The organism is Sulfuricella sp. (assembly GCF_035531155.1).
Taxonomy (GTDB): Bacteria; Pseudomonadota; Gammaproteobacteria; order Burkholderiales; family Sulfuricellaceae; genus Sulfuricella.
The window spans coordinates 57,134-170,824 of record NZ_DATKTK010000026.1 but is presented as its reverse complement, the minus strand read 5'-3'; the positions used below and the strand labels follow the sequence as shown (position 1 = coordinate 170,824).

Below are 113,691 nucleotides of genomic sequence, written 5' to 3'. Positions count from 1 at the left end.
ATCCGCGCCGCCATTCGCGCCGGGGTCAGCGCTTATGTGGTGGACGGCATGAAAAGCGAGCGTTTGCGGCCCATCATGGACGCGGCGATTGCGCGTTTCAACGAGTTTCAGGCGATGCGGGTCGATCTGGAAAAAGCGGAAAACCAGCTTTCGGCGCGCAAGGATGTAGAGCGTGCCAAGGGGATACTCATGAAGCAGCGCGGCTGGTCCGAGGATGAGGCTTATCAGGCTTTGCGCAAAGCGGCCATGGACAAGGGCTCGCGCCTGGCGGACGTGGCCCGTCAGCTGATCGAGATCACGGATTTGCTGGGCTAAACAATTCTGGCACGGGTATTGCTCTTACGTAAACAAACGGCCCAACGACGGGCCTCGGTAACCGAATCAAATCTGAGCTGACCAACGACGGTTGGCTACAAAGGACAAAGGCGTCCATTCGCGGGGGTAATCCCTTACGCGGATGTGACGCCTTTTTTTATTTCTTTTATTTAGGAGAAAACCATGCGTGAAGATTTCAAAAACAGCCGGAGAGATTTCATGAAAAAAGGAGCAACTTTATTGGGAGCCGGGGCCTTGATGTCCATGGTCGATCCGGCCATTCGGAGCGGCGCCTGGGCGGCAGGTTCCGACACGCCGGAAAAGACCGAGGTCAGGATCGGCTTCATCCCTCTGACCGATTGCGCTTCGGTGGTGATCGCCTCGGTGATGGGCTTCGACAAGAAATACGGCATCAAGATCACCCCCAGCAAGGAAGCCTCCTGGGCAGGGGTACGCGACAAGCTGGTGAACGGCGAACTGGATGCCGCCCATGTGCTGTACGGCCTGATGTACGGCGTGCACGTGGGCATCGGCGGCCAGAAAAAAGACATGGCCGTGCTGATGAACCTCAACCATAACGGTCAGGCCATCACGCTTTCCAACCAGCTCAAGGCCAAGGGCGCGGTTGACGGCACGTCGCTGGCCAAGCTGATCAAGGCCGAGCCGCGCGAGTACACCTTCGCCCAGACCTTCCCCACCGGGACCCATGCCATGTGGCTCTACTACTGGCTGGCGTCATATGGCGTCAACCCCTTTAGCGAGGTGAAGAACATCACCGTGCCGCCGCCGCAGATGATCGCCAACATGCGCGTCGGCAACATGGACGGCTACTGCGTGGGCGAGCCGTGGAACGCCCGCGCCATCCGCGACAACGTGGGTTTTACGGCGGCAACCACCCAGGACATCTGGAAGGATCATCCGGAAAAGGTGCTCGGCACCACGGCGGAGTGGGTGGCGAAATACCCCAACACCGCCCGCGCCATGATCATGGCCATCCTGGACGCGTCGAAGTACATCGACGACCTGAAAAACCGCTCTTCCGTCGCCAAGATCATTGCCGAGAAGTCCTACGTCAACACCGACTTCGACTCGATCGAGGATCGCATGCTGGGCCAGTACGACAACGGTAACGGCAAGAAATGGCAGGACGCCAACTACATGAAGTTTTATGAGGAAGGCATGGTGAACTTCCCCTATCTGTCAGACGGCATGTGGTTCCTCACCCAGCACAAGCGCTGGGGCCTGCTCAAGGAAGACCCGGATTATCTGGCCGTGGCCAAGAAGGTTAACCAGGTCGAACTGTACAAGCAGGCTGCGACGCAGACCAAGACGCCGATCCCCAAGGATGTCATGCGCAGCAGCAAGATGATCGACGGCACGGTGTGGGACGGCAAGAACCCCAAGGCCTATGCCGCCGGATTCAAGGTCAAGGTTTGAAAGCTGGTAATGGGTAATGGAAAAACCCTCGCTCATCACCCATCACTCATTACCAACGCAAGGTGAAGACATGAACACAATTCTCAAAACCCTGCTCCCACCGTTGATCGGCATGTTGCTGTTCATCGGCATCTGGGCGCTGGTTGCACAGACCACACCGGCCCTGCCGGGCCCGGTGAAAACCTGGGCTTCGGCAGTGCAACTGTTCAGCGACCCGTTCTACCAGAAAGGCCCCAATGACCAGGGCATCGGCTGGAACATCCTGGCTTCGCTGCACAGGGTCGCCATCGGCTTCGGCATGGCAGCGGCAATCGGCATTCCCCTCGGCTTCATGATCGGGCGCTTCAAGTTCCTCAACGCCATGACCGCTCCGATCATCAGCCTGCTGCGCCCGGTTTCCCCCCTGGCCTGGCTGCCGATCGGCCTGCTGGTATTCAAGGCGGCCAACCCGGCGGCGATCTGGGTGATCTTCATCTCCAGCATCTGGCCGATGATCATCAATACCGCAGTCGGTGTAAACCGCATTCCGCAGGACTACATGAACGTGGCGAAAGTGCTCAACCTGTCGGAGTGGAAGATTTTCACCAAAATCCTCTTCCCCGCCGTGCTGCCTTACATGATCACCGGCATCCGGCTCTCCATCGGCGTGGCCTGGCTGGTGATCGTGGCGGCGGAAATGCTCACCGGCGGCGTCGGGATCGGTTTCTGGGTGTGGGACGAATGGAACAACCTCAACGTCGAGCACATCATCATCGCCATCTTCATCGTCGGCATCGTCGGCTTGCTGCTGGAACAGATGCTGGTGCTGCTGGCCAAGCGGTTTAGTTATGAATAGGTATTCACCGCAGAGGCGCAGAGACGCGGAGAAATGCGCGGATTCTAGGTTTTCTCAGCGCCTCTGCGTCTCTGCGGTTAGGATTTAAGGAGTAAAAGTTCATGGAAAAATACGTCCAGGTCGAAAACGTGCAAATGACTTTCGACACCAAGAAAGGCCCCTTCGTCGCCTTGCGCGACATCAACCTCAACATCGCGCAGGGCGAGTTCATCTCCCTGATCGGTCACTCGGGCTGCGGCAAATCCACCCTGCTCAACCTGGTTGCCGGGCTGACGATACCCAGCAACGGCGCGATGCTGTGCGCCGGACGGGAAATCGCCGGACCTGGTCCGGAACGCGGGGTGGTGTTCCAGAATCATTCCCTGCTGCCGTGGCTGACCTGCTTCGAGAACGTTCACCTGGCGGTAGAGCGAGTCTTTGCCCGTGCAGAAAACAGCGCAACCATGAAGAAGCGCACCCAGGCGGCGCTCGCGCTGGTCGGTCTGAGCCATGCCGAGCACAAGTATCCGCACGAGATTTCCGGCGGCATGAAGCAGCGGGTCGGCATCGCCCGCGCCCTTTCCATGCAGCCCAAGGTGCTGCTGATGGACGAGCCGTTCGGCGCACTGGATGCCTTGACCCGCGCCCACCTCCAGGACGAGCTGATGAAGATCGCCGCGGAAACCCAAAGCACGGTGATCATGGTGACCCACGACGTGGACGAAGCCGTCCTGCTGTCCGACCGCATCGTGATGATGACCAACGGCCCGGCGGCCACCATCGGCGAGATTCTGACCGTCAATTTGCCGCGCCCGCGCGAGCGTCTGGCGCTGGCGAACAACCCGAAATACCACGAATACCGCAGTGCGGTGCTGGACTTCCTGTATCGCCGGCAGCTGCGCCCGGCAGCCTGAGAACTGGAGCTGATGATGAATGACTGGCTAAAAATCTGTGCCCTGGATGAAATTCCGCAACTGGGTTCGCGTGTGGTCGAAAGCAAGCATGGCCGCATCGCCTTGTTCCGTACCGATGGCGACGAAGTGTTTGCGCTCGAAGACCGCTGTCCGCACAAAGGCGGGCCGCTGTCGCAGGGCATCGTCTGCGGAAAGCACGTGACCTGTCCGATGCACGGCTGGAACATCGCCTTGCAGGAAGGCAGGGCGTTGGCGCCGGACGAGGGCGGAACCTCGACTTTTCCGGCCAAGGTCGAGGCCGGCGTGGTGTTTATTCAGGTTTAACCTAAAAAATCCGTTGAACCGCAGAGACGCAGAGGCGCTGAGAAAAAACAATGAATTCTAGAATTGTGCGGCCTCACCTATTCGGAGGTGCCGAAAATTGTTGTAGCCCATTTATTCCTCTGCGTCTCTGCGCCTCTGCGGTTAAAAAATTGCCGTTTTTAAGTTTAACCACAGCGCTTAAAAAGGGGGTTGCGTGACTGAAACCAAATCCATCTGCTGTTACTGCGGCGTCGGCTGCGGCGTGATCGTCGAAAGCGACGGCGGCCGGGTCACCGGCGTGCGCGGCGACCCGGATCACCCCGCCAACCATGGTCGGCTGTGCACCAAGGGCGCGAACCTGCACCTGACCACCGGGCACGAAACCCGTGCGCTGTTCCCGGAGCTGCGCCACGGGCGAGGCGAACCCAGGCACAGGGCAAGCTGGGACGAGGCCCTGGATCATGTCGCCGACCGGTTTGCCGCAATCATCCGCGAGCACGGGCCGGATAGCGTCGGCTTCTATATTTCCGGCCAGTTGCTGACCGAGGACTATTACATCTTCAACAAGCTGGTCAAAGGGCTGATCGGCACCAACAACCTGGATTCCAACTCGCGCCTGTGCATGTCCTCGGCGGTGTCGGCCTACAAGGCGGCATTCGGTGCGGACGGGCCACCGTGCTGCTACGAGGATATCGAGCAGGCCAGCTGCATTTTCATCGCCGGGTCGAACACGGCCTATGCCCATCCCATCGTGTTCCGACGCATCGAGGCGGCACGCGCGGCCAATCCCGATTTGAAACTGATCGTGGTGGATCCGCGCCGCACCGACACGGCAGCGGGCGCCGACCTGCACCTGGCTATCCAGCCCGGCACCGACGTCGCGTTGTTCAATGGCATGCTCCATGTGCTGATGTGGGAAGGGCTGTGCGACATGGCCTACATCGGCGCCATGACGGAAGGGTTCGACGCGGTCAAGGAAGCGGTGCGCGAATACACGCCGAAATCGGTCGCCATGATTTGCGGCGTGAGCGAGCAGGATATCGTGCAGGCGGCGAAATGGTTCGGCGCGTCAAGTGCAACGCTGTCGCTGTACTGCCAGGGGCTGAACCAGTCCATCCACGGCACCGACAAGAACGCCGCCCTGATCAACCTGCACCTGGCCAGCGGACAAATCGGCCGGCCCGGTGCCGGGCCATTCTCCCTTACCGGCCAGGCCAATGCCATGGGCGGGCGCGAGGTGGGCGGCATGGCCACTCTGCTTTCCGCCCACCGCGATTTGAGTGATCCAGCCCACCGCGCCGAGGTGGCGCGGCTGTGGGGGGTGGACACGGTTCCAGCCACGCCTGGCAAGACTGCGGTGGAGATGTTCGAAGCTGCGGCGCGGGGCGAGATCAAGGCGCTGTGGATAGCCTGCACCAACCCGGCACAGTCCCTGCCGAATCAGGGCCTGGTGCGCCGCGCGCTGGAAACGGCGGAACTGGTGGTGCTGCAGGAGGCATACCACAATACCGAAACCGCAGCTTACGCCGATGTCCTTTTGCCTGCCGCGACCTGGCCGGAAAAGGAAGGGACCATGACCAATTCGGAGCGCCGCATCAGCCGGGTTCTGGCCGCCGTCGAACCGGCCGGCGAAGCGCGCACTGACTGGGAGATCGCGGTGGATTTCGCGCGACGCTTGGGTGATCGGCTGGAAAATCCGGATACGGAGCGTCTGTTTCCCTATTCCGGAGTAGAGCAAATCTTCAACGAACACCGCGAAACCACACGCGGTCGCGATCTCGATATCACCGGCCTGTCCTACGCCATGCTCGAGGAGCTGGGCCCGCAACAATGGCCGCTACCGCAGGGTGCAGCCACCGGCACGACGCGGCTTTACCGCGACGGCAGATTCCCCACGGCCAGCGTACGCGCCCGCTTCGCCCCTGTCGCTTACCGAGTGCCGGCCGAACAGACCGATGCCAAACACCCCCTGCACCTGACAACCGGCCGCCTGCGCGACCAGTGGCACGGCATGAGCCGCACCGGCACGGTGGCGAAACTGTACGGCCATGCCGAGGAGCCATTCCTCGACATGAGCCAGGCCGACATGCAGCAGCGCGGACTGGCGAACGGGAGTTTTGCCCGGGTAAAAAGCCGGCGCGGCGAAATCGTGATCAAGGTTCGCACTTCAAGCGAACTGCAGACTGCGCAGACCTTCCTGCCCATGCACTGGGGCGGAAATTTCCTCAGTGGATTCGGCTGCAATGCGCTGACGATCGCGGCAACGGACCCGGTTTCCAGGCAGCCGGAACTGAAGCACGCGGCAGTGCAGGTGGAAAAGGCCGATCTGCCCTGGCAGATGGTGGTGCTGCGCAAGAATAATGCGCTCAGTCACCTGCTCAAGGTGCAGCCCCTGCTGACCCAATTCCCTTATGCCAGCGCGGGACTGGTCGGGCAGGATGAGCCGGTCATGGTCCTGCGCATCGCCGCTGAAAACCCGGTAGATAACGCATGGCTGGCAGAACTGGACCGGCTGCTGGAGATGGACGACGATCTGTCGGCCATGGCCTACCGTGACGTCCGCCGCGGCATTTCCAAACGGATCCTGGTGCGCGACGGTGAAGTGGTGGCGGCGCGCCTGTCCGGCGAAATTGCCGCCCACGTATGGCTCAAGGACGGCATGACGAAAGGACTGCCCGTCGCGGCGGTGCGCGCCTGGCTGCTGGCGCCTCTGGCCGCACCACCGTCCGGCGTTGCGCAACGCGGGCGCATCGTCTGCAACTGCCTGAACGTGGCGGAGAACGAAATCCATGAGGCGCTGACGGCTGCAGTGGACTTCGCCGGGTTACAGGAAAAACTCAAATGTGGCACGCAGTGCGGTTCGTGCGTACCGGAGATTAAACGGATGTTTATTCACCACTGGGATTCAGTGGCACAGGGTATCTAGCCTAAATTGTCCATTAAGCGAATTACCGCACGCAAAGCCGTTCGTGGTGAGCTTGTCGAACCATGAACGGCCCTTCGACAAGCTCAGGGCGAACGGTGTTATGGCTAACTGACAATCTGGGTTTAGTTTGTCTTTCCCGGTGTCCCTGTATTTATAGTTTTTAGGAGCGAAATCATGAAAAAAATGAAACTGGTAATGGTCGGCAACGGCATGGCCGGGGTGAGAACCTTAGAGGAATTGCTGAAAATTTCCCCGGATATTTACGACATCACGGTGTTCGGCGCCGAATCGCATGCCAATTACAACCGCATCATGCTGTCGCCGGTGCTGGCGGGCGAGCAGACCATCAAGGACATCATGCTGAACGATGTGGACTGGTATGCGCAAAACGGCATCACGCTCCACCTCGGCAAACAGATCACGAAAATCGACCGCCAGCGCCGTACTGTCGAGACGGAAGACGGCACGGTGGCGGAATATGACCGCCTGCTGCTGGCGACCGGTTCGAATCCGGTGATGCTGCCGGTTCCCGGCTGTGAATTGCAGGGCGTGGTGAGCTTCCGCGACATCCGCGACGTCGATGCGATGCTGGAGGCCTCGACCCGGTACAAGCATGCGGTGGTGATCGGCGGTGGCCTGCTCGGACTGGAAGCGGCGAACGGCCTGATGCTGCGCGGCATGGATGTGACCGTGGTGCATCTTGGACCGTGGCTGATGGAGCGTCAGCTGGACCAGACCGCAGCACGCATGTTGCAGAACAACCTGGAGGCGAAGGGGCTCAAATTCCTGCTGCAAAAGCAGACCGAGCAGCTGATCGGCAGCAGTGCTCTCTCTCCTCTTGAAGGCCGCGTTGCCGGTGTGCGTTTCAAGGACGGCAGCGATATCCCTGCCGACCTGGTGGTGATGGCTGTCGGTATCCGCCCCAACGCGGCACTCGCCGAATCCGCCGGCATCCACTGCAATCGCGGCGTGGTGGTGAACGACACCATGCAGACCTACGATCCGCGCATCTATGCCGTGGGCGAATGCGTCGCCCATCGCGGCATGTCCTACGGCCTGGTGGCGCCGCTGTTCGAAATGGCCAAGGTGTGTGCCAACCACCTGGCCTTGCTGGGATACGGCCGCTATGTCGGCTCGACGGTTTCGACCAAGCTCAAGGTGACCGGCGTCGACCTGTTTTCGGCAGGCGATTTCAGCGGTGCCGAGGGTGCCGAGGAAATCGTGCTGTCCGACCCGGTGGGCGGGATTTACAAGAAGCTGGTGATCCGCGACAACAAGCTCGAAGGCGCGGTGCTGTACGGCGACACGACAGACGGCGCATGGTATTTCCAGCTGTTGCGGGAAGGCCGGTGTATCGGCGCAATCCGCGACCACCTGATGTTCGGCCAGGCCAACCTCGGCACCGGCGGTCACCAGGGCAAGACCCACGCCGCCGCCATGACGGATGAGATGGAGGTATGCGGCTGCAACGGCATCTCCAAGGGCACGATCGTCAAGGCGATCAAGGAAAAGGGGCTGTTCACCATCGAGGACGTGCGCAAGCACACCAAGGCGTCCGGTTCGTGCGGCTCGTGCTCCGGCCTGGTGGAGCAGATCCTGGCTTCCACGCTGGGCGGGGATTATTCTGCCGCGCCCGCCGCGAAGTCGATGTGCGGCTGTACCGAGCACACCCATGAGGAAGTGCGTGCGGCTATCCGCGAGCACAAGCTGCTTTCCATTCCCGACACCATGAAATTCCTGGAATGGCGCACGCCGAACGGCTGCGCCAGCTGCCGACCGGCACTCAACTACTACCTGATCTCGACCTGGCCGAAACAGGCCGCCGACGACCCGCAATCGCGCTTCATCAACGAGCGGGCGCACGCCAACATCCAGAAGGACGGCACCTTCTCGGTGGTGCCGCGCATGTGGGGCGGCCTGACCAGCGCCGGCGAGCTGCGCCGCATCGCCGATGTGGCCGACAAGTACCAGGTGCCGATGATCCGCGTCACCGGCGGACAGCGTATCGACCTGTTCGGAATCAAGAAAGAAGATTTGCCTCAGGTGTGGGCCGACCTGGATATGCCCTCCGGCCATGCCTACGGCAAGGCGCTACGCACGGTGAAAACCTGCGTGGGCAGCGAGTTCTGCCGCTTCGGCACGCAGAACTCGACCCAGAAGGGCATCGATCTGGAAAAAACTTTCTGGAAGATGTGGGCGCCGCACAAGGTCAAGCTCGCCGTGTCGGGATGTCCACGCAATTGCGCCGAAGCGGCGATCAAGGATGTCGGCATCATCGGCGTCGATTCCGGCTGGGAAATCCACGTCGCCGGAAACGGCGGCATCAAGACCGAGGTGGCGCAATTCTTCGCCAAGGTGAAAACGGCCGAGGAAGTGCTGGAATACAGCGGCGCCTTCCTCCAGCTTTACCGCGAGGAGGCGCGCTACCTGGACCGGACCGTGCACTGGGTGCAGCGCGTCGGCCTGGATTACGTCAAGGCAAGGGTGGTCGATGACGCCGAAAACCGCAAAGCGCTTTATGAGCGGCTGCTGTTCGCGCTGCAGGATACCAAGGATCCCTGGACGGAAATGGCTGCCGCTCCCGCCCGGAAGGAGTTCGAGGTGATTTCCGCTTGAGCGGCTGCTCAGAAATGGGTGCTGTAAACCAGCTGCCCGTTGTACTGCTCGTGGCTGATCGTCACGCCGGTCACGCCCGAGGTCGCCGTCACCTTGGGGGCATAGCTGAAGGCCAGCTCGAGATGCGACTTCTTGCTGACGTTATAGCCGAAGCCGGCGGTGACGTGATTCTTGATGATGGCGGGGAACAGCGCGTTGAGATAGGTATCCGGCACCGGATTGTTGGCCATGTTGAGGCCGGCACGCAGGGTCAGCGCGTCGGTCATGCGGTAGGCGGCACCGAGCATCACCACATCCTGGTCTTTCCAGTCCTGGTAAAACACCACATCCATGGGCAGCCCGTTGAAGGCGGCCACCATGCCGGTATTGCCGGCCGGGGTAAACTCCATCCTGAAGTTCTTCATCACCTCCGCCCAGTTGATGCGCTTGTAGTCGGCCGCCAGCATCCACTTCTCGCTCGCCTCGTAGGCGATGCCGAAACCAAGGGTTTCCGGCCACTGGAAATCCTTTACGGTCATTTTTCCACTGACCGGGATAGCCAGGTTGGTTGGCCCTGAATTGATGTCGACGTTGAAGGACACCGTGGCATCCTGCGCCTCCAGGTCGCTCAAGCGGGTCTTGGAATGATAGGTGGCGCCGATGGTGGTCTTGCTGTCCAGCTTGTAGGTAAAACCGATCTTGCCGGCATAGCCGGTGCCGACCGCCTGGCCGGTAAAGTCATTCTGGTTGGAAAAATCGAAATAGCCCCAGTTGACGGCGCCTATCTGGCCGGGTGCGCTACCCATCATGCCGCCGAAAGCGCCGACCATAGGTCCCGAAGCCGTAGCCATCGGCGAGGTGCCACCCGCCATTTGCAGAAAGGATGCCCCGTTGACCGCCATTTTCAGATCCATGCCCGCCCAGACGTAATCCACGGAGCCGCCGATTTTCAGGTTCGGGCTCACGTCGTAAGCCAAGGGAAAAATCACCCTGCCGACGCTGACCTCAGAGCGGTTGACCAAACCGGGAGATGGGGTCTGACCGGCGGGATTGGAAAAAATCGAGTCGTTGCCGTATTCGGTGCCCATGCCACCCTGGCCGTACATGCCGATGCCGAACAGCAGCCCGTTCTGCTTGCGGACCAAGCCGAAGGCCGGGCCGCCGAACATGTCGGCGCTGGACCGCGATGTCGTGCCGCCGGCGGATGATTTCACCTGCGGCGAGAGAAAACCGAGCGCCAGATCAAGATTGGTCCCCTCATCCATCATCGCCAGCGTCGCCGGGTTGTTCATCATCGCCGCCGTGCCGTTATCGTAGGCCATCGAAGCGCCGCCCATGCCCATAGCCGTAGCGCCATAGCCTTCCATATTCATGCCGTTGGTTGCGGAGGCCAGTTGAGGAAGCGAGCACGCCGCCAGGACACTGGAAAATATTATTTGTTTTGTTTTCATGGCATTAATCTCCAACAGAAAATTTGAGTTCGACAGGGTATCAGCTCATTTAACTATTAAAAAATTTTAATATGCTTATATTCATAGTCACATTACCACCAATTTCAGGATATGAACATCCTCAATTCTCATTTGGCCGGAAATTTTCATAAACCGGCCACACTCTGCGCCTGAATCTTGTAAATTCAGGCCATTTTCTATACGCTTCAAGCAGATAATTCAGGAACCCTGCCCCATGACCGTGGACGCAACAAAGCTGGTGGAAGCCATCCTCAAGGCGCATGCTGCCGAAATGCACGGTGGACGAGGTGCGGAGCGGCCAGTCGTCACCCTCTCACGCGACTATGGCAGCGGCGGTCGCGAGATTGCGCAGCAGCTGGCCAAACATCTGGCCGTGCCGGTTTACGACAAGGAATTGCTGGATGCCGTGGTGGAACGTTCCGGCGCGGACCCGCACCTACTGGCACAGCTCGACGAAAAAACCCGCGGTTTCTGGGACAGCTGGATTGTCTCGATGCTGTCCGGCGAAAATGTGCTGGATGATAACTATCGCCGCCATCTGGTCAAGGTGGTGCTGGGCATCTTCAATACCGGCAAAGGCGGCGTCATCATCGGGCGCGGCGCCCATCTCATCCTGGCGCAGCAGAACGTATTCCGGGTGCGCATTATCGCCTCCCCGGAAACCTGTGCCGAGCGGGTCGCGCACAAACGCCAGATCAGCCTGGAAGAAGCCCGCAAGGAAGTTGCCCGCGTCAACGGGGACAGAGCCAAGTTTATCTGGGATGTTTTCAAAAAGCGGCTCAACGAGCCTGCCGCCTTCGACCTGACGATCAATACCGACCATTTGAGCAAATACGAGGAAGTGGCGGAAATCATTATTTTCGCCATGCAATACCATCACCGCAACATTTCCTAAAACCAGCCTGGCGATGAGCACGCATAGTGAAACCCCCACCATCCAGGTCAACATCGTCAGCCTGCAAGGTGAAATTTACTCCGGCAAGGCGCTACGCGTTGCTGCGCCCGCCCTGCTCGGCGAGGTTGGCATACACCCGCGCCATGCACCGATGCTTACTCCACTCAAAGAAGGCGAAGTGCGTATCCTTACTCCAGGCAACACGCTGGAACTGATTTACGTCTCGGGTGGCCTGCTCGAGGTGCAGCCGACATTGGTGACGATCCTGGCCGATACCGCCGCTCGCGCGAAGGGCAGCGACCAGGCTGCCGCCGCGGAGGCCAGAAGGCTGACTGCGGAAGCCATGCAGCATCTGGATCGTTTAACCTCTCATGACAGGGCTTACGCAGAACTGCTGGTCGGCATTGCAGAAATGATGGCGGAAGGTGAACGCCTCAGGAAACGCCGCCGCTGGTAGGAACAGGGGTGTAATTTCTTCTTCCGCCGCGCTTAAAACCGCTCATGCTGCGCCAAATAACGCCATTGACCAGGCTGCAATTTGGCCATCGACACCCGCCCGATCCTGATCCGCTTCATGCTCAGCACCTTGAGTCCGACGCTGTTGCACAGTTGCGCGATCTGACCGGGTTGTGCGCCCTTGAGGGCAAAGCGCAGCCGGGTTTCGTTTTGCCAGCTGACCTTGGCTGGGGGCAGCGTCCGGCCGTTAAAAATGAACTTGTGGTTGAGGCGCTTGAGCCCATCTGGCGCCATTTCGCCGGCAACCTCGACTATGTACTCCTGCTCGACTGTGGCGGCATCGTCGATCAGCTTGCGCGCCACTCGCCAGTCCTGGGTAAATACCAGCAAGCCGCTGGAGTTCGCCTCTAACGGTGCGGTCGGGGTCAGTCGAGCAAAATGTTGCTTGAGCATGAGGATGCCGGAAAGGTCGTCAGCCGCCCGCGCGTCGGCGGTAAGCAGCTGCTGCGCGGAGTTGGCGCCCATGCCTGCATCATGGCCGGACGGCTGGTGCAGCAAAATGGTAACCGGTTCAACCGGTTCAAGCCTGGCGTCAGGGTGAAGCTCAACCTTCTGCTGCGACACCTTAAACTGGGGTTCTTCCACCACTTGCCCGTCAACCATTACCCAGCCACCCACGATATAAAGCTCGGCCTCCCGGCGAGAGCAGGAGACTAATTCGGCAAGGCGTTTTGCAAGGCGAACGGGTTCTGTCATGACGGGGCATCCTGGAAGGGAAAAACGCCATTGTAACCGCCCTCGTCAAGCAGAAACGCGGTATTCTTATGTTCATGAAAAACTTGAAACTGGGAATTAACCCTTTCCATGGGCACTGAATCACTGGGGTTTACCTGTCTCCACTTCTTCAGCACTCGGCGCAGGAAGCAAAGATGGCGCAGTTGTTGCTCACACACCGCGAAATACACTTAGAGACATCCTGATCATGATCGATTTGAAAACGGCTACCGGGTTTGCGAAGCGCTTTATTTTGCCAACGCTATTGGCGCTAATCATTTTGGGAGCGCCGCTTGGATACCAATATTTCAAGTTGCAAAAAGAGAAGAACTCATTAGCCGCTCTCCAGGCTAATCTGGAAAAAAAGAAAGCCGAGCTTGAAGCAAAGAGCGCTAACCGGGAAGCCGAGCTGGATAAGAAAGCGAAAGCACTCGGCGCAAAGGAAGCCGAATTGATCTCCATGGCAAATCAACTCAAAAAATCACTGACTTTGCTCAACCAACGCGAACAGGAATACCAGACCGCACTCGCCAAGCTGCAGCAAGAGCAAATCCTGGCACTCCAAAAGACGAAACAAACCCCTTTAAAAAGGGCAGATATCCAGCCACTGAAGCGAGCGCCCCCCTTGAAACGCGACGTGACAATTTATCCGAAAAAACGCCCCTCTTTGGGTACAGCTCTCAAGAAACCCGTTGACGCCAAAGAGTATCGCCCCGCAGAGGTCAGCCCTCCCCCTATTGCAACACCCCCAGTAGTCAAGCTCGAGGAAAGTTTGCCCCAAGCAAGGCCCCCCGGCGCTTGTGCCTCTGTCGATGGAGGCACCGACGCCACAAGAGAATTGGCACGCCTCAAAAGAAAAATTTCCGCCACGAGTTTTAAAATCAACTATCGCCCCATCGCTCTGACCCCGAATATTCGGTCCGGCTTCCCTGAAGACTTATTGCGGAGGTTAGGGGAAAGCAATGAGTTTCTCCCGCGCAATGTCTCTCTCGGGATAGGGTATCCGCCATTAAAAGCGCAACCCGATTCACTTTCAAGTACAGATGCCGCGCGTGAAGTTGCATTTAAAACCGGGAGTCAATTTATCTTGTCCGGTGTCATCGATGCCGGCATTGGGCGCACTGATTATGGTCGGTGGATCGAGGTGGAAGTCGATGCCTATGATGGACTTAGCGGAGTGCTGGTAGCGAAAAGACGCCAGGGCATGGAGATTGCCGGCGAAAATGAAATTGAAATCAGATCGCTCTTCGGTAGCGCCAAGTATTTTAGTACCCCTTTTGGGAAACGGTTCGATGACTTAATTAAATCACTTATTAAAGGCATCAGGACTGATCTGGCTTGCATCCCCTTCACGGCAAAAATTACCGATATCGACCTGGACAATAACAAAATCTATATCGATAGTGGGGCTGCCTCTCGTGTCGCGCCGGGAGATAAATTCATTGTCTATCATTCCGCAAAGCGAATCCAGTCAGAGTCCGCATCCAAGGGATTACTGGGAGTCCAGACCATTCCCGTTGCGTCCCTGACCATCAAACAAGTATCCCCATTATTCTCGATAGGTGAATTGTCGATCGACCCCAGAAAAACCGAGCTTCATGTGGGTGATTTTGTCAGTGCGCAAAAAGCCCATAAGGAGAAACAGAATTCCGCTTTAAGGGATGTCCAGGCCCACAATCATCAAATGAATTTTTGAGCTTCAGGATCATTGCTGACACTTAATTCTGGCTATAATAAGCTCCTGCTTAAATTTTTAAAATCATCTCAATGGCCGCTGTGACTCCCAAAAAGAAACTCTTCGAGAACTTCGCCCTCGTCGCAAAAGCGCTTGCCAGCGCCAATCGGCTTGAATTGCTGGAGGCGCTTGCACAGGGCGAGCGCGGCGTGGATGGGTTGGCGCAAGCAAGCGGCATGTCGGTAGCCAACACTTCCCACCACCTTCAGATCCTTCGCGGAGGTGGACTGGTCCAGTCGCGCAAGGAGGGCACCCAGGTTATCTACAGTTTGACCGACGAAAAGGTGCTTTCACTGTTAGCGGGTATCCGTAATGTGGCTGAACAACACTTGGCTGAAGTGGAGCGCATTGTCCGCGAAAACTTTGATAGCCGGGACAACCTGACGCCCGTCCGTCGCGACGAGCTTCTGGGATTGGTGAGATCTGGGGAAGCGATGGTGATTGATGTTCGCCCCGCCGCTGAATACGATGCCGGCCATATCTCAGGGGCGGTCAATATCCCTCTTGAGTCCCTGCCGGAGCGGTTAAGCAAATTGCCTCATGACCAGGAGATTGTTGCCTACTGCCGTGGTCCCTATTGCATGCTGGCCTTCGATGCGGTTGAACAGTTGCGCCAGCACGGCTACCGTGCCCGCCGACTGGAAGATGGTTTCCCTGAATGGAAGGTCGATCAGCTTCCAGTTGATAAATAAATCCTCAAAACCTTTCCAAAATATATCGGTCTCAGGGCCGTAAATCTTCCTGGAATAATTAGGTCGGGGGAGGCGATTGACCAATGACTCTAATAGTCATTAGAATGATGACATGAACAATCGACAGACAAAAGATCTTCTCTATGAACAGGTTGCGCGTATCGGCAAGGCTGTTTCCAGCCCGAAGCGCCTCGAACTGCTCGAAATCTTGAGCCAAAAGGAAAAGACAGTCGAAACCTTGGCTACCGAGGCAGACATCAACGTCAAGCTCGCCAGCGCCCATCTCAAGGCGCTGAAAGCCGCCCGACTGGTTCAGAGCCGCCGCGAGGGCAAGTACATCATCTATCGCCTCTCAAGCGATGATGTCTCACATCTTTGGGTGACCCTGCGCATGGTTGCGGAGGAGCACCTGATCGAACTGTCCTCCGCCTTGGCACAGATGTTTTCGGAGCCCGAACGTCTCACCGCCGAAAGCCGCGCAGTCCTCATTGACCGGGTGCGCGAGGGTGATATCGTGCTCATCGACGTGCGCCCGGAAAGCGAGTACCAAACTCGCCATCTGCCCTACGCTCGCTCCATGCCGCTGCACGAATTGGAACGGCGGCTGGCGGAACTGCCGTCCGACAGGGAAATCATCGCTTATTGTCGCGGCCCCTTCTGCCTGTGGGCCGAAGAGGCAAAAAAGCTCCTTGCGCTACACGGCTTTAGCGTACGTAAGATCGCCGACGGCGTGCCAGAATGGCTGGCCGCCGGGCTGCCCGTGGAATCGACGATCAAGGCTTGAGCCGCGACGCGGCGAATCTCCCTCAGAGCCGGAGCTTCTGCCAAGTCAACGTCACGGCCTTCAGGCCGTCGCGCTCCTGGTTCGACCCATCCCATGCGGCGAACGCAATTGGAATCTCACGGAACCGCTTGAGATTGACCATCCCTTCCGGGCCCACCAGCTTCCTGCTCAACACCACTTGCCAGCCCTGCGAACTCCTTGCGCCAATCCCGCTCACCTCACCTTGCGCACGCAAGGAAGTTGCGGTTCCGAAGCCGCCCGCGACAAGCTCCTCTGCGTACCCGTCGGCGCGCCAGCGCCAGATATTCACGGTATTCTTGACATCGCCCATGAACGGCGGCGTGTTCGCCTTCCCATTCACGGGGAACTGAACAGCGACTCCGTCAGCGAACTGCGTCGTATCGCTGGGTTTGCCGTTGGCTGTTGGGTCGTCCCACGCCAGTCTCACAAACAGGCGATCCTGACTGCGCACCGCCTGCACCGTCACCTCGGCGATGCGAGGCGTGCCGACGATAGCCGGATGCCCCGGGAAAGCCGGTTGCAGGCTTACCTTCGTGGCGGGCGCCTTGTTCCATGTCGCGGCATCCGGCTGCGAGGCGTCAACCTGCTTCGCTACGAGCAATGCCTTCACGGTCACAACATTCTCGGCCGCATATGCCGCAGGCGCCAAACTGGCAACCGCAACCGTCCCCACCCCGGCGATAACCAAAGCCAACAAACTTGTCTTGATCCTCATGACAATACTCCTTCTTTCATTTCTCCAAGTTCATCCGCATGCTCCTGACAAAAGTCGGCCAGCGCCTGGGCGATTTCGCCATAGTCCGTTTTTCCACCAGCCAAACGCTCCGCAAACCCGGGCACCCACACGAGCAGGTGTCGCTGCAGGAAATCGCGCGATGCCCGCCGGAACGAATCCACATCCTTTCCCGCCGCCTCCCGCTGGCACAGAAAAGCCATGAACTCGAGTTCCGTGACGAGGTGATCCGGGTAATCACGATTCGCTTCCTGTAGCCGCACACCGAAAAACTCATGGAAGCGCATGACATCTTCCAGGATTCCTTCCCGCCCATCCCCGGGCCGGCATAGCCCTTCGTAAAGGGGCACGGCCGGTTGCTCTCCGCCAAGCTCGAAGGCGGCGAGGTAATCCGCCTCGCGCTCATCCTGCGAGCGGGCCGGCGTCATGCCGTCGCGCTCCAGCGGCTGCCATACCTCGGGCCGCGGGAAGTCGAAGAGCTGCGCGAGCGCGAGATACTGCCGGGCTCTGTCGGTCGGATTCATGGCTTGAACCGATCTTTGTTGGTGTAACCGATCAGAATGTCGGTCAGCTCTGACGGTTGGGCCTGCCGGCGCTTGGCCATCTCCCCGCCCAGAGTCGCCAGTGCCTGCTGGACACCCTTGCCGAACAGCGCTTCCAGGTCGGCGATGGGGATGCGCGGCTTGTCTGAGAGCCGGCCATCCTCCTCGAACGGCGGCGGCGTGACGTTCATCGGCGGCACATAGAAGACGTTCGGTTGGGTGCCATACTCTGCATGCAGCGGCAGCGCCACTTTCCATTGGTCGACCAGTTTGTAGATCGGGCCGTCCTTGTCGTCGCGATAGCCCCAGAAGCGGATGCGCCCGACGCATTGTTTGACGCAAGCGGGCGCCTCCCCTTTTTCGACGCGCGGGTAGCAGCCAATGCACTTCTCAGACGTGCCGGTCTGGAGGTTAAAGTACATCTTTCCGTAGGGGCAGGCCTTGACGCAGTAGCGGTAGCCGCGGCAGCGTTCCTGGTCGACCACCACCAGCCCGTCTTCCGGCCGCTTGTAGATTGCCTTGGTCGGGCAGGCGGCCAGGCAGGCCGGGTTGGAGCAATGGTTGCAGATGCGTGGCAGATAGAAGTATTGGTTGTTCGGGAACTCGCCCTTGCCCTCGTCCTCGTCCCAGTTCGGGCCCCAGGTCGGCTTCTCGTGGGGCACGACCTGGTTGCCCTTGCCTTCCAGCAACACCTCCTGCAGGTTGTACTCCCATACGCCACCGTAGTCCTCCTTCGGCGGGATCTTGCCGTCTGTCTGCAGCACCCCGTCCTTGAAACCGCCGCCCTTCTGTTCCCAGTTCTTCGGGTAGCCCGTTCCGGGGCGGGTTTCCACGTTGTTCCAGTACATATACTCGCGCCCGCTGCGGTTGGTCCACAACTGCTTGCAGGCCATGGTGCAGGTGTGGCAACCGATGCACTTGTTCAGATCGAATACGTAGGCCAGTTGTCTCATGGTTATTTCCTCAGGCTTTCTCGACGTCGACCGTCGTTTCGTAGAAGATGCGGTTCGGGTTGAATCCGCCGGACGCGTACTTGATGTGGCCGTAGCCGCCCACCATCTCCAGAGGGTTGATCAATTCGGCGTTGACCATATTGTAGTGGGTCATGTTCTTGTACATGTATTGCTCCCAGCCGTGCTCGGAGAAAACCATATTGTCCGGCAACGACGGCGTAGTCTTCGCCATGGCGAAAAATTCGCCTTGGGAATTGAAGATCCGCACCATGTCGCCGTCCTTGATGCCTTTCTTGGCCATCGCCTTGGGGCTGAGGCCGACATCCGGTGTGCCGCGCTGGTGCCGCAACAGCCATTTGTCGTTGCGGGCGAAGGAGTGGATGCCCCAGCGCGTGTGCGGCGAGTTGGTCATGAAGGGATACTTCTTCGGACCCAGGTTGCCACCCTTGAATTGGGGTTTCGGCACGGTCGCCCCAAGGCGCATGAACCAGTCGTGGTCCACGTAGAATTGGAGGCGCCCGGTCAGGGTGCCGTAGGGTTTCTTCTCGGTGACGTTCACCGTGAAGGGTCGGTAAGGCTTGTCCTCGGGCACTGGCGCCGTCTTGCCAGCCGAGGGGCCGACGGCGACAAAGCCTTTCTTCATCATCTCTTCATAGGTACCTGGGCCCAGCGCCTTGGACTTCTCCATGACGAAGCGCAACGCGTCCTCGTCCTTCTCGATGGCACCCTTCATGGTGAAGTCGTCGTAGATGGTGTCGAAATCGATGGCGCTCTTGATCTCGGGGTCGTCCACCCTAGTGACGCCGCGGGCCTTGGCCCGCTCCTGGATCTTCTTGGCGAGCGCCACGTTAATCTGCCAGTCGGTCTTGCGCTCGTACATGGGCTTGACCGGCTGACCGAAGAGGTGGATGAAGCGCGTCACCGAGGTCTCGCGGATATCCAGTTTCTCCATCGCTGCCGCCGGCAGCACGATGTCCGCGTACATGGCGCCGGAATTCAGGCGGAAGTCCACCACCACCAGCAGCTCGCAGCGCTTGAGGAAGTTTTCCGCCAGGTGCTGATAACCGTTCGACGTGGCGAAAATATTGATACCGCCGTTGATATAGACCACCGGATTCTTGATGGATTGCCAGTTGGGCATCCAGCCCTTGGCCTCCGACTCCTTGCGCATGGCCTCCATGTCGTCGACACCGAAGCCGAGATCCTCCTTCAACTGCGTGTCGTCGTAGTAGGCCTTGGTACGGCGGTACTGTTCGCCCCACACCCATTGCGCCAGCACCATGGAAACGCTGCGTCCGGGCTTGCCCTTCACCGCGCCGAGCTCTGTGTTCCCTTCCAGTTTCCAGCCTTCGTAGGTAGTGTCGATGGAGCCGGTGGTGCCGTGGTGGCCGATCAGGGTGACGATGAGGATTTTCAGGCGGCCGCACTGGAAGCCGTCAAAGTGCTTCTGGTTGTTGTAGCCGTCGAGGATGCGCAACGCCTTGCACTCGGCGATCCAACCGGCGAGCTTGCGCACCACGGACGGATGCACGCCCGTTGTCGCCTGGGTAGCTTCCGGCGTGTAGGGGGCGATCTCGGCCTTCAGACGCTCGAAAACGGTGGTGACTTGGACGCCCTCCGCAGAGAAAGTACCTTCCAGCGCCGGATCGACGGCACCGAACTTCAGGGTCTTGTCCTTGCTGCCCATGCTGCCGGGCGCCAGCACTGCCTTGCCGGTCTTGGTGTCCCACACGTAGAAAACCTGGTCGCTGCCGTCCGGTTTGAAGTCCGTCTCTCGCAGGAACTTGCCATTGTCGGTGCGCACCAGGAACGGCAGGTCGGTCTGCTCCTTCAGGTAATCGGCCTTGTAGTGCTTACCCGCGAGGAGAACGTTCACGATTGCGGCGGCCAAGTGCGAGTCGGTGCCCATCTTGACCGGCACGAACAGGTCGGCATGGATCGACGAAGGGTTGTAATCCGCTGAAATATTCACCAGCCGCGCCCCGTTGTAGCGCGCTTCCATGAGGTAGTGCGCATCCGGAATCCGGGTGACGATGGGATTCATGTGCCACATCAGGATCAGGTCGGAAGTGAACCAGTCGTCGAAGGTGGACACAGTCCGCGCCGGCATGCGCACCGTCTGGATGCCCGGATAGAGGTCGCCGGTCATCGAGGATACGTCGGGCTTGATGGCGCCCAGCAGGTTGGCGAGGCGCGTGTACGCGGTATTGCTGATGACCGCGAAGGGGCGCTTCGGGATGCAGATGTTGCCGGGGCCTTGTTTCAGAGTGGTGTCGATGATCTTGTCGGCAATCTCCGTCAGCGCTTCGTCCCAAGAGATGCGCTTCCATTTGCGTTCGCCCCGGGCGCCGACGCGCTTGAGCGGATACTTGAGGAAGTCCGCCTGTTTGATCCAGGAGCAGTACACGGCACCCTTCTGGCAGCCGCGCGGATTCATGTCCGGGATGCCGGGCAGTTGCGGATACTCGGCGACCTGCTCCTCCCGCATCGGCACACCGTCCTTGACGTAGACACGCCAGGCGCATCCGCCTACGCAGCCGTTGGAATGGGTGGTGAAGCCTGTGGAATCCCATGTCCATTCCTTGCGGTAGAGATCTTCCCAGCTTCGGTAGGGATACTCGCCCTTGAGCGGGTCGCCAATGGGCTGCAGTCGAGTGAGCGCGAAGGAGGCGCCGGGAATGGCCAAGCCAAAAAGGCTTGTCCCGGCCAATTCGAGAAACCTTCTACGCGACAACTTGGTTGGATTCGACGGATTCATCTGTATCTACCTCCACGATAAAAAGACCTCTATATCTTGTATGCAACGTACTCCCTTCGTTTTAGTATGTCAACAGTCGCGCGAATGTACGAATGTATGAATTTGCTAATGTTGAATACTCTATTGCCGGATTAATGGTCAAAGAAATTATTCAGTGAGCAATAGCGATATCCGATATCCGATATCCCCAAAATTCGGTGGCAAGGCAAGGAACTATCACCAGATAGATGCTCTGAGCCAGAGGCTACTTTGTGTCCACGGTGGGCTTGGATGAAGAGATGGTGAAAGCATACATTCGCAATCATGAGCAAAAGGATGAAAGCTACGTCCAGATGAAACTGGGCGTGTAGCCGCCTTGGGCGACTCACGGTTTTAGGGCGTCTTTGAGGCGCTCACCCAATAAACCCCCGGCCGGGGGTCACTTAATGTCTATTGGATTTCCATCAAGTCCAGCAGCCTGCTAGGTCATTGGGCCGCCATAAAAAAATTAGCTTGACGACTTTGTGGTTAAGGCTGAATAATATATTCAAACATTCATTTGATTTTATTATTAACCATAACTAACAAGGAGGAGATGAAATGTTCTTCAGGCAACGTTTAGCCAAGGAAGCCACCCTGTCCTATCTGCTCGGTTGCGGATCATGCGGTGTTTCGGTGGCCGTTGATCCGGTTGCGGGTGACGAGGATTGGTTTATCGAAGAGGCCATCAGGCAGAACGTTAAGATCACTCATATCTTTGACACCCACGTTCATGCCGATCACTACTCAGGCGGGCGGGTCCTGGCAGAGAAGTTGGGCGCCCAATACTGCCTGCATGAAGCCAATCAGGGGCGGGTGCAGTTCCCATTCCATGCGCTTTCCGATGGCGAGACCATCGAAGTGGGCAACGTCGCGGTGAAAGTGCTGCACACTCCTGGCCATACCCCGGACAGCATCTGCCTGACGGTCACCGACAAGCGCCGCAGTGCCGAACCTTGGTTCGTGCTCACTGGCGACACCCTGTTCGTGGGCAGCATCGGACGCCCAGATCTGGCGGGCAAGGGAAAGGAATGGGCGGAGCAGCTGTTCGACAGCCTGCATGCGAAGCTGATGTCCCTTCCTGACGAAGTGGAGATTTTTCCCGGTCATACCTCTGGCAGCGCTTGCGGTGCGGGAATTTCCGGCAAGCCATCCTCCACGGTTGGTTTTGAAAAGCGCTTCAATCCTGGCCTGAAGATGACCAACAAGGACGAGTTCGTCAATTATATCCTGTCCGACATTCCGCCCCGCCCGGCGGAAATGGAACGCATCGTGGCTGTCAATCTGGGGGCCGCATGAGCCACACTTTGCGCAATGAATACCAGGAGTACCGCCATGGCATTCGCGACAACTTTGCGCAATTTTCCCACCAACTGCTGCAGGTATTTCTGGTGGGAATGACCATCGGCATGATGCGCACCGTGGTGCCTGCTCTGGGCGAAACCGAGTTCGGCGTACCCAAGGGTTCCTTCATGCTGCTGACCACCTTCGTGGTGGCCTTCGGCTTCGTCAAGGGAACGCTTAATTTCGTAGCAGGCCGCCTGTCTGAGCGCATCGGGCGGCAGAAGGTATTGCTGTTGGGCTGGGCAGCGGCATTGCCCATCCCGTTCATGATTCTTTACGCGCCCAGCTGGAACTGGATAGTCGCTGCAACCGTGCTTCTGGGTGTTAACCAGGGCCTGACCTGGTCCATGACCCAGACCGCCAAACTCGACATCACCCGGCCCGATCAAAGAGGCTTTGTAATCGGCCTGAATGAATTCTCCGGTTACGTGGGCCTTGCGGTCGCAGGCATCATCACCGGTTACATGGCGACCGCCTACGGGCCGCGCCACGGGCTGCTGATATTCGGCGTCGCGGTGATTGTTCTGGCCGCGCTGCTCACCATCCTGTGGGTAAAAGACACCTTATCCTGGGCCAAGGCGGAAGGGGCCAAGCATGCCGCCGGGCAGTCCACCGGACCGAAACCGCGCTATCCCGCCAATATCTCCGACAAACCCACCACCTGGGAGGTGTTCTCCCTCATGTCGTGGCGTGACAAGCGCATGGCATCCATCAGCCAGGCAGGACTGGTGGAAAAATTCGTGGATGCACTGGTCTGGGTGTTTTACCCGGTTTTCCTGTATCGCCACGGATTGTCCCTAGCCAGCATCGGCTGGGTGATCGGGGTGTACGGCTTCGTTTGGGGAGGCTCCCAATTCTTCACCGGCAAACTGTCCGACCACATTGGCAGGCAGAAGCCGATCGTGTGGGGTATGTGGGTTTGTGGTGCGGGGGTGGCGATGATGCTCCTGGGCCAGGGTGTCGCCTGGTGGTCTTTGTCGGCAGGCGTTTCCGGCTTCGGCATGGCGCTTTTGTACCCCAACCTCTCGGCGGCTGTGTCAGATATTGCCCACCCCAACTGGCGCGGCTCGGCCATCGGCATCTACCGCTTCTGGCGCGATCTTGGCTATGGCATTGGGGCCTTGGCGCTGGGGATCGTGGCGAGTTTTAGCGGTGCCATCGAGGAGTCCTTCTGGTTCGTCGCTGTCTCCATGTTCCTCTCAGGTCTGGTCGTACAGATTTGGGGAGAAGAAACACATCCGCGTCTTAATCCAGCCTGATTTACTGGCAAGGAGAAAATGATGAAAACCCTTTTCATACTCAACGACCCACCCTACGGCACCGAGCGCAGCTACAACGGTTTCCGTCTGGCGCGAGCCTTATCCAAGCACGACGGCAATGAAATTCGCCTGTTCTTGCTGGGCGACGCCGCTCTATGCGCCAAGGCGGGGCAGAAGGTGCCGGAGGGCTATTACAACATCGAATTTTTTGCCCAGAGCATTCTGAAGCGTGGCGGACAAATCGGAGTTTGCGGCGCTTGCATGGACGCCCGTGGGTTAAAGGACGAGGAAATGATCCAGGGCGCCGAGCATTCCACGCTGGAGCATCTGGCGGAGTGGACGGAATGGGCAGACAAGGTGCTGGTGTTTTAGCCCATTTTTTTTACTCGATATTCAAATATTCAATTGATATTTGTCAGTTGCATTAGAAGGAAATGAACCATGATCATTATCGCCATATTCGCCGGAGCCATCACCGGCATCGTATTGGGTCTGTTCGGCAGTGGCGGCTCCATCATCGCCATGCCGGCGCTCATGTATCTGCTTAATGTGGAAGCGAAATCGGCAATTGCCATGAGCCTGGGCATCGTGGCGGTTACCGCCACCATTTCAGGCTGGGATAACTGGCGGCGCGGCAACGTGGACGTGAAAATTGCCGCAGTATTCGGCCTGTTTGGTGTGATCGGCACCTATGGCGGAGCACGGTTGGGTGTTTTGACGCCAGTTGCAGTGCAATTGACGCTGTTCGCCTTGATCATGTATGCCGCCGCCTGGAAGATGCTCCGGAAGAATCAGATAAAACCTGCGCCTGCTCAATTTGCAGGAGCAGGCGGCCCCAACCTTGCTGCAGAAGATGAGGCGATTACCGCACATATGGGGCATATTGCCGTGCACGGTATCGGTGTGGGCATACTGACTGGTCTGGTAGGCGTTGGGGGCGGCTTCCTGATTGTGCCGGCGCTGGTACTGCTATCAGGGATTCCCATGAAAATAGCAGTCGGCACCTCCCTGGCCATAGTCGCCGCCAAGTCCTACTCAGGCTTCGCGGGATACATGGGGGCAGTCCCAATCGACTGGACAATCATGCTGTCCTTCACCACGGTAACCGTGATGGGCAGTTTTGCAGGAACCCGAATAGCGCACCGTTTTTCTCAGGAAGCCCTGAAGAAATGGTTCGGCATCTTTCTGATATTCGTCGCCACCTACATCATGATCAAAAGCGTGATCTGAGGCGTTCATTCCAGGAGAATAAAATGAAGAAGGTGCCCCATGCCCGAACCCATTAAAATCTTGTCGCAGCATCCGCCCGGTGGACGCTGTACACTTTACGCCAGTTACGCTAAAGAACTATCATCCTGTCTTGGGTTGGCAATGCGGGTTATCCATACCGATTGTCGCGATGCGCACGGTGACGGTTCTCCTTCCCTGCGAGTGAATGGAGCAGTGCTTCAGCCTTCGGACGGTGTAATTCTGTCGGCGGCGGATATTTGCGCCGGCCTGGCAGCCGCCGGAATGGATCTGAGCATCTCCCCGGATTTGGCTTCGCGACTGGAAGCTATTCATGAACATTTCCTCGAGGAGTTTGCATGAACGACACAAACCAAGGTCTTTCCACCCGTTGCGTCCACGCAGGGGAAATCAAGGATGCCCACGGCTCACCGCACACACCGGTCTACACCACCACCACCTTCAAATTCGATTCCACCGCCGACCTGCTCGACGTGGTGGAGGGGCGCAAAGCGGGCAGCCTCTATACCCGCTACGGCCTGAATCCCACCCTCTTCAGCCTGGAAGAAAAGCTGGCGGCTCTGGAAGGAGCGGAAGCGGCTTGGGCATTTTCCTCCGGCATGGCGGCGGAAGCCTCGCTATTCTTTGCTCATGGCCGCAAGGGCGTGATCTGTATCGGTGATGCCTACGGCGGCACGATGGAGCTTCTTTCCAGCCAGATGCCGGAGCTGGGCATACCCACTCATTTTCTCCTCGGCAGTGAGCTGGACGGACTGAAGACATTTCTGGAAGCAGGCGCAGGCCTGATATTTTTCGAAACACCGACCAATCCCACCCTGGAAGTGCTGGATATCCGGAAAATCAGCGCAATTGCCCACCAGTATGGCGCCCTGGTGGCGGTGGACAATACCTTCGCCTCTCCGGTGAATCAGAGCCCGCTTGCTCTGGGCGCGGATTTCGTGGTTCACAGCGCCACCAAGTATCTCGGCGGCCACAGCGACATTACCGCCGGCGCCTTGATGGGGTCGAAAGAACTGCTGGCCCCGGTATGGAACTGGCGCAAAAACCTGGGGCAGATGCCCGCGCCCGAAACCGCATCGCTCCTGGCGCGTAGCCTGCGCACCCTGGTCGTGCGGGTGGAACGGCAGAACGCCACGGCGAAAGCCGTGGCCGAAGCCATGTCGCACCACCCCAAGGTGGCGCGGGTGCTTTACCCCGGCCTTCCCGACTTCCCCGGCCATGCCGTGGCCAAGTCCCAGATGCAGGGCTTCGGGGGCATGCTGACGATCGAGGTCAAGGGCGCTTACGAAGATGCAGTGCGGGCGGTAGATAAGCTCAAGCTGTTCGCCATCGCACCCAGCCTGGGCGGTGTGGAAAGTCTCGTCACCATGCCGGTGACAACCACCCACCATGGCCTGGCGCCTGAAGAACGAGCGCGGCGCGGCATTTCCGATACCATGATCCGGCTCTCCATCGGCCTGGAAGATGCTGCCGACCTGATCGCCGACCTGAATCAGGCGCTCGGATCATTTCCTAATAAAACTTAATGGAACTTTCTGACGATGTGTGAGCTTTTCGGGATGTCTGCCAGCCAAGCGGTGACAGCAAGAGTCACACTCGGTGATTTCCGTCTGCGCGGCGGACTGGCGGCGGACAACCCCGACGGATGGGGGCTCGCCTGGTGGGAGAATGGTGTTTTTCGCCTTGTCAAGGAGCCCCTACCGGCACACCAGAGCGCGCCGTTCGCGCGTTTGTGCGAAACCACGTGCTCTAACCTGATGGTCGCTCATGTGCGCAAAGCCAGGTTTCCGCCCATCAATACCCTGGACAATACGCATCCGTTCCGGCGGATGTGTTGCGGAAAAGAATGGGTGTTTGCCCACAACGGGCTGGTGCCCGATATCGTGGAGATGGAGCGCGCAAATAAGGATTCGGTCTGTCAACCCGCAGGAGAGACCGATTCGGAGTACGCCTTTTGCCACCTCCTGAGCCATATTTCCCAGAATATCCAGGCTTTCCCTGCCGCGAATGAAACCGTCTCGTTCCCGACCGTGGCGCTGATCAGTGAACTGATCGCCTCGCACGGCAAGTTCAACTTCCTCATGTCGGACGGAGAGCATCTGATCGCATACGGCCATGACAGGCTCCACTATCTGGAACAGAGAGGATCGGATTCCCAGGGCGGCGCCCCTGCCGACTGCGCCATGATCGCCACTGAGCCTTTGCCTGGAGACGGAAGCTGGATCGCTTTCGAGCCTGGGGAGCTGCGTATTTACCGGCTCGGCAGGATAGCGGGGCGAATCCTGACTCGGCCATCCGGCCAGATTGTCGATCTGGAGCAGTTGCCCGTATGAACGATCCGGTTTATCTCGACTACAATGTCACCACCCCGGTGGCGCCGGAAGTGGCGGACGCCATCGAGCCTTACCTGCGCGGGCACTCGCCGGAACGAAAAGACACCTCATTACCAGCGCCATCGAACATCCCTCGGTGATGCAGCCCTTCCTCACCTGAGCGAATACGAAGAAGTGGCGGAAATCATCATTTTCACCATGCAATATCGCCGCCGCAACAGCATCTAAGGCCCTCCCGGCGATGAGCACCCATGCGGAAACCATCACCATCCAGGTCAACATCGTCAGCCTGGGAAGTGAAATCTACTCCGGGGAGGCACTGTGCATTTCGGCACCCGCCCTGAGCGGGGTAAGCATCGGGGCGTGGTGCGGCAGAATGCCGACTTCGCCGAGCAGGGCGGGTGAGGTGCGCATCCTGACGCCGCAAAACTCCGAGGAGCTGGTGTATGTCTCCGGCGGCATGCTTGAGGTGCAGCCAGCGCTGGTGACCATCCTGGCCGATATGGCCGCACGTGCGAAACACAGCGACCGGGCCGCCGCCGCTGAGGCAAAAAGACTCACTGCCGAGTCAATGCAGCGCCAGGACCGTTTCACCCGCGAGGTCAGAGCTTACGCTGAACTCCTCTCCAGCATCGCGGAAATGATGACGGAAGGACTGCGCAAGAGCCGCCGCCGCTGATAGCAGCACTACAGCCCCTCCTAACTCTTGATCCTCTTCACCGTTCCGGGTAATGTACCCGCTCCTCGAATCAATGTAACCGCCTGATGGTCGCTCTCAATCAAAACCTTGGCACCAAGATTGTCAACATCCTGATTTTCTTCTTTTTCGTTGCGCTCGCTGCAATCAGCATGACCCTATACATTTCCTGGCAACTGGAAGGGGCAGGCGCGGCGATCAACGATGCCGGCAGCGAGCGCATGCGCTCCTACCGCATGGCCTACCTGCTGTCGCAAAGCACCCGCGACAATGCCGGCAACGCCGAGATCAAGGCGGAGATTCTGCGCGAAATCGGCCTGTTCGAGTCCACCCTGCACACACTGGAGAAAGGCAACCCTGCGCGACCTTTGTTCTTGCCCAAAGAGGAGGAAGTGCAACTGCAAATGAAGCTGCTGCGGCAGAAATGGACAAATCAGGTGAAGCCGCTAATCCTGAAAATCGTGGACAGCGACAGGGCAACCGGCCAATTAACGCTGGCCAATGACTTCCAGCCGGCCTTGCAGAATTTTGTCGCCATGGTGAACGATCTGGTGCTGATGGTGGAGCGCAGCAATTCCCGCAATACTGCCTTGCTGCGTTCATTCCAGATTGGCCTGGTGATGCTTGCGCTGATCGGCACCCTCATCCTGATCTATCTGTTCTTCCTGATGGTGATCAGTCCGGTGAAAAAACTGCAGGAAGGCATACAACGCATGGCGGCAGCGGATTTCAGCGTACGCCTGCCGGTACAAAGCAAGGATGAACTCGGCGCGCTGGCCGACGGCTTCAACCAGATGGCGGATCGGCTGGAGAATCTTTACGGCACGCTGGAACAGCGGGTGCAGGAAAAGACCCGTAGCCTGGAGGACAAGAACCAGGAACTGGCGATATTGTATGAATTAACCGCCTTTCTCAACAAGCCCGCTTCGGTGGAAGACCTGTGCGGAGGCATCCTGAAAAAACTGATGGGCATTCTTGCCGCGCAGGGTGGTCTGGTGCGCCTGACCGACCCGAATTCGGACGCGCTGCATGTCATCATCCATGAAGGGGTATCGGACGAATTCGCCCAGAAAGAGGAGTGTTTGCCTCTGGGTGAATGTCTGTGTGGCGAGACGGCCCAGAGTGGCACGCCGGTATCGTGGAACCTCAATCTCGAGGCGCCGCGGCCGTTGTTGCTCCATTGCAAGCGCGACGGTTTCCAGTCAATTTCCGCCATTCCCATCCGCTCCAAGACGCACATACTGGGCATTTTCAACCTCTTCTTCCACGAACCGCGCGTATTCGACAGCATGGAAATCCGGCTGCTCGAAACCATCGGCCTGCACCTTGGCGTCGCCATCGAGAACCAGCGCCTGGTTTCGCGCGAGAAGGAAATGGCGGTATCCGAGGAACGCAATCTGATCGCCCAGGAGCTGCATGACAGCATTGCCCAGTCCCTCGCTTTCCTCAACATCCAGGTGCAGATGCTGGCGGATGCGTTGCGCCGCAACAACACCGCGGAGGCGATGGAGGGTCTGGCCCAGATCCGCGAAGGGGTCCAGGAAAGCTATGACGACGTGCGCGAGCTGCTGGTGCACTTCCGCACCCGGGTGGATCATGCCGATCTGGCCAGCGCGATCTCCAGCGCGCTGGAGAAATTCGAAGGCCAGACCGGGATCAAAACCACCTTCGTACAGAGCGGCAGCGGCGCGCCGCTGGCGCCGGAATATGTGATCCAGGTGCTGCACATCATTCAGGAGACCTTGTCCAATGTACGCAAGCACGCCCAGGCAACGCAGGTTGATGTCGCCATGGAGCAGGATGGAGATTATCGTGTCTTCGTGACCGACAACGGCAAGGGCTTCGACTCCAGCCCGAAAACCGGCATTGCCGAGGAAAGTCATGTCGGGATCAAAATCATGAAGGAAAGGGCGCATCGCATCGGCGCTCAACTGACGATAGCCTCTGCTCCGGGAGAGGGGACTCGCGTATCATTGGCGCTGACCAAACAGCCGAAGGGAACTGCATGAAGCAACCGATTCGAGTTTTGATCGTCGACGACCACACCCTTTTCCGGAGCGGGATCAAGGCGCTGCTGCAGCGCCAGGAAGGCTTCGAGATCGTGGGCGAGGCCGGCGATGGCCTGGAGGGCTTAAAGCGTGCCAAATCCCTCCAGCCCGACGTGGTGCTGCTCGATCTGCACATGCCCGGCATCAGCGGGCGCGAAGCGGTCAAGCTGCTGGCGGAGGAGGCACCGGAGTGCAACGTGCTGCTGCTGACCGTGTCGGAAGATGCGGAAGACCTGATCGAAACAATCCGTGCCGGCGCCCGGGGCTATTTGCTGAAAAACATCGAAACCGAATTCCTGCTCAACGCCATACGCGCCGCCGCACGCGGCGAATCGGTGGTATCGCCGCAGATGACCGGAAAACTGTTGATGGGCGTACGCATGGGCAAGGAAGGCGCCGCCACCGAAGCAGACAAGGAAAAGCTCAGCCCGCGCGAAAAAGAAATTATTACCCATCTGGCACGAGGCGCCAGCAACAAGGAAATGGCGCGTACCCTCAACGTGGCGGAAAGCACGATCAAGATCCACGTCCAGAACATCCTCAAGAAACTCCACCTGACCAGCCGGGTGCAGGCCGCAGTGTATGCCGTTGAACACGGCCTCGCGCAGAAAGAGTAAGCAAAGCGGCGCGTCATTGCAATCATCGAAGCTCGTTGATCCCGGAAAAAAGCAATTGAACCGCGGAGGACGCAAAGCCCCCGCCCCACCCAAAAGAACTACTGCCGCCCAGCCATAAGAACTAGTACTTCCGGCCTTATGGCGGAGCCGGCCATCGTTCTTTTTTCTTTTGAAAATCCACAATCCTGCATATATGCCTTAGCCCCGCGAAAAACTATTCTTCAATCGTTGGCAATACCATTGACTGGAGGAGCGCATGGCTACGCAAAAATACAAGGCATGGTCCGTTGTAATCGCTAGCACGATTGCGTTCACCGTCTGTTTCATGATCTGGATGATGTTTGCCGTGATCGGCATTCCCATCAAGAAAACCCTGGGGCTCAATGAGACCCAGTTCGGTATCCTGATCGCCATGCCGGTTCTTACCGGCTCGCTGATCCGCGTGCCGCTGGGCATGTGGACCGACAAGTTCGGCGGGCGCATCGTGCTCTTCATTCTGATGCTGTCCACCGTCATCCCGATTTTCATGATTTCCCGCGCCACCGAATTCTGGCAATTCCTGGTAACCGGACTGTTCGTGGGCGTTGCCGGCGGCTCCTTCACCGTGGGTATTTCCTACTGCGCACGCTGGTTCCCCAAAAACCAGCAGGGCTTCGCGATGGGCATCTTCGGCGCCGGCAACACGGGTGCTGCGCTGACCAAGCTGATTGCCCCGAGCATCGTGGTGGCTTTCGGCTGGGCGATGGTGCCGCAGGTTTATGCAGTCCTCATGCTGGTCACCGCGATTCTGTTCTGGATGTTCAGCTATACCGAACCCAGTCACGCGGTGGGCAAGGGCGTGACCATCCGCGAGCAGCTCGCCGCGTTCAAAGACCCCAAGGTGTGGAAATACAGCCAGTACTATTCCATCGTGTTCGGCGGCTACGTCGCCCTGGCTCTGTGGATGACCAAGTACTACGTATCCGAGTACGGTTTCGACCTCAAGACGGCGGCGCTGCTGGCCGCGGCATTCAGCATACCCGGCGGCGTGCTGCGTGCCGTCGGCGGCTACTTCTCCGACAAATACGGCGCCCACTCCATCACCTGGTGGGTGCTGTGGATATCGCTGATCTGCCTGTTCTTCCTGTCCTACCCGCAGACTGAATTCACTATCCATACAGTGACCGGCCCTTCCACTTTCCACGTGGGACTCGGCCCGACCGCATTCACCATCATCATGTTCACCTTGGGTATCGTATTCGCGATAGGCAAGGCATCGGTCTTCAAATACATCTCCGATGACTACCCCCACAACATCGGTGTGATCTCCGGCGTAGTGGGACTGGCGGGCGGATTGGGCGGCTTCCTCATGCCGATCATGTTCGGCGCGCTGGTGGATCTGACCGGCATCCGCTCCTCCGCCTTCATGCTGATGTTCGGCGTGGCATGGGTATCCCTGATGTGGATGTACTGGACCGAGGTGAAGCCGCTGGATGCGGAACGGGAAAAGAAGCGTGTCAAGGCAGACGATATCATCGAGTGATGCAGGTTCGAATAACGGTTAGCAGCATTGGCAGTAAATTTTAAACAATAGGAGACAGGCATGCCTAATATCAAAGAATGGGACGTGGAGGACCAGAAGTTCTGGGAATCCACCGGCAAGAAAATTGCCAACCGCAACCTGTGGATTTCGATCCCTAGCCTGCTTTGTGGCTTCGCCGTGTGGTTGATGTGGGGGATCATCACCGTGCAGATGCTGAATCTGGGTTTCCCTTTCAGCAAGGACGAATTGTTTACGCTGACCGCGATTTCAGGCCTGGCCGGGGCCACCATGCGCATCCCGTCATCATTTTTCATCCGCCTGGCGGGTGGTCGTAATGTCATATTTCTCACCACAGCCATGCTGTTGGCTCCGGCCATAGGCACTGGTATCGCCTTGCAGCACCCGGGGTGGCCATTATGGGTATTCCAGCTGATGGCACTGTGGTCAGGTGTGGGTGGCGGCAACTTCGCCAGCTCGATGAGCAATATCAGCACCTTCTTCCCAAAGCGGCTGCAAGGTACGGCGCTGGGCCTTAACGCAGGACTAGGCAACTTTGGCGTGACCACCATGCAAATCGTGATACCGCTGGTAATGACGGTTAGTCTCTTTGGAGCGATGGGTGGCGAGCCAATGACTCTGGTAAAAGACAGCGGCTGGATTTTCGGAAAAATCGTCGCAGGCACTCCCACCTATATCCAGAACGCTGGTTTCGCCTGGTTGCTGACGCTGGTGCCGCTGGCCGTGATTGGATGGTTCGGCATGAACAATCTCCTGCCGATTTCTCCGGACGCAACGGGCACGATTTCCTCCTTCATCAAGATCACCTGGCTTTATACGCTGGCGTTCATTCCTGCCGGTGTCGGCCTCTACCTTTACCTCCCTGCCCCGACTGGAATGGGCCTGCTGAACATGTGGGTAGCGATGCCCCTGATTATTGGCAGCACGCTGCTGCTCATGAAGCTGGCCGCCTTCGGTTCCATGAAGGAAAACATCGCCAAGCAGTTCGCCATTTTCAAGAACAAGCACACCTGGTCGCTGACCGTGCTCTATTTGCTGACCTTCGGTTCGTTCATCGGCTTCTCGATGGCCCTGCCCCTTGCCATCACGGTGATCTTCGGCTTCCAGCATGTGCCTGACCCGGTGACCGGCCTGATGACCCACACCATCAAGAACCCCAACGCGGTGTCGGCACTTACCTACGCCTGGATCGGACCCTTCGTCGGCGCGCTGATCCGTCCGGTGGGCGGCTGGATTTCCGACAAGGTGGGCGGCTCCATTGTGACCCAGCTGATTTCCGTCGTCATGGTGGTGGCCTCCGCGGCAGCCGGCTACGTGATGTTCCTGGCCTACAACTCCGCTACGCCTGAGCAGTACTTCACCACCTTCCTGCTGATTTTCGTGGCGCTGTTCGCCGCCTCCGGCATCGGTAACGGATCGACCTTCCGTACCGTGGGCGTGATTTTCGACCGCGTGCAGGCTGGCCCCGTGCTGGGCTGGACTTCGGCTGTGGCGGCTTATGGCGCTTTCATCGCCCCGGTAGTGATCGGCGCGCAGATCAAGGCCGGCACCCCGCAAAACGCGATGTACGGCTTCGCAATATTTTATGCCCTGTGCCTGATCCTGAACTGGTGGTTCTACCTGCGCCCAGGTTCGGAAATTAAAAATCCGTGAGGAGCATGCAGGTCGGCCTTCATGCCGACCTGCAGCCGACACCTAACATTTAAAAGGAGTTAAACAAATGAGTCACTTTCTCGACCGTTTAAAGTTTTTCGATAAAATCAAGGAGACCTTCTCCAACGACCACGGCATCGTCACTAACGAGGATCGCGAGTGGGAAGACATCTACCGCCATCGCTGGCAGCATGACAAGGTGGTGCGCTCCACCCACGGCGTGAACTGCACCGGCGGCTGTTCCTGGAAGATCTTCGTCAAGAACGGCCTGGTGTCGTTCGAAATGCAGCAGACCGACTACCCGCGTACCCGCGAAGACATGCCCAACCATGAGCCGCGCGGTTGCCAGCGTGGCGCCTCCTTCTCCTGGTATCTGTACAGCCCGCATCGGGTGAAGCACCCGCTGATCCGCGGCCGTCTGCTCGACCTGTACCGCGCCGAACGCAAGAGCGGCAAGGATCCGGTGGAAGCATGGGCCGCCATTCAGGCCGATGAAGCGAAGCGCAAGCAATACACCGCCGTGCGCGGTCTCGGCGGCTTCGTGCGCACCAACTGGGAAGAAGTGACTGAGATCATCGCCGCCGCCAACGTCTACACCATCAAGAAGTGGGGACCGGACCGGATTTACGGCTTCTCTCCGATTCCTGCCATGTCGATGATTTCCTACGCAGCCGGCTCGCGCTATCTGTCCATGATCGGCGGCGCCTGCGGTTCCTTCTATGATTGGTACTGCGATCTGCCGGCAGCCTCCCCGCAAACCTGGGGCGAGCAGACCGACGTGCCGGAAGCAGCCGACTGGTACAACTCGACCTACATCATCATCACCGGCGCCAACCTGCCGATGACCCGCACCCCGGACGCCCACTTCGCCGCAGAAGTGCGCTACAAGGGCGCCAAGATCGTTTCGATGTCTCCTGACTATGCCGAGTTCTGCAAGTTCTCCGACCTGTGGATGCCGATCCGTCAGGGTACCGACTCCGCAGCCTTCCTGGCGATGGGACACGTCGCCCTGAAAGAGTTCTACATCGACAAGCAGGATCCCTACTTCCAGGAATATGCCCGCAAGTACACCGACCTGCCGATGCAGGTCATGCTGCGCAAGCATGGCAACGCCTACGTGTCCGACCGCTTCCTGCGCGCTTCCGATTTCGACGGTGCGCTGGGCGAGACCAACAACCCCGACTGGAAAACCATCGTCTACGACGAGAAGACCCAGGCCTTTGTCGCACCGAACGGCTCCATCGGCTTCCGCTGGGGAGAAGAAGGCAAGTGGAACCTGCTGGAAAAGAATGCGGCCAACCAACAGGCACTCCAGGCCGAGCTGACCTGCATCAACAGCAAGGATGACGTGGCTTCGGTCGGTTTCCCGCACTTCAACGAAGGCGAAGATGACCTGCTGTTTCGCAACGTGCCGGTACGCAAGGTGAAGCTGGCTAACGGCGAAGAAGCGCTGGTCGCCTCCGTATTCGACATGCAAGTTGCCCAGTACGGCATCGACCGTGGCTTGGGCGGCGGCAACGTTGCCAAGGACTACAACGACGCCGATGTGGCCTATACCCCGGCTTGGGCCGCCAAAGTCAGTGGTGTCAAGGCCGCCGACATCGAGCGCACCGGCCGCGAGTTCGCCTACAACGCCTCCAAGACCACGGGCAAATCCATGGTGATCATGGGCGCGGCGATCAACCACTGGTACCACAACGATCTGGCCTACCGCTCCATCATGAACCTGCTGCACATGTGCGGCTGCGTGGGTCAATCGGGTGGCGGCTGGGCACACTACGTGGGCCAGGAAAAACTGCGTCCGCAAGCCGGCTGGGCGCCGATCGCCTTCGCCCTCGACTGGCAGCGTCCGCCACGCCACATGAACTCCACCTCCTACTGGTACTTCCACACCGACCAGTGGCGCTACGAGACCGTCAAGGCCGACGATCTGCTGTCGCCTGCCGGCAAAGGCAAGAACAAAGGCTACTCGCTGGCCGACTACAACGTCGCGGCGACCCGCATGGGCTGGTTGCCATCCGCTCCGCACTGGAACGCCAACCCGCTCGACCTCGTAGCCGAAGCCGAGAAAGCCGGCGCTACCGACGAGGCCGGCATTGCCAAACACGTCATCGGCAAGCTCAAGGACGGCTCACTGGATGTCGCCTTCGCCGATGTGGACAACCCGGTCAACTGGCCGCGCAACCTGATCGTCTGGCGCGCCAACCTGATCGGTTCCTCCGCCAAGGGTCACGAATACTTCCTCAAGCACCTGCTCGGCGCCCAGAACGGCGTGCTGCAGGAAAGCGGTGCGGGACGCGACAACAAGGAAGTCAAATGGCACGAAGAAGCCCCCATCGGCAAGCTGGACCTGATGGTGGACATCAACTTCCGTCTGAATTCCACCGGTGCGTACTCCGACATCATTCTGCCGACCGCAACCTGGTACGAGAAGAACGACCTCAACACCACCGACATGCACCCCTTCGTCCACCCGCTGTCGGAAGCGGTGTCACCGGGCTGGGAATCCAAGTCCGACTGGCAGATCTTCAAGTCCATCGCCAAGGCCTTCTCGACGCTGGCCGAGAAGCATCTCGGCACGCGCAAGGACATCGTTTCCCTGCCGATGCAGCACGATTCGGCGGCGGAACTGGCGCAGCCATTCGGCCAGGTAACGGACTGGAAGAAGGACGGCCTCGAACCGATCCCCGGCAAGACCATGCCGATACTCAAGGTGGTCGAGCGCGACTTTGCCAACACCTACAAGAAGTTCATCGCGCTGGGTCCGTTGATGGTCAAGCTGGGCAACAACATCAAGGGCATCGACTGGAATACCGAGCAGGAATACGAAGAGCTCAAGAAGTGCAACCACACGGTGAAGGAGCCGGGCATTTCCTTCGGCATGCCTTCCCTTGAGGAAGACATCTACGTTTGCGACTCGGTGCTGCGCATGGCGCCGGAAACCAATGGCGAAGTAGCGCACAAGTCCTGGACTGCCCTGTCCAAGAAAACCGGCATCGACCACCATCACCTGTATGCCGGCCGCCACGAGGAAAAAATCACCTTCCGCGATATCCAGGCCCAACCGCGCAAGATCATCACCGCGCCGACCTGGTCCGGCATCGAGTCGGAGAAGGTGTCCTACACCGCGGGGTATACCAACATCCACGAGCACATCCCGTTCCGCACCCTAACCGGCCGCGCCCACTTCTATCAGGATCACGAGTGGATGCTGGACTTCGGCGAGGGCTTCTGCGCTTACCGCGGACCACTGGACATGAAGGCGCAGAATACCGTTCCGGCTGCCGTCAAATCCAAGCCGCACCTGGTGCTGAGCTGGATTACCCCGCACTCCAAGTGGGGCATCCACTCCTCCTATCAGGACAACCTGCGCATGTTGACGTTGTTCCGCGGCGGACCTTACGTCTGGGTCTCAGAGATCGATGCCAAGTCAATCGGAATCGAGGATAACGACTGGGTCGAGGCGGTGAACGCCAACGGCGCCACCATGGCTCGTGCCGTCGTCTCGCAGCGTGTTCCTCGCGGCATGGCGATGATGTACCACGCCCAGGAGAAGAACATCAACGTGCCGGGCTCGCCTTCAACCAAAAAGCGCGGCGGCATCCTGAACTCGGTGACCCGCGTCATTATCAAGCCGACCAACATGATCGGGGGTTACGCGCAACTGTCCTACGGCTTCAATTACTACGGCACCGTCGGTTGTCAGCGCGACGAACAGGTGATTCTGCACAAGGTCGCGGACAAGGATGTGGACTGGCTCGAGCGTCCGCTCACCCCGGAGCGGGAAGCTGCACTCAACCCGCCCGGAATCGGCAAGCGCTGATCGTCACGTGAACAGGATAAATAGGAGAAACCCATGAAAGTACGTGCACAATTCGCATTTGTCTTCAACCTGGACAAATGTATCGGTTGCCACACCTGCTCGGTGACGTGCAAGAACGTGTGGACCAACCGCAAGGGTGTGGAATACGCCTGGTTCAACAACGTCGAGTCCAAGCCCGGCATCGGTTATCCCAAGCAGTGGGAAAACCAGGAAGTCTGGAAGGGCGGCTGGAAGCTGGTCGATGGCAAGCTGGAACTGAAAGCCGGCGGGCGCGCCTCGAAGCTGCTGAACATCTTCGCCAATCCCGACATGCCGCAGATCGACGACTACTACGAGCCGTTTACCTACAACTACGCTCATCTGCAGAATGCGCCGTTGTCCGAGGCGGCACCGACAGCCCGCCCGATCTCGCAGATCGACGGCAGCTCAATGGAAAAGATCACCTGGGGCCCGAACTGGGAAGACGACCTTGCCGGCGAGTACTCGAAGCGCAGCAAGGACCAGAACATGCACAACATCCAGAAGGAGATGTACGGCCAGTTCGAGAATACCTTCCACATGTATCTGCCGCGCATCTGCAACCACTGCCTGAACCCGGCGTGCGTGGCAGCCTGCCCGTCCGGCTCGATCTACAAGCGGGAAGAAGACGGCATCGTGCTGGTGGACCAGGACAAGTGCCGCGGCTGGCGGATGTGCGTCAGCGCCTGTCCGTACAAAAAAGTGTTCTACAACTGGGAATCCGGCAAGGCCGAGAAGTGCATCGGCTGCTACCCCCGTGTTGAGTCCGGCATGCCGACGGTGTGCTCCGAGTCCTGCGTCGGCCGCATCCGCTACAACGGCATCATGCTCTACGACGCCGACAAGATCGAGACACTGGCCAGCACGCAGAACGAGCAGGACCTGTACGAAGCCCAGTGCAAAATCTTCCTCGACCCCAACGACCCCGCCGTGATCGCCCAGGCGCGCAAGGACGGGATCTCGGAAGACTGGCTGATCGCCGCCCAGAAGTCGCCGATCTACAAGATGGCCATCGACTGGAAGATCGCCTTCCCGATGCACCCTGAGTTCCGCACCCTGCCGATGGTCTGGTACGTGCCGCCACTCTCCCCGGTGCAATCCCAGATCGACCAGGGCAACCTGCCGGTCGGCCCGGACGGTGCGATCCCGCTGTCAGGCACGATGCGCCTGCCGATCAAGTACCTCGCCAACCTGCTCACCGCGGGCAACGAGGCCCCCGTAGAGCGCGCCCTGAACCGCCTCATCGCCATGCGCAGCTACCAGCGTTCGGTGCATGTGGAAGGCATCGCCGACACCCGTGCCCTGGAAGCCGCAGGCATCACCGAGGACATGGCGAAGGAGATGTACCGTTACCTGGCCATTGCCAACTACGAAGACCGCTTCGTCATCCCTACCGGGCATGCGGAAGTGGATCTGGATGATGCCCACGGCTTCCAGGGCCAGAACGGCTTCACCTTCGGCAATGACAGCTCGCGCGGCATATCCAAAATCAGCCTGTTCCCGCGACGCCGCAAGGAATCCATGGAACCCAGGGACCTTGCCCCATCCGCAGACGACCGCTAAGAGGAGAAAATCATGACCATCTACAAGCTGTTATCTGTACTGCTGGAATACCCGGATCGGGAATTGTTCGACAACCTGCCGGAGATCCGGCAGGCGCTGGACGACTGCCTGGACATCAACGAGGCAGAACGGGCCGTGGTACGGAAGGCCCTGGCACGACTGGAAAACGGGGATCCCACGGAAATCCAGGCGGACTACGTGCAGACCTTCGATCTCACGCCGCAGCACAGCCTGCACCTGACGCATCACCTGTTCGGCGACGACAAGAACCGCGGCCCGGCGCTGATCGATCTGTCCGAACTGTACAAGGACTACGGGGTGGAGGTTGCCGGCAACGAACTGCCGGACTACCTGCCGTTGATTCTGGAGTTCGCCGCTTACCAGGAAGACAGCGATGCACAGACGTTTCTCAGCGATGCCGTCAAGGTGTTTGGCGTGCTGGCGTCCAACCTGGAAAAAGCAAACAGCCATTACGCGCCGCTGGTGCGCATTATCGAGAATCGGGCGAGTCTGACCCGGCTCGCCGCATAAGGAGTTAACCATGAACCTGCACAACTTCGTTTTTGGGGCCTACCCCTACATCGCCCTCACCGTGTTCGTGCTGGGCAGCTGGATACGTTTCGACCGGGAGCAATACACCTGGAAGAGCGACTCCAGCCAGCTGCTGTCCAAGGACAACATGCGTGTGGCCAGCAACCTGTTCCACGTCGGGATCATCGCCGTCTTCTTCGGCCATGCCGTGGGTCTGCTCACCCCGCACCACTGGTTCCTGGCCATGGGCGTGTCCGACATGCAGCACCAGTACCTCGCCATTACCGCCGGCGCAGTTTTCGGCGGCATGTGCTTCATTGGCGGTGTCATGCTCTGGCTGCGGCGCATGTTCAACCCACGCATCTCGGCCACCAGCCGCGGTTCTGACAAGCTCATCCTGACCTGGCTGATGATCACCCTGATGCTCGGACTGTCCACCATTCCGGTGTCCATGGGACATGCCGATCACGGCAAACCCGGCGTGATGATCGCCCTGGCAGAATGGGTGCAGAGCGTCATCTACCTGCATCCGAACCCGGAATTGCTGCTCAGCGTGGATCCGGTTTTCCGCACCCATTTATTCTTCGGCATGACGGTGTTCCTGCTGTTCCCGTTCACCCGTCTGGTGCATGTCTGGAGCGTACCGCTCGGTTATCTGGGCCGTTCGTACCAGATCGTGCGCAGCAAGCGTACCGTACTGCGCTGATCTAACGGAGCCGCCGCGCTGCGGCGGCTCCTGCCCGGCCGCCGGATCGGGAATGGAAATGCACAGTCGGAACCCCAGGTACTTCTTCTGGGTAGTTATAGCCTGCTGAGAAATCCAACATAATGAAAAAATGCATCCAGCAAGCATTTTTTCTTTCCTGTTTCCCCGGCAGACCAGCGTCACCCACCGCGAGCGGCTGATTTCGGGTGCCGGCGGTATCCTTGCCATTTTTCTCACCGCCATGACGGCGCAGCATTTCATAGGCGGGGCAACCCTGCCTTTTCTGCTCGCCTCCATGGGCGCATCCACGGTATTGCTGCTGGGCGCCCCGCACAGCCCGCTGTCCCAGCCCTGGGCGTTCGCCGGGGGACATCTGATTTCGGCATTCATCGGCATCAGTTGCGCAACCGTCGTTCCCAATGTCTACCTGGCGGCAGGTTTATCCGTGGGGCTGTCGATCAGCGCGATGTACTACCTGCGCTGCCTGCATCCTCCCGGCGGGGCGACTGCCCTGCTGACGGTCATCGGCGACCAGAAGATACACGCTCTCGGCTATCACTTCGTTTTCATGCCAGTGCTGGCGAACGTGGCGATTCTGCTGACAGTGGCTCTGGTGATCAACAATCTGATACCGGGGCGGCGCTATCCCGCCAATTTGAGCCTGCCAGGAAAAACAGATGGCGTTGCGGCAGGCGGGAAACCGCCCGTCAAGCTGCGATTCAATGAAGAGGATCTGCGCTCCGCCATCAGGGAGATGGGCGCCTATATAGATGTTTCCAGCGAAGACCTGACCAGAATCTATGCCCTCGCCACGCTGCACGCACACCGCAGCCGCCTGGGAGACATACGCCTGAAAGACATCATGACCCGCGAGGTGGTCACCATCCGGCCTTCAGCCGCGCAGGAAACGGTCTGGTCGCTGCTGCGCGCCCACCACATCCGGGGGGTTCCGGTCACGGATGATCATGGCAGGGTGACGGGCATGGTCACCATCGCGGATTTCCTCAAGGCCCGGGACTGGCGCATGTGCGACAGCATAACCCAGCGCGTGAAACTGTTCCTGAAACGCAAATCGGGCGCCATCGCCGAACAGATCATGAGCACGCCGGTCATCACGGCCAGGGAAGACACCCACCTGACCGATGCGTTCCTGACCTTTTCCGAAAAGGGAATCAACCACCTTCCGGTTGCCGACGAAGAAGGGCGGCTGGTCGGCATCGTCACCCGGCTCGACCTTCTCGCAGCGCTTTACGGCGATCTTGCAGAGGAAAAAGCCGGAATATAGCAGAGCCGGAAAACGATATTCAAGGGGACGCAAATTCTTGTGACCCGCTCACCCCTCCCCTACAATATCACTTTCCCCCACTGACAGAACTGCCCTCAAGCAACGCTGACGCCATGCCATGACAAATTTCGGAACGATCATCATCGGCGACGAACTGCTGAGCGGCAAGCGCCCGGACCGGCACTTCCAGCACGTGATCGAAACGCTGGCGCAGCGCGGGCTGGAACTCAAGTGGTGCCACATCATCGGCGACGACCCCGCGCTCATCATTGCAACCCTGCGCCAGACCCTGGCGCAGGACGATATCGTATTCTGCTTCGGCGGCATCGGCGCTACCCCCGACGACCATACCCGGCAATGCGCAGCCGAGGCTGCCGGCGTGCCGCTCTACCGCCATCCCGAGGCGGTGGCGGAAATCGAGGCGCGCTTCGGCGCGGAAGCCTATCCCCGGCGCATCCTGATGGCCGACCTGCCGCAGGGCAGCCGCATCATTCCCAACCCGTTCAACCGCATCCCCGGCTTTTCCCTCGACCACCACCACTTCCTGCCGGGCTTTCCGCAAATGGCGTGGCCGATGATGGACTGGGTGCTGGACACGCTCTACCCGGAAATCCGCGACCAGGCGCCTGAAACCGAAGCCTTGATCACCGTGCTCGACGCGATGGAAAGCCCGCTGCTCGACCTGATGAACGAATTCGTGCGGCGCTACCCCGATCTGCGCTTTTCCAGCCTGCCCCACATCGGCGAGGGGGGCGAACGCAAGGTCGAATTCGGCTTGCGCGGATCGCGGCCGCTAGTCATCGAGGGGATGAACTATCTTAAGTCGGAAGTGGAAAAGTTGGGTTTCCGCTGGACGGAAACAGCAACAGTTTAAAGCTCTTTCTACCCACCAATTTTATTAGAACCGATACCGCTAATTGAGGTTCCATAAGCCCTCCCTGCGCTCCTTTTGATGCATCTCCGGCCAATGGCAAGGCGTGAAAGTCACCTACGCACACCACCTCCGTGGCAAGGAATTTGAAACTCAGGACGCCCCCCAAGGCTATGGCTCGATAACGCTCAGCCTTGAGTATTGATGCGCTCGCAGCGTTCACCAAACAGATAACCGGCTCATCGCAATGCCCCCGGATTGTCCTACAATGAAAACAGGGGGGAACTTCCACCAAGAGGTGTGCATGAAGCCGTTTATCGATATCGCCAGCAGCGTGAGCGATGAGTTGTCGCAAATCCTGGAAGCCGCAGTCAACGACCCGGACGCCGACGAAGCGCCTACACTCGGCTCGGTTCGGGGGATTGTCTCCAGAACGACGGGGGGTGAACAATTCGAAGCCGATCGTCTGCATTTCGACCAGAACCGTTCGCTTCTTGTGGAAATCGATGACCTGATCGAACAATTCGGGGACGACGCCCCCGCCATCGATTTCATCACCGTCAAGGCCAGCGAAAGCCTGACTCGCATCATCTCGGCATTGATGGACACCGGCGCCCGCACCCCGCCGACCCTAGTCATGGTGCGGGATGCCATGCTGCATGGACTGGTCGCGCGCATGGTCGGGGATGGCATCATCGACCCGGACGAAGACGAAACCCTGCAGGAAGAAATCGAAACCCTGATCAGCCGTTACGGCCAGAACACTGTGGCGGAAAATTTCCTGCGCTACGATTGACGGTCATTGGCGGACGGAACATTCCACCGCATCCCCAACCCATTCAAGCACACCCCCGATTTCCCGCAAGAGGCGCGGTGGGTAATGGGAAGGCAGAAGTGAAAGAACCGGGCTTCCGCCAAACAGAAGCCATCCAGAACAGCCAACTATTCGATATCCACAGTCAGCGCGGCATCAACACGATGGCTTTTCTTCGACCGTAATTCAACAGGGTTCGCGAATGTTTTTGCCAATGACTCGAGAATGCCGACCAGCTTGTCGATCTGCGCCCGGGTGTGGTTAGCGTTCATGATGAAACGCAAACGACTTTGTTTCAGCCCTACCGCCGGGAACTTGACGGCGTCCACATGGATACCCTCGTCTTTGAGCAGCGCGGCAATCCGGTCGCATTCCCGTTCGTCACCGATGAATATGGGGACAATCGGAGTGGCTTTGGAAACGATGTGGTAACCCAGTTTTTCCACTCGGCTGACAAAATAGCGCTGATTGTCCCACAACCGCTTTCTGCGCTCGGGCTCGTCCAGAGACATGTCGATTGCCTCGGACACGGCAAAGGCCTGGTCTGGCGGCAAGGTCGAAGTAAATCCATAAGCGGAACTGGTCAGCCTTAAAATTTCTGAAATGTGGCTTTCCGTCGCGATGAATCCGCCGATCGCACCATATGCCTTGCTCAGGGTCCCCATCTGGATCAGCCTTGGGCTGTAGGCGTCGAAGTACTCCGAAGTGCCGCCGCCATGCTCGCCCAGCACGCCGGTACCATGCGCATCGTCGATATAGACCGTAGCATCGTAAAGCTCGGCCAGATCAAGCAATCCAGGCAGCGGCGCAATGTCGCCATCCTGGCTGAACACACCGTCGCTGACGATGATCTTTTCCCGGTCAACACAAGCTTTCAGCTTGCTCTCCAAATGATCGAGATCGAGATGGCGATAGGATACTTTATCGGTCCCCGACATGCGGAGGCCCTCGCGAATACTGATATGGTTGTATTCATCCGAGAAATAGGTATAGCGATAGCGGCGCAGAGGCTTGAAACCGTACAAGCGCGCCAGCTGGGAAGTTTTCACCAGGGCAGACAACACCCCCAGGTTGGTCAGGTAGCCGGTGGCGAACAGCAGCGCGGACTCCTTGTGTTTCAAGGTGGCCAGCTTCGCTTCCAAATCCCGGTAGATATCCAGGTCGCCTCCCAGCAAACGGGATTCGCAGTTCCCCACGCCGAATCGCTCGAGACCTTCCCGCGCTTTACCAATCAATCTCTGGCTGGTCGCAAGCCCTAAATAGTTGTTGGTACTGAATGAAACACACTGCCTGCCTTCACTGATGAACGTGGGATCCGGCAAGGTGCTTGCACTGGGGATCTCATGGTGGGCAGGCTGCGATTTCAACCATGTGTCAATTTCACGAAATTCTTCCAAGTTTTTCTACCTTATAAATACTTACATCAGCAACTATGTGTCGTACTGTACGCTTTGAAACTGACGCGAATCTGACGAATACCTTGTCATATGGTTATTGAATCAACAGGCTGCCTATGACTTAACACCTGTTTTTTATTTCCCAATGATCTTAGGAATTGGACTCTTCCCCTGGTGTTTCACGACAGAACACGGGAAACAACAGGGGCAGCAGAAGCAGGGTGAAAATGGTCGCGGAAACGATCCCGCCAACAATCACAGCGGCGAATGGGCGCTGGGTTTCCGACCCTATGCCATGCGACAGTGCCGCCGGCAACAGGCCCAACCCAGCCATCAGCGCCGTCATCAGGATCGGCCGCAGGCGGCTGGTAGCGCCTTCCAGCACCGCCTCTGCCAGTTCCGTGCCATTGCGGACATTTTCCATGAACTGCTCGACCATGATCACGCCGTTCTGCACCGAAATGCCGGCCACGGCGATGAACCCGACCGCCGCCGACACCGACAGGTGCATGCCGGATAACGCCAAACCCGCCAGCCCGCCGATCCAGGTAAACGGCACCATCAACAGCACCAGCGCCGCAAAGCGCATGGAGCGGAAGGCCCAGAACAGCAGGACAAAAATCCCCAAGACGGAAAGCGGCACAATCACCGCCAGGCGTTTCATCGCCCGCTGCTGGTTCTCGAACTGGCCGCCCCAAGTCATGCTGTATCCCTGTGGCAGCTTGACCCGGGCATTGACCTTCTCCATCGCTTCGGCGACAAAACCGCCTTGGTCTCGCCCAAGCAGGTTAGCCTTGACCGCCACGTAGCGCCCGCCGGCTTCCCGCGTGATACGGGTGGGTCCTTGCTTGACCTCGATATCGGCAATCGATCCGAGGGGTATGTTGCCGGCATTGCCAGGCAGTGCCACTGGCAGTTCGGCAACGTCGTCCACCGCATCGCGGAATGGCTTCTGCAGACGCAGCGTGATATCGAAGCGCCGATCGCGCTCATAGAAGGTGTTGACAACCGCCCCCGCCAGCGCGGTCTGGATGGTCGCGTTGACATCGGAGACGTTGATGCCGTAGCGCGACATGCGCTCGCGGCTGAGCGCGATATCCAGCTCGGTCTGTCCATGGACCTTGATCGCCGCCACATCGGCCGCACCGCGGATGGTATTCAGGATGGCTGCAACCTGCTCCGCCTTGGCTTCGAGGATATCCAGATCGGGACCGAAAATCTTGATGGCGATCTCTCCCTTGACGCCGCTGATGGATTCCTCGACGTTATCTTCAATCACCTGCGAGAAATTGGTCGGCACGCCGGGAATGGTACGAATCTTGCGCGTCATGTCGGCGATCAGCGCTTCCTTGTCCGCAAAGCGCCAGGTTCCTTTGGCCTTTAAATCGGCAAAGATTTCCAGGTTGTTTGGCCCCTTCGGGTCGGTACCATCATCTGGCCGGCCGACATGGCTGATCACCTTGGTCACTTCGGGATAAGCGCGCAGAATGCCCCGCACCTGGTGCTCAATTTCCTCGGTCTTGTCGATATGGGTCGCGGGCGGCAGAGTGATGGTCAGCCAGATGTTGCCTTCATCCAGCTTGGGGAGGAATTCACTGCCAAGCTGTGGCGCAAGGGCTAATGCCAGAGCAAGAAGTCCCACGGAAACGACCACGATCTTACCGCGTTTAGCCTGCGCCCAGATCAGCAGTGCTTTGTATTTCTCCTGCAGCCGGTGCATCCACGGGCTGTGTTTTTCAGCCAGATCATGATTTTTCAGGATGAAGGACAACAGCGCCGGCACCAGTGTCAAGGTCAGCAAGATCGCGCCGAGAATGGCGAAACTCAAGGTGAGCGCCATGGGGGTGAAAATTCTTCCTTCCACCCGCTCGAAGGTAAAAATCGGCAGGAAGGCCAGAATGATAATGACCTTGGAAAACAGGATGGGATGACCCATTTCCACGGCGGTGGTCTTGAGCGTGTGCATCCGCCAGGCATAGCCGGCATGATGCTGAGACCCATCCAGCTTGCCGAGGGCAAGCTTGACCATCAGTGCCTCCACCAGCACCACTGCACCGTCGACGATGATGCCGAAGTCCACTGTGCCGAGCGAAATCAGATTGGCTGCCACACCCTTGAAATTCATCAGCGTAAAGGCCACCAGCAGCGACAGCGGAATGACCAATGCAACGACGACCGCCGCATAGACCGAGCGCAGGAACAGCACCAGGATCGCCACCACCAGCACCGCGCCGACGATCAGGTTCTCGCTCACGGTATGCACGGTATGGCTGACCAGCTCGGTGCGGTCATAAACCGGAACGATGCGCACACCCGGCGGGAGTTTCCGCGCAACTTCAGCGATCCTTTCCTTCAGCGCCGCCACCACCTTGGTCGGGTTTTGCCCCTTGGTCATCTGCACGATGCCCAGCACCACGTCATCGCGGTCATTGTAGGAAACTACCCCGGAACGGGTGCGCGGGCCGATCTCCACCTCGCCGATATCGCCCACCAGAACCGGCTTGCCGTCCCTGACCGATACCGTCACCCGGCCGATATCCTCGATCCTCTCGATCAGTCCCAGCCCGCGGATCACCAGCGCCTCGTCACCGCGCTTCATCAGTCCGCCGCTCGAATTGGCGCTGTTATTGGTCAGCGCCTGCGCCACCTGGTCGATACTGACGCCGTGTTTCTTCAGCAGATAGGGATTGACCTTGACCTGATATTCCTTGATCGTACCTCCGAAACTCACCACATCCGCCACCCCCGGAACATGGCGCAAAGAGGGTCGTATCACCCAATCCTGCAGAGCGCGAATCTCGTGCAGCGGCATGGCGGCCGGAACATCCAGCACATAACGGTAGATCTCCCCCACCGCAGTGGTCAACGGCGCCAGGGATGGCTGCACATTCGGGGGCAGGCTGACATTCTGCAGCTTCTCCAACACTTGCTGACGGGCAAAGTAGTCGTCGGTGCCATCGGAAAAAGTCAGGGTAACGACGGAAAGCCCGGCGATCGAAACCGAACGCAGCTGGGTCATGCGCGGCACCCCGCTCATTTCGCGTTCAATCGGCAGACTGAGAATGCGCTCAACCTCTTCGGGAGCGGTGCCCGGCATTTGTGTCACGATCTGCACCTGCACGTCCTGGACATCGGGAAAAGCTTCCACCGGCACGTTATTGACCGCATACCAGCCAACTGCAATCAGCGCCAATGCGCCGGCGATAATGAAGGCGCGTTGTTGCAGGACAAAAGTGATCAGGCGATCGATCATCTTAAAATCCACAATTGCTTAACCGCAGAGGCGCAGAGGCGCAGAGAACCTAATGAGTTACAAAAATTTCCTGTCTCTCCAAATAGGTGATGTCGTGCAATGCGATAACTCATCGTTTTTCCTCGGCGTCTCTGCGTCTCTGCGGTTCAACTAAGTTTTTTAGGATCATCTCAGTTACCCGCCAGTTCGGCATTTAGCAGCAAGGCGCCGACCGTCACCACGCGCTCGGCGACAGCCAGCCCTTCCTTCACGTAGCTGGCCTCCTGACCACGGAAAGCCAGCACGACACGACACTTTTCCAGCACGCCAGGCCCGGTCTCGACGAACAGGTAAGTATGCAGGCCTTCGGTCACCAGCGCCGGATTAGGCACGCGCGGCAGCGGAGCACCTTCGGCGGACGGCGTGATGCGGGCGTACATTTCCGGCTTGAGCAGGCGCTTGTCGTTGGACAGTTGGCAGCGCACCACCACGCGGCGGGTTGCGGGATCGACCACGTCGCCGATGGCCAGAATTTTTGCCGGGAAGCGCTCGCCGGGGTAGGCATCCACCTCGACCGAGACCGGCTGGCCGGCTCGCACCTTGCCCAGATCCTTTTCCGGCAGATCGACGATGGCCCACAAACGGGCAGGGTCGGTAACGACAAACAACGGAGCAGGCGCATCGGGGCGCACTTCGGAACCGGGATTGGCCTGGCGCTCGGTAATGACGCCGGCCAGCGGGGCGCGCAGAGCAAACCCTTCCCTGCCCGCCCCGCCCGGATTGAGATTATGGAAACGCGCCCGCGCCCTTTCCGCTTCAGCCGCCGATTGGTGCGCGTCGTTTTCCGCCGCCTCGAAATCCTTGCGAGCCAACACTTCATTTTCAAACAGCGTTCTGGCGCGCCCAAAGGCAAGCTGCTTCAGCCTCATATCGGCCTCGGCCTTATGCAGGTCTGCCAGCGCCTGGGCGTAATCTGGCGAATCCAGCCACAGCAGGGGCTGGCCTGCCGCCACCTTGTCCCCGGCTTGCGCGCCGATTTTCACCACCCGTCCGGCGATGGGCGAGCTGACCCGCGCAGTCACGTTATCGTCATAAGCAATGCGGCCGTGCAACGGCTCCAAGGACGGCACAGGCGACGCTTCCACCTTTTCGACACGCAGATAGGCGAGCTGAGGCGCGCCAACCGGATAACGCAAAGTCCGGTTACTGAATTGTGCAGGTGCCGCCGTATCGGGTTTACGCTCAAGAGTGGGAGAGACAAATCGGTGGTAACCGATAAATACGGCGATGGCCGCGCCCATCGCGACAACCCATAAAATCAGACTGCGTTTTTTCATCATTAAAACCTCTTTTATCCACAGATAAACACGGATTAACACAGATAAAACAATGTGTTGTTGAGGATTTTTACCTCACCCAAAAGGTGATTGGGATGAGAATGGTAACTCATTGATAATCTGTGTATATCTGTGTTAATCCGTGGCTGAACTGCTTTTTTTAGGTTCATTGCAAATTTTCCTGTGTGGCCGCGCGCCATGAAGCAAGCGCCTTGGCATAGTCGGCCCGGGATGTAGCCGATTCAATCTGGATCAATTTAAGTGTGCGCCGGGCATCCAGCAGGTCCATCACACCCATGGCACCATGGCCGAATGCAAATTCAGCCGCCCGCGACGAGCGCTCGGCTTCGGCCAGCAGACTGTCTTCGAAGCGCCGCCCACGTTCGATCGCGGCTTCCAGGTCGGTTCGGGCCTTGAAAATCTCGCTTTGCGCCAGACCGCGGACTTGTTCCAGTCCATCACGGGCCATCTGCAGTTCAGCTTCGGCCCGGCGAATCTCGCCTTCATACTGGTGATTGACAAACAATGGAATGCTCACCCCGACTCCATAAGTGTTGGCTGGCGGGTAATGCTCGAACTGGAGACCGACGGTGACATCGCGTGTCTTAAGCGAGCGAGCAAGATCGCGCACGGACTCAGCGGCATGCACACGGGACGCCGCCGCCTGAACATCGGCCCGGCCATCGACCCGTGCATCAAACGACGCAACGGCGGAAATCGCTGGCCAGGCATCCGCAGCATTCAATGAGCGGGCCTCTCGCTCCGCACCGATCAGGTAGGCCAGCACGATTTGCGCCTTTTCAAAATCGGCCACGGCCTGACGTGACTCATTCTCGGCGCGCAATGCTTCCACCCGGATACGCGATACATCCGAGGCGGACAAATCGCCAGCCTTGAGACGCAGTTCAGCCGCATGGAGGGTCTTTTGATAGAGGACGATATTTTCTTCGGCAATGTGGCGTTTTTCCTGGGCCAGCATCAGGTCGTAATAAGCCTGGTGCAGGGCAAAACGCTGGCTGCGGATGCTCTCGGCAAAATCGCGACGCGACGCATCCAGCCTGGCTTCCGCCGTCCTGGTACGCAGTTCACGTTTACTGCCGCGCTCGATCAGCTGGTCAACCCGGAAAATCGTGTCCATCTGCTTGTCGCGCAACGCACCCGATCCGATGCCTGCACTCGGGTTGATCGAGGCCGTATTGATGGATAGCTGTGGGTTGGGGCGCTGAGCCGCGCCTACCCTGTCCGCTTCGGCGCCTGCCACGGCATCGTTGGCAAGCTTCAACGCCCGGTTGCGTTCAGCCCACAACGCCTCCGCATCGTGCAGAGACAGCTGCGAAAACACTGGACTATGGCCCGCTGGAGCCACAGACTCCGAAGCGTGAACGGCGCATGGCATAAACAGGGCTAAAATTAGCCCTGTCTGTATAAAATAGTGATCTTTCCTTATCATTGCGACCTTTCTCCAAGCGCGCTATTGTCATCACAAAACCTGACTGGAAACTGACAACAAATGCGAATTCTCATCGTCGAGGACGACACCCTGCTGGCCGACGGCATTATTTGTTACCTCAAGCAGGCCGGCTATGCCGTGGATCTCGCCCAGAACGGCGAGCAGGCTGACTCTTGGCTGGCGAGCGAGCACTATGACCTGGCTATTCTCGACCTTGGCCTGCCTAAACTGGACGGTACCGAAGTGCTGCGCAAGCTGAGACGGCGCGGACAAACCCTCCCGGTGTTGATCCTGACTGCGCGCGACGCACTGCAGGATCGGGTGGCAGGACTTGATCTGGGTGCCGACGACTACATCATCAAGCCTATCGCCCTGGCTGAACTGGAAGCGAGGATACGGGCGCTGGTCCGACGCGGCCAATCTGGCGGCAACCCGCAGATTAGTCACGGCCCGCTGCTGCTCGACACCTCGGCCAAGCGAGTGTGGCTGAACGACGTACCGCTGGAGCTGCCGGCGCGGGAGTGGAGCGTGCTGGAGTTCTTGCTTCCGCGCGCAGGGCGCATCGTTAGCAAGGAGCAGATTTTGCAATCGCTATGCGGCTGGGATGAGGAAATCAGCACCAATGCTGTCGAAGCCTATATCTCGCGCCTGCGCGCCAAGCTGGAACCGGCGGGAGTGCATATTCGCACCGTGCGCGGGCTGGGTTACCTACTGGAAAAACCGAGCAATGAAATCCGGCCATAGCCTGCGCCAGTTGTTGCTGGGCTGGTTGCTGCCGCCATTGGTGCTATTGCTGGTGGCAGGGGCGATAGCCGCTTATCAGATCACCCTAAGCGCCGCCACGCAGGCTTATGATCGGGCATTGCTGGACGGCGCGCTCGCCCTCGCCAAGCAAATCAGAATCGAGAACGGCCAGACCGTACTTGACCTGCCCCCGGTTGCCCAGCAGGTGTTGCTGACCGACAAATACGACCATATTTATTACCTGGTGCAAGGACCCAACGGCGAATTCATTGCCGGCCACAAGGGGCTGCCCCTGCCCGAGGAAAGCCCATTGGAAGAGAACCGGGTCTACTACGATGGGTTTTTTCACGGCGAGCAGGTACGTATCGCAGCCTTGTTCGTCCCCTCCGAGACGGGTCAGGTTCGCGTGCTGATTGCAGAAACCCTGATCAAGCGCAACAAGCTGATCTGGGAAATCCTTCTTGGCATGCTGGTGCCGGAAATCCTGCTGGTAGTCGCAACAATCGGGCTGGTATGGTTTGGCGTCAAGCGCGGCCTCGCTCCCATCGAGCGCCTGCGCAAGGAAATTGCCGCTCGTTCACAGCACGACCTGCGCCCGGTTCAGGGAGAGAATGCCCCAACCGAGGTGCAGCCGATGATAGAAGCGCTGAACGCCCTGCTGCAAAAGCTGGACACGGCACTGGGCGCCCAGCAGCGCTTCATCTCCGATGCCGCCCACCAGTTGCGCACGCCCCTGGCCGCTCTGCAAACCCAGGTTGACCTTGCGCTGCACCAGAAAAACGATGGCGATCTGCGCCTGACGCTGCAACATCTGTTTGCTGCCACGGAGCGCACTGTCCACCTCGCCAACCAGCTTCTGACGCTGGCGCGTGCAGAGCCCGCCGGGCACCTGCCGGGTGAAATGCAGCCGGTCGATTTGAGCCAGATCGCCCAGGAATGTGCCGAAGAGTGGGTGCCGAGGGCGCTGGCAAAGAATATTGACCTCGGCTTCGAGCTGGAATCCGCACGGATTATCGGCATTCCACTGCTGATCCGTGAACTGCTCGCCAACCTGCTCGACAACGCCATCCGCTACACGCCGGCGGGAGGGAACATTACAGTGCGCGCCATGGTGCAAGGCAATGCATCGGTGCTGGAAGTGGAGGACAACGGTCCCGGCATTCCGGCAAGCGATGCTGACGCGGTATTCGAACGCTTTTACCGGATCAAGGGTAGCCCTGGCGACGGCTGCGGCCTGGGGTTGGCTATCGTCAGGGAAATCGCCCGCACCCACAATGCCACGGTAGAGCCGAAAACCCCGCCAACCGGCCAGGGCACGCTGATGCGGGTGATTTTCCCCGTTCTCCCCGACTCCCTTCCGGGTAAACCAACCTGATCGCAGGTGAACCTTGTCGAATCTGGCGTGTCCATCTCGCCGTTGCTCTTACCTGCGCAATTCCAATTTGTATTCAATCCAACAATAAACAGCAAAAATCTTTCACCGCAAAGGACGCAAGGGACGCGAAGGAAAAGCAATCCGGTTAGCATGTCTGAGGGGTTGGCTTTTCCTTTGCGAACCTTTGCGTCCTTTGCGGTTAGTGCTTTTCTGATCGAGAAATGGAATAAAATAGCCTCCATGGAAACCGCCCGCAACATTTTTTCCCATCGTAAATACTGGGCCAAGCGCTTCGGCACTGCACCCGTGCTGCCGATGTCGCGCGCCGAGATGGATCAGCTCGGCTGGGACAGCTGCGACATCGTCCTGATCACCGGTGACGCCTATATCGACCACCCCAGCTTCGGCATGGCACTGGTCGGGCGACTGCTGGAGGCGCAGGGATTCCGCGTCGGCATCATTGCCCAGCCCGACTGGCACAGCCCGAGTGCCTTCAAGGCCTTGGGCAAACCCAACCTGTTTTATGGCGTTACAGCCGGCAACATGGATTCGATGGTCAACCGCTACACCGCCGACCGCAAGATCCGCTCCGACGACGCCTACACGGCTAACGCCGAAGGCAACAAGCGCCCCGATCGGGCGGTGATCGTCTATTCTCAGCGTTGCCGCGAGGCCTATGCCGACGTGCCGGTGGTGATTGGCGGCATCGAGGCATCACTTCGCCGCATTGCCCATTTCGACTACTGGTCGGACAAGGTGCGCCGCTCCATCCTGCCCGATTCCAAGGCCGATATCCTGCTTTACGGCAATGCCGAACGGGCGCTGGTGGACCTGGCGCACCGTTTGGCCAAGGGCGAGCCCATCGCCAGCATCACCGACCTGCGCGGCACCGCCATCTTGCGCAAGGGCATTCCCGAAGGCCGGCACGAAATCGACTCGACCTCGGTGGATACGCCCGGCAAGGTGACGCCACATCCCAACCCCTACGCAGAAACGTCAGTGACAGCCTGCGCAACCGAAGGCGAACAGCAAACGGTGGTGCAATTTCACCCGCCGAAGAAAGCGGATCGCACTCATAGCGTCATCCGTCTGCCCTCCTTCGAACAGGTGCGCGACGATCCGGTGCTGTATGCCCATGCCAACCGCCTGCTGCACCTTGAGGCCAACCCCGGCAATGCCCGGGTGCTGGTTCAGGCCCACGGCGACCGCGACGTATGGATCAATCCTCCGCCGATCCCGCTTACTACCGAAGAGCTGGATGGCGTCTACGACCTGCCCTACAACCGCCGCCCGCATCCGGCCTACGGCGAGGCGAAGATTCCGGCCTACGAAATGATCCGCTTCTCGGTCAACATCATGCGCGGTTGCTTCGGCGGCTGTACCTTCTGCTCTATCACCGAGCACGAAGGGCGCATCATCCAGAACCGCTCGGAAGCCTCGATCCTGCACGAGGTCGAGGAAATCCGCGACAAGACGCCGGGCTTCACCGGCATCATCTCCGACCTGGGCGGCCCCACCGCCAACATGTACCGGCTGCACTGCAAGGACCCGAAGATCGAATCTGCCTGCCGCCGGCTTTCCTGCGTCTTCCCGGACATCTGTGAAAACATGGGCACCGACCATGGCCCCCTGATCCAGATCTACCGCAAAGCACGGACGCTGCCCGGCATCAAGAAAATCCTGATCAGCTCGGGCGTGCGCTACGATCTCGCCGTGAAGTCGCCGGAATACGTCAAGGAACTGGTCAGCCACCACGTCGGCGGCTATCTCAAGATCGCGCCGGAGCACATCGCCGAAGGGCCATTGTCGAAGATGATGAAGCCGGGCATGGGCGCCTATTACAAGTTCAAGGAACTGTTCGAGAAGTTTTCCAAAGAGGCCGGCAAGGAACAGTACCTGATCCCCTACTTCATTTCCGCCCACCCCGGCACCACCGACGAGGACATGCTGGAGCTGGCGCTGTGGCTCAAGGCCAACAATTTCCGCCTGGACCAGGTGCAGAACTTCACCCCCACGCCGATGGCGATGGCCACCGCCATGTACCATACCGGCAGGAGCCCGCTGCGCAAGGTCGACCGCCAGGGCGAAGAAGTGCCGATTCCGAAAAGCGGCAGGGCAAGGCGGTTGCACAAGGCCTTTTTGCGTTACCACGATCCCGAGAACTGGCCGCTCTTGCGCGAGGCGCTCAAGCAGATGGGCCGCGCCGACCTGATCGGCGGCAGCAAGAAGCACCTGGTGCCGGCCTGGCAACCGGCGGGAACAGGGCATTCGCAGGCGGGAAGCCGCCGTCCCGAAACCGGCAGAGGCACTGCCCGCACCCAGCACACCCTGGATCGACCGCGAGCCGCCCGCCGTACCAAATAACGCAACCTCCCCGCCCGCAAAAAAATCACCCCGGCATATTGCCGAATGGATTTTTTTGCTCTAAACTTTACCACCATATGTTGATATAAATAAAAACATCCTACCCATATATTGTGGTCGGGGAATAACAAACAAAATCAACCATGGAGGCGTTTCATGCCACAACCCAAGGTGCCTTTCGCGGAAGATCCATCGTCCGCACAGGAAGACCAGCCCGCCAGACTCCGGCTCCTTCCCGGCGGTCGACGGCAACACAAAGGCGAGATGCGTAATGCGCGACGCATCCCCATCAAGTGTCAGGTAAAAATCCGGGTTACGGAAAACGGTGAAACCGTCTATGGCACCACCAAGGATCTGAGCGTCGATGGCGTTTCACTGGTAACCGACTATGTCCCGCGCTTTGGCCAGCTGCTCGACATCCACGTGCTTCCTCCCCATGGCTCGACCATCAAGCCGCTTCGCGCACTGGTCCAGGTCAGGCGCTGCGTCCGGGTGGAAAACAGCCGCAGCTATGAAATCGGCACGGTGATTTTGAAAATCCGTGAATAAGGCCGGTTAACCTTCTTCATCCAGTGTGGTGACGATATCGCTACCGCGCCGCTTGTTCTTCCTTCTCTCCACGGCGCTGCGGGTATCCAGAAAAGGATGCCCGTGCTGCAGGCGGCGGCACCATTCACGACGATCACTTTTAGTGCGTTTCTCCTGTCGCACAGCCGTGGGCCCGCTCGCCGCCTCTTCAGCCCTTGCCTTTGGCCCGAAGTGCTGGATCACCCGAGGCGCACGCGTGCGCGGCTCCACCGGCCGAACCGGCCGGATAGCCCTGATCGGGCGTGGCCCCTCTTCTTCCTTCACCGAGGGAAGCGGCGGAAGGCTGGGTACATAACGCATCACAAAATCCTTTGAACTCCCGACTTTAAATATAGTCCTATGCAGGCTGTCTATCAACCCGATAAAACGCTATAATTCCGCCTCTTTTACTTTCCAAAACAGCCTGTTGCCGTGATCCTAGAAACCTTAGTTGACCGCTAGCTAGGATATTTAACAGCGTGATTTCAATAAACTTTTTCATGATTTACCGTTTCGCCCGATTGGTGAACCCGCTACGAAGTGGATTGCACGGTTTTTGCGGCGCATGGCGGTGTTGCAACTCCTTGGAATGGAACAGCCATTCCGCGTCGTTGCGCCTTGCCCTGCACCCCAAAAACCGCACACTCCACCCCGTCCAACTGAGGTTTCTAGGATGACCCTGCAAGAAGAAATTCGCCGCCGCCGCACCTTCGCCATCATTTCCCATCCCGATGCCGGCAAAACCACGTTGACCGAGAAAATGCTCTGGTTCGGCGGCGCGATCCAGATGGCGGGCGCGGTGCGTGCGCGCAAGGCCGACCGCCACGCGGTGTCGGACTGGATGGAGCTGGAGAAGCAGCGCGGCATTTCGGTGACCTCGTCGGTGATGCAGTTTCCTTACCGCGACTGCATCGTCAACCTGCTCGACACCCCCGGCCACGAGGATTTTTCCGAGGACACCTACCGCACCCTGACGGCGGTGGATTCGGCGGTGATGGTGATCGATTCGGTGAACGGCGTCGAGGCCCAGACCATCAAGCTGCTCAACGTCTGCCGCCTGCGCGACACGCCCATCCTCACCTTCATCAACAAGCTCGACCGCGAAGGCAAGGAACCCATCGACCTGCTCGACGAAATCGAGTCGGTGCTGCAAATCCAGTGCGCGCCGATGACTTGGCCGATCGGCATGGGCAAGCGCTTCCGCGGCACCTACCACCTTTACAACGACGTCGTTTCGGTATTCGACCCGAACGCCGAGAAAGGTACCTCGGAAACCATTCAGGGCATAGCCAATCCGCGCCTGGACGAGCTGATCGGCGACCAGGCCGACGAGCTGCGCATCGACATCGAACTGGTGCGCGGCGCTTCCCACACCTTCGACCGCGAGGCCTATCTCGCCGGCAAGCAGACGCCGGTGTTCTTCGGCTCGGCGATGAACAACTTCGGTGTGCAGTCCTTGCTGGATGCCATCGTCGAGCTCTCCCCCGCGCCCCTGGCGCGCCCGGCGCAAAGTCGCGCGGTGGAGCCCGACGAACCCAAATTCAGCGGCTTCGTGTTCAAGATCCAGGCCAACATGGATCCCAAGCACCGCGACCGCATCGCTTTCATCCGCATCTGCTCCGGGCGCTTCGACCGCGGCATGAAACTCAAGCAGGTGGTGAGCGGCAAACTGTTCACGGTGAGCAACGCCATCACCTTCATGGCACAGGACCGCAATACCGCCGACGAGGCCTACGCCGGCGACATCATCGGCATCCCCAACCACGGCACGATCAAGCTGGGAGATGCCTTCAGCGAAGGCGAGGACCTGAAATTCACCGGCATTCCTTCCTTTGCGCCGGAAATCTTCCGCCGCGCCCGGATCAGGAACCCGCTGAAGATGAAGCAGTTGCAGAAGGGCCTGCACCAGTTGGCAGAAGAAGGCGCGACCCAGCTGTTCCGGCCAATCGCCAGCAACGACCTGATACTGGGCGCGGTCGGCATGCTCCAGTTTGACGTGGTGGCGCACCGCCTGCAATTCGAATATGGGGTTGACGTGCTGTTCGAGCCTTACGATGTCGCCACCGCGCGCTGGCTGCGCGGCCCGGAGGCGGAGCTGAAGAAGCTCGCCGACAAGCACGGCTTCAATGTCGCGCTGGATGGCGCCGACGATTACGTCTACCTGGCGCCGAACCGCGTCAATCTGAACCTGACCCAGGAACGGTTTCCCGAGATCAAATTTCTGGAAACGCGGGAGATTTTCTAGACAACCTCACTCGCACGCCGCTTGTTTGCAACGGGCTAGCGCCCGCCGCCGTAAACATGCGGCTCTTGAACTTCCAGGTTTCCAACCTCGCATTCTTCCTGATAATGGACGAATGCGTAGCGAATCCGCTCCAGCCAGCCATTCCCCAGACAAAGACATATCTCGGCGATTTTCGCCTCGATTTGTTCAGCCGACACCAGCAACAAATCGTAGGTGATCTCTACCTTGTCACCCTCGGCAAAAACCTTCTTCACGCCTGTCATGGTTGCCAGCGCGTCGCTCAGGAGCGAAGCCTGTTCGGATGAAAGTGCAGGATCCAGATGCAAGAGGCGGCGCTTCAGCACTTCCCTTCCCTCCTGCTTCGGCGCCTTGCGTCCAGGCAAGCCCACATACAGGTGGGGATGCGCGACAAAACGATCCCGGCATTGTTGCGAACAGAACGCATAATGGATGCTCAAATAGACAGTTTCATTCTGGAGGGCAGGCACCTCCGCTCCGCATACAGGGTCTATCCGATGGTCATTGCGCGTGGTCATCATCCCATTTCGCCTCTTACGCCCAGCCCGAAAGCATCGCTTTCACCCCACAGTATAGACACTCCCTGTGGCCCATATATTGACCCTCCGGTTCCGGAGGAAACTTTTCCGGCCATCATGCGCCTAATGATTTGTGCTCCCCGATAAAGGAATTGCCATGTTCAAGCGCATCCTTCCCTACCTGATCCTGATTGTACTTTCTTTCTCATTCCCCCACGCGGGTTGGACTGTTGAAGCGCAGAACGGTTTCCGCGGCATCACTTGGGGAACACCGCTGTCAAAATTGACTGGCATGGTCGCTGCCGACGACTCCGGACAGGTGAAATACTACCGCCGGACCGGCGACCCATTGAACCTCGGCGAAGCGGAACTGAAGCGGCTTTCCTACGGCTTTTACCGGGGAAAATTCTATTCCGTGCTGATTGAATTCGAAGGCAGGGCGAATTTTGAAAAAGCCAAAACCCACCTTTTGGCGACCTATGGAGAAACCGCCAGGATCGGTAGCGCCGGGACGAGCTATATGTGGGAAACCGCCGACGGCGCCTCGGTTAATCTCAAGTACAGTGAAGTCGCTCAAAAGGGCTATGTATTTTTCTTCAACCGGAACATTGCCAAATAGCAGCAACCACGTCAAAACCGCATAACGCCTATGATCCTGAATAAATCTAACCGACCATTGGAGGTGCAATTATGAAAACGCTTCATTTCCCTCACATTCATGGATGGAACTCTCTGGCCCGCAGCCATATGCCGGTGGCCGCGATGTTCTTTTTCTACGTGCTGCCGATGTCTCTCATCCCCCCTCTAATGTTGTATTACGCGGGAACGGCCTACCACGACAATCTGCTGCCGGCACTGACCCTGACCGCCCGCCAACTGCAAATCCTCAGCGGGGTGTTCTTTGTCGCCGAGTTGGCAGGCGTTTTCCTGATGGCAGGAGCCATCGAGTTTATGGCCAACACCGAATTAAAAGTGATGCACAGCCGGCAAAAACTGCTGAAATATCCGGCAGAAACACCGACCTTGGGCACGCCGGCAGATGTGCCCCGAGTGGAATACCACGATGCCTTCATGCTGGCGGCCGTAGCGCCCACGCCGTTGTGGCTGGCGCCGCTCATTTTGTTCGTCCCGAACTTCATGATCGACACGACCATTGGGGCATTGGCCCTGCTCGCCGCCGCATTGATCCTCTACTATGCGACTCCCGCGATCCTCAAGCTCGATGAAAAAGGCGAAGGGGCTTTATTCCGTTACATAATGATCACCGGCGGCATGGTGGCATGGGCGGCGATGATGTACCTTACCCTGATCACCTGGAGCATGGTGACATCCACCTGGTCGTTCTAGCAAGCCGGTTGCTCTCGACCATAAAAAAGGAAGGCCGCGATGCCTTCCTTTTTTCATTTCGGCGCGGGCGTGCAGGTTGCAGAGATGCTAGCCTTCAGTAAAGCGGACGATGTGACGCCGGTCGCGCTTGGTGGGGCGTCCCTGGCGCACCTCGCCATGAATGGCCTCCGCCTTCAACTGCGCTGCCAGCGCCTCGCGCGCAGAGCGGCTTTCGCCGGTTTCCTGATAAAGCTTCACCGCCTCGCTGGCTGGGCCGCGGCGGGGGGAAAGGCCGCATACGACGACGATGAACTGGAACGGACCTAGTCTAATTTCGAGCGTGTCGCCGATGCTGACGGTTTTCGCCGGCTTGACGCGCACCCCGTTGAGATGCGCCTTGCCGCCTTCGACCGCCTCCGCCGCCAGCGAGCGCGTCTTGAAAAAACGCGCCGCCCTGCGCCGCTTTCATTTGTAGAACTATTCATTAAAATCTTTCACCGCAAAGGACGCCAAGGTTCGCGAAGGAAAACAATCAGATCGATCTGGTTTTGATGTTGGTTTACTTTGCGAACCTTGGCGTCCTTTGCGGTAAATGCTCTAAGAGTTGAAAAATCAGGCTGCGCCGCCGCTCACCTTGATTCGTTCCAGGACCAGCGCCTGCAACGTGGGGTGCGATACGTCTGCGGCCACGAACCGGACCCGCGCCACCGGTTTTGCTATCCCCACCACCACGGCCAGATTGGCCGGTGTACCCAGCACCACCGCGTCGCACGGCACCCGATCGATGGATAGACGCAGCTCCTCCAGCTGCCCGGCGCTGTAACCCAGGGCGGGCAGCACCAAACCTAGTTGTGGATATTTTTCATACACTTCGCGCAGTGAGCCGACGGCGTAGGGGCGCGGGTCCACCAGATTCGCACCGAGGCGGCGCGCCGCCCAAGCTCCCACCGCCTCGGGCAGGCCGCCGTGGGTGACCGACGGGCCGTCTTCCACCACCAGCACATTCTTGCCGCGCACCAGTTCCGGCTGGTCCAGCGTCGCCTCGGACGCCATCAACACCACCGGCGCGGCGGGGTTGAGCACCTGCGCTGCCGCCCTGGCGCGCTCGACATCAGCCCCGGATGCGGCATTGACCTTATTGATGACGATGATGTCTGCCGCGCGGACGTTGGCCTCTCCCGGGAAATATCCCGCCTCCTCGCCGGGGCGCAATGGGTCGAGCACCACAATCGTGAGATCGGGGCGGTAGAAGGCCATGTCGTTGTTGCCGCCGTCCCACAGGATGACATCTCCCTCGGCCTCGGCGCATGCCAGCACCTGGCCGTAGTCCACGCCGGCGAACACCACGCCGCCCTCGTCGACATGCTGCTGGTATTCTTCCATTTCCTCGACGGTGATGCCGGAGCGAATCACGTCCTCCGTCGTGGCGTAGCGCTCGACCGCTTTGTCGAAGCGGCCATAGGGCATCGGGTGGCGTACCGCCACCGCCTTCCGTCCGGCCTTGGCGAACGCCGCACGCAAATAGCGCGTGACCGTGCTCTTGCCCGCACCGGTGCGGGCTGCAACCACCGCGATCACGGGCTTGCCGGCCTTGAGCATGGTATCGTTCGGCCCGAGCAGGTGAAACGAGGCGCCGCAGGAGAAGGCCAGCGCGGCGAGGTGCATCACCTGCTCGTGGCGCACGTCGCTGTAGGCGAAGAACACGTCCTGCACGCCGAAACGGCGGATCAGGTCGGGCAATTCGCTTTCCGGAAAAATCGGGATGCCGGCGGGATAGCGCGGCCCCGCCAGCGAAGCGGGATAGGTGCGGTGCTCGATGTAGGGAATCTGGGTGGCGGTGAAAGCGGCCACCTCGTAACCGGCATGGTCGCGGAAAAACACGTTGAAATTGTGGAAGTCGCGCCCCGCAGCGCCGAGGATAATGGCTTTCCTTACCGCTGCCATATCAACCTAAAAACCGCCGTTCATTAACCGCAAAGACGCGAAGGCGCAAAGAAATGGGGTAAGCAGGGATGGGCGGCTTGTTGCCCAACTCGCAAAACAAGGGCAGAAAATCCATCTTGTATTCACCCATCCGGTGACTGGGCAGATTCCAATAACACATTGTTTTTCCTTTGCGTTCTTTGCGCCTTTGCGGTTCAAATGCTTTTTCTAGGATCAGTGCCGGGTGTGGCTTGCCGGGCCGGCAACATCACTGGCGAATATCTGCTCCGCATCCACCGCGTCGAACACGTAATGGTGGTTGCAGAATTCGCAGTCGGCCTCGATGTAGCCGACTTCATCCAGCAGGGAGCGAACTTCGTCGTGGCCCAGCATGCGTAAGGTATTGGCAACCCGCTCGCGCGAGCAGGTGCAGCCGAAATGCACCGGCGAGCTGTCGAACAAGCGAATGTCTTCCTCATGGAACAGGCGGTGGATGATCTCGCGCGCCGGCAAATCGAGCAATTCCCGCGGCTTGACGGTGGCGCCGAGAAGCGCAGCGCGGTTCCAGGCATCCGTATCGGCCTCCGGGCCATCGGGCATTTTCTGCAGCAGCATGCCCGCCGCGCCGTGGCTGTCGGCGGCGAGCCAGATCCGCGTATCGAGCTGCTCGGAGCGCTGCATGTAGTTTTCCAGCACGGCCGCCACGCTGCCGCCTTCCAGGTCGACAATGCCCTGATAGGTCTGCCGTCCCTTCTTCGGATCGATGGTGATCACGAACCGCCCTTCACCCACCAGTTCGGGCAGGGCAGCACCTTCGGCCAGATCGCCATCCCAATGAGCCATGGCCCGCATGGTCAGGTCGGCGCCGCATTCCACCACCAGCAGCCTGACCGGCCCGCCGCCCTGAATTTGCATGATCAGCGAACCCGAAAATTTAAGTGTGGCGGAAAGCAGCGCCGCTGCCGCCATCAGCTCGCCGAGCACGCTGCGCAACGCCGGCGGGTAATCGCGCCGATCCAGTACGGCCTTCCAGGTCGCATCCAGATGAATGATCTCTCCGCGCGCCGCGGCGTGCTCGAACATAAAACGTTGCAAGCTGTCAGATTGCTTCAATTTATTCCTCGTGGCAAAAATGCATTTGCATTAAAATCGTGTCATCTTACCGCCTTGACCTCAACGCCTTGAATATGGATCAATCCAAAATCGCCCATTGCATCGAAGTTCTGTGCCGGAAAGGCTGCAAGGAAGTCTCACTGATTATTCGCGCCCTGGAGCGGAGCGAACCCATGGCAGAGGTGCAGGAACTCAACGAGGGCGAACGCCAGGCGGTTCTGCATGAGCTCAAATCCATCATGGCCGTGTATCAGGAAGGTGGCACCTGCTGGTGAAACCCTATTTCTGCCCGGATCTGCGCCTGAACTCAAATCCGGCAATGCCTCTGACAATCTCGCTGTAGGGTAGCTCCTGCAGGCCGCCGAACCGCTCCTGCGCCTCCAGCACCAAACCACGGATATCGTCCACCCGTGCCTCCCCGGCATACTCCGGCTGCAGCGCGGTCTGCAGGCCGAGCAGTCCGCCGCATTGCACTTTCACATACTTGGCATGGGGCAGCACCGCATCGGCATGGGTCAGCTTGAGGGCGAACGCCGCGTTGTGCCGCAGCATCCCGACCAGTAACGAACAATCCCCCTGCGCCTGGGCGTCGCGGCAGTTCACGGTGTCCCGCTCCGCGATATTGACGCGCTTGGCTTCGCGGCAAGTACACCGGCAGATCAGGATCGCCTTTTCGAACGGACAGGCGAGCGGGTTGGTCGCCCGGTAGGCATCCTGAAAAGCTCGCTCGTCCACGACGCCCGATCCGTCGATTACTTAATAATCGTCGCCGGTCATCGGCTCCGGCTCACGAACCTGGTTAAACACGTCTTCGGCTTGCAGTTCGTTCTCGGCGAAAATTACCTTGACCGTGTAATTATCGGTCTCTGTCATGCCGCTACGCACGGATTTGGCAAAAGTGCTGGCCTCCTTGAAATTGGGGAAGGAATCGATCTTCTCCAGCTGTTTGAAGGGGGGAGTGATTTTATATACGAAATAAGGCATGTGCTGCTCCTGACTGTGTCTTGGTGATAATTGGATTATAACGGGCTTGTGACCGCAGGCAAGCCGGTACGGTTCCTTGTGCTGTCCATGCTGCATGTTAAGATTTCCCAATTATTACAAATAAGGCCGCAAAGACTCCAAATCAAGCCATGAACGCGGAAAATTTCCTGGCCATCCAGCGCAGGCCGTGAGGCCATCAACCGCGCAGGAACAGCGCTGCCCGCGTGAAAAATAAAAAATCGCGTTTGCTCTCCTTACCCGTCCGATCACTTTGTCTTGTGAACCCTTTCGGTTATCCAATCACCTATACTCCGGATAGCGACCTCGACCTGACTGCCGGCAGCCTGTCCACATGCCAGCGAGCGATCGCCCACTTCCAGAAATCATCCAGATTGGCGTCCTTCAGCTTCTCCGGCGGCGCCTGGTTGAGGAATGCCAGCACCTCGCACAATTGCACCACCGGGCTGATTCGGTTCACCGCCGGCGCCAGCGTCTGCTTGCTGAGCTTTTCGCCGCGTTGGTTCACCGCCACCGGCAGATGCAGGTAAGCCGGGGTAGGCAGGCTCAATAATTTTTGCAGGTAGATCTGGCGCGGGGTGGAATCGAGCAGATCGGCGCCGCGCACGACGTGGGTGATCCCTTGCTCGGCATCGTCCACCACCACCGCCAACTGGTAGGCGAACAGGCCGTCGGCACGGCGGACGACGAAATCCCCCACCTCCATTGCCAGAATCTGGCTGATGCGCCCCTGCAGCGCATCGTCGAAGCCGACCGGCCTGGAGTCGATGTGCACTCGCATCGCGCGCGGGGCTCGCCCTGCCGGCAAGCCGGCACGGCAAATGCCGGGGTAAACCGGGCCGTCGATGCCGCTGAGGGCGGAATCGGCGATCTCCTTGCGGGTGCAGGCGCAGGGGTAAACTGCGTCGAGCCGTTCCAGCTCGGCCAGGGCGGCGCTGTAGGCCTCGTTGCGGGCACTCTGGACCATCACCTCCCCGTCCCAGTGCAGCCCGAGGGCGTCGAGCGTGCGCAGGATATCGTCCGCCGCCCCGGGCACTGAACGGGGCAGATCGAGGTCCTCCATCCGCACCAGCCACTCGCCGCCACGGCTGCGCGCTTCGAGAAAACTGCCGACCGCCGCCACCAGCGAGCCGAAATGCAGTGGACCGGTCGGCGAAGGCGCGAAGCGGCCGCGGTAACGAGTAAGGGGTTTATCTTCTGGCATCTTGAAAATCGTGGGGTTCGATCCCATTTCTGATCATACCAAACAATAACCGGAGGCGACCATGATCAATATCCGCAAAGCCCATGAACGCGGCCATGCCGACCATGGCTGGCTGAACACCTGGCATACGTTCTCCTTCGCCGACTACTACGATCCCGAGCAGATGGGCTACTCCAGCCTGCGCGTCATCAACGATGACCGGGTGGCGCCGGGTGCCGGCTTCCCCACCCACCCCCACCGCGACATGGAAATCATCACCTATGTGCTGTCGGGGGCGCTGGAACACAAGGACAGCATGGGCAACGGCACCGTGATCCGCCCCGGCGAAGTACAGCGCATGAGTGCAGGCACCGGCATTCGCCACAGCGAGTTCAACGCTTCCGCCAGCGAGGAGGTGCACCTGCTGCAGATATGGATCGTGCCGCAGCAAAGCGGCATCACGCCGAGCTACGAGCAGAAGTTTTTCGACGCCGCCGAGAAGCTCGGCAGGCTGCGCCTGGTCGCCTCGCCAGATGGCAGCGAAGGCTCGGTCACGATCCATCAGGATGCGAAACTTTACGCCGGCCTGATCGACCCGGAACACGGCGCCGAGCACGCCCTGCCGCCGGGACGCCGCGCCTATCTCCATGTCGCCCGGGGCGCGGCCAGCCTCAACGGCGAGGCGCTGGAAGCGGGCGACGGAGCGCGCATCGAGGGTGAAAACAGAATTCGTCTAGAATCTGACAGTTCGGCAGAAATATTGCTGTTCGACCTGGCCTGACCATAAACTCAATCAAGGGCGCTTAGCCACGGATTAACACAGACAGATAGACAAAGATAAATCCCATTGAAAGTGACTCTTAGTTTCACGAAATGGCAGCCATTCGTGTAACGTTCATTGAGAATCTGTGAACATCTGTGGCAATCCGTGTCCAGAATTTTTTTAGTTAACAGGAATAAATCATATGACCACCGATCTTTTCACGCCGCTGCAAATGGGCCCCTATACCCTGACCAACCGCATCGTCATGGCCCCGCTGACCCGGAACCGGGCTGGCGCCGGCAATGTACCTCAGCCGATGAGCGTGGAATATTACCGCCAGCGCGCCTCGGCCGGCCTGATCGTCAGCGAGGGTTCGCAGATTTCACCCTCCGCCGTCGGCTACCCGGCCACGCCCGGCATCCACAGCCCTGAGCAGATCGCCGGCTGGAAGCGGGTGACTGACGCGGTGCACGGCCGCGGCGGGCGCATCTTCCTGCAACTGTGGCACTGCGGCCGGATTTCCCACCCCTCGCTGCTGGACACCGGAACGCTGCCGGTCGCCCCCTCTGCCATCAAGCCTGAAGGACAGGCCTTCACCTACCGGGGATTGCAGCCCTTCGTCACGCCGCGCGCACTGGAAACCAGCGAGCTGCCGGGCATCGTCGAGGACTACCGCAAGGCGGCGCAGAATGCGCTGGCAGCAGGCTTCGACGGTGTCGAAATCCACGCTGCCAACGGCTACCTGCTCGACCAGTTCCTGCGCGACGGCTCCAACCAGCGCACCGACGCCTATGGCGGCTCGCTTGAAAATCGCTGCCGCCTGCTGCTCGAAGTCACCCGGGCCGTCGCCGATGTATGGGGGGCGAACCGCGTCGGCGTGCGGCTTTCCCCGCTCAACCCGTTCAACGACATGCACGACTCCAACCCGCAGAAAACCTTCGAGTACGCGGCGACGGTGCTGAGCCCCTTCGGCCTGGCCTACCTGCATGGCATGGAAGGCACCATCGGCGAGAGCAAGCATGCCGCGCAGGAATTCGATTTCACGCCCTTCCGGCGCTGCTTCAAGGGCACCTACATCGCCAACGGCGGCTACGACAAGGCGCTCGCCGAGGAAGCCCTGGCCACGGGCTATGCGGACCTGGTGGCCTTCGGCGTATTGTTCATTGCCAACCCGGACTTGCCGGAACGCTTCGCCAAAAATGCTGCGCTTAACGCACCCGACCCGAACACCTTCTACGGCGGCGACGAAAAAGGCTATACCGACTACCCGTTTCTCTCTTAAAAATATCAAGGAACAGCAATGCAAACCAAATCCGCCTCCACCCAGGTAGGCGTTCACGACCTCATCGCCAGACGCTGGAGCTGTCGCGCCTTCGACGCAACCAAACCGGTCAGCCGGGAACAGATCGTTTCACTGCTGGAAGCCGCGCGCTGGGCGCCCTCCTGCTTCGGCGACGAGCCGTGGCGCTTCATCGTGTGGGACAAGAACAGCGATGCGGCCGCCTGGCAGAAGGCCTTCGACTGCCTGGGGGAATGGAACCAGAACTGGGTGAAGAACGCTCCGGTGCTGGTGCTGACCACCGCCCACAGTCTGTTCCGCAGAGATGGCAGCCCCAACCGCTGGGGACAGTACGACACCGGTGCCGCCGCAGAGAATTTGTGTCTGCAAGCGGTGGCCTCGGGGCTGATGGCGCACCAGATGGGCGGCTTCGATGTGGATAAAACGCGTAGTACTTTCAACATTCCCAAAGAATTCGCCCTGATGGCGATGATCGCGGTGGGCTACCAGGGCGAACCGGAAGTGCTCAACGACAACGAGGAACTAAAGGAACTGGAACTGGCCGCTCGCGCCAGAACAGCGCTAGGCGTGCATTTCTTCGAAGGTGACTGGGGCATACCGGTAAAAAGCTAGTCCTCGACCTTTCCTCGCCCGCGCTTGACCTCGCCACGTTGCTTCTTGGTTTCCAGCCTGCGTTTTTTCGATGCCTTGGTCGGCTTGGTGGCGATGCGCGGCTTGGGCTTCTCGGTGGCATGGCGGATCAGCTCCACCAGACGAGTGATTGCGTCCTGCCGGTTGCGCTCCTGCGTGCGATGGCGCTTGGCCTCGATCAGCAGCTCGCCCTCGTTGGTCAGGCGGTTGCCCGCCAGCTTCATCAGGCGGGCTCGCACATCCTCGGGTAGCGAAGGAGAACGAGCCACGTCAAAGCGCAACTGCACCGCCGTCGACACCTTGTTGACGTTCTGCCCGCCCGGCCCGGAGGCGCGGATGAACTGCAGTTCGATTTCGTTCTCGTCGATGGCGAGCTGTGAAGTAATCCGGATCATGCCGCTATGGTAGCAACCGGCCGCTTGCCGGGAAAGAAATAAACGCGTTAAATCCAAACTGCATGGGATTATTTTGCGCACGGGTTGTTCTGGTTTGTCGAAGGAAACCGTGTTCAGCGACCTGCTGAATACATGTGGATGTTGGTCTAATGGGCGGATTTATGGTGCCTATTTCAAATCAGGGAGGATGTATGCGAAATTTATCGGTCGCTGTTCTATTGTCGATTGCCGCGCATGGGGTGAATGCGGCAGATGAGGTTGGACGATACCAAGCCATTCCACTTCCCAGGTCCAACAATGACATATCACAGTCGGTGGTAATCATCGACACGAAAGAGGGCTATCTCTGGGAGTGGGTTTCATCACCCCCCCCTTGGCCGGATTCCTGATGGATACTATCTCCGATATCAGGGCCGAGTTAGACCAGGCAAAGCTATTGGGGAAGTGGTTGATCAGAAACAATTTATTCCGCTCCTAAAATGAAAAAACAAGAGGCGGAGAAACATCCTGGGTAAATAAGGCAAGAAATGGCAGCCCGGATAACTCCCCAAAACATTCTCGACTTCTGGTACTCGAAAGAGATGCAAGGCCGCTGGTTTTCATCAACGCCGGCGCTGGATGACGAGATCCGCAGCCGATTCGAGGCGCTGTGGCGCAGAGCTGCCGCAGGGAAACTCGACGGGTGGAAAGAAACCCCTGAGGGCTGCCTTGCCTTGGCCATCGTGCTCGACCAGTTGCCGCTGAACATGTTTCGCGGCAGGGCGGAGAGCTTCAGCACCGAACAACAGGCGGTCGTAATCGCCAAACACGCTATCGGCAAAGGCTACGACCAGCGCTTGCAGGCAGACCGCCTGGCCTTTCTATACATGCCGTTGATGCACAGCGAGAACCTCGCCGACCAGGATCTTTCAGTCAGGCTGTTCGAAGCGGCGAAGCTCGAAGGCAACCTGCGTTTTGCGCAACATCATCGGGAACTGATCCGGAAATACGGCCGCTTTCCTCACCGCAACAACCTACTCGGACGGCAAAGCACGCCTGAGGAAATCGAGTATCTTGCTTCCAGGGAAGCATTTCTGGGCTAGCACAACGATCTGTACAGAGACCCCGTGAGCCGATTAAGTCGGCTGCGTATCTATTGTCTTTCAGCTGATGTCATCCCCGCGTTGAGGCGCCCAAGGCGCCGGGAACTTTGGCGCGGGCAGCTTGCCCTATTAAGGTATTGACATTCGATCATCCGGTTATTTAGGATGATCGTTAATGGGTTCATTGCCGATGACATTTGTCGAGTGAGGCTTCATCTACTCATGCCAATTCCAGAAATTTTTATGCACGTTCACGCCAAGTGGCCAAATCAAACCCCATCCTGATCGCCGCTATCGCGGTATCCTTCCTTCTCCCGGGCTGCGCGGGTGTGGGTTCGGCGCGGCTGGTGAAAGCGCAAAACCGTCTCGACCTCCTGCCCGGCAAAACATCCGGTCAGCCTTTATCGAAGGTGCAAACCGGGATGCTGCCGATTGCCCCGCACATCTACGTTGACCGGGAAATACCCGTCGAAAGCACCCGGCAGTTGCTGAACATCGTGGAAAAAGCCCGGGTAAGGGCCGCCTATTTCTACGGCGAGCTGATCGCCGAGCCGGACATCCTGTTCTGCTCCACCATGGAGTGCTACAGAAAATTCGGCGCTATCGGGCTCGGCTACACGCTCGGCAACACCATCCTGATTTCCCCCTACGGCGCACGGGCTGCAATCGTCAGCCACGAGCTGTCCCATGTCGAACTGGCGGCGCGTCTGGGCGGACAGCCGGAGGTTATGGACAAGATCCCGCAATGGTTTGACGAGGGCATTGCGGTGACGGTCAGCCTGGCCTACGAGTTTTCCGACGAGGCTTGGCTGGAGGCCTGCCAGAAAGGCGCAAGCTCGCCTCGGCTGAGCGAGATCGAGAGCGTGGATGGCTGGAACCAGGTCACCGGCGCAAACGGCATCAACATGCAGCGCTCCTACGGCACGGCCCGGCAGGAAGTCGTCCGGTGGTACGCCAAGGCAGGGCACAAGGGCCTGGATCAATTGATCCAGGCGCTAAAGGCCAAAGAAAATTTCCATGATGTCTATCGAAGCATAGAAGAGAACTCCGCAGCCTTGATCCTGGCTGCAAAAAACTGAACATTCTTCCATCGCCCCACCATGCTGCCGCCCTCCACACCCAACCAGGGCCGGTACTTCAGCAGGTCAAAACGGATACAACCATCCCGGAACTTAAGGGAATTTACGGACTCTTAAAAATACCCGACTATTTTTGTATGGTATGCTATATATAATAGATAATAGTTAAAAATGTTTGTACGTTTTTTTAGTAGCTGAAAGGAGACTATCATGAAAAGCAAATGGCTATTGGCTTTGACATGTTTAGTTATCGGCATGGCCGCATTTACCGGAAAAATCGCTTATGCCGATACGCATTTCGTTGGCATGTACGATGAACCGACATACTGTGCGGACTGGAACTTTAACGACCCCAACTGCTCCGCTTCTCTAACGGAGCCCAGCGGCAAAGCGGCTTTCGGGAACCCTTCCGGAAAGGTGATGCGCATTGAAACAGCACCGTCCTACTGCCTTGACAACGACTGGGAATTCAATGACCCCAACTGCCCCGCCTATCTTGAGCGTACCGAAGGCAAGGCGGCTTACGGGGAACCTGCCGGAAGAGCAATGCAGATCGACACGACCCCGACTTATTGCGTGGACAACGACTGGGCCTTCAACGACTCCAACTGCCCCGCCTATCTCCGCAACTGATCCAGGCTGTCGCATCGCCGGAGCGGAATAAGGACGCGGCCCGCACGAATTTTTTAAGCCTTTAATTCGGCAATCGGGCGCCTCCCGCTCCCGGCGATGATTAACCATCAAACAGAATGCGCCTGCGCATTCTGTTTTTTTGTGTCACCTCTGATTTTTTACCCGGCTTACCTGGCGTCATGCCCTCGGTGCATAATAGCGCCATCCCATCCATAAGCGCCAAGACATGAGTTCTCCCGTCCCCCTTTCAAGCCGGCCGAGAAAAATCCTCGGCCGACTCTCCGATTTTCTGGCAAAGAAGTGGAAGAACGGCTTTTATCTCTATCTGGCCGGGATATTCACCGCGCTGATCGTGTTCGATGCGTTTTTCCTCCATTTCGCCGCAGAGATGAAGCAGACTGCCTTCGACATGATGGTGCGCTACCGCGTCGTCGTGCCCACGCCCGACAAGGATATCGTCATCGTCGACATCAACGAGGCGAGCCTTGCCGCGATGTCAAAAGAATACGGTCGCTGGCCGTGGCCGCGGCAGGTGCTGGGAGAGTTTGTCGAACAGATCGAAAAGCAGCGGCCGCAGGCGGTGGTGTTCGACATCCTGTTCAGCGACCCGGACGTATACAACCCGGACAGCGACGCCTATTTCGACGCCGCCATCGCCGCCACCGGCAACACTTTTTTCCCGATGCTGCGGCTCGATCCGGCCGACGACGCCCTGAGCCAGATCAAGCCGGCCATGATCCCGGGCGTGGTTGCACGGGACAACGAGGCGCAGCGCGATGCCACGCTGGCGATGGTGCTGCCGCACTTCAAGGCGGCGCTGGAAGGCAGCCGGCTCGGGCTGCACAACATCACCCCGGATGCCGACGGCATCGTCCGCCAGTATCCGGTTTACCGCGACGATTACGGCTGGAAAATCCCCTCGCTGCCGCTGCGCATTGCCCAGCAACTGAAGTTTCCCCAGCCCGAAGCGCAGCGGGTGCTGCTCAACTGGCGCGGCCGGCCCTTCACCTACCGTTCGGTGAGCTTCAGCGACGTCTTTGTCGACCTGACCAGCAAGAACAAACAGCGCCCGCCGGACGAATTCACCGGCAAGATCGTCATCATCGGTTCGACCGCGCCCAGCCTGTTCGACGTCAAGCCGACGCCGCTCAGCCGCATGCATCCCGGCGTGGAAATCCTCGCCACCGCCATCGACAACTTCAAGCACGACGACTACCTGCGCTTTCCCGATGCCCGCATCGCCTACCTGCTGCTGACGCTCGCCATCGTCTGGGCGACCGCCTGGGGGTTCTACCGCAACATCGGGCAGGACAAATTCGATAGGCTGTTCGGCGCTTCGCAATTCATTCTTCTGACCATTTCCTACGCCAGCATCAACTTCACCACCACCTACATCAACCTTACCGGCCCGGTCACCCTCGGCCTGGCCTACTTCACCCTCGCCCGGCTGTACGCCTTCGCCACCGGCAAGGCGCTGGAAACAAGCTCGGTGCGGACGTCGCAAGAGCACGGCGGCGAGCTGCACGGCGTGCTGATGCTGATCCGCCTTGGCGGGCAGGCGGGTGTGCTGAGCGAAGGCGCGCGCGAAAAAATCCGCCGGAGACTGGAAAAAACCGGCAGCGCAACGAAGAGCGTGGAAATCCTCACTGGCCGGCAAAAAGGCATCTGGGACCTGTTTGAGGACACCCTGGCGATTTCCTGGCTGCGCCCGGCGGACGACGAAGATAGTCGGCTACGCATCGTCCGCGACATCAGCGAGGTAGCACGGGCGATCCGACCTCTCTTGCGGAAACATGCTGCAACTGCAGATAATGACGTGAACTGGTTCGTCCACGAAGGACTGATTATCGGCGGAGAAGAGGCACGCAACAGCTGGCGCGCATTGTTCGCCGAAACGCTGCTACGCTGGAAAGAGACAAAAAAGGGGAAATCATGACGCACGCGACACGCTGTTTCAACATCCTGCTGGCCGCATTGCTGCTGGCGGCGCCGATCGCCCACGCCGGCGTGAGCGGCGCCGCGGTCAAGGCGGACGAACTGAAAGCGGAGCCGTTCCGCGATGCCAAAACCGTCGGCAAGCTGGCCACCGGCGACAAGGTGGAAATCCTGAAGAAGGATGGCAGCTGGTTCCAGGTAAAAAGTGCCCGGGGCAGCGGCTGGGTGCGCATGCTCAGCATCCGCCGTGGCGAGGCACGCAAGGCCTCGGCCGGCAGTGAAATCGCCGGCTTGGCCAGACTCGCTTCGGGACGGGCCGGGACCGGGCGGGTGGTCGCCACCACCGGCATCCGCGGTCTCAACGAGGAAGAACTCAAAGCAGCCAAATTCAACGAGGCTGAACTGAAGCTGGCGGAATCCAGCCTCACCAGCCGGGCGGAGGCGAAAAAATTCGCCGCCAAAGGCAAACTGTCAGCGCGCAAGCTGGATTACCTGCCCGACCCGGCACAGGGAGAACAACCATGAACCGCGCGCTAGTCAGATGGCTAACCGGGCTGGGTCTACTGCTGTGCCTCGGTGCGGCACACGGCTTCGACTTGATGCAAGAGCTGAAAAAGGCCGCGGAACAGGAACTGCAAAAACCGGGCAAGTCAGCGGGCCTGGGCGGCTATTCCGAGGAGGAAGAAATCGCCATCGGCCGCGAGATTGCCGGCAACCTGCTCGGCGCCGCACCGCTGGTGAAAGACAGGCAGCTGCAGAAATACGTCAACAACGTCGGTCGCTGGGTCGCCAGCCAGAGCGAGCGTCCCGATCTCGCCTGGCACTTCGGCGTGATCGAATCGAAAGACATCAACGCCTTCGCCGCGCCCGGCGGCTACATCTTCGTCACCCGCGGGCTATACCAGTTGCTTGGCAACGAAGCCGAACTGGCGGGTGTGCTGGCGCACGAAATCGGCCACGTCATCCGCAAGCACCACCTGAAAATTTTGCAGCAAAGCCAACTGGTGGACTTGGGCGGAAAACTGCTGGCGAAGCAGGTGGGGAGCGACGAAAAAATCCACAACCTGATCGGCAGCGGCGCGGAAATCGTCTCGCGCTCGCTCGACAAGAACGCCGAATTCGAAGCCGACCGCATCGCCGTGGTGCTGGCTGCGCGCGCCGGCTACGACGCCTTCGGCCTGCCCGAAGTGCTGCAGGAGATCGGCCACTCCGCAGCCGGCGACAGCGGCAGCGTGGCGCTACTGTTCAAAACCCACCCCCACCCCGACGAACGTCTGACCAAACTTGGTGACGCAGTGGGAAGCCGCTTCGACGGACTGAAGGGACTGACCCTGGACTATCGTTTCTACCACCTGAGACCTTAACTTTTTTCAATCAACTTCGGAGAGAAAATCAATGAAAATGCGCTGGGTTACCCTCGTTTGCGGGCTGCTGCTTAACCTGAATGTTTACGCCGCCAATCCCATGGTCGAGATGAAGACCAATCTTGGCAGCTTCACACTCGAACTCTACCCGGACAAGGCGCCGAAGACGGTGGAAAATTTCCTCAAATACGTCAAGGTCGGCTTCTACAAGGGCACGGTATTCCACCGCGTGATCGACAACTTCATGATCCAGGGCGGCGGTTTCGATACCAGGCTAATGGAAAAGGAAACCTTTTACCCGATCCGGAATGAGGCCACCAACGGCCTGAAAAACGAGACTTACACCATCGCCATGGCGCGCACCAATGACCCGCATTCCGCCAAGGCGCAGTTCTTCATCAACGTCAGGGACAACCCCTTCCTCGACCATACCGTTCCCAAAATGCAAGGCTGGGGCTACGCGGTGTTCGGCAAGGTGGTGAAAGGCCAGGACGTGGTCATGAAGATTTCCAAGGTGAAAACCGGGCAGCGCGACCCCCTGCCCTCGGACGTGCCGCTGGAGAATGTGGTGATCGAGGACGTAAAACTGCTGCCGTAATTCGATGTCTGCCGCCTACACCTGGTCCTCCATCCTCGGTATCGTCCGCGAGCACAAGAAGGACCTGATCAGCGCCCACATCGTCGCCATCCTGGCGGCGGTGGCAAGCGTGCCGATTCCGCTCCTGATGCCGCTGCTGGTGGACGAAGTGCTGCTGCACCAGCCCGGTCGGCTGGTGGCTTGGCTGGACAGCCATTTCCCCGCCGCCTGGCACGGGCCGGTGCTGTACATCGGCGCGGTGCTGGCGGTGACGCTGGCACTGCGGCTGACAGCGCTGATCCTGGGCGTATGGCAGGGCCGCAGCTTCACCCTGATCGCCAAGGACGTGGTCTTCCGCATGCGCGAGCAGATGCTGCTGCGCTTGAGCCGCATTGCCATGTCGGAGTACGAAACGCTGGGTAGCGGCGCAGTCGCCTCCCACTTCGTCAAAGACCTCGATGCGGTGGACAATTTCATCGGTGCCTCGGTGTCCAAATTCCTGGTGGCGCTGCTGTCCATCATCGGCACCGCCATCGTTCTGCTGTGGATGCACTGGCAGCTGGCGCTGTTCATCCTGCTTCTCAATCCGGCGGTCATCTATTTCACCACGGTGCTGGGCAAGCGCGTGAAAGATTTGAAGAAGCGCGAAAACAGCGCCTTCGAGCTGTTCCAGCAGGCGCTCACCGAAACCCTGGACGCAATCCAGCAAATCCGCGCCATCAACCGCGAACGCCACTATATTGCTCAGGTGATCGAACGGGCGCGCGGCATCCGCACCCACGCTGCCGCTTTCTCGTGGAAAAGCGATGCGGCCGGACGACTGTCGTTCATGGTGTTCCTGTTCGGCTTCGACGTATTCCGCGCCATCAGCATGCTGATGGTGGTGTACTCCAATCTCAGCATCGGCCAGATGATGGCGGTGTTCGGCTACCTCTGGTTCATGATGGGCCCGGTGCAGGAAATCCTCGGCATCCAGTACGCTTTTTACGCCGCCAAGGCGGCGCTGGGACGCATCAACCGCCTGCTCGAACTCAAGGAAGAGCCGCATTACCCACACCTGAAGGATCCCTTCGCCGGCAAGCATACCGTCGGCGTCGAAGTCGAGAACGTCTGCTTCAGCTACGGCGAAACGCCGGTGCTGAACGGCGTCAGCCTGAAAATCCGGCCGGGCGAAAAAGTGGCGCTGGTGGGCGCTTCCGGCGGCGGCAAGTCGACCCTGGTGCAGGTGATACTCGGCCTCTATCCGCCCGACTCCGGCACGGTGAATTTCGACGGCGTGCCGATGACCGAAATCGGCATGGAAGTGGTGCGCAGCCATGTCGCCACCGTGCTGCAACATCCGGCGCTATTCAACGACACGGTGCGCATGAACCTGACTCTGGGCCGCGAGCTCACCGACCCACAGCTGTGGCAAGCTCTGGAAGTGGCGCAGCTGGCCGATACCGTGCGCGAGCTGCCGTGCGGCATCGACACCGTGGTCGGTCGCCAAGGCGTGCGCCTCTCCGGCGGCCAGCGCCAGCGTCTGGCGATCGCGCGTATGGTGCTGTCCGACCCGCAGGTGGTGATCCTGGACGAGGCCACCTCGGCGCTCGATGCCGAAACCGAAGCGAAACTGCATGACGCGCTGCGCGAGTTTCTGAAAAATCGCACCACCCTGATCATCGCCCATCGCCTCTCCGCGGTGAAACAAGCTGACCGGGCCTACGTGTTCGATGGCGGCCAGATCATCGAGGAAGGCATGCACGATGAGTTGATCAAGGGCGACGGGCTTTACAGCCGGCTGTATGGACGACTGCAGCACTAGGCCCGCTCAATATTTCGTTCCGCTTTGTGGAAAAAAAATAGCCCGCTATTGCGGGCTATTTCATTAGATCCAGTCATTAAGCGTGTGACGTTCATCATTCCGATCATCGGACTGGCCCTTCAACGCGCAGGAGGGTCAATCCGTGTTGCGCATCAGCAGCTTTGCGACCCAATAGATGCATACGTCCCCGGCTCTGGAATGAGCAAGGATCGTATGCGGGCACTACTCAGGCCACCCGACTCAGTTCTTGTAAGCTTCGACCGGGACGCTGATTTTGACTTCGTCGCTAACCGCCGGGATGTATTTGGTCAACCCGAAATCAGAGCGCTTGAGGGTCGCCGTGACATCGCCGGCGCACATCGGTTTCTTGCTCACCGGGTTGGAGCCGCACTGGAAACCGTTCACCGTAACCTTGAGGGGTTTGGTCACGCCGATCATGGTGAATTGCCCTTCCGCCGCGACAACTTTGTTGCCATCGAAAATCAGTTTGTCCGATTTGAAGGTCATGGTCGGAAACTTCTTCACATTGAACAAGCCCTCGTCGGACAAATGTTTCGTCCAAGCCCCCCAGCCCATATCAAGTGACTCAGTGTAGACCGTGAAGTCGACGCTACCCGTCTTGGCCGCGAAGTCGATCATAACTTTGCCGCTCGTCTTATTGAAACGGCCGTGTTGTGTTGTGAAACCCAGATGAGTGACCTCAAAAACCGGGACGGTAAATTCGGAATCGGTGGCGTAGCTGTCGGCAGCGCGCGCGGGCGTGACCAGAGCGCTCATCATTGCGAAAGCGGCTAAATATCTTTTCATGAAAACCTCCGTTACGGACGTCTGTTGTTACCGGCAGGCCGCCGGTAACGACAGGATCCAGTTATTTGTCGTTGGGAAACGCCTGCAAATAGCCAGTCACGGCCTCCATTTCCTCATGGGAAATCAGGTGCGCGATTTGCGTCATCGGCGTATTCGGCCGTTGATCCGTTCTCTGGAAAACTTGCAACTGCTTCATCAAGTAGTCTTGGTGCTGATTCGCCAACCGGGGGAAGGTCGCGAGCCCCTCCGCTTTGGGTCCATGGCAAGCAATACAGGGGGGGGCTTCTTTTGCCGGAAGCCCTTTCTCGTAAATCTCCTTACCGGCGGCCATTTTCTGCGCATCGACCGGTGCGTTGGGCTGCGGAACCTGCTTGGCGAAGTATTCGGCGAGTCCCTTGATTTGATTGTCGGTGAGGTGGTGGCTTAAGCCCCACATATATTCAAAGCCGGCCGGGTCGGAGCGGTGTTGGCCTCTGAAATTCTCCAACTGGGCGATGATGTAGGCTGGCTGCTGCCCGGCGAGTCGCGGGAAATTCGGCGACACGGAATTGCCGTCGATACCGTGGCAGTTCGAACAGACCTGGACGGCGGTTACCGCCGGAGGGACATTCGGGTTGGCGAGGTCGCGAGAGCGCTCGAGGTTGGAGCAGCCGGAACTGGCCGCGGCTAGTCCGACAGCCAGCGTTAAAAAGATTTTTTTCATCTCGAATCTCCGAAGATTCCGACTATCGTGTCGGGTATGCGGCATAACGATTTCGGGCAGGAACTTCGACAGGGATCTCAATACGCACCCCACACATAGAAAAAGAGCGAATTGTTGTCCTGCGCGTTTCTGCCCAAACCATCGTAGTTGTCGGTTGCGCCGTTGTACTTGCTGTAGGCGGTGTACTGCACACCGACGCGAGCATATTGCACTGGCATCCAGAACGCTTCGTAGGTCAAGCCGCGCGTGGCGGGGTTGCCTGAGAGGTTGCCGTTAACGCGTTGTGACACTCCGGTCGCGCCGAGCGATCCACCGGGATCGCTTGTTATGCCAAATATTGGATCGTAACCCGAGGTCTGGTGCGCAGTGTTAGTTGTGCCGGTTAGATTGAAGTAGGCCAAACTGCCGCCGTATTTGGCCTGATAAACATAGGACAACTTGGCGCGGAACGTGTTGGTCGTGTCGGAATCATTGCCGTCAGCCAAGGGTGATCCGTCGGCGGCAAAAAACAAAGGCGACCCAGCCCCGACATTGGCAGCGACAGTATTAGGCGAATAGTTTGTTCTCTGTCTCATGTAGGCAACCTGTGCCGTGATCGTATGAGGATCGAGGATATACTGATATTGGGCATCGAGTCCGGTGTTCAATACACGGAAAATGCTGTTTGGATCCGATGTGTCCGTAGGGTCGTCGTAGACGTGTGCGATCATGCCTGAGGTGCCGACCATGATGTTATGCGCACCCCACTCGTGCGTTAGCGCCAGCCGCCAATAGGGGTTGTCGGCGCCCTGTAGTTTTGTCCTGCTCGCATTGTCCAAGCCCGCACTCAGAGGAGAGAAAATCCCGTTGGCCGTCTGGTAAGTGCCTAGTTCCGCATAGACCAACTTGTTCAAATACATATACAGGTTAACGCCGGCAAGATTTCCGCCGGCGCCGAAGCCGGGGAATGGGGCGGCCCCATCGATGAACTGGCTGCTGGTTGGGCTGGGCACGGGAACATATTGCATCCAGGCTGCGGCGGTATTCCACGGATCAGAAACCGATGGATTGTTGTTCAGACTGACGCCGAAGATCAGATCCCTATTCATGTCGATGAACCGGTCTGCATAGCGGATGTCGACGTTGTCTGTTGATGAGTGTCCTGAGTAACCGCCGTCGGCATTCTGGACGGCGAAATTGTCGTAGGTCCACTGTATGAACGCGCCGATGTTGTCGGTGATCTTGCCGCCGAGGAAGACGCTTCCGCCCGAGAAAAGGGGCGTCCCGTTTTTCGAGAAATCCCCTGCCGGATTGTCGCTTTTGGATGTGTCTTTGACCTTCGAGGAAGCGACGAGCCCCATAACCGACAACGGCACGGCGACTCGGTCGCCGATGGTGTAGCCGGTCATCTTGAACATCCGGCCATAGGGCGTCAGTTCGGGAAATTGTCCGCCGGCGTGGCAGGCCACGCAGTTCTGCCCAGTTTGGCGCGCGAAAAGCGGGAGCGCCTGCGAATCCACCGGGAACATCGCCGCCGCTATTCCCAGCACGCCGAAGACCAGAGCCGCCTGGCGCAAGATGGTACGCTGTATTGTCATTGTGATTCTACGCATTATTCTCCCTTTCAAAAAACAGCATTTCCAACTCAAACCGTTTCGCCGTCGTTTCTTTTGATGCAATTAATAGACTGTACGGGTCAGTTACACAACACTATTGGGGTGCCGTTATCACGATTGTTCTTAATTCTTAAAGTTATACAAATTTTATATAGTTCCAGGATGCCAATGTCTTGAGTTGACGGTAGCGCATGAACCTGACATGAACCTGACATTAATCAGTGAAATTAGATTTGCTGAAATATTTTCTACCCATTTCCGTTAAGAACACGTTAAGAAGAAGCAAACGGGGTACTGAGGTTTCCCTTCAAATTCACGATACATGGCAAGCATCCTGTGCCTGTTGATGGCGCAATGGTAGGGAGAGGGATGGATTCCAATTACAATCATCGAAATACTTTGATTAATTATCTAAGCATGGATATATTCAATTCATGGTAGCTCTGCGATTTGTCGGTTCGAGCCTCGACGACATGGCAGATTTCCCGGCAGAGACTAAACGTGCCGCCGGTCACGAGCTATGGCAGGCGCAGCCGGGCTTGAACCGTCCGACTGTAGGCCGATGCCTTCCATTGGTGTCGGCGTAAAGGAAATGCGTGCATGTGCTCGGCGAATGGTGCGTTATTTACGTAGCCAAGTTCGCTGATCCGATTTATATGCTGCATGCGTTCCAGAAAAAGTCACAAAAAAACCCCTGCAGGAAGACATCGAACTCGTCCGCCGGCGTTTCCGACAAATTGGAGGGTAACTTGATGGAAGCCGAAAAAATCATCGAGTCGAGCTGTGACGTGTTCGCCGATCCGGGATTTTCGCCCGAGGAGGCGACCTTGCTTGCCATGCGCTCGCAATTGATGGGCGAGCTTCGCCTCATCATCCGTGGCCGGAGCTGGACTCAGGCGAAGACCGCCGAAGTGCTCGGTGTATCGCAGTCCCGCGTTTCCAATCTAATGCGGGGCAAGTGGGAGAAGTTCAGCCTGGATATGCTGATTACGTTGGCCATTCGGGCAGGCCGGCATGTTGAATTGCACCTGCAGCGTAATTCCGTGGAACTAATCAACCATGCTTAAGATAATAAAATCCCTGATGTTGATCTTGGCCCTGGCCGGCTGCGCGGCCATGCCATGGAAGGACACGCGGCAGGACGCGCTGCGGCAGGAGGCGGGATACCTGGCCGGACTGGTCAAGACCAACAAGATCACCAAGGTGCAGGCGGCGGACCGGCTCGACATCAAGCGCATCGAGCTGGTGGGCAGAAACCTTTACGACGACGAGGTGTTCGCCTATTACCACCATCTTGCCGAGGAGCGCGACCACAACCGCATCGACCAGGCCGAATCCCAGTCGCTGATGCGGAAAAAACTGGCCGAGGTGCGCGCCCGCTACCGGCAGGATCCGGGCAAACACGGCAAGATCCCGGTGTTCACCAATTTCCTGATGGAGTTGTACGGACTGCCGCCGCTGTGACCACTTTGGCGACTTTGGCGACTACAGTATTGCTGATCATCGCCGCAATGGCAGCCGCCTTCCCCTTGATTATCCGCAACGGCTTCCGCGCACCGCGCATCATCGAACAGGGCAGCCCTGAACAGTACGGCCTAACATACCGGGAAGTCTCGATCCCGACCGAGAACGGCAAGCGCCTGTTCGCCTGGTTCGTCCCGCCTCCGGCTGCCGGCCCCGCTCCGGCTGTGGCCGTGCTGCACGGCTGGGGCGGCAACGCCGAAATGATGCTGCCGCTGGCGCAACCGCTGCATAGTGCCGGCTATGCCGTGCTCCTGTTCGACTCGCGCAACCATGGCCGCAGCGATAGCGACGGCTTTTCTTCCCTGCCGCGCTTTGCCGAGGACCTGGAGCACGCGCTCGACTGGCTGGCGTTGCAGCCCGATGTGGATGCCACCAGGCTGGCCGCATTGGGGCATTCGGTGGGTGCCGCAGCGGCGCTCCTGGTTGCCTCGCGCCGCAGCGATCTGGCCGCGGTGGCGAGCATTGCCGCCTTTGCCGATCCGGAAAGCATGATGCGGCGATTCCTCGCCGCGCATCACGTTCCCTATTTCCCGCTCGGCCGCACTGTGCTGCGTTACGTCCAGCGCGCCATCGGCCACCGCTTCAGCGACATCGCCCCGCGCAACACCATCCGTCAGGTCCGCTGCCCGGTGCTGCTGGTGCACGGCAGCGACGACACCACCGTGCCGGTCGAGGATGCCATGGCGATCTACGCCCAGCGGCCCGGCGACCAGGTTCGTTTGCTGATCCTGGCCGGCGACCACGATTCATCCCACGAGGCGGAACGCCACGCCGGGGAATTGATTGATTTCCTCAATCAGGCGGTCGGGCGGGAAAGCGCCGATCAGTTCAAGCTCAGCGCCACATAGCGGATTTCCGTCACCTCGAGTTCTTCTTTCCCGCCCGGAGTCTGTAGGGTGATCACGTCGCCCTCGCGCGCCTTGAGCAGCGCCCGCGCCAGTGGCGAAACCCAGCTGATCCGGCCGCGCCCGGCATCGGCTTCGTCCACGCCGACGATGCTGTAGGTGTGTTCCACCCCATCCTGGCCGTACACCGTCACGGTGGCGCCGAAAAACACCTGGCCGCATTCCTCGCGCTCAGCCGGATCGACCACTTCGGCGTTGTCCAGGCGTTTGGAGAGGAAGCGGATGCGCCGGTCAATCTCGCGCAGCCGCTTCTTGCCGTAGATGTAATCGCCGTTTTCCGAGCGGTCGCCGTTGGAGGCGGCCCAGGTGATGGTCTTCACCAGGGCCGGTCGCTCGGCTTTCCAAAGCTGGTCGAACTCGTCCTTGAGGCTCTGGTATCCCGCCGGGGTGATGTAGTTCTTCAGCCCCAGAGGCAGTTGCAGCGCCGGCTCCAGCTCATCTTCCTCGGCGCCATCGTTCTCGCGCGTGAATGCCTTACTCATTTTTGCTCCAATTCCTCCAGCGATTCGGCGGCGATCTCGCGCACCGCATTGTCCTCGTCCTCAAGGCAGGCGCGAAGGTATGGCGCCACTTCCGCGCCGCCGATCAGGGACAGAAAATGACAGGCATCCGCCCGGGTGAGCGCGTCGCCGCTCCTGGCCAGCGCCCCCAGGTCGGGGATCATCGTTTCGGCAAGCCCGCTGCCGCTTAGTTCCTCGAGCACTGCGCCGATCCCCAGACGCGCTGCCATGCTGGTATCCGGCCGCTCCATCAGGCGCACCAGCGCCCGCAACCTGAGCGGCTCCTGCCGCGCCATTTCCTCAACCCTGGAGCGCCGTCCGCTTTTCAGCATCTGGAAGAAATAGTCCGCCATGCCGTCCAGGCTGTCGGCCCGTTCCGCCCAGCGACGCAGCTCGCCGGGAGTCAGCGCCCCCTCCAGTTCGAACGGCCCGATCCTGACCCATGGCACTGTCCTCGCTCCCAGCGCCGCTGCACGTCCCGGATGAACGACGACGTTGACCGCTTCCAGTCGCCCGATCACGCCTTCCTTGAGCAAAGCGCCCAGCCCCTCCAGCACCGCCGGGCAGTGGGGACAGCCGGGTGCGAGCAGCAGCAGGGCATCGGGAATAGGGTTGGGGTTCATGGCGTTCACCTGACAAAGGTCTCGGCAGCAGAATAATTGCGACAGTGGACCATATTAGCACTTAATGATATTTTATCGAATTGCGCCGGGGAGCCCTTATTCCCCTCTCGGCGCCCATCATTTTTCTGGAGAAACAAGCATGGCAACCGTTGACCTTAACCAGGACAATTTCGAAGGCACCATCATCGGCGATGACATCGTGATCGTGGATTTCTGGGCACCGTGGTGCGGCCCATGCCGCTCCTTCGCCCCCACCTACGAACAAATGTCGGAGAAACACCCTGACATCACCTTCGCCAAGGTCAATACCGAAGCGGAAACCGATCTCGCCGGCTATTTCCAGATCCGCTCGATACCGACCCTGATGGTGTTTCGCGAAAAAGTGGTCATCTACGCCGAAGCCGGCGCCTTGCCTGCCTCCGGGCTGGAGCAGCTGATCGAACAGGTGCGGGGGCTCGACATGGTGGAAGTGCATAAGCAGATCGCCGAGGAAACAAACCAGCATCCTCAGTAATCCCCGGAGCGCCCGTTCCCGGGCGCTCGCCTAACTTACTTCCCGTTGTTCGGCGGGATCGGGCCGGGCACCGCGTTTTTTACCGGTGGCAGCGCCTTCAGATAAGCGAAGAGCGCGCTCAGGTCTTCGTCGCTAAGCCGCGCCACGTTATACCACGGCATCGGCGGCAGAATAGCCCGTCCGACCCCCAGGTGCTTGCCGGTACGCATCGCTTGAGTAAAGGTCTGTTCGGTCCAGTTGCCGATCCCCGTCCCCCTGTCGGGAGTAAGATTGGCGGCAAAGCTCGTTCCCCAAGGCCCGGACCACGCCGTCAGGTCGTTAGTGAATACGCCGCCCCAACTGGCCGGGCCGATGATCTTGTCTGGCGTCGGCGGCAGCTTGATTGCCGCCGGATGACCGGACAAAAGCAGCTTCGGGTCGGGCACCGGCCCATTGGCGGTCATCAATTTCGGCGAATGGCAGTCATTGCAATGGCCAGTGGCCGCGAGATATTCCCCACGTTTGACCTTCGCCATACTGCCAGGGTCGACCCCGGACTGCTGCGCAAAAACACTCCCCGCCATTAAGTAAGGGGGGAACAAACGCCGCAAAACGAAAACAGGTTGCCGTACGCATAAACGCCTCCGCACATTTTCCGATGAAAAATTCATTATAGGAAAGTGCGGCAGAACTGCCGGCCATTGCGGGCAATCACTCATCAAACCAGGATTTTCTTTAGATAATCCGCCGCTTGCCGAACCCCATCGGCTTCAACCGGCGGCTTTTTTGGCCTGGCGCGCAACGCCTCCCACAGATTGATGATTTCCCCCCGTTCCAGCGCCTCGCGCCCCACTTCCAGGCCGCAGCCATGTTGCTTCAGCCAGGCCGCCAGGAATGGCGCCTCGGGCCAGTCCTTGCGGTCAAGATACAGCACCGGCACGCCGTTGCACGCCGCCTCGGCAAAACTGCCGTAGCCCGGCTTGGTCAGCAGCGCATCGCAGGAAGCCAGCACGTCGGTGAAATCCATGCCGAGGGCTTCCAGTTCCACCGCATCGGGATGGCGCACCCGCCAGGAGGACTGCACCACCCAGCGTACGCCGGGGAGGCGCGGCCAGCCTTCCAGCGGCAGGCGAAACGCCACCCCGCCCATCGCGATCAGCACCAGCTTGCCGCCAGCTTCAAGCCCCAGTTTGGCGTCGATCTCGGCGCGGCGGTTGCGCCCCAGACGCGCGATCGGCCCAATTTCACGGGCATTCGGCAAATCCGCCATTGCCATGGATGGCTGCGGCCTGAGAAAACACACGGCGCTGCGGTAAGCATCGAGCATCTGCTGGTGGATTTCCGCCGCTTCCGGCCGGTCATGGCAGTAATGGGCGTAGATGTCCGCCCAGTTGAGGGAGCACATCGCCACAGCAGGAATTTCCGCCCGCGCCGCGGCGGCAAGACTGAGATAAGGCACATTGGCGAACAGCAGATCGGGACCGAGCGCAGCCATCTTTTCCGCTTCTCGCGCCACCTTGCCCGCCCAGCCACGGTGAAAATCCCGGTAGGCATCGGCACTCTCTTCCACCCGCACCGCCAAGGCGTCCGCCATCACCATGCCGAAATCCAGCGCTTGCGGAACCAGCGTGAAATCGCAGTGAAAACGCTGCGCCAGCAGTTCGTGCGGTGCCCCGCTGCGCAGCGTCACCCGCAGACCGGGCAGGAGTTCCGCCAGCACGTTGACCACCGGCGCGGTCTGGGCGATATGACCGAAGCCATGATAGGAAAGATCGACCAGCAGATGAGGCATCAGTTCAGAATCAGGATTCCTGATGCAGCGTTTCACGCAACAACGGTACGGTGATCGGGCGCTTGGTTTCGAGGGAGTAGCGGTCGAGCGTATCCAGCGCCCCCAGCAACGACGGTAGGTCGCGCCGCCAATGGCGCAGCAGGTATTCCGCCACTCCAGCCCCGAGCCGGAAGCCGCGGCTTGCGGCGTGAGCGTGTAGCGCCTGCACCTTCTCGTCGTCGCTGAGGCCATGAATTTGATATACCAGCCCCCAGCCGAGCCGGGTCACCACATCCGGGCGCATCGGGAGCTGTGCCGGGGCGCATGGCCCACTGGTCAGAAGCCTCCCCTGCCCTTCGCGCAGCCGGTTGTAAAGATTGAACAGCGCGATCTGGCCCTCACCGTCGAGCCGGCCGACATCGTCGAGCGCCACTGCGTCGTAGCCCTCCAGATCATCCGGCAGCGCCGCGCCGCACTGCACGTAAACCGATTTCAAACCGCGCCGTGAAACAGCCTCCACAAAGGCATGCAGCAAATGCGTCTTGCCGCCATTAGGCTCGCCCCAGAGGTAAATGAAGCGCTCCGGCTGCGCGCCAGCGGCGCTTTCGCTCAGGGTTTGCAGCACTTCCGCATTGCGCCCGGCAACAAAGTTGTCCAGCGTGGGTGTGAAGTCAGAAGAGATTTCGAGCAGTAGCTGTTTCATTTTTTAATCTATAAAAAACAGTTCAGCCACGGATTAACACAGATACACACAGATTATCAATGAGTTACCGTTCTCACCTTAATCACCTTTCGGGTGAGCGGCAAGTCTTCAACAACACATTGTTTTATCTGTGTTAATCCGTGACCATCTGTGGATAAAAGCGGTTTTTAGGTTTAAAGGGAAATCAGGTTATCGGTATTCTATCAGCTTGAGCAGTGCCTGCAGCGGTTCGTAAAAACCGGGTATTATTCGGCGTTTCATTCATCCTGTTTTCTCGCCGATGGATTTCACGGATTTACTTTTCATCCTGTTGCTTGCCGCGCTGGCGGGATTCTGGCTCGATAGCCTGCGCGCCCTCGAAACCGCGCGAAATGCGGGCAAACGCGCCTGTCACAGCGCAGGCGTCCAATTTCTCGACGACACGGTTACCGTCACCTCCCTGACACTGAGGCGTAACGCAATAGGACACCTGGCGATCCGGCGGACCTATCGTTTCGAGTTCAGCGATACCGGCGATAACCGGCTGGAAGGCACTCTCGTCTTGCTGGGTGCGCGGGTTGAATCGGTGGAGATGGAACCGTTCCGGTTCATGCAGTGACCCCGGACTATTTCGTGTCCCCAAAAAACTGCTGACGCTCGTAAAAACCAAAACTTTCCATGACCCACCCGCCCACTTTGACTCTCACTGTAACGTGCTGTCAAAATGTAACAAATTTCACCCAAGGACTAGCCCTGAAATCATTCGGATTAATTATCGCTTGACTTGCCAAAATATAAGGCGTAAAAACTGTCTGGTGTTTGGATTCAAGTTTTTTGCACTATCGGTTTCGCCGTTTGCAGTCTTGGAATTCAGGCATTTTCGCGGGGTTTCCCGTATTTTTATTAGCAAGGGACTACGTAATGGCAACTGGTACTGTAAAATGGTTTAACGATTCCAAGGGTTTCGGCTTCATCACTCCGGACGACGGCAGCGAAGATTTGTTCGCGCACTTCTCCGCGATTCAGATGGGCGGATTCAAAACCCTGAAAGAAGGTCAAAAGGTGCAGTTTGAAATCACCCAAGGCCCCAAGGGTAAGCAAGCTTCCAACATCCAAGCCGCCTAAGTATTAGCGCTTGAATGCTACGCCCCGGAGCCACGGCTCCGGGGCGTTTTTACTTGTACCATGCACCACAGAGTGGCGTGTAGCGTTTGTGCCTACCTACCGGTACAAACCGCTTTCCAGATAGCTCTTCCGCAACACCCTCAGCCCCACCAGCAGCACCGCGCTCATCGGCAATGCCAGCAGCACGCCGAAGAACCCGAACAGCTGCCCGAACGCCAGCACGGCAAAAATCACTGCCACCGGGTGCAAGCCGATGCGGTCGCCCACCAGCCAGGGCGTCACCACCACCCCCTCCAATACCTGGCCTGCCCCGAATACGACCCATACCGGGATCATTCCACCCAGGCTCTGGAACTGCATCAATCCCGCCAGCGTGGCCAAGGTCAGGCCGACGATCATGCCGAGGTAAGGCACGAACACCAGCAAGCCGGCAATGATTCCGATTGGTAAGGCCAGTTCCAGCCCGACCAGCCGCAGGCCGAGCGCGTAAAACAGGCTCATCAGCAGCATCACCGAGATCTGGCCGCGCAAAAAACTGCCCAGCACGTCATCCACCTCCCGAGCCACCGCACCGACTTGTTCGTGCCAGCGGCGTGGTATCACCTCGTCGATGCGGGCGACGATCAGGTTCCAGTCGCGCAGCACGTAAAACAGTACCACCGGTACCAGCACCAGGTTGGCGAAAAAACCCACCAGTGCCAGACCGCCGCTTCCGAGCGAGGGCAGGAATTGCGCTGCCAAGCCGCCGGCACTTTGCCAATGCTCGGCCAGCGCCTGTTTGAGATATGCGCTGTCGAGCTGCAACTCAATATCGAATCGGGCTTTCAGCCAAGGCGCCAGATGCTGCCTGAACCAGTCGAGGTAGCCCGGCAGGCGCTCTAGGAACAAGGAGATCTGCTGCTCGAACAGCGGAATCATGATCAGCAGCAGGGCAGCGAACAAACCGAACAGGAACACCATGGCCAGAATGGTGCCGAGGGTACGGGGAATTTTCAGGCCGGCCAACCGGTTCACCAGCGGGTTGCAGATGTAGGCGAGGATGGCCGCGAACAGGAACGGTGCGAGGATAGCACTGAGCAGGTAAAACAGTCCGCCCGCCGCGGCGACCGGCAGCAGCCACCACAGGTGGTTGAGATTGAGTTCTTCAAGGCGTTTCGTGTCCATTTGGGTTAAAATACCACAATTTCCAAATTTACGCGGAGCCTCCCTTGAACCAGCCCGATCCAACCAAACCCCCCCTGAGCTACCGCGATGCCGGCGTGGACATCGACGCCGGCGACGCCCTGGTGGAAAACATCAAGCCGTTCGCCAAGCGCACCATGCGGCCCGAGGTACTCGGCGGCCTCGGCGGCTTCGGCGCACTGTTCGAGATCTCGAAGAAATACAAAAACCCGGTGCTGGTATCCGGCACCGACGGCGTCGGCACCAAACTCAAGCTGGCCTTCATGCTCGACAAGCACGACACCGTCGGCATCGACCTGGTGGCGATGAGCGTCAACGACATTCTGGTGCAGGGCGCGGAGCCGCTGTTCTTTCTCGACTACTTCGCCTGCGGCAAGCTCGACGTCGCCACCGCCACCGATGTCATCAAGGGCATCGCGGCAGGCTGCGAGCAGGCGGGCTGCGCACTGATTGGCGGCGAAACCGCCGAGATGCCCGGCATGTACCCGGCGGGCGAATACGACCTCGCCGGCTTCGCCGTGGGCGCCGCGGAAAAAGACAAGCTCATCAACGGCTCCACCATCGCCGCCGGCGATGCGGTGCTCGGGCTCGCCTCCAGCGGCGCGCACTCCAACGGCTATTCGCTGATCCGCAAGATCATCGAGCGCAGCGGCATCGACCTCAACTCGGATTTCCACGGCCGCCCCCTGCGCGACGTGGTGCTGGCACCCACCCGCATCTACGTCAAGCCGATGCTGGCGTTGATGGAACAACTGCCGGTCAAGGGCATGGCCCACATCACCGGCGGCGGCCTGCTTGAAAACATCCCGCGCGTGCTGCCGGAAAACCTGACGGCGGTACTCCGGAAGAACAGCTGGGACATGCCGCCGCTATTTTCCTGGATGCAACAGGAAGGCAACGTGGCCGAAAAGGAAATGCACCGCACTTTCAACTGCGGCATCGGCATGGCGGTGATCGTCGCCGCTGCGGATGCCGAGCGCGCCATGCAGTTGCTGCGCGACGCGGGCGAAACGGTGTGGCAGATCGGCAGCGTCGAGAAGCGCGCCGAAGGACAGCCCCAGACCGTGGTGCAATGAACAACCTAGAAGAGGTTTCCAGGTTGAAGTCCATCGTCATCCTCATCTCCGGACGCGGCAGCAACATGCAGGCGATCCTGGAGGCCAGGCTGCCGGTCAAGATCGCCGCAGTCATCAGCAGCAACCCCAACGCCCACGGACTGGAAATCGCCAGGCAACACGGCATTCCCGCCCATGCGCTGAACCACCGCGACCACGAAACCCGCGAGGAATTCGACACCGCCCTGGCCGCCAGGATAGCCGGATTCAACCCCGACCTGGTGGTGCTGGCGGGCTTCATGCGCATCCTCACGCCGAACTTCGTCAATGATTACAATGGTCGGCTGATCAACATCCACCCCTCGCTGCTGCCGGCGTTCACCGGCCTCAACACCCACGCCCGCGCCCTGACCGAGGGGGTGAAAATCCATGGCTGCACCGTGCATTTCGTCACCCCCAACCTCGACAAGGGGCCGATCATCATCCAGGCAGCCGTACCGGTACTGCCCGGCGACACCGAAGAAACGCTGGGGGCGCGGGTGCTGGAACAGGAGCACAAGATCTATCCCCAGGCGATCCGCTGGTTTGCCGAAGACCGGCTGACCGTCACCCCGGATTGCAACGTCATCCTGCAAAATCAGCAGCCTGTCGAAACCGCTTTGCGCTCGCCGTGGGAACCCCAATGACGCGACTATTAGCCGTATTGTGCAGCCTGTGGATGGGTGCAGCGCTGGCCGCCGCCCCGCACCAGGTTACCGCCACCTACAGTCTCACCAAGCAAGGCCAGCAAATCGGCACCGTCACGGAAAGCTTCAAACAGACCGAGGGCCGCTATCAGATCGAAAGCGTCACCTCCGCCATCGGCATCTACGCCCTGTTCATGAAGGGAAAAATCCGCCTGATCAGCAACGGGGAGGTGACCGACCAGGGTCTGCGCCCGCAGCACTTCGAGCACCATCGCGCCGCCGATCCGGCCAAGACCGTCCAGGCCGATTTCGACTGGGAGAAGATGAGCCTCACCCACAGCTTCGACGGCAAAACCGAAAGTGTCGCCCTCGAACCCGGCGCCCAGGACCGCATCAGCCTGCAGTACCAGTTCATGTTCGCGCCGCCGGGAAAAGACGATATCCGGCTGTTCATGACCTCCGGCAAGAAACTCAACCTTTACCATTACAAACTGGCCGGGGAAGAAAAAATCACCACGCCGGCAGGGCAGTTCCAGGCAATCCATCTGGTCAAGCAGCGCACCGCGGACGAGGACGGCACGGAAATCTGGCTGGCGAAAAAGCGCCACTATTTTCCGGTGCGGATCGTCGTCGAGGAACACAATGGCGGCAAGCTGGAACAGAACCTGACCTCCCTGACTATTGAGGGTGAGTAATTCAGTGGGCGAGCCTAATCCATGCCGGATCAGGTAAAAAAACTGCTTTGGGTGCTGGGGCTTTCCTTGACGGCGCACCTCGCCGTGTTGTTGGGCCCGCATTTCTCCCTGCCGGTCAACCTGGCTCCCCCTCCAGTTCTGGAAGCCAAGCTCAGCCCCCTTCCACCTCCGCCGGCGAGACTGGCAACGCCCAAGCCGCCGCGTGCCGCAAAACCAAAACCAAGTCCCGCGAAAGATATTCCCGCTCCGCCCGTGGAAGCCGCGCCTGCGCCAGACGTCCAGCCCGATGCCGCACCAGCGCTCGCCGAAACGCCGCCGCCTGCCGTGGAGCCCGAACCTGTCGTGGAACCCGAGCCTGCCGCCCCTGCACCACCCGCCATGCCGCAGCGGGTGACGACCCGATTCACCCTATTCAAGGGACTGAACGGCCTGCGTGTGGGCCGTGCAGAGCAGGTCTGGAAGCTCGATGGAAAGCGCTATACGATTTCCAGCGTGGCCGAAGCCAGCGGCCTGTTCTCCCTGTTTGCATCCGGCAAGCACATCCAGGAGAGCCGGGGTAAAATCACGCTGGCCGGGCTGCAACCCTCAAGCTACCGGGTGGAACGCGGGCAGGGTGCGGACAAGACCGACACCGCCGAGTTCGACTGGAATGCCATGACACTCACCCTCGCCAGCGGCGGCGGCAAAAAGACCCTGAAACTGCCGGAAGGAACCCAGGATCTGTTAAGCTTCATGTATCAGCTCGCCTTCGCGCCGCCGCAGAGTAGTTTCGTGAAACTGCAGGTAACCAACGGCAGAAAACTCGACAGCTATGCCTACTGGGTCGTGGAAGAAGCGCTGGAAACCCCGATGGGCATGCTGAACACCCTGCACCTCGGCAAGCATCGCGAAGAGGGGGAGAAAGACACCGAAGTCTGGCTCGCCGCCGACTACCATTACCTGCCGGTCAAAATCAGCCAGCTCGACAAGGACGGCGATGGGCTGGTGCTGCTGGCGAACGAGATCGCGATTACGCAATGAACACACAACAAAGCATTAACCACGAATTCACACAAATGATCACGAATTAACACGAATAAAGCGCCACATGCATTCGATAATGCCGCACAGCTCCCATTCAGGGTGTTTTTATTCGTGTTTATTCGTGCAAATTCGTGTCATTCGTGGTTAATTTCAAACTCACTGGAATGATAAAAAGCCCATGCAACTCTCCTCTACCCGCCTCGGCCATGCCGTACATGCCCTGATCGACATCCTGCCGCTGACCCATCCGGCCGATGCGAGCTTGAGCCGCTATTTCCGCAGCAACCACGAGCTGGGCCCCAAGGATCGCGCCTTCGTCGCCGAAACGGTCTATGCCGTGCTGCGCCGCAAGCGCCTGCTCGAGCACCTCGCCGCGCCTCACACCTCGCCGCGCCACCTGATTCTGGCCTTGCTGGCGAAGGTGCAGGGCCTGAGCCTGCGCGAACTGGAGCCGTTGCTGCACAAGGATGAAAGCGAATGGCTGAAGCAGGTCAAGGCGGTGCCTACGGACGATCTGCCCTTGGCAGTACGGGTGGACTTCCCCGACTGGCTGACGGAAAGGCTGGTCGCGCGCATGCCGGAAGAGGAAATTCTCGCCCTGGCGCGCGGCATGCAGCATTCCGCCCCGCTGGATCTGCGCGTCAACACCGTGCGCGCCAACCGCGATGAGGTGCTGGCGATTCTGAAGCGCGACGGCATCCCCGCCGAAGCCACGCCCTATTCCCCGGTCGGCGTGAGAATCAAGGAAAAGCCGGCGATCAACCGCCACCCCCTGTTCCTCACCGGCAAGATCGAAGTGCAGGACGAAGGCAGCCAACTGCTCGGCTACCTGGTTGCGCCGAAGCGCGGCGAGATGATCGCGGACTTCTGCGCCGGAGCCGGCGGCAAGACCCTGCTGCTGGGCGCGCTGATGCACTCCCAAGGGCGAATCTACGCCTTCGACGTGTCGGAAAAGCGCCTCACCCAACTCAAGCCGCGCCTGAAGCGCTCCGGACTATCCAATCTTCATCCCCAGCTGATCAGCAACGAAAACGACATCAAGATCAAGCGCCTCGCCGGCAAGCTCGACCGCGTGCTGGTCGATGCGCCCTGCAGCGGGCTCGGCACCCTGCGCCGCAACCCCGATCTCAAATGGCGCCAGAAGCCGCAGGATATCGAGGAGCTGACGCAAAAACAGGCCGCCATCCTCACCGCCGCCGCGCGCCTGGTCAAAGTCGGCGGACGGCTGGTGTACGCCACTTGCAGCATCCTTGAAGAGGAAAACGAGCAGATCGTCGAGGCCTTCCTCGCCACGCATCCGGAATTCGAATTGCATGCCGCCAGCGAGGTGCTGGCGCAGCAGAATATCCCGCTGGACACGGGCAAATACTTCAAGCTCGCGCCGCACGTGCATGGCACGGATGGATTCTTTGCTGCGGTGATGGAAAGGAAGAACCAGGTTAAAGTCTAGCTGCTCCGGCTGAATCTGGCCGGCAGTTCAAGTCAGAACTCATATTCCGCCTGCATTCTGAAGGTATGATTTGGCGTCGCGTCAGTGGTGCCTATCAACCATGCCGCGTTATACTTGATGGCCTGGTGTCCATTGAGAGCGATTTTTCCGAAAATGGCGGGGCCGAGTTTGTGTTCCTGGGCATTATGCTGCGCCCAGTGATCCCATTCCCCCATTTCCCCGAAACCCTGAAATCCAAACTCGAATTCCTTTTTCCAGCGATATTTTGCCTGCCACTGGTACTGGAAGACAGTTTTATGTGACTCACCATCCGGATCGACTTCGCCACCGAATTTCCGCTCAAATAGCAGATTGCCATTCAACTGCAGCTTGTCGAACTCGGTCTGGAACAAGGGGCCAAACTTGAATTCATTCGCTGCCCCCTTCTGGTTGACGGGGAATTCGAACTCAGTGATCAAACCGATTTCCAGCGGATATTTCCCGGTTTCGGTTAACTGAAACTTGTTTTCCCATTCCAGAATATTCAACCTGGGTTCCGGGCCTTCATGCTCGGTCTTCAAATATAGTTCTGTGAACCAGTTCTCGGTGGCGCCATAACCGAAGCCGAGGCTGGTTACCTGAGCGGTATCGCCGGACGGCATTTTGGCCGATCCAAACTTGAAATCCACCTCCTTTTCGCCATGCTCCACGGTAGGCAAATAGACGTAATCGGCCGGACCTGCAAAGACCGAGCTACAGGACAGCGCACTTAAGGAAAGTGCCAATATGCTTTGTTTCATGAAACAGGCCTTTTATGAATATTTAATTGAAATGAGCGGCTGGCCAGCCTCATGCCCGTTGCAATGGCGACCAGGGTAATAATGTAAAAAATGAGCTGCATGCCGGCAGGTCTAGGGTCGTATCCAACCAAGCTATGAAGCAGCATGCCGGGCACGGAAGTCACGGGCAACGCAATCGATGTATCCCAGAGCGGAGCCGCCAGACTCGGAAGCAGATTGGCCTGGATCAGGAAATGCGCTGCCTGCGATGCCATACCGGCGGCCAGAAGCAACACCAGCATTCCGGTTGCGATAAAAAACCAGCGCAACGGAACGCGCAGCAGACCCACATACACGGTGTAGCCAACTGCGATGCCTGCAAGAACGCCGATGAGACCTCCCAGCAGGATCGTCGACACCCCCGACGCCCCCGACGCCTCCGACGCCTCCGATGCCGAGACTGCGTAAAGGAAGAGCACCGTCTCAGAACCTTCGCGGAGCACTGCCAAGCCGACCACGATGAGCAGAATCGATCGTTCCTGCTGCCCATCGCGAATAGCCCTGCCGATATTGGTTGCTTCGGCAGCCATTGCCTTACCGTGCGACGACATCCAGATGTTGTGCCAGGCCAGCATGAGCACCGCGACGCCCAGCACCAGCGCATTAAAAATTTCCTGGCCAATACCCTCCGCCATTCCCGCAATAGCCTCGGTGGAAGCCGCAACCAGTGCGGATCCGGCCAATCCAGCCATTAATCCGGCGAGCAACCAGCGATTACGACCAGGTATTGAGCGCGTCGCCGCGGCAATAATACCGATGAGAAGCGCAGCCTCAAGCACTTCACGAAAGACAATGACAACGGTTGCAAACATTGCAGCTCTCCTAACGCTACTGGACGACGATCACACCTTGGGCGGTTTTTTCATTGAATTCACCAAAAAATCGGTAGCGTCCGGCGGCAAGGGGTCCCACAAAAATCGTTGCAGTGGATAGCCCGGCAATCACTTTTTCCCGATTGAGGTCATGACTCTCGAACTCCTCAGGCGTAGCATCCCGATTTTCAACAAACAGCTTGATTTTTTTACCCGCTGGAACGGTTAACTCCGCTGGCTGAAAACGGTGGTCCTTAATCACCAACATATAATCGCTATCACTTGCCACAGCCACATTAGCGCAATAAACAGTCATAGCACCCAGGACAACATGAGACATCTTCCGAAACAAGTTTGAAACAAAATTAACGGGATTCATAACAGCTCCTGAAATCAAATTAAGCGCGAAACAGTTGATAACAATTCTCATTGTATATGATAATGATTATCAATTGCAAATAATATCAGGTAAAGTCCAGTCCGAAATTTGCGGTAAATTCCCTTCGGCCCAGTCAATGGCGAATGGTTGTTCAGTCCGCGAGGGAAGCAATGTTGCCGCTGCGTGAAAGCACGAAAGGATAGATTGATTTCATCAGAGACCGCTAACATGCTTTGTCTCTTCGATGCCACCACATCTGAGTTGACATGCTCCTGGCCGGTTACGGCTAGGCAGCAAGTGAGCCACCGTCAAACGGGGAAATCCCCTGATGACGCCGTACTTATTCAGGATTAACATTCCAGATGCGAATATTCCCGCATTTTCTACTCTCTACTAAGGAGCAACTATGAAACGCAGATTTGATACTCGTAGAACTTTCTCCCTGCTGCTTCTCGGCTTGGTTGCCGCCTCGCTGGCAGGAGGCGCGCTCGCCGCCGATATGCCCAAACGCAAGACGGGGCTGTGGGAAATAAACGCGCAGTTGGAGGGGATGCCCAGCATGGGCGCCATGCAGCAGTGCATCGACCAGAACACCGACAATCTTATGCAGCAAAGCGCGAAGAAGGAAAAAACCGACTGCAGCGTGATTGACGTCAACCCCGAAGGCAACAAGGTCTCCGTGCATTCGGTCTGCAAGTTCCAGGGCTCCACGGCAACGACGGATGCCGCATTCATCGGCGCCTTTGATACAGCCTACAATGGTGATATGAAAACCCGCTTCGACCCGCCGATGCATGGCATAAGCGAATCGAATATGACCATGGAAGCCAAATGGCTCGGCCCCTGCAGGCCCGGCCAGAAGCCCGGTGACGTGATCATGCCGAACATAAAAAACATGAACATCAATGAACTGATGAAGGACCCAAAAATTCAGGAGCTGTTGAAACGGCAGAAATAAGGGGCCTCGCAAAACTGAGCGATTTGTCGCCCAGTACCGACATATCTTGAATTTATGCGGTCAGCATCTGCCGTTTTTTTTAATCCTGCAGTGCCAAGCGCGCCATTTCGATAGCCCCGTCTTTCGTCTTGTGTCCTGCGACAAAGCGCCCCCGATGGCAGAACACGCAGCCTTTCATGCCGACGACGGCGTCCAGCTCTTCGCCATCCAGCCCGGCCCAGGCCGAAGGCAGGGATTTTCGGTTATTGAAGCTGCCCGCATGATCCGGAACGGCGGTCACATGCCATTTCGCCTGGGCATCGGGGGAAATCACGTACAGAAGGTGCTCGTACTCGTTCGATCCCAGCACGGCATCCTTCCACGGCACGTCGTGCTCCAGCACCAGCACCCGCCCCGCTTCCAGCAAAATCCCCTGCGCCACAGCGGCGCGCGCCTTTTCAAACCCGTTGGCGTCCCTGATCGTGTTTTTCAGCACGACTGTTGCCATACTGATGGCGCGTTCGAAGGCCTCGTTCCTGGCTTCCGTGGACGTGACATCCTGCCAGCCGGGATTGAAGCCTCCAAGGACCGTGGAAATCGACATCAGCGTGACGGGCAGGGTTTCCTTGCTCAAGGTAATGCCGCAATCCATGGCGTCCACGCCTTGCACCAGCCAGCGATCGACCCTGGATGCCGCGGCCTCGGATTCACAAAGCTCCGCCCCCAGTTCACGCCATACCAGGCCGAACGAACTGTAAGGGATGCCGTTTTCGCGCGCTTCCTTGTACTCCAGTTGATGGTGGTCGAAGCGGCAGGTCGCCGGGTCAAAAACACGCCCCACATCGAACAGGATATCCGCTGCGTCCAGCTGCTCCTGGTCGCGCGTGCGCAGAATGGGCAAAGCCGGATTCACCAGGCGTAATGTCGCCGCCGCCAGCACATCATCGGCATGAAAGGACCCGGAATGGGTGGCTGCTACAGCGCCAGTGCTCTGCAAGATAGAATAAAGATTCGACACGTTACCTCTTTAAATTGTTAGTTGTTCCTAGGCCAGCATCCTACAGGATGGCAAATCAAGTTGCGAAACCGGCAACACTGGATGCCAGGCGTTGTTATACTTCATCAGCCACCCGAGACGTAAGATAGATCTCATCCGCGGGCAAACTATCCCTGACTTGAAGAAATCATTTTGAAAAAAATACTCATCACCATACAGGGCAAGACCCTGATCCTTCACTACCAGGTCAAGCATGGACTGGTGCGCAAGGGCTCCGGCTGGGCAAGCTATATCCAGGTTTTGCCTTCCGCCGAGCTGGCCCGGTTCGACCTGAAAGGGCTGACCCCTGAAATGTTTTGCGTGAACATTTCCGACATGGTAAATATTCGCGGCTTGTTTTCCGGCCAGGTGGAAAACGAGCGGCAGGTTCCCGTTGCGCGCTGGGAACTGAACCACGAAGATTATCTGCAAGCGACCAGCGCCCAGGCGGCGAAATTAACGCACCTGCAAATCGTGGATTTGCTCGCGTCGTTGCCGGGTTACCTTCAGGAAACGGACAACCAGTTTATCGACTTCGAGGAGAGCGTCGTCCCCCATGAGACGGGCGAACCCGCCACTTTCAGCGGCTATCGGCTGACCATCGTGACCGAAGACATCGAGAACAAGGTCGCCCCCTATGCCTATTACAACCTGGACACTCACACGCCGGAAGGATGGCAAGGCTACCCGCCGCCGCAAGCGGATTATGAACCGATACGAACCGCACTGGAGAACAAGCTGCAGGCCATCCGGGAAGCCGGCGTGCCGCTCACACAGGTTGACGATGAAACCGATTACGCCATCGCGAGTTAATAGCACCCCTGTTTATTTTCTTGCCTGTATAATCGCCCCCTTTTTTGAGTAACACGCCATGTGGTTTAAAAGCATCTTCATTTATCGCCTTCCCACCGACTGGGCCATGAGCGCCGCGGCTCTGGAAGAAAACCTCTCCCGCCAGCCGCTTCAGCCCTGCGGCGGCCTGGACAAGCAAAGCCGTGGCTGGGTTTCCCCCCAAGGCGATGGGCCTCTGGTTCACGCATTGAACCGGCAGTTGCTGATCGCCCTGGGCGTGGAGCAGAAACTACTGCCCGCCTCCATCATCAACCAGTTCGCCAAGGACCGCATCGCCGAACTCGAAGCGCAGCAGGGCCACCGCGTCGGGCGCAAGGAGATGAAGGAGATCAAGGAACTGGTCACCGACGAACTTCTCCCCCGTGCGTTTGCGCATCGGCGCACGACCTTCGTCTGGATCGACCCCGTCAACGGCTGGCTGGTTGTGGATGCGGCCTCCCCGGCCAAGGCGGATGAGGTCCTGGAACTGCTAGGCAAAACACTGGACGACCTGCCGCTCAAGCTTGTGCATACCAAACTCTCCCCCGTCACAGCCATGACCGGCTGGCTTGCCGGGGGTGAAGCGCCGCCCGGGTTTACCATCGATCGCGAACTGGAGCTCCGCTCCATCGACGAGGGCAAGGCGACGGTTCGCTATGTCCGCCACGACCTGGAGGGAGATGAAATCCGTGCGCACATCGCCGCCGGCAAGAGTGCCACCCGGCTGGGAATGACCTGGAACGACAAGATCTCCTTCGTCCTCACCGAGCAGCTCCAGATCAAGCGCCTCGCCTTTCTGGACATCCTCAAGGAAGAAGCCGAATCGCAGGCTGAAACCAGCGACGAGTTGTTCGATCTCGACTTCACCCTGATGACCGGGGAACTGGCCCGCTTGCTGGCCGATCTGATCGAGGCGCTCGGCGGCGAGAACGTCCAGCAGGCGTAACCCTGCTTGGAGTTGGCCCTGAGCTTTACGCATGAAATCACCCACCGACCCCAAGGAATTGCGCCAGGCGGCGCTGTTCTGGCTGTCAGAGCCGGACCCCGCCCGCAAGGCGGAAGGGGTGCGCCTTCTGGCGCAAGCATGGCAGTCCGGTGAAGTGATGCTGGACACGCATGCCACCTTGTCGGCGCAATCTCCCCTACCCGGCCAACCGCTCAAGCCCGAACTGGTATCGCCGCGCCTGGTCAAGCACCGCTCGATGAACATCCTGGAGGGCCGCGCCACATTGATCCATGCCTTGGTGCACATCGAGTTCACGGCCATCAACCTGGCGCTGGACGCCCTCTGGCGATACGCAAACATGCCGCGCGACTATTACGCAGACTGGCTGCAGGTCGCGCAGGAGGAAGCGCTGCATTTCTCTCTGCTTGCCGACCACCTGCACGGCCTGGGCTACGCTTATGGCGATTTTCCGGCACATAACAGCCTGTGGGAGATGGCAACCAAAACCCAGGACGACATCCTGGCCCGGATCGCGCTGGTGCCTCGAACCATGGAGGCGCGCGGGCTGGATGCCGCCCCGCCGGTACGGGCGAAGCTTGCGCAAGTGGGCGACATGGCCGCCGCCGCGATCCTCGACATCATCCTGCGCGATGAAATCGGTCACGTCGGCATCGGCAACCGCTGGTATGGATGGCTGTGCGAGCAGCGCGGCCTGGAGCCGGTAAGCACCTACGCCCGCCTAGCCGCGGAGTACCATGCACCGGTCATGCGCGGCCCATTCAATCTTGAAGCGCGACGGGCAGCGGGATTTAGCGAGAGTGAATTGGCGGCGTTAAATTTGTGCGCTTCGCGGGTTGTTTGATTGCCGGGGCTGCCCGGCACCCAATCATCTGCACGAAGCGCACACAAAACCCATCACCGCTTGTAACAAACCGACCAAAGACCTATAGTGGCCCAGTTGTCATAAAACGCACAGTAGAGCTCTAACATTTCAACACAAAATTTAATCGTGCCTGGCCCCCTTTCATCTTCCCCAATCCCGATTTAGGCCTACGAGAACCACCCAATGCCCAAACGCACGAACCCATTTCAGCAACTCGCGGCGATTATTCATTCCCGCCTTGGCAGCGGCTGGAATGTCACGGAGTCATTGTTCCTAACGGATAGCATTACAGGGGAAATGCGAGAAGTGGATGTAGTCGCCAAAGCGACGGTCGGAACCTATGATATCTATATCTCTGTTGAGTGCAGGGACCACAAGCGCTCAGCCGATGTAACGTGGATTGAGTCAATGGCCAAGAAACACGAGAGCCTATCGACATCGAAGCTTGTGCTGTGGTCCCGATCAGGCTTTACGAAAGCAGCTATCGCAAAGGCCACTGCCCTCAAGATCGACACGGTTTCACAGGCGAGCGCTGCCAGTGCCGACTGGGCGACGCTCGCGCGCAGCCTTATTGGTGGGCTTGTTCAACTTGTGACTCCAAGATTCTCACCATTCATTGACATAACGGCGACGGAAGGCACGCCGGCTCGGCTTGAAGATGTATCTAACGCGCTGATCTATGATTCTGGCGGACAAGTGGTTAACTCGATACCGTCAATCATCGAATTCATGGGGAAAAGCTCTGATATGGGTAAAACCCTACTCGATCATGCGCCTATCGGATCGGGAGACTTCTACGCCGAAATTCAGCCACCCGTGCCGTGGTTCACTGACACGGCCTACGGGCAACGCGTACCAGTGCTTCGCATTGGAATTGGCATTTCCACGTTCGTTGAGAAGCTGGCGCTAGACGCAGCGTCTGCAGCCATTGATGGAAAGGTTGCTACGCTTGCTACTGCAAGCACCGCAACTGGACAGTTTCAGATCTATGTCGAGGAAGCCCCGGATGGATCGAAACAAGTTCAAGCCGCGAACGTTCGCAAAACGTAGGCCACTCAAGAAACACCTCTTAAGTGACCACCAAAAGCTTCGGATTAATTTTCCGGAGTTCTTTCATTCCAAAATCTCCTTTGGAAAAACCATTAAGAAGCCAACCCTGATGTTTGCGCCATGACCGTTGGGTCAAACAACCCCAGCGCGTCATGACGGCCAAGACAACTTGCCGCACAGATCAACGTGCGTCAGGTACAGGCGCAAGTCAAATTCGTACTGATGATATTCGGGCTCCATATGGGCGCAGAGCTGATAGAAAGCCTTGTCGTGCTCCTTTTCCTTCAGGTGCGCGAGCTCATGCACCACGATCATCCGAAGAAACTCTAGGGGCACCTCCCTGAACAAGGAGGCAATGCGGATTTCCCGGTTGGCCTTGAGCTTGCTGCCCTGCGCGCGAGAGATGGCGGTGTGCAGACCGAGCGCATGCTGGATGACCTGAATCCGGCTATCGAAAGCGACTTTGTTGATGGGCGCGGCGTTGCGCAGGAAACGGTTCTTCAGTCTGAAGACATAGTCGTACAGCGCTTTGTCGGTGCGGATATCGTGCGCGGTGCGATATTTTTTCAGCAGGATGTCGCCCAGGCGGCCCTGCTGGATGAGGTGGCGCACTTGGGCTCTGACATCCTCGGGGTAGCCGGTGAGGTATTTCATGTTTGGCATCGGTGTCTTATCCGAAGCTTACACGGCTGAATAGCGTCGAGAATCCCGCTTGCTGCTTCCTTCTCGTTTTGGATTCAAATCATTGACCTACACGTGCTGTCTTGCAGGGCATTTCAGACCGATTCCACCCTTGTCGTTACGTGTTTTTAGCTTGATTGCAGGTTGACGATCCCGACACCGGCACGGCCTGCCGCTTCCTTGAGTGCGCCATCATTGGCGGCAACGGGAAGCTGTAGCCGAATTGCCAGGCCAAGGTAAGCGGCATCGTAGCTGGTCAATCCATATTGCAGCGCCAGGGCCAGGTTGTTTTCTACATTCTCTGAGGTGTAGTCAACAGAAATAGGCAGTGCGTTGACCAGCGCAATGATTTCCTGGATTCGGGCGGTGTCGGCTTTTCCCGCTTTCAGCGCCTTGCGCAGTACGTTGGAAAACTCCAGCACCCACAGTGACGGAACGTGGGCGGTCTCGTTCGCCAGCAGGTCTAGTACCTTGTCGGTGTAGGGTGTGGCCTGGCTCTCGAAATACCAGCCAACCACCACCGAGTTATCCACTACGAACGGCACTAATCGCGCCCTTCTTCAATGGCTTCCCGCAAATCAATGCCCTCAAGGGTGGATTTGTGGCGAGTTGCCTTAATCTTGGCAATGACTTCGGCGACAGTCTGCTTTTGGATGTGCGCCAGATAAGATTCCAGCGCCTCATTGATAATGTCCGATTCGCTGCGGTGAGTTTCCACAGCCAAATGGTCAAGCTCAGCCATTAAATCCGGACGGATTTTTAGGACGGCGTTCATTTTTGCATTCCCCAATAGAAACCAATCGAAGCAATCTTACACTAGCAGACTTGTGAAGTCATTCAAGGGGATAACAGTATCTACGCAGTCTTTCAGGGACATGAGCGCCCCCAATTTCATGATTGGGCGCAGGTTCGGTTAAAATGCCTGTCCCGACACCGATCCATGCGGCCCTTTCGCCGGATCGAGATCCGATGACGACGGGGCGACACTAAGATTGATGGATTGATGGCCATGACGAGACGACATGAAAATAGCGGTAAGTGAATTAATCGTAAGGTATTTAGAGCGCCTGGGGATCGAGGTTATCTTCGGGATGCCGGGCGCCCATATCTTGCCGGTCTATGACAGTTTGTATGACTCGAACATCAAGAGCGTATTGGTCAAGCATGAACAGGGGGCGGCGTTCATGGCCGGAGGCTATGCCAGGGCCTCGGGAAAAATCTCCGCCTGCATCACCACCGCGGGTCCGGGCGCCACCAATCTGGTGACGGGGGTCGCCAATGCCTATGCGGACAAGCAGCCGATCCTGATTATTACCGGGGAAACATCGACCCATATCTTTGGCAAGGGTGGGCTGCAGGAGAGCTCCGGCGAGGGCGGCAGCATCGATCAGGCCGCACTGTTCAAGGGCATCACCAAATACAACAAGATCATCGAAAGAACCGACTATCTGGTTCATGTTCTGAATCAGGCATCAAAAATTCTTCTGTCCAGCAACTCCGGCCCTGTGCTCCTCAGTTTTCCCTACAACGTCCAGAAAGAAATGGTCGAGGAAAGCATACTGGATCGCATTCACACCAAGAGCAGCTCCCACTTACTGCACAAACACTGCCTACCCGTGGATGCGCTGACAGAGCTGATTGCCGAGGCGCAATACCCGGTCATCGTTGCGGGTTATGGCTGCATCAAATCAGGCGCGCAGGAAGTCGTCGCCCAATTGAGCGAATTGATGAACATACCGGTGACCACCAGCCTGAAGGGGAAAGGGGTCATCGGCGATGGCTCCGGGCTATCTCTTGGCAGCCTGGGCGTCACCTCGAATGGGGATGCGTACAAATACATCGTCGATCATGCGGACCTGATCCTGTTTCTGGGCGCCGGGTTCAACGAACGAACCAGCTACCTGTGGGACGACAAGCTCCTGGGCAACAAGAAGATCGCCCAGATCGACAATGACCACGAACAGCTGGAAAAGGTTTACAAGGCGGATGTCGCCATCCACGGCGACATCAAGGATGCCCTGACTGAAGTATTGGAAAAAATCGGGGACAGCGGGGCAACCCGGAAAAACCTCGACAAATTCCATGTCCATGCAGAGGGATTACGGAAGGAAGCCTCCGGCAAAGAGGACACTGCGCTGCCGTCCAGGTTTGCCCTGGTCGAGCGATTTTATTCGAGACTGGAGACACATTTTCCGGAAAATGCGTTGATCTTCGACGACAATATTATTTTTGCCCAGAGCTTCTTCAACGTATCCAGCGGGAACCAGTATTTCCCGAATACCGGAATATCCTCCCTGGGACACGCAATACCCGCCGCGATCGGCGCCAGGTTTGCGGAGCAGAAGCCGACCTTTGCCATCCTCGGCGATGGCGGCTTTCAAATGTGCTGCATGGAAATCATGACGGCGGTAAATTACGGCATCCCGCTGAATGTGGTGGTGTTCAACAACTCCACCATGAGCCTGATACGCAAGAACCAGTTCCAGTTGTACAACAGCCGCTTTATCGATTGCGATTTCGTGAATCCGGATTTGCAACTTCTTGCCAGATCGTTTGGCATTAACCACCAAAGGATTGAGTTCGAGTCCGATCTTGATGACCTGTTTGCCAAAGCAGATTTCAATGACTCGATCAATCTCATCGAAATCATGTTGGACAAGAATGCCTTCCCGAACTACCTGTCAGATCGATAAGCTCGACCTCGACGCGAAGATTGCCGCGCAGAAAATCGCCATTGCAGACATTGAAAGGAAGCTTTGGGCAGACGGTCTGAATATGACGCTGCTTGAAACTTATCAGGCGGCATTCCGAGAGCTAGAGCAGCTTATCGCAACGAAAGGGAACGACGACCGGCACAGTTTCGTCATCGTCATTCCCGTTGCCGACCGGCCACAGCACCTGACAGCCTGCCTCGACAGTTTGCTGGTGCTGTGCAAGGCGTTTGGCTATGGCGGGTCGAGCAGTGGCAAGTATCAGAAAATTTCCGTGGTCATTGCCGACGATACGCGCGACCCTGACAACATCGCCAGGAACCAGGAGATTGTCCGGCACTTCAACCAGCAAGGTATTGCAACCCGCTACTTCGGCCTGAGCGAACAGCTCGCTCTTGTGGATACGTTGACAGCAACTGAAAAGACATCTCTGTCCAGGGTACTCGGCAGCGCACCGCGCAATGCATTCAGCCACAAGGGTCAGGCCATCATGCGCAACATCGCCTACCTCAAGCTGAGCACAATGCGGGGACATGACGAGCGGCTGCTGTTCTACACCATCGACAGCGACCAGGAGTTCAAGGTCAAGGTCAGTACGGCAGAGGGGGATCGGGATGTGTATGCCGTGAATTTCTTCTGCCAGTTGAACGAGATTTTCACCCGCACGGATACACTGATTCTGACCGGCAAGGTGGTCGGTGATCCGCCCGTATCGCCTGCTGTCATGGCCGGCAATTTCCTGCAAGACGTGAACAGCTTTCTGCGCGAAATGGCTGCAAGTGGTCTGCAACGTTCCTGCCAGCATCACCAGGCTAGCGCGCACAAGGAAGGCGAAGCTTCCTATCATGACATGGCCGACCTATTTGGCTTCAAGCCGGCAAGCGAGGCGTATGCATACTGCTGCCCGTTGAGCGGGGATCACACAGACGGCGATTGCTTCGCGCATTTTGCCAGCCGACTAAACAGTTTCTTTTACGGCGAGCATCCAACACGTGTCAGCTACTATCTTCACGCAGAGCTGTTCCAGAGCATTCAGCCGGCCCGCACGGTGTATACAGGAAACTATATTTTTCGGCCTGAAGGGCTGAAATATTTCATCCCGTTTGCCCCATTACGGCTGCGCATGTCAGGCCCGACCCTGGGACGCCTGATCAAATCGGAAATCAAGGAGCGTTTCGTTTCCGCCAACCTGCCGATGCTGCACAAGCGCACGGTGGAGGGCAGTGGACAGTCGGAGTTCAGGCCGGGCGTCAGTTCGGAAGCTCATGTCATTGAGCTCTGCGACGAATTTGAACGCCAGTTTTATGGCGACGTAATGCTGTTTTCGATCGAATGCTTCACGGCCATGGGGTTCCCGCAGACCTGCATGTCAGCAGCAGTGATTGCCGAAACACTGGAGGTCGTGCGTGCGGACATGCAGCAAAAATATAACGCCAAGCATCAGCTTATTGTGGAAAAACTCGGCCAGTTGAAATCTCTGCTGCATGATCAGGCAAACTGGTGGAACCAGACAGACTTGTATGCCGCAGCAGTCAAAAATTTCGAGACGTTTTCCGCCAATATCGCGCACAACTTCGGCGAGGATTCGCCTTGTTACGACCAGATCAATTCGACTGAGAACTGGGAGAAATGGCGTAGCAAGCTGCTTGAGGCCGTGAACTGTTACCCGGCGGACAGCAAGACTTGGAGCGAAACATTGGCTACGCCACGTGCGGCATGATCCACCTTCTGCGACAATGGCTGCATAGACAGCGTTACCCGCAACGTTACGCCCATCTCGACGAACTATTGCGCAATCAGGCCCTGACGCGCAAGCAGGTTCTGCGCAAACAGCAACAGGATCTCGCCAGCATGATTGCCTATGTTGCCAGCAACACGGTTTACTACCAGGAAAAATTTTTTCCGCTGAGCGGGCATGGTGCTGATACGCTAGCCATCGGCGATCTACCTATTCTGCACAAGGACGACGTGATCCTGCGCATGGACGATCTTCTGTCAAAAAACGCGGACAGAAGTCAGGTGAAAATCGGGCACACTGGCGGCTCGACTGGCAAGCCGCTGGCGTTCTACTACGACGGGACCAAGCACGAACTGATGCGTGCCGGCATGTGCCGTAGCTACATGATGTCGGGCTGGCGGCCTGGCCAGAAAATCCTCAATTTCTGGGGTGCCAGACAAGATGTTGTGCGCGGCGGCGTATTCGGAGCGAAATACAGCGACACCATTGCCGCGGAACACACCATCGCCGCGTATGAGTACACTGAAGCGCAGTTACACGACTGGGCTACATTCATCCAGTCGTACCGGCCTGTCCTGCTTCAAGGATATGCCTCGATTCTGGCCGAAGTCGCGCGCGTTGTGATTGATAACCGGATACCCATGCCCAGAACCCTGCTCGGTGTCTATTCCACCGCTGAAGTACTCTATGGATGGCAGCGGGAACTGATGGAGCAGGCATTCGGCTGCAAGGTATTCAACCAATACGGCAGCAGGGAAATACCCAACATTGCCTGCGAATGCCGGCACGGCAACCAGCATATTTTCACCGACATGGTGTATCTCGAATCGCTGAAGATCGACAATGAAGACCGGCTCATCGTTACATCATTGACCAACCGGCTGATGCCTTTCATCCGTTATGAGATCGGCGACTCGGGAAGGCTGAAGGAGGGGATTTGCGCCTGCGGCTCGCCTTTCCCGATGATGGAAATGGGGCTGTGTCGCAGCAACGACATCATCAAGACCCGGAGCGGCAAGAGCATTTACCCCTCGTATTTCATCCACCTGCTGGATGGGCTGGCTGACATCAAGCAGTACCAGTTCATCCACAGCGAACCGGACAAGATCACCTTGAACCTCGTCTCGCCGTCCGGATTGAGCGCCGAGGCCCTGAGTTCACTCAAAGCGAGAGTCCGCAGGGAGGTGGACGAGAATATGGTTCTGGAAATCAATGCTGTTGGCGAGATCAGACGCACCCTTTCCGGCAAGCACCGGTTCGTCATCAGCAATCAGGCCTGACTATCGTAGCAGGATCAGCCGTGGCGTCGCATCGCTGCCTGCGTAAACGAATCCGTTCTGGCGGAATTGCCTTGCCAGTTTTCTGGCCGCCTCCAGCGAAATGCCGAAGACCAGAAAACTCGGCTCCCCAGGCCATAGCCCCGATGGATCCCGGCCCTCCCCATCCAGATATGGCAAACCCAGGGCCTTGATCTCGGCCAGCAGCCTTTGCTGGGCGGCGTGGTTTTCCGAATCCGATGTCAGCTCGCCGGATGGATTCCATGCGGTGATGAATGCGGTGCTGCCTGTCCAGTCAAGTTTGAACCTTAGCGCGAGTTCAGGGCTGGCACGGCCGATATTCAGGACGAATGGCTCGGCAGCCATCACCTTGTAGTCAGTCGCAAGGTAGGCCTTGATGGTTGCCTCGGGGATGGCCGATTCGGAAAACAAGAAATCTCCAGGGGGCGAGTGAAATTCCGGCTAAGCCGACCCGCTCTTCAGCCTGGACTTGAATTTCTCTTTCAATTTTGCCACCTTGGGAGCAACCACGAATCGGCAATAGGGTTGGTCGCCGTGGCCTCTGAAATATTCCTGGTGATAGTCCTCCGCCAGGTAAAAAATTCCGGCGGGTGCAATTTCGGTCACGGCGGAGGGGATCCCGGCGATCACCTCTTCCGCGATCGCCTGCTGTTCCGGGCTGTGGGTGAAAATGGCGGAGCGGTACTGGCTGCCCACGTCATTGCCCTGGCGGTTCAGGGTAGTGGGATCGTGGATCGTGAAAAAGACTTCCAGCAATTCCCGGAAGGAAATCACTGCCGGGTCGAAGGTGATCCGCACCGCCTCGGCGTGGCCGGTGGTTCCGCTGCAAATCTCCTCATAGCTGGGGTTGAGGGTGTTGCCGGCGGTATAGCCCGACTCGACCTTCTCCACGCCATCAAGCAGCTCGAACACGGCCTCCAGGCACCAGAAGCACCCACCGGCGAGGGTGGCGGTTTCCCTGTTTTGACTCATCAATCGCCCTTCGCTGTTATTCCATTTCATGCATAATAGCCGATCTTCGGGTGTTCTGCTCCGCCCAGAAACTGCACCCAATGAATAAGGAAAGCCCCGATGAAAAACATCCCCCGGCGCATCATGCCGCTCTTGTCCCTGGCGCTGCTTTTCACCACTTCGGCTCACGCCTTCGAACAGGCGCAAGGCATCAGAAGCCACGCCATCGCTGTCAGCGGCACGGTGCAGGTGCTGTTCACCCCCGAGGACGACGCCGCCGGCCAGATCGTACACGCCATCGATCATGCGCAGAAGCAGGTGCTGGTGCAGACATTCAGCTTCACCAACCGAGGAATCGCCGAGGCGCTGATCAGCGCCAAACAGCGCGGCGTGGATGTCCGGGTCGTCACGGACGCAGAACAGATACGGAAAATGGAGCGCAGCAAGGTGCCGACGATTGCGTCCGGCGGCGTGCCGGTATTCGTCGACAGCCTGCACGCCAGCGCCCACAACAAGGTGATGGTGATCGATGCCGGCAGCGCCACCCCGGTCGTGATCACCGGCAGCTTCAACTTCACCCATGCCGCACAATTCAAGAATGCAGAGAATCTGCTGATCTTCCGCGGCAACCGGGAACTGACCGCTGCCTACCGGGAGAATTGGCTACGTCATCGCGAGCATTCGCAGCCGCTTGAAAAGTAGCGGCCCCTGATTGATCTGGCACGGTTAAGTTTTGACTCCGTTCGGGCTGAGCCTGTCGAAGTCCGCACCCACCCTTCGACAAGCTCAGGGCGAACGGTAGAATGAATAATCAAGCTTCGAACAGGGAATAGTCGGTATGGCCTTCTGGATTTATATTCTGCAGTGCGCGGATGGCAGTTATTACACGGGCCATACCGATAATCTTGAGAAACGCATTGGCGAACATCATACAAGGGCCATTCCGGGCTGCTACACCGCCAGCAGGCTACCTGTGAGCTTGGCATTCTCGCAACCTTTTTCGACCCGCGATGAAGCGCTTGCTGCCGAACAACAAATCAAGGGCTGGAGCCGGAAAAAGAAAGAAGCCATGATGCGAGGTGATTGGGCAGAAGTATCACGTCTTGCCAAAATCAAACTAGTGAGTCGCTGATTAAATCCGTTCGCCCTGAGCTTGTCGAAGGGCATTCTATGTAAATCATAATATTTAGAAATGGCTTCGACAAGATTCCCTACCTCCCATTCATCTTTCGACAGGCTCAGGATGAACGGAGATTTTCAGCAAGGGAAGACTTTTCAGCCGCAAGCCAGGGTTACTTCAGCGCTGCCTCGATTCTTTCGCACAGGGTCTTCAAGATCTTGATGCGGGCAAAATTCTTGTCGTTGGCCTCAACCAGGATCCATGGCGACATTTCCGAGCTGGTGCGGTCCACCATGTCGCATACCGCCATCTCGTAGTCTTCCCATTTTTCGCGGTTGCGCCAGTCCTCGTCGGTAATCTTGAAGCGCTTGAAGCCGGTCTTCTGGCGCTCTTCGAAGCGCCTGAGCTGTTCTTCCTTGCTGATCGACAGCCAGAACTTCACCACTACGGTGTTGTTCCGCACCAGCTGCTCCTCGAAATCGTTGATCTCGCCATAGGCGCGCATCCAGTCGGCGTTGGAGCAGTAGCCCTCGACCCGCTCCACCAGCACGCGGCCGTACCAGGAGCGGTCGAAGATGCTGACCCGCCCCTTGCGCGGCACATGGCGCCAGAAACGCCACAGGTAGGGTTGGGCGCGCTCCTCCTCGGTGGGAGTGGCAATCGGAGTGACCTGATACTGGCGTGCGTCGAGCGCGCCGGTGACGCGGCGGATGCTGCCGCCCTTGCCGGCGGCATCGTTGCCCTCGAACACCACGATGACAGTGACCTCCTTGAATTTCGGGTCGCGCGTCAGCAGGTTGAGCTTGCCCTGGTATTTTTCCAGGTCCAGGTCGTATTTCCTCTTCGTCAGCTTCTGGTTGAGGTCGAGGGTTTTCAGAATATGCAGCTTGTCGATCGAGGGCAGCAGCGGCGGCGCATGGGCATCATGGGGCGCCTCGGCCGCGTCGAGGCGCTTGCGAAGCGCCTCCAGGATGACCTTCCCCACCGTCAGACTGCGGTAGCGCTCATCCTCGCCCTCGATGATCATCCATGGCGCTTCGGCGGTGCTGGTCTGGCGCATGACGCGCTCCGCCACCTTGCGGAACTTGTCATACATTTTGAAGTGCATCCAGTCGCGCTCGGTGACGCGCCAGCGCGTCTTGGGATTCTTTTCCATGGCCTTGAGGCGCTTTTCTTGCTTGTCCTTGGACAAATGCAGCCAGAACTTGAGGATCAGCGCGCCCTCGTCGTTGAGCATCCTCTCGAAGCGCACGTTGCGCTCCATGCATTGGTCCAGATCGGCATTCTTGATTCTGCCGAACACCCGGCTGAGGATCGCCCAGGTGTACCAGGAGCCGAAAAAGATGCCGACCTTGCCCTTGGGCGGCAACTCGCGCCAGAAACGCCACATCAGCGGACGCTCCAGTTCCTCGTCGGAGGGGTTGCCCATGCCGTGGCTCTGGATGTGGCGCGGGTCCATCCATTCGTTCAGCAGGTTGACTGTCTCGCCGCGGCCGGCGCCGTCAACCCCGCCGACCAAAATGATGACCGGAAAGTTCGCCGCCTTCGCCAGGTCGAGTTGAGCGTCAAGCAGCGCTTCGCGCAGAACAGGCACTTCCTTGTCGTAGGTGGCTTTGTCGATTTTGTGGCCGAGCTCGGCGGATTCAAACATTGTTTTTCTCACTCCAGAAAACCTTGCATCGATTGAAGCGCTGCCATCCCCGTGCCATGCCGGCTAGCTGCAAACGCGTTTTGCAGGCAACCCAGCCGATTATCACGCTGCTGGCGCGATCACGCAACCGGCCTCCCGCCCCGATTTGTTCGAGCAGCCGCCCGGTGACGGTCTGGTCGTTGAGCACGCCCAGCTCGTCCTGCAAATCCGCCAGCGCTTGCAAATACCGCCTCGAAACCTTGCGCGGATAAAGCCCGGAAAAGAACTCCGCGGCATAGCGCAGCTTCTTGGCGGAGATCCGCAGCGCATGGCGCTGTTCCGCATTCAGCTGCGCAAGCTTGCGGCCGCGCCGGCGCAACTGGCGATGGCGCCGCCCCAGCATGGCCGCGGCGAAAGCCGCTAGCGGCTGATCCAGCTGCGCCAGCCCGGCGGCTTCCGCCGTTTCCCGCCAGGGCTCCCGCCAAAGCCAGCGGCCCAGTGTCAGCAGCAGCCTGTGGTAGCGCGGCGAGGCTGCCGCCGCGCACGCCCGTTCGCGCGCCGCCTGGCAGAGCCGGTCGGCCGCCTGCTGCAGCTTCCCCAGCCCTGCGTCCTGAGGCAGTGCCTCGACAATCGGCGGCAGTGTTTCGCCGAGAAACACGTCCCAGTCCCGCGCCGGGCCGAGTTCGCCGACGAGCCAGCGCAGCTCCGCAGTCAACGCGGCGTCCTTGATGCCGGGCGCGGCGGCACCGAACAGGTTGAGCCCGGAGCGCAAACGCCTGACCGCCACCCGCATCTGGTGGATAAGCTCGGGATCGTAGCCCTGCTGCAGCCGGCCCTGGTTGTCCTGCAACTGGCCAATGCAATTCCAGGCGATAGCGCGAAACGCCGCATCCACCGTCATCTTCCGTGCCAGTTCGGGCTGCGCGGCCTTGACCGCGAGCCGGGGCAACGGTGCTGCGCACAGGGCATAGCCGCGCTCGGCCTTGCTGGCGTTCTCGGGGGAGAGCGGCACGTCTTCCTGCAGCACCAGCGCCAGTTCGTAGAGCGCCGCCGGGTTGCCAGCCTTGAGCTCCAGTTCCACCTCGGAAATCGGTGATTTGCCTTGATCGGCACGGACTTCCCCCCGGTCCAGCGCCATTTCGACCTGATCGCCGGCATCGGTTTTCAGCAGCCAGATGGTGCGGGTGAACTCGGTCACGAATACGGGACGCAGGCTCTGTCGTAGCGCCTCGTCGGCGAACAGCGCAATCAGGCCGGGATCGGCGATCTTGGTGAAATCCGGCCGGTCGTGGACGACCGGCGCCTCCCACTCGTCGCGCTGGTGCAGACCCGCCTGCACCCTGCCGCCGCCCTTGACGGTCTGGATCCACTGCCGGCCGTCGCGGCGCACGCGCAACGCGATGTCCCGGTTCTTCAGGAAAAAATCGTCGGTATCGAAGTAGATGCTGGTGAGCTTGCGCGTCTTCGGCCCGGAAGGGCTTAGCGCCTTGAGCAGGGGATGGCGCCGCAGCTTGGGGATGTCGGCGGGGTCGATCAGGAGCTTGAGTTCGACTTCGGTGTTGTTCATCCTAGAAACCGCAGTTCATAACCGCAAAGACGCGAAGGCGCAAAGAAAACAAGGAAATAAAATCTATTTGGCATTCACCTACCTACTGACTTAGCAGATTCCAATAACACATTGTTTTTCCTTTGCGTTCTCTGCGCCTTTGCGGTTCAAATGCTTTTTTTAGGTTCACACGTCGAGCCAGTCCAGCAGCGGTTGCCATTGCTCCATCTCCCTGACGGTGCGCGACGGCGCCATATCGAACAGGCTCAAACCCTCGCCGGCGGCCTGGACGTAGATTTGCGCATCGCGCAGCAGGGTGAGCACCGGAAAGCCGGCATCATCGAGGAACGAGGAGAGATCGGCCGCGGCGCGGGTGCGCGCATCCACGCGCATACCGATCATCGCCACTTCGATCTTCTCCTTGCGCACCGATTTCTCTGCACGCAGTTCTTCGAGAAAATTCCGCGTTGCTGCCATGTCGAATGCGGACGGCTGCACCGGCACGATCACGCGCTCGGCGCGCTTGAGTGCATGGGTCAGCTTGTCGCCGTGCATTCCTGCGGGGGAGTCCACCACCAGCCAGTCCGGCTTGGTTTCACCCATGGCTTTCTTGTCGAGCTGGCTGTTCCAGCCGCGAATGGCGGGCAGAAATTCCGGCCGGC

The 113,691-nt window shown here is 58.7% G+C and carries 112 protein-coding genes and 1 pseudogene (2 of these 113 only partly in view); 73 read left to right on the top strand and 40 right to left on the bottom strand.

All coding sequences use genetic code 11. The features are described 5' to 3' along the window. The 7 genes from VMV64_RS05095 to nirB form a co-directional block, all read left to right on the top strand. A protein-coding gene (locus tag VMV64_RS05095; protein WP_325328866.1) for an ANTAR domain-containing response regulator crosses the window boundary here: on the top strand, positions 1–315 show its 3' portion. 291 nt of this gene lie to the left of the window's left edge; only the last 315 of its 606 coding nucleotides appear in the window; the start codon falls outside the window, past its left edge; its stop codon occupies positions 313–315. 183 nt (positions 316–498) lie between these two features. Beyond that, the gene (locus tag VMV64_RS05090; protein ID WP_325328865.1) at positions 499–1,752 is read left to right on the top strand and encodes a CmpA/NrtA family ABC transporter substrate-binding protein; all 1,254 of its coding nucleotides are present in this window, start codon (positions 499–501) and stop codon (positions 1,750–1,752) included. A 70-nt stretch (positions 1,753–1,822) separates the two neighbouring features. Continuing rightward, a complete protein-coding gene (gene ntrB, locus VMV64_RS05085) occupies positions 1,823–2,587 on the top strand; it encodes a nitrate ABC transporter permease (RefSeq protein WP_325328864.1) in 765 nt (254 codons plus the stop codon). 101 nt (positions 2,588–2,688) lie between these two features. After that, positions 2,689–3,480: an ABC transporter ATP-binding protein gene (locus VMV64_RS05080; RefSeq protein ID WP_325328863.1), complete on the top strand. Its 792-nt coding sequence runs from the start codon at positions 2,689–2,691 to the stop codon at positions 3,478–3,480. Positions 3,481–3,495: 15 nt separating this feature from the next. Next, positions 3,496–3,804, top strand: a complete 309-nt coding sequence (gene nirD / locus VMV64_RS05075; protein ID WP_325328862.1) for a nitrite reductase small subunit NirD — start codon at positions 3,496–3,498, stop codon at positions 3,802–3,804. A gap of 193 nt (positions 3,805–3,997) precedes the next feature. Continuing rightward, positions 3,998–6,709, top strand: a complete 2,712-nt coding sequence (locus VMV64_RS05070; RefSeq protein WP_325328861.1) for a molybdopterin-dependent oxidoreductase — start codon at positions 3,998–4,000, stop codon at positions 6,707–6,709. Positions 6,710–6,883: 174 nt separating this feature from the next. After that, a complete protein-coding gene (gene nirB / locus VMV64_RS05065; protein ID WP_325328860.1) occupies positions 6,884–9,325 on the top strand; it encodes a nitrite reductase large subunit NirB in 2,442 nt (813 codons plus the stop codon). A gap of 8 nt (positions 9,326–9,333) precedes the next feature. Here the strand turns inward: nirB and VMV64_RS05060 are convergent, their stop codons facing one another. After that, positions 9,334–10,755: an OmpP1/FadL family transporter gene (locus VMV64_RS05060; RefSeq protein WP_325328859.1), complete on the bottom strand. Its 1,422-nt coding sequence runs from the start codon at positions 10,753–10,755 to the stop codon at positions 9,334–9,336. 235 nt (positions 10,756–10,990) lie between these two features. Between VMV64_RS05060 and VMV64_RS05055 the strand changes: the two genes are divergently transcribed. Continuing rightward, positions 10,991–11,671, top strand: coding sequence for a cytidylate kinase-like family protein (locus VMV64_RS05055; RefSeq protein ID WP_325328858.1), 681 nt, complete (start codon positions 10,991–10,993; stop codon positions 11,669–11,671). A 13-nt stretch (positions 11,672–11,684) separates the two neighbouring features. Beyond that, positions 11,685–12,128: a F0F1 ATP synthase subunit epsilon gene (locus tag VMV64_RS05050; protein WP_325328857.1), complete on the top strand. Its 444-nt coding sequence runs from the start codon at positions 11,685–11,687 to the stop codon at positions 12,126–12,128. A gap of 32 nt (positions 12,129–12,160) precedes the next feature. Here the strand turns inward: VMV64_RS05050 and VMV64_RS05045 are convergent, their stop codons facing one another. Continuing rightward, entirely contained in the window at positions 12,161–12,883 is a 723-nt protein-coding gene (locus VMV64_RS05045; protein ID WP_325328856.1) for an rRNA pseudouridine synthase, read from the bottom strand. Positions 12,884–13,109: 226 nt separating this feature from the next. On the opposite strand from VMV64_RS05045, the gene VMV64_RS05040 reads away from it, so the two are divergent. The 3 genes from VMV64_RS05040 (at position 13,110) to VMV64_RS05030 (ending at position 16,112) form a co-directional block, all read left to right on the top strand. Next, on the top strand, positions 13,110–14,597 hold the full coding sequence (locus VMV64_RS05040; protein ID WP_325328855.1) for a FlgT C-terminal domain-containing protein: 1,488 nt from the start codon (positions 13,110–13,112) through the stop codon (positions 14,595–14,597). A 71-nt stretch (positions 14,598–14,668) separates the two neighbouring features. Beyond that, positions 14,669–15,328, top strand: coding sequence for a metalloregulator ArsR/SmtB family transcription factor (locus VMV64_RS05035; RefSeq protein ID WP_325328854.1), 660 nt, complete (start codon positions 14,669–14,671; stop codon positions 15,326–15,328). A gap of 112 nt (positions 15,329–15,440) precedes the next feature. Next, positions 15,441–16,112 carry a metalloregulator ArsR/SmtB family transcription factor gene (locus tag VMV64_RS05030; protein ID WP_325328853.1) on the top strand — a complete coding sequence of 224 codons (672 nt, stop codon included), beginning with the start codon at positions 15,441–15,443 and terminating at the stop codon, positions 16,110–16,112. Positions 16,113–16,134: 22 nt separating this feature from the next. Here the strand turns inward: VMV64_RS05030 and VMV64_RS05025 are convergent, their stop codons facing one another. Genes VMV64_RS05025 through clrA form a run of 4 tightly spaced genes read right to left on the bottom strand, consistent with a single transcriptional unit; the run spans position 16,135 to position 21,119 of the window. Next, entirely contained in the window at positions 16,135–16,848 is a 714-nt protein-coding gene (locus VMV64_RS05025; RefSeq protein WP_325328852.1) for an ethylbenzene dehydrogenase-related protein, read from the bottom strand. After that, entirely contained in the window at positions 16,845–17,390 is a 546-nt protein-coding gene (locus VMV64_RS05020; protein ID WP_325328851.1) for a molecular chaperone TorD family protein, read from the bottom strand. Before VMV64_RS05020 ends, VMV64_RS05025 begins: the two co-directional genes overlap by 4 nt. Beyond that, complete coding sequence (gene clrB, locus VMV64_RS05015; RefSeq protein ID WP_325328948.1) at positions 17,387–18,367, bottom strand: chlorate reductase subunit beta; 981 nt, start codon at positions 18,365–18,367, stop codon at positions 17,387–17,389. The genes VMV64_RS05020 and clrB overlap by 4 nt, the downstream gene beginning before the upstream one ends. A gap of 4 nt (positions 18,368–18,371) precedes the next feature. Then, positions 18,372–21,119, bottom strand: a complete 2,748-nt coding sequence (gene clrA, locus VMV64_RS05010; RefSeq protein ID WP_325328850.1) for a chlorate reductase subunit alpha — start codon at positions 21,117–21,119, stop codon at positions 18,372–18,374. 579 nt (positions 21,120–21,698) lie between these two features. Here clrA and VMV64_RS05000 point away from each other — a divergent pair. From VMV64_RS05000 to VMV64_RS04905, 21 genes are all read left to right on the top strand, one after another. Further along, positions 21,699–22,436, top strand: a complete 738-nt coding sequence (locus tag VMV64_RS05000; RefSeq protein ID WP_325328849.1) for an MBL fold metallo-hydrolase — start codon at positions 21,699–21,701, stop codon at positions 22,434–22,436. Next, positions 22,433–23,740, top strand: coding sequence for an MFS transporter (locus VMV64_RS04995; protein ID WP_325328848.1), 1,308 nt, complete (start codon positions 22,433–22,435; stop codon positions 23,738–23,740). Before VMV64_RS05000 ends, VMV64_RS04995 begins: the two co-directional genes overlap by 4 nt. An 18-nt stretch (positions 23,741–23,758) precedes the next feature. After that, positions 23,759–24,112 carry a DsrE/DsrF/TusD sulfur relay family protein gene (locus VMV64_RS04990; protein WP_325328847.1) on the top strand — a complete coding sequence of 118 codons (354 nt, stop codon included), beginning with the start codon at positions 23,759–23,761 and terminating at the stop codon, positions 24,110–24,112. 69 nt (positions 24,113–24,181) lie between these two features. Continuing rightward, on the top strand, positions 24,182–24,970 hold the full coding sequence (locus VMV64_RS04985; RefSeq protein WP_325328846.1) for a sulfite exporter TauE/SafE family protein: 789 nt from the start codon (positions 24,182–24,184) through the stop codon (positions 24,968–24,970). Between the two features lie 39 nt (positions 24,971–25,009). Beyond that, on the top strand, positions 25,010–25,330 hold the full coding sequence (locus VMV64_RS04980; RefSeq protein WP_325328845.1) for a hypothetical protein: 321 nt from the start codon (positions 25,010–25,012) through the stop codon (positions 25,328–25,330). Then, positions 25,327–26,514, top strand: a complete 1,188-nt coding sequence (locus VMV64_RS04975) for an aminotransferase class I/II-fold pyridoxal phosphate-dependent enzyme (protein ID WP_325328844.1) — start codon at positions 25,327–25,329, stop codon at positions 26,512–26,514. Before VMV64_RS04980 ends, VMV64_RS04975 begins: the two co-directional genes overlap by 4 nt. A 15-nt stretch (positions 26,515–26,529) precedes the next feature. Beyond that, a complete protein-coding gene (locus VMV64_RS04970; RefSeq protein WP_325328843.1) occupies positions 26,530–27,321 on the top strand; it encodes a class II glutamine amidotransferase in 792 nt (263 codons plus the stop codon). After that, positions 27,318–27,461, top strand: a complete 144-nt coding sequence (locus VMV64_RS04965; RefSeq protein WP_325328842.1) for a hypothetical protein — start codon at positions 27,318–27,320, stop codon at positions 27,459–27,461. Before VMV64_RS04970 ends, VMV64_RS04965 begins: the two co-directional genes overlap by 4 nt. A 101-nt stretch (positions 27,462–27,562) precedes the next feature. Then, positions 27,563–28,000 (top strand): F0F1 ATP synthase subunit epsilon, encoded by a 438-nt coding sequence (locus tag VMV64_RS04960; protein WP_325328841.1) that lies wholly within the window; start codon positions 27,563–27,565, stop codon positions 27,998–28,000. Between the two features lie 86 nt (positions 28,001–28,086). Continuing rightward, positions 28,087–30,027 carry a type IV pili methyl-accepting chemotaxis transducer N-terminal domain-containing protein gene (locus VMV64_RS04955; protein ID WP_325328840.1) on the top strand — a complete coding sequence of 647 codons (1,941 nt, stop codon included), beginning with the start codon at positions 28,087–28,089 and terminating at the stop codon, positions 30,025–30,027. Next, positions 30,024–30,683 (top strand): response regulator transcription factor, encoded by a 660-nt coding sequence (locus VMV64_RS04950; protein ID WP_325328839.1) that lies wholly within the window; start codon positions 30,024–30,026, stop codon positions 30,681–30,683. The genes VMV64_RS04955 and VMV64_RS04950 overlap by 4 nt, the downstream gene beginning before the upstream one ends. Before the next feature lie 256 nt (positions 30,684–30,939). Beyond that, entirely contained in the window at positions 30,940–32,205 is a 1,266-nt protein-coding gene (locus VMV64_RS04945) for a nitrate/nitrite transporter (RefSeq protein WP_325328838.1), read from the top strand. A gap of 60 nt (positions 32,206–32,265) precedes the next feature. Then, positions 32,266–33,876, top strand: a complete 1,611-nt coding sequence (locus tag VMV64_RS04940) for an antiporter (RefSeq protein ID WP_325328837.1) — start codon at positions 32,266–32,268, stop codon at positions 33,874–33,876. A gap of 67 nt (positions 33,877–33,943) precedes the next feature. Beyond that, positions 33,944–37,699 carry a nitrate reductase subunit alpha gene (locus VMV64_RS04935; protein WP_325328836.1) on the top strand — a complete coding sequence of 1,252 codons (3,756 nt, stop codon included), beginning with the start codon at positions 33,944–33,946 and terminating at the stop codon, positions 37,697–37,699. A gap of 33 nt (positions 37,700–37,732) precedes the next feature. Continuing rightward, the gene (gene narH / locus VMV64_RS04930; protein ID WP_325328835.1) at positions 37,733–39,280 is read left to right on the top strand and encodes a nitrate reductase subunit beta; all 1,548 of its coding nucleotides are present in this window, start codon (positions 37,733–37,735) and stop codon (positions 39,278–39,280) included. A gap of 12 nt (positions 39,281–39,292) precedes the next feature. After that, on the top strand, positions 39,293–39,811 hold the full coding sequence (gene narJ / locus VMV64_RS04925) for a nitrate reductase molybdenum cofactor assembly chaperone (protein ID WP_325328834.1): 519 nt from the start codon (positions 39,293–39,295) through the stop codon (positions 39,809–39,811). A gap of 10 nt (positions 39,812–39,821) precedes the next feature. After that, positions 39,822–40,517 carry a respiratory nitrate reductase subunit gamma gene (gene narI, locus VMV64_RS04920; RefSeq protein ID WP_325328833.1) on the top strand — a complete coding sequence of 232 codons (696 nt, stop codon included), beginning with the start codon at positions 39,822–39,824 and terminating at the stop codon, positions 40,515–40,517. A gap of 130 nt (positions 40,518–40,647) precedes the next feature. Next, the gene (locus VMV64_RS04915; protein ID WP_325328832.1) at positions 40,648–41,802 is read left to right on the top strand and encodes an HPP family protein; all 1,155 of its coding nucleotides are present in this window, start codon (positions 40,648–40,650) and stop codon (positions 41,800–41,802) included. Between the two features lie 118 nt (positions 41,803–41,920). Next, positions 41,921–42,676, top strand: a complete 756-nt coding sequence (locus tag VMV64_RS04910; protein WP_325328831.1) for a competence/damage-inducible protein A — start codon at positions 41,921–41,923, stop codon at positions 42,674–42,676. An 82-nt stretch (positions 42,677–42,758) separates the two neighbouring features. Continuing rightward, complete coding sequence (locus VMV64_RS17355; protein ID WP_414718839.1) at positions 42,759–42,878, top strand: lipid A-modifier LpxR family protein; 120 nt, start codon at positions 42,759–42,761, stop codon at positions 42,876–42,878. Between the two features lie 99 nt (positions 42,879–42,977). After that, positions 42,978–43,469 carry a hypothetical protein gene (locus VMV64_RS04905; RefSeq protein WP_325328830.1) on the top strand — a complete coding sequence of 164 codons (492 nt, stop codon included), beginning with the start codon at positions 42,978–42,980 and terminating at the stop codon, positions 43,467–43,469. A gap of 146 nt (positions 43,470–43,615) precedes the next feature. Here the strand turns inward: VMV64_RS04905 and VMV64_RS04900 are convergent, their stop codons facing one another. From VMV64_RS04900 to VMV64_RS04885, 4 genes are all read right to left on the bottom strand, one after another. Next, positions 43,616–44,884: a pyridoxal phosphate-dependent aminotransferase family protein gene (locus VMV64_RS04900; RefSeq protein WP_325328829.1), complete on the bottom strand. Its 1,269-nt coding sequence runs from the start codon at positions 44,882–44,884 to the stop codon at positions 43,616–43,618. Between the two features lie 151 nt (positions 44,885–45,035). After that, positions 45,036–48,137, bottom strand: a complete 3,102-nt coding sequence (locus VMV64_RS04895) for a CusA/CzcA family heavy metal efflux RND transporter (RefSeq protein ID WP_325328828.1) — start codon at positions 48,135–48,137, stop codon at positions 45,036–45,038. Between the two features lie 170 nt (positions 48,138–48,307). Next, a complete protein-coding gene (locus VMV64_RS04890; RefSeq protein WP_325328827.1) occupies positions 48,308–49,456 on the bottom strand; it encodes an efflux RND transporter periplasmic adaptor subunit in 1,149 nt (382 codons plus the stop codon). Positions 49,457–49,619: 163 nt separating this feature from the next. Beyond that, positions 49,620–50,795, bottom strand: coding sequence for a TolC family protein (locus VMV64_RS04885; RefSeq protein WP_325328826.1), 1,176 nt, complete (start codon positions 50,793–50,795; stop codon positions 49,620–49,622). A gap of 168 nt (positions 50,796–50,963) precedes the next feature. On the opposite strand from VMV64_RS04885, the gene VMV64_RS04880 reads away from it, so the two are divergent. The 4 genes from VMV64_RS04880 (at position 50,964) to VMV64_RS04865 (ending at position 55,935) form a co-directional block, all read left to right on the top strand. Continuing rightward, entirely contained in the window at positions 50,964–51,647 is a 684-nt protein-coding gene (locus tag VMV64_RS04880; RefSeq protein ID WP_325328825.1) for a response regulator, read from the top strand. Then, positions 51,631–53,022: a sensor histidine kinase gene (locus VMV64_RS04875; RefSeq protein WP_325328824.1), complete on the top strand. Its 1,392-nt coding sequence runs from the start codon at positions 51,631–51,633 to the stop codon at positions 53,020–53,022. The genes VMV64_RS04880 and VMV64_RS04875 overlap by 17 nt, the downstream gene beginning before the upstream one ends. A gap of 240 nt (positions 53,023–53,262) precedes the next feature. Continuing rightward, positions 53,263–55,386, top strand: a complete 2,124-nt coding sequence (locus tag VMV64_RS04870; RefSeq protein ID WP_325328823.1) for a YgiQ family radical SAM protein — start codon at positions 53,263–53,265, stop codon at positions 55,384–55,386. Positions 55,387–55,542: 156 nt separating this feature from the next. Next, on the top strand, positions 55,543–55,935 hold the full coding sequence (locus VMV64_RS04865; RefSeq protein ID WP_325328822.1) for a PilZ domain-containing protein: 393 nt from the start codon (positions 55,543–55,545) through the stop codon (positions 55,933–55,935). A gap of 6 nt (positions 55,936–55,941) precedes the next feature. Here VMV64_RS04865 and VMV64_RS04860 read toward each other — a convergent pair whose 3' ends face one another. Then, on the bottom strand, positions 55,942–56,274 hold the full coding sequence (locus VMV64_RS04860; protein ID WP_325328821.1) for a hypothetical protein: 333 nt from the start codon (positions 56,272–56,274) through the stop codon (positions 55,942–55,944). 352 nt (positions 56,275–56,626) lie between these two features. On the opposite strand from VMV64_RS04860, the gene VMV64_RS04855 reads away from it, so the two are divergent. Then, positions 56,627–58,198, top strand: coding sequence for a peptide chain release factor 3 (locus VMV64_RS04855; protein ID WP_325328820.1), 1,572 nt, complete (start codon positions 56,627–56,629; stop codon positions 58,196–58,198). Positions 58,199–58,233: 35 nt separating this feature from the next. On the opposite strand, the gene VMV64_RS04850 is transcribed toward VMV64_RS04855, so the two are convergent. Next, a complete protein-coding gene (locus VMV64_RS04850; RefSeq protein ID WP_325328819.1) occupies positions 58,234–58,737 on the bottom strand; it encodes a YHS domain-containing protein in 504 nt (167 codons plus the stop codon). A 154-nt stretch (positions 58,738–58,891) separates the two neighbouring features. Between VMV64_RS04850 and VMV64_RS04845 the strand changes: the two genes are divergently transcribed. Together VMV64_RS04845 and VMV64_RS04840 are read left to right on the top strand one after the other, a co-directional pair. Then, entirely contained in the window at positions 58,892–59,353 is a 462-nt protein-coding gene (locus VMV64_RS04845; protein WP_325328818.1) for a hypothetical protein, read from the top strand. Positions 59,354–59,424: 71 nt separating this feature from the next. Then, a complete protein-coding gene (locus VMV64_RS04840; protein WP_325328817.1) occupies positions 59,425–60,081 on the top strand; it encodes a YIP1 family protein in 657 nt (218 codons plus the stop codon). Positions 60,082–60,168: 87 nt separating this feature from the next. Here the strand turns inward: VMV64_RS04840 and VMV64_RS04835 are convergent. From VMV64_RS04835 to hslO, 3 genes and pseudogenes are all read right to left on the bottom strand, one after another. Next, positions 60,169–60,498, bottom strand: a pseudogene (locus VMV64_RS04835) (RNA-binding S4 domain-containing protein); the annotation flags it as partial. 174 nt (positions 60,499–60,672) lie between these two features. Then, positions 60,673–62,004, bottom strand: coding sequence for a hypothetical protein (locus VMV64_RS04830; protein WP_325328816.1), 1,332 nt, complete (start codon positions 62,002–62,004; stop codon positions 60,673–60,675). Between the two features lie 213 nt (positions 62,005–62,217). Continuing rightward, a complete protein-coding gene (hslO, locus tag VMV64_RS04825) occupies positions 62,218–63,078 on the bottom strand; it encodes an Hsp33 family molecular chaperone HslO (RefSeq protein ID WP_325328815.1) in 861 nt (286 codons plus the stop codon). 92 nt (positions 63,079–63,170) lie between these two features. Between hslO and VMV64_RS04820 the strand changes: the two genes are divergently transcribed. Next, entirely contained in the window at positions 63,171–63,371 is a 201-nt protein-coding gene (locus tag VMV64_RS04820; protein WP_325328814.1) for a hypothetical protein, read from the top strand. Positions 63,372–63,375: 4 nt separating this feature from the next. Here the strand turns inward: VMV64_RS04820 and VMV64_RS04815 are convergent, their stop codons facing one another. The 3 genes from VMV64_RS04815 to gluQRS all read right to left on the bottom strand — a co-directional run bounded on the left by VMV64_RS04815 (position 63,376) and on the right by gluQRS (position 65,302). Next, positions 63,376–63,831, bottom strand: coding sequence for a hypothetical protein (locus tag VMV64_RS04815; RefSeq protein WP_325328813.1), 456 nt, complete (start codon positions 63,829–63,831; stop codon positions 63,376–63,378). A 21-nt stretch (positions 63,832–63,852) separates the two neighbouring features. After that, on the bottom strand, positions 63,853–64,080 hold the full coding sequence (locus tag VMV64_RS04810; RefSeq protein ID WP_325328812.1) for a hypothetical protein: 228 nt from the start codon (positions 64,078–64,080) through the stop codon (positions 63,853–63,855). A 304-nt stretch (positions 64,081–64,384) separates the two neighbouring features. Further along, positions 64,385–65,302: a tRNA glutamyl-Q(34) synthetase GluQRS gene (gluQRS, locus tag VMV64_RS04805; protein ID WP_325328811.1), complete on the bottom strand. Its 918-nt coding sequence runs from the start codon at positions 65,300–65,302 to the stop codon at positions 64,385–64,387. A gap of 61 nt (positions 65,303–65,363) precedes the next feature. On the opposite strand from gluQRS, the gene VMV64_RS04800 reads away from it, so the two are divergent. The 3 genes from VMV64_RS04800 (at position 65,364) to VMV64_RS04790 (ending at position 67,956) form a co-directional block, all read left to right on the top strand. Beyond that, a complete protein-coding gene (locus VMV64_RS04800; protein WP_325328810.1) occupies positions 65,364–66,062 on the top strand; it encodes a pirin family protein in 699 nt (232 codons plus the stop codon). A 184-nt stretch (positions 66,063–66,246) separates the two neighbouring features. Further along, positions 66,247–67,326 (top strand): alkene reductase, encoded by a 1,080-nt coding sequence (locus tag VMV64_RS04795; RefSeq protein WP_325328809.1) that lies wholly within the window; start codon positions 66,247–66,249, stop codon positions 67,324–67,326. 18 nt (positions 67,327–67,344) lie between these two features. Then, entirely contained in the window at positions 67,345–67,956 is a 612-nt protein-coding gene (locus tag VMV64_RS04790; protein ID WP_325328808.1) for a nitroreductase family protein, read from the top strand. Here VMV64_RS04790 and arfB read toward each other — a convergent pair. Continuing rightward, complete coding sequence (gene arfB / locus VMV64_RS04785; protein WP_325328807.1) at positions 67,953–68,369, bottom strand: alternative ribosome rescue aminoacyl-tRNA hydrolase ArfB; 417 nt, start codon at positions 68,367–68,369, stop codon at positions 67,953–67,955. The genes VMV64_RS04790 and arfB overlap by 4 nt on opposite strands. A 527-nt stretch (positions 68,370–68,896) precedes the next feature. Here arfB and VMV64_RS04780 point away from each other — a divergent pair. The 8 genes from VMV64_RS04780 (at position 68,897) to VMV64_RS04745 (ending at position 76,843) form a co-directional block, all read left to right on the top strand. Then, complete coding sequence (locus VMV64_RS04780) at positions 68,897–69,451, top strand: DUF924 family protein (protein ID WP_325328806.1); 555 nt, start codon at positions 68,897–68,899, stop codon at positions 69,449–69,451. A 260-nt stretch (positions 69,452–69,711) separates the two neighbouring features. Beyond that, positions 69,712–70,530, top strand: a complete 819-nt coding sequence (locus VMV64_RS04775) for a hypothetical protein (RefSeq protein ID WP_325328805.1) — start codon at positions 69,712–69,714, stop codon at positions 70,528–70,530. 210 nt (positions 70,531–70,740) lie between these two features. Then, positions 70,741–71,163, top strand: a complete 423-nt coding sequence (locus VMV64_RS04770) for a hypothetical protein (protein ID WP_325328804.1) — start codon at positions 70,741–70,743, stop codon at positions 71,161–71,163. A gap of 226 nt (positions 71,164–71,389) precedes the next feature. Next, a complete protein-coding gene (locus VMV64_RS04765) occupies positions 71,390–73,099 on the top strand; it encodes a CHASE2 domain-containing protein (RefSeq protein WP_325328803.1) in 1,710 nt (569 codons plus the stop codon). Further along, entirely contained in the window at positions 73,096–73,623 is a 528-nt protein-coding gene (locus VMV64_RS04760; protein WP_325328802.1) for an SH3 domain-containing protein, read from the top strand. Before VMV64_RS04765 ends, VMV64_RS04760 begins: the two co-directional genes overlap by 4 nt. Further along, positions 73,620–74,462 (top strand): M48 family metalloprotease, encoded by an 843-nt coding sequence (locus VMV64_RS04755; protein ID WP_325328801.1) that lies wholly within the window; start codon positions 73,620–73,622, stop codon positions 74,460–74,462. The genes VMV64_RS04760 and VMV64_RS04755 overlap by 4 nt, the downstream gene beginning before the upstream one ends. A gap of 31 nt (positions 74,463–74,493) precedes the next feature. After that, positions 74,494–75,060: a peptidylprolyl isomerase gene (locus VMV64_RS04750; protein WP_325328800.1), complete on the top strand. Its 567-nt coding sequence runs from the start codon at positions 74,494–74,496 to the stop codon at positions 75,058–75,060. 4 nt (positions 75,061–75,064) lie between these two features. Continuing rightward, positions 75,065–76,843, top strand: a complete 1,779-nt coding sequence (locus tag VMV64_RS04745) for an ABC transporter ATP-binding protein (RefSeq protein ID WP_325328799.1) — start codon at positions 75,065–75,067, stop codon at positions 76,841–76,843. A gap of 240 nt (positions 76,844–77,083) precedes the next feature. Here the strand turns inward: VMV64_RS04745 and VMV64_RS04740 are convergent, their stop codons facing one another. The 3 genes from VMV64_RS04740 to VMV64_RS04730 all read right to left on the bottom strand — a co-directional run bounded on the left by VMV64_RS04740 (position 77,084) and on the right by VMV64_RS04730 (position 79,945). Beyond that, on the bottom strand, positions 77,084–77,650 hold the full coding sequence (locus VMV64_RS04740) for a YceI family protein (protein ID WP_325328798.1): 567 nt from the start codon (positions 77,648–77,650) through the stop codon (positions 77,084–77,086). A 61-nt stretch (positions 77,651–77,711) separates the two neighbouring features. Next, positions 77,712–78,353 (bottom strand): c-type cytochrome, encoded by a 642-nt coding sequence (locus VMV64_RS04735; RefSeq protein WP_325328797.1) that lies wholly within the window; start codon positions 78,351–78,353, stop codon positions 77,712–77,714. 77 nt (positions 78,354–78,430) lie between these two features. Beyond that, entirely contained in the window at positions 78,431–79,945 is a 1,515-nt protein-coding gene (locus VMV64_RS04730; protein WP_325328796.1) for a cytochrome C, read from the bottom strand. Between the two features lie 605 nt (positions 79,946–80,550). On the opposite strand from VMV64_RS04730, the gene VMV64_RS04725 reads away from it, so the two are divergent. Genes VMV64_RS04725 through VMV64_RS04715 form a run of 3 tightly spaced genes read left to right on the top strand, consistent with a single transcriptional unit; the run spans position 80,551 to position 82,320 of the window. Beyond that, positions 80,551–81,015 (top strand): XRE family transcriptional regulator, encoded by a 465-nt coding sequence (locus VMV64_RS04725; protein WP_325328795.1) that lies wholly within the window; start codon positions 80,551–80,553, stop codon positions 81,013–81,015. Next, positions 81,008–81,412: a hypothetical protein gene (locus VMV64_RS04720; RefSeq protein ID WP_325328794.1), complete on the top strand. Its 405-nt coding sequence runs from the start codon at positions 81,008–81,010 to the stop codon at positions 81,410–81,412. Before VMV64_RS04725 ends, VMV64_RS04720 begins: the two co-directional genes overlap by 8 nt. Next, the gene (locus VMV64_RS04715; protein WP_325328793.1) at positions 81,409–82,320 is read left to right on the top strand and encodes an alpha/beta hydrolase family protein; all 912 of its coding nucleotides are present in this window, start codon (positions 81,409–81,411) and stop codon (positions 82,318–82,320) included. The genes VMV64_RS04720 and VMV64_RS04715 overlap by 4 nt, the downstream gene beginning before the upstream one ends. Here VMV64_RS04715 and greB read toward each other — a convergent pair. Both greB and VMV64_RS04705 read right to left on the bottom strand, forming a co-directional pair. Next, positions 82,296–82,859: a transcription elongation factor GreB gene (gene greB, locus VMV64_RS04710; protein WP_325328792.1), complete on the bottom strand. Its 564-nt coding sequence runs from the start codon at positions 82,857–82,859 to the stop codon at positions 82,296–82,298. The two genes, VMV64_RS04715 and greB, sit on opposite strands and share 25 nt — an antisense overlap. Further along, on the bottom strand, positions 82,856–83,500 hold the full coding sequence (locus VMV64_RS04705) for a HEAT repeat domain-containing protein (RefSeq protein ID WP_325328791.1): 645 nt from the start codon (positions 83,498–83,500) through the stop codon (positions 82,856–82,858). Before VMV64_RS04705 ends, greB begins: the two co-directional genes overlap by 4 nt. 139 nt (positions 83,501–83,639) lie before the next feature. On the opposite strand from VMV64_RS04705, the gene trxA reads away from it, so the two are divergent. After that, entirely contained in the window at positions 83,640–84,014 is a 375-nt protein-coding gene (trxA, locus tag VMV64_RS04700; RefSeq protein WP_325328790.1) for a thioredoxin, read from the top strand. A 35-nt stretch (positions 84,015–84,049) separates the two neighbouring features. On the opposite strand, the gene VMV64_RS04695 is transcribed toward trxA, so the two are convergent. The 3 genes from VMV64_RS04695 to hda form a co-directional block, all read right to left on the bottom strand. Next, positions 84,050–84,595, bottom strand: a complete 546-nt coding sequence (locus VMV64_RS04695; protein ID WP_325328789.1) for a hypothetical protein — start codon at positions 84,593–84,595, stop codon at positions 84,050–84,052. A gap of 116 nt (positions 84,596–84,711) precedes the next feature. Next, positions 84,712–85,785: a hypothetical protein gene (locus tag VMV64_RS04690; protein WP_325328788.1), complete on the bottom strand. Its 1,074-nt coding sequence runs from the start codon at positions 85,783–85,785 to the stop codon at positions 84,712–84,714. Positions 85,786–85,795: 10 nt separating this feature from the next. Then, complete coding sequence (gene hda, locus VMV64_RS04685; RefSeq protein ID WP_325328787.1) at positions 85,796–86,467, bottom strand: DnaA regulatory inactivator Hda; 672 nt, start codon at positions 86,465–86,467, stop codon at positions 85,796–85,798. A gap of 280 nt (positions 86,468–86,747) precedes the next feature. Here hda and VMV64_RS04680 point away from each other — a divergent pair, with 280 nt between their 5' ends. Then, on the top strand, positions 86,748–87,065 hold the full coding sequence (locus tag VMV64_RS04680; RefSeq protein WP_325328786.1) for a DUF3301 domain-containing protein: 318 nt from the start codon (positions 86,748–86,750) through the stop codon (positions 87,063–87,065). 302 nt (positions 87,066–87,367) lie between these two features. Beyond that, positions 87,368–87,571, top strand: a complete 204-nt coding sequence (gene cspE / locus VMV64_RS04675) for a transcription antiterminator/RNA stability regulator CspE (protein ID WP_009205360.1) — start codon at positions 87,368–87,370, stop codon at positions 87,569–87,571. 96 nt (positions 87,572–87,667) lie between these two features. Here cspE and VMV64_RS04670 read toward each other — a convergent pair whose 3' ends face one another. Further along, on the bottom strand, positions 87,668–88,735 hold the full coding sequence (locus tag VMV64_RS04670; RefSeq protein WP_325328785.1) for an AI-2E family transporter: 1,068 nt from the start codon (positions 88,733–88,735) through the stop codon (positions 87,668–87,670). A 44-nt stretch (positions 88,736–88,779) separates the two neighbouring features. Between VMV64_RS04670 and purM the strand changes: the two genes are divergently transcribed. From purM to VMV64_RS04645, 5 genes are all read left to right on the top strand, one after another. Further along, positions 88,780–89,829: a phosphoribosylformylglycinamidine cyclo-ligase gene (gene purM, locus VMV64_RS04665; RefSeq protein ID WP_325328784.1), complete on the top strand. Its 1,050-nt coding sequence runs from the start codon at positions 88,780–88,782 to the stop codon at positions 89,827–89,829. Between the two features lie 23 nt (positions 89,830–89,852). Continuing rightward, a complete protein-coding gene (purN, locus tag VMV64_RS04660; protein WP_325328947.1) occupies positions 89,853–90,494 on the top strand; it encodes a phosphoribosylglycinamide formyltransferase in 642 nt (213 codons plus the stop codon). Continuing rightward, positions 90,491–91,189 (top strand): DUF3108 domain-containing protein, encoded by a 699-nt coding sequence (locus tag VMV64_RS04655; RefSeq protein ID WP_325328783.1) that lies wholly within the window; start codon positions 90,491–90,493, stop codon positions 91,187–91,189. The genes purN and VMV64_RS04655 overlap by 4 nt, the downstream gene beginning before the upstream one ends. A gap of 21 nt (positions 91,190–91,210) precedes the next feature. Then, positions 91,211–92,209, top strand: coding sequence for a DUF3108 domain-containing protein (locus tag VMV64_RS04650; protein ID WP_325328782.1), 999 nt, complete (start codon positions 91,211–91,213; stop codon positions 92,207–92,209). Between the two features lie 181 nt (positions 92,210–92,390). Beyond that, positions 92,391–93,662: an RsmB/NOP family class I SAM-dependent RNA methyltransferase gene (locus VMV64_RS04645; protein WP_325328781.1), complete on the top strand. Its 1,272-nt coding sequence runs from the start codon at positions 92,391–92,393 to the stop codon at positions 93,660–93,662. Between the two features lie 32 nt (positions 93,663–93,694). Here VMV64_RS04645 and VMV64_RS04640 read toward each other — a convergent pair whose 3' ends face one another. The 3 genes from VMV64_RS04640 to VMV64_RS04630 are packed head-to-tail and all read right to left on the bottom strand — an operon-like array spanning position 93,695 to position 95,671. Then, positions 93,695–94,441 (bottom strand): hypothetical protein, encoded by a 747-nt coding sequence (locus VMV64_RS04640; RefSeq protein ID WP_325328780.1) that lies wholly within the window; start codon positions 94,439–94,441, stop codon positions 93,695–93,697. Next, positions 94,438–95,292 (bottom strand): FTR1 family iron permease, encoded by an 855-nt coding sequence (locus VMV64_RS04635; protein ID WP_325328779.1) that lies wholly within the window; start codon positions 95,290–95,292, stop codon positions 94,438–94,440. Before VMV64_RS04635 ends, VMV64_RS04640 begins: the two co-directional genes overlap by 4 nt. Positions 95,293–95,308: 16 nt before the next feature. Further along, positions 95,309–95,671, bottom strand: a complete 363-nt coding sequence (locus VMV64_RS04630) for a cupredoxin domain-containing protein (protein ID WP_325328778.1) — start codon at positions 95,669–95,671, stop codon at positions 95,309–95,311. Between the two features lie 406 nt (positions 95,672–96,077). Here VMV64_RS04630 and VMV64_RS04625 point away from each other — a divergent pair, with 406 nt between their 5' ends. Beyond that, complete coding sequence (locus VMV64_RS04625) at positions 96,078–96,629, top strand: DUF3617 domain-containing protein (RefSeq protein ID WP_325328777.1); 552 nt, start codon at positions 96,078–96,080, stop codon at positions 96,627–96,629. Between the two features lie 79 nt (positions 96,630–96,708). Here the strand turns inward: VMV64_RS04625 and VMV64_RS04620 are convergent, their stop codons facing one another. Next, positions 96,709–97,626, bottom strand: a complete 918-nt coding sequence (locus VMV64_RS04620) for an MYG1 family protein (protein WP_325328776.1) — start codon at positions 97,624–97,626, stop codon at positions 96,709–96,711. A 171-nt stretch (positions 97,627–97,797) separates the two neighbouring features. On the opposite strand from VMV64_RS04620, the gene VMV64_RS04615 reads away from it, so the two are divergent. The 4 genes from VMV64_RS04615 (at position 97,798) to VMV64_RS04600 (ending at position 101,354) form a co-directional block, all read left to right on the top strand. Further along, positions 97,798–98,457, top strand: a complete 660-nt coding sequence (locus VMV64_RS04615) for a hypothetical protein (protein ID WP_325328775.1) — start codon at positions 97,798–97,800, stop codon at positions 98,455–98,457. Positions 98,458–98,515: 58 nt separating this feature from the next. Next, entirely contained in the window at positions 98,516–99,421 is a 906-nt protein-coding gene (locus tag VMV64_RS04610) for a recombination-associated protein RdgC (protein ID WP_325328774.1), read from the top strand. A 31-nt stretch (positions 99,422–99,452) separates the two neighbouring features. Beyond that, complete coding sequence (locus VMV64_RS04605) at positions 99,453–100,283, top strand: ferritin-like domain-containing protein (protein WP_325328773.1); 831 nt, start codon at positions 99,453–99,455, stop codon at positions 100,281–100,283. Positions 100,284–100,487: 204 nt separating this feature from the next. Then, the gene (locus tag VMV64_RS04600) at positions 100,488–101,354 is read left to right on the top strand and encodes a hypothetical protein (protein ID WP_325328772.1); all 867 of its coding nucleotides are present in this window, start codon (positions 100,488–100,490) and stop codon (positions 101,352–101,354) included. A gap of 150 nt (positions 101,355–101,504) precedes the next feature. On the opposite strand, the gene VMV64_RS04595 is transcribed toward VMV64_RS04600, so the two are convergent. From VMV64_RS04595 to VMV64_RS04585, 3 genes are all read right to left on the bottom strand, one after another. Continuing rightward, the gene (locus VMV64_RS04595; protein ID WP_325328771.1) at positions 101,505–102,017 is read right to left on the bottom strand and encodes a M48 family metallopeptidase; all 513 of its coding nucleotides are present in this window, start codon (positions 102,015–102,017) and stop codon (positions 101,505–101,507) included. Between the two features lie 146 nt (positions 102,018–102,163). Further along, complete coding sequence (locus tag VMV64_RS04590; protein ID WP_325328770.1) at positions 102,164–102,580, bottom strand: type II toxin-antitoxin system VapC family toxin; 417 nt, start codon at positions 102,578–102,580, stop codon at positions 102,164–102,166. After that, positions 102,580–102,810: a ribbon-helix-helix protein, CopG family gene (locus VMV64_RS04585; protein ID WP_325328769.1), complete on the bottom strand. Its 231-nt coding sequence runs from the start codon at positions 102,808–102,810 to the stop codon at positions 102,580–102,582. The genes VMV64_RS04590 and VMV64_RS04585 overlap by 1 nt, the downstream gene beginning before the upstream one ends. A 247-nt stretch (positions 102,811–103,057) precedes the next feature. On the opposite strand from VMV64_RS04585, the gene VMV64_RS04580 reads away from it, so the two are divergent. The 3 genes from VMV64_RS04580 to VMV64_RS04570 are packed head-to-tail and all read left to right on the top strand — an operon-like array spanning position 103,058 to position 107,764. Beyond that, positions 103,058–104,728, top strand: a complete 1,671-nt coding sequence (locus VMV64_RS04580; RefSeq protein ID WP_325328768.1) for a thiamine pyrophosphate-binding protein — start codon at positions 103,058–103,060, stop codon at positions 104,726–104,728. Then, the gene (locus VMV64_RS04575) at positions 104,697–106,466 is read left to right on the top strand and encodes a hypothetical protein (RefSeq protein WP_325328767.1); all 1,770 of its coding nucleotides are present in this window, start codon (positions 104,697–104,699) and stop codon (positions 106,464–106,466) included. Before VMV64_RS04580 ends, VMV64_RS04575 begins: the two co-directional genes overlap by 32 nt. Next, complete coding sequence (locus VMV64_RS04570) at positions 106,463–107,764, top strand: hypothetical protein (protein WP_325328766.1); 1,302 nt, start codon at positions 106,463–106,465, stop codon at positions 107,762–107,764. The genes VMV64_RS04575 and VMV64_RS04570 overlap by 4 nt, the downstream gene beginning before the upstream one ends. Here VMV64_RS04570 and VMV64_RS04565 read toward each other — a convergent pair whose 3' ends face one another. Next, complete coding sequence (locus VMV64_RS04565; protein ID WP_325328765.1) at positions 107,765–108,193, bottom strand: DUF3293 domain-containing protein; 429 nt, start codon at positions 108,191–108,193, stop codon at positions 107,765–107,767. Positions 108,194–108,223: 30 nt separating this feature from the next. Next, positions 108,224–108,754, bottom strand: a complete 531-nt coding sequence (gene msrA / locus VMV64_RS04560; protein ID WP_325328946.1) for a peptide-methionine (S)-S-oxide reductase MsrA — start codon at positions 108,752–108,754, stop codon at positions 108,224–108,226. A 99-nt stretch (positions 108,755–108,853) separates the two neighbouring features. Here msrA and VMV64_RS04555 point away from each other — a divergent pair, with 99 nt between their 5' ends. After that, positions 108,854–109,435, top strand: coding sequence for a phospholipase D family protein (locus tag VMV64_RS04555; RefSeq protein ID WP_325328764.1), 582 nt, complete (start codon positions 108,854–108,856; stop codon positions 109,433–109,435). A 136-nt stretch (positions 109,436–109,571) separates the two neighbouring features. Next, positions 109,572–109,865, top strand: coding sequence for a GIY-YIG nuclease family protein (locus VMV64_RS04550; protein WP_325328763.1), 294 nt, complete (start codon positions 109,572–109,574; stop codon positions 109,863–109,865). A 160-nt stretch (positions 109,866–110,025) separates the two neighbouring features. On the opposite strand, the gene pap is transcribed toward VMV64_RS04550, so the two are convergent. From pap to VMV64_RS04535, 3 genes are all read right to left on the bottom strand, one after another. Beyond that, on the bottom strand, positions 110,026–111,504 hold the full coding sequence (pap, locus tag VMV64_RS04545; protein ID WP_325328762.1) for a polyphosphate:AMP phosphotransferase: 1,479 nt from the start codon (positions 111,502–111,504) through the stop codon (positions 110,026–110,028). Then, a complete protein-coding gene (locus VMV64_RS04540) occupies positions 111,497–113,050 on the bottom strand; it encodes a CHAD domain-containing protein (protein WP_325328761.1) in 1,554 nt (517 codons plus the stop codon). Before VMV64_RS04540 ends, pap begins: the two co-directional genes overlap by 8 nt. A 165-nt stretch (positions 113,051–113,215) precedes the next feature. Beyond that, positions 113,216–113,691 carry the 3' portion of a ParA family protein gene (locus VMV64_RS04535; RefSeq protein WP_325328760.1) on the bottom strand. It continues 148 nt past the right edge of the window, so only the last 476 of its 624 coding nucleotides appear in the window; its start codon lies beyond the right edge, outside the window; it ends in the stop codon at positions 113,216–113,218.

What these genes read in the sequence shown, in the direction of transcription:
- VMV64_RS04840 (WP_325328817.1), top strand. Translation starts at nt 59,425, where the DNA reads ATGAAAACGCTTCATTTCCCTCACATTCATGGATGGAACTCTCTGGCC.
- VMV64_RS04595 (WP_325328771.1), bottom strand. Translation starts at nt 102,017, where the DNA reads ATGCCAAACATGAAATACCTCACCGGCTACCCCGAGGATGTCAGAGCC.
- VMV64_RS04650 (WP_325328782.1), top strand. Translation starts at nt 91,211, where the DNA reads ATGCCGGATCAGGTAAAAAAACTGCTTTGGGTGCTGGGGCTTTCCTTG.
- pap (WP_325328762.1), bottom strand. Translation starts at nt 111,504, where the DNA reads ATGTTTGAATCCGCCGAGCTCGGCCACAAAATCGACAAAGCCACCTAC.
- VMV64_RS04870 (WP_325328823.1), top strand. Translation starts at nt 53,263, where the DNA reads ATGGAAACCGCCCGCAACATTTTTTCCCATCGTAAATACTGGGCCAAG.
- VMV64_RS04755 (WP_325328801.1), top strand. Translation starts at nt 73,620, where the DNA reads ATGAACCGCGCGCTAGTCAGATGGCTAACCGGGCTGGGTCTACTGCTG.
- VMV64_RS04800 (WP_325328810.1), top strand. Translation starts at nt 65,364, where the DNA reads ATGATCAATATCCGCAAAGCCCATGAACGCGGCCATGCCGACCATGGC.
- VMV64_RS04965 (WP_325328842.1), top strand. Translation starts at nt 27,318, where the DNA reads ATGAACGATCCGGTTTATCTCGACTACAATGTCACCACCCCGGTGGCG.
- VMV64_RS04820 (WP_325328814.1), top strand. Translation starts at nt 63,171, where the DNA reads ATGGATCAATCCAAAATCGCCCATTGCATCGAAGTTCTGTGCCGGAAA.
- VMV64_RS04635 (WP_325328779.1), bottom strand. Translation starts at nt 95,292, where the DNA reads ATGTTTGCAACCGTTGTCATTGTCTTTCGTGAAGTGCTTGAGGCTGCG.
- gluQRS (WP_325328811.1), bottom strand. Translation starts at nt 65,302, where the DNA reads ATGCCAGAAGATAAACCCCTTACTCGTTACCGCGGCCGCTTCGCGCCT.
- VMV64_RS04750 (WP_325328800.1), top strand. Translation starts at nt 74,494, where the DNA reads ATGAAAATGCGCTGGGTTACCCTCGTTTGCGGGCTGCTGCTTAACCTG.
- VMV64_RS04970 (WP_325328843.1), top strand. Translation starts at nt 26,530, where the DNA reads ATGTGTGAGCTTTTCGGGATGTCTGCCAGCCAAGCGGTGACAGCAAGA.
- VMV64_RS05060 (WP_325328859.1), bottom strand. Translation starts at nt 10,755, where the DNA reads ATGAAAACAAAACAAATAATATTTTCCAGTGTCCTGGCGGCGTGCTCG.
- VMV64_RS05050 (WP_325328857.1), top strand. Translation starts at nt 11,685, where the DNA reads ATGAGCACGCATAGTGAAACCCCCACCATCCAGGTCAACATCGTCAGC.
- VMV64_RS04770 (WP_325328804.1), top strand. Translation starts at nt 70,741, where the DNA reads ATGAAAAGCAAATGGCTATTGGCTTTGACATGTTTAGTTATCGGCATG.
- VMV64_RS04610 (WP_325328774.1), top strand. Translation starts at nt 98,516, where the DNA reads ATGTGGTTTAAAAGCATCTTCATTTATCGCCTTCCCACCGACTGGGCC.
- VMV64_RS04895 (WP_325328828.1), bottom strand. Translation starts at nt 48,137, where the DNA reads ATGATCGATCGCCTGATCACTTTTGTCCTGCAACAACGCGCCTTCATT.
- VMV64_RS04875 (WP_325328824.1), top strand. Translation starts at nt 51,631, where the DNA reads ATGAAATCCGGCCATAGCCTGCGCCAGTTGTTGCTGGGCTGGTTGCTG.
- VMV64_RS05040 (WP_325328855.1), top strand. Translation starts at nt 13,110, where the DNA reads ATGATCGATTTGAAAACGGCTACCGGGTTTGCGAAGCGCTTTATTTTG.
- VMV64_RS04985 (WP_325328846.1), top strand. Translation starts at nt 24,182, where the DNA reads ATGATCATTATCGCCATATTCGCCGGAGCCATCACCGGCATCGTATTG.
- VMV64_RS04990 (WP_325328847.1), top strand. Translation starts at nt 23,759, where the DNA reads ATGATGAAAACCCTTTTCATACTCAACGACCCACCCTACGGCACCGAG.
- VMV64_RS04550 (WP_325328763.1), top strand. Translation starts at nt 109,572, where the DNA reads ATGGCCTTCTGGATTTATATTCTGCAGTGCGCGGATGGCAGTTATTAC.
- VMV64_RS05080 (WP_325328863.1), top strand. Translation starts at nt 2,689, where the DNA reads ATGGAAAAATACGTCCAGGTCGAAAACGTGCAAATGACTTTCGACACC.
- cspE (WP_009205360.1), top strand. Translation starts at nt 87,368, where the DNA reads ATGGCAACTGGTACTGTAAAATGGTTTAACGATTCCAAGGGTTTCGGC.
- VMV64_RS04740 (WP_325328798.1), bottom strand. Translation starts at nt 77,650, where the DNA reads ATGAAAAGATATTTAGCCGCTTTCGCAATGATGAGCGCTCTGGTCACG.
- VMV64_RS04705 (WP_325328791.1), bottom strand. Translation starts at nt 83,500, where the DNA reads ATGAACCCCAACCCTATTCCCGATGCCCTGCTGCTGCTCGCACCCGGC.
- VMV64_RS04735 (WP_325328797.1), bottom strand. Translation starts at nt 78,353, where the DNA reads ATGAAAAAAATCTTTTTAACGCTGGCTGTCGGACTAGCCGCGGCCAGT.
- VMV64_RS04630 (WP_325328778.1), bottom strand. Translation starts at nt 95,671, where the DNA reads ATGAATCCCGTTAATTTTGTTTCAAACTTGTTTCGGAAGATGTCTCAT.
- VMV64_RS04575 (WP_325328767.1), top strand. Translation starts at nt 104,697, where the DNA reads ATGCCTTCCCGAACTACCTGTCAGATCGATAAGCTCGACCTCGACGCG.
- VMV64_RS05020 (WP_325328851.1), bottom strand. Translation starts at nt 17,390, where the DNA reads ATGAATCCGACCGACAGAGCCCGGCAGTATCTCGCGCTCGCGCAGCTC.
- VMV64_RS04995 (WP_325328848.1), top strand. Translation starts at nt 22,433, where the DNA reads ATGAGCCACACTTTGCGCAATGAATACCAGGAGTACCGCCATGGCATT.
- VMV64_RS04905 (WP_325328830.1), top strand. Translation starts at nt 42,978, where the DNA reads ATGAAGCCGTTTATCGATATCGCCAGCAGCGTGAGCGATGAGTTGTCG.
- VMV64_RS04975 (WP_325328844.1), top strand. Translation starts at nt 25,327, where the DNA reads ATGAACGACACAAACCAAGGTCTTTCCACCCGTTGCGTCCACGCAGGG.
- VMV64_RS04780 (WP_325328806.1), top strand. Translation starts at nt 68,897, where the DNA reads ATGGCAGCCCGGATAACTCCCCAAAACATTCTCGACTTCTGGTACTCG.
- VMV64_RS04845 (WP_325328818.1), top strand. Translation starts at nt 58,892, where the DNA reads ATGTTCAAGCGCATCCTTCCCTACCTGATCCTGATTGTACTTTCTTTC.
- VMV64_RS05045 (WP_325328856.1), bottom strand. Translation starts at nt 12,883, where the DNA reads ATGACAGAACCCGTTCGCCTTGCAAAACGCCTTGCCGAATTAGTCTCC.
- VMV64_RS04730 (WP_325328796.1), bottom strand. Translation starts at nt 79,945, where the DNA reads ATGCGTAGAATCACAATGACAATACAGCGTACCATCTTGCGCCAGGCG.
- VMV64_RS04910 (WP_325328831.1), top strand. Translation starts at nt 41,921, where the DNA reads ATGACAAATTTCGGAACGATCATCATCGGCGACGAACTGCTGAGCGGC.
- VMV64_RS04585 (WP_325328769.1), bottom strand. Translation starts at nt 102,810, where the DNA reads ATGAACGCCGTCCTAAAAATCCGTCCGGATTTAATGGCTGAGCTTGAC.
- VMV64_RS05025 (WP_325328852.1), bottom strand. Translation starts at nt 16,848, where the DNA reads ATGAGGATCAAGACAAGTTTGTTGGCTTTGGTTATCGCCGGGGTGGGG.
- VMV64_RS04555 (WP_325328764.1), top strand. Translation starts at nt 108,854, where the DNA reads ATGAAAAACATCCCCCGGCGCATCATGCCGCTCTTGTCCCTGGCGCTG.
- VMV64_RS04570 (WP_325328766.1), top strand. Translation starts at nt 106,463, where the DNA reads ATGATCCACCTTCTGCGACAATGGCTGCATAGACAGCGTTACCCGCAA.
- VMV64_RS04600 (WP_325328772.1), top strand. Translation starts at nt 100,488, where the DNA reads ATGCCCAAACGCACGAACCCATTTCAGCAACTCGCGGCGATTATTCAT.
- clrA (WP_325328850.1), bottom strand. Translation starts at nt 21,119, where the DNA reads ATGAATCCGTCGAATCCAACCAAGTTGTCGCGTAGAAGGTTTCTCGAA.
- msrA (WP_325328946.1), bottom strand. Translation starts at nt 108,754, where the DNA reads ATGAGTCAAAACAGGGAAACCGCCACCCTCGCCGGTGGGTGCTTCTGG.
- VMV64_RS04690 (WP_325328788.1), bottom strand. Translation starts at nt 85,785, where the DNA reads ATGCCTCATCTGCTGGTCGATCTTTCCTATCATGGCTTCGGTCATATC.
- VMV64_RS04580 (WP_325328768.1), top strand. Translation starts at nt 103,058, where the DNA reads ATGAAAATAGCGGTAAGTGAATTAATCGTAAGGTATTTAGAGCGCCTG.
- hda (WP_325328787.1), bottom strand. Translation starts at nt 86,467, where the DNA reads ATGAAACAGCTACTGCTCGAAATCTCTTCTGACTTCACACCCACGCTG.
- VMV64_RS04860 (WP_325328821.1), bottom strand. Translation starts at nt 56,274, where the DNA reads ATGCGTTATGTACCCAGCCTTCCGCCGCTTCCCTCGGTGAAGGAAGAA.
- VMV64_RS04955 (WP_325328840.1), top strand. Translation starts at nt 28,087, where the DNA reads ATGGTCGCTCTCAATCAAAACCTTGGCACCAAGATTGTCAACATCCTG.
- VMV64_RS04640 (WP_325328780.1), bottom strand. Translation starts at nt 94,441, where the DNA reads ATGAAACAAAGCATATTGGCACTTTCCTTAAGTGCGCTGTCCTGTAGC.
- VMV64_RS04850 (WP_325328819.1), bottom strand. Translation starts at nt 58,737, where the DNA reads ATGATGACCACGCGCAATGACCATCGGATAGACCCTGTATGCGGAGCG.
- VMV64_RS04890 (WP_325328827.1), bottom strand. Translation starts at nt 49,456, where the DNA reads ATGATGAAAAAACGCAGTCTGATTTTATGGGTTGTCGCGATGGGCGCG.
- nirD (WP_325328862.1), top strand. Translation starts at nt 3,496, where the DNA reads ATGAATGACTGGCTAAAAATCTGTGCCCTGGATGAAATTCCGCAACTG.
- VMV64_RS05055 (WP_325328858.1), top strand. Translation starts at nt 10,991, where the DNA reads ATGACCGTGGACGCAACAAAGCTGGTGGAAGCCATCCTCAAGGCGCAT.
- VMV64_RS05035 (WP_325328854.1), top strand. Translation starts at nt 14,669, where the DNA reads ATGGCCGCTGTGACTCCCAAAAAGAAACTCTTCGAGAACTTCGCCCTC.
- VMV64_RS04855 (WP_325328820.1), top strand. Translation starts at nt 56,627, where the DNA reads ATGACCCTGCAAGAAGAAATTCGCCGCCGCCGCACCTTCGCCATCATT.
- ntrB (WP_325328864.1), top strand. Translation starts at nt 1,823, where the DNA reads ATGAACACAATTCTCAAAACCCTGCTCCCACCGTTGATCGGCATGTTG.
- VMV64_RS05090 (WP_325328865.1), top strand. Translation starts at nt 499, where the DNA reads ATGCGTGAAGATTTCAAAAACAGCCGGAGAGATTTCATGAAAAAAGGA.
- VMV64_RS04760 (WP_325328802.1), top strand. Translation starts at nt 73,096, where the DNA reads ATGACGCACGCGACACGCTGTTTCAACATCCTGCTGGCCGCATTGCTG.
- VMV64_RS04645 (WP_325328781.1), top strand. Translation starts at nt 92,391, where the DNA reads ATGCAACTCTCCTCTACCCGCCTCGGCCATGCCGTACATGCCCTGATC.
- VMV64_RS04720 (WP_325328794.1), top strand. Translation starts at nt 81,008, where the DNA reads ATGCTTAAGATAATAAAATCCCTGATGTTGATCTTGGCCCTGGCCGGC.
- nirB (WP_325328860.1), top strand. Translation starts at nt 6,884, where the DNA reads ATGAAAAAAATGAAACTGGTAATGGTCGGCAACGGCATGGCCGGGGTG.
- VMV64_RS05000 (WP_325328849.1), top strand. Translation starts at nt 21,699, where the DNA reads ATGTTCTTCAGGCAACGTTTAGCCAAGGAAGCCACCCTGTCCTATCTG.
- VMV64_RS04980 (WP_325328845.1), top strand. Translation starts at nt 25,010, where the DNA reads ATGCCCGAACCCATTAAAATCTTGTCGCAGCATCCGCCCGGTGGACGC.
- VMV64_RS04960 (WP_325328841.1), top strand. Translation starts at nt 27,563, where the DNA reads ATGAGCACCCATGCGGAAACCATCACCATCCAGGTCAACATCGTCAGC.
- VMV64_RS04655 (WP_325328783.1), top strand. Translation starts at nt 90,491, where the DNA reads ATGACGCGACTATTAGCCGTATTGTGCAGCCTGTGGATGGGTGCAGCG.
- VMV64_RS04765 (WP_325328803.1), top strand. Translation starts at nt 71,390, where the DNA reads ATGAGTTCTCCCGTCCCCCTTTCAAGCCGGCCGAGAAAAATCCTCGGC.
- VMV64_RS04945 (WP_325328838.1), top strand. Translation starts at nt 30,940, where the DNA reads ATGGCTACGCAAAAATACAAGGCATGGTCCGTTGTAATCGCTAGCACG.
- VMV64_RS04670 (WP_325328785.1), bottom strand. Translation starts at nt 88,735, where the DNA reads ATGGACACGAAACGCCTTGAAGAACTCAATCTCAACCACCTGTGGTGG.
- VMV64_RS04935 (WP_325328836.1), top strand. Translation starts at nt 33,944, where the DNA reads ATGAGTCACTTTCTCGACCGTTTAAAGTTTTTCGATAAAATCAAGGAG.
- VMV64_RS04795 (WP_325328809.1), top strand. Translation starts at nt 66,247, where the DNA reads ATGACCACCGATCTTTTCACGCCGCTGCAAATGGGCCCCTATACCCTG.
- VMV64_RS04810 (WP_325328812.1), bottom strand. Translation starts at nt 64,080, where the DNA reads ATGCCTTATTTCGTATATAAAATCACTCCCCCCTTCAAACAGCTGGAG.
- VMV64_RS04940 (WP_325328837.1), top strand. Translation starts at nt 32,266, where the DNA reads ATGCCTAATATCAAAGAATGGGACGTGGAGGACCAGAAGTTCTGGGAA.
- VMV64_RS05030 (WP_325328853.1), top strand. Translation starts at nt 15,441, where the DNA reads ATGAACAATCGACAGACAAAAGATCTTCTCTATGAACAGGTTGCGCGT.
- narH (WP_325328835.1), top strand. Translation starts at nt 37,733, where the DNA reads ATGAAAGTACGTGCACAATTCGCATTTGTCTTCAACCTGGACAAATGT.
- narJ (WP_325328834.1), top strand. Translation starts at nt 39,293, where the DNA reads ATGACCATCTACAAGCTGTTATCTGTACTGCTGGAATACCCGGATCGG.
- greB (WP_325328792.1), bottom strand. Translation starts at nt 82,859, where the DNA reads ATGAGTAAGGCATTCACGCGCGAGAACGATGGCGCCGAGGAAGATGAG.
- VMV64_RS04625 (WP_325328777.1), top strand. Translation starts at nt 96,078, where the DNA reads ATGAAACGCAGATTTGATACTCGTAGAACTTTCTCCCTGCTGCTTCTC.
- narI (WP_325328833.1), top strand. Translation starts at nt 39,822, where the DNA reads ATGAACCTGCACAACTTCGTTTTTGGGGCCTACCCCTACATCGCCCTC.
- arfB (WP_325328807.1), bottom strand. Translation starts at nt 68,369, where the DNA reads ATGATCCGGATTACTTCACAGCTCGCCATCGACGAGAACGAAATCGAA.
- VMV64_RS04830 (WP_325328816.1), bottom strand. Translation starts at nt 62,004, where the DNA reads ATGGCAGCGGTAAGGAAAGCCATTATCCTCGGCGCTGCGGGGCGCGAC.
- VMV64_RS04865 (WP_325328822.1), top strand. Translation starts at nt 55,543, where the DNA reads ATGCCACAACCCAAGGTGCCTTTCGCGGAAGATCCATCGTCCGCACAG.
- VMV64_RS04605 (WP_325328773.1), top strand. Translation starts at nt 99,453, where the DNA reads ATGAAATCACCCACCGACCCCAAGGAATTGCGCCAGGCGGCGCTGTTC.
- VMV64_RS04680 (WP_325328786.1), top strand. Translation starts at nt 86,748, where the DNA reads ATGGATTTCACGGATTTACTTTTCATCCTGTTGCTTGCCGCGCTGGCG.
- trxA (WP_325328790.1), top strand. Translation starts at nt 83,640, where the DNA reads ATGGCAACCGTTGACCTTAACCAGGACAATTTCGAAGGCACCATCATC.
- VMV64_RS04880 (WP_325328825.1), top strand. Translation starts at nt 50,964, where the DNA reads ATGCGAATTCTCATCGTCGAGGACGACACCCTGCTGGCCGACGGCATT.
- VMV64_RS04915 (WP_325328832.1), top strand. Translation starts at nt 40,648, where the DNA reads ATGCATCCAGCAAGCATTTTTTCTTTCCTGTTTCCCCGGCAGACCAGC.
- VMV64_RS04950 (WP_325328839.1), top strand. Translation starts at nt 30,024, where the DNA reads ATGAAGCAACCGATTCGAGTTTTGATCGTCGACGACCACACCCTTTTC.
- VMV64_RS04790 (WP_325328808.1), top strand. Translation starts at nt 67,345, where the DNA reads ATGCAAACCAAATCCGCCTCCACCCAGGTAGGCGTTCACGACCTCATC.
- VMV64_RS04745 (WP_325328799.1), top strand. Translation starts at nt 75,065, where the DNA reads ATGTCTGCCGCCTACACCTGGTCCTCCATCCTCGGTATCGTCCGCGAG.
- VMV64_RS04540 (WP_325328761.1), bottom strand. Translation starts at nt 113,050, where the DNA reads ATGAACAACACCGAAGTCGAACTCAAGCTCCTGATCGACCCCGCCGAC.